105 protein-coding genes and 1 pseudogene (1 of these 106 running past the window's edge) are annotated in these 112,598 nt (G+C 67.2%); 66 read left to right on the forward strand and 40 right to left on the reverse strand.

Features of this window, described 5'->3' with window-relative positions; genetic code table 11:
* Positions 1-137: 137 nt before the first annotated feature.
* Together LE190_RS18545 and LE190_RS18550 are read right to left on the reverse strand one after the other, a co-directional pair.
* Positions 138-1,889 carry a methyl-accepting chemotaxis protein gene (locus tag LE190_RS18545; RefSeq protein WP_225240095.1) on the reverse strand — a complete coding sequence of 584 codons (1,752 nt, stop codon included), beginning with the start codon at positions 1,887-1,889 and terminating at the stop codon, positions 138-140.
* Positions 1,890-1,911: 22 nt separating this feature from the next.
* Positions 1,912-2,373, reverse strand: a complete 462-nt coding sequence (locus tag LE190_RS18550; RefSeq protein WP_225240096.1) for a cache domain-containing protein — start codon at positions 2,371-2,373, stop codon at positions 1,912-1,914.
* A 239-nt stretch (positions 2,374-2,612) separates the two neighbouring features.
* Between LE190_RS18550 and LE190_RS18555 the strand changes: the two genes are divergently transcribed.
* The 3 genes from LE190_RS18555 to LE190_RS18565 all read left to right on the forward strand — a co-directional run bounded on the left by LE190_RS18555 (position 2,613) and on the right by LE190_RS18565 (position 6,726).
* Complete coding sequence (locus tag LE190_RS18555) at positions 2,613-4,607, forward strand: acyltransferase family protein (protein WP_225240097.1); 1,995 nt, start codon at positions 2,613-2,615, stop codon at positions 4,605-4,607.
* A 214-nt stretch (positions 4,608-4,821) separates the two neighbouring features.
* Positions 4,822-5,310, forward strand: a complete 489-nt coding sequence (locus tag LE190_RS18560) for a PEP-CTERM sorting domain-containing protein (RefSeq protein ID WP_225240098.1) — start codon at positions 4,822-4,824, stop codon at positions 5,308-5,310.
* A 93-nt stretch (positions 5,311-5,403) separates the two neighbouring features.
* Entirely contained in the window at positions 5,404-6,726 is a 1,323-nt protein-coding gene (locus tag LE190_RS18565) for a PQQ-dependent sugar dehydrogenase (RefSeq protein ID WP_225240099.1), read from the forward strand.
* Positions 6,727-6,788: 62 nt separating this feature from the next.
* Here the strand turns inward: LE190_RS18565 and LE190_RS18570 are convergent, their stop codons facing one another.
* The 4 genes from LE190_RS18570 to LE190_RS18585 are packed head-to-tail and all read right to left on the reverse strand — an operon-like array spanning position 6,789 to position 10,947.
* Complete coding sequence (locus LE190_RS18570; protein WP_225240100.1) at positions 6,789-7,118, reverse strand: hypothetical protein; 330 nt, start codon at positions 7,116-7,118, stop codon at positions 6,789-6,791.
* A gap of 3 nt (positions 7,119-7,121) precedes the next feature.
* Positions 7,122-9,641, reverse strand: coding sequence for a cytochrome c oxidase subunit I (ctaD, locus tag LE190_RS18575; protein ID WP_225240101.1), 2,520 nt, complete (start codon positions 9,639-9,641; stop codon positions 7,122-7,124).
* The gene (locus LE190_RS18580) at positions 9,638-10,567 is read right to left on the reverse strand and encodes a cytochrome c oxidase subunit II (RefSeq protein WP_225240102.1); all 930 of its coding nucleotides are present in this window, start codon (positions 10,565-10,567) and stop codon (positions 9,638-9,640) included. The genes ctaD and LE190_RS18580 overlap by 4 nt, the downstream gene beginning before the upstream one ends.
* Positions 10,564-10,947, reverse strand: a complete 384-nt coding sequence (locus LE190_RS18585) for a c-type cytochrome (RefSeq protein ID WP_225240103.1) — start codon at positions 10,945-10,947, stop codon at positions 10,564-10,566. The genes LE190_RS18580 and LE190_RS18585 overlap by 4 nt, the downstream gene beginning before the upstream one ends.
* Before the next feature lie 144 nt (positions 10,948-11,091).
* Between LE190_RS18585 and LE190_RS18590 the strand changes: the two genes are divergently transcribed.
* The 3 genes from LE190_RS18590 to LE190_RS18600 all read left to right on the forward strand — a co-directional run bounded on the left by LE190_RS18590 (position 11,092) and on the right by LE190_RS18600 (position 12,946).
* A complete protein-coding gene (locus LE190_RS18590; RefSeq protein ID WP_225240104.1) occupies positions 11,092-11,676 on the forward strand; it encodes a c-type cytochrome in 585 nt (194 codons plus the stop codon).
* The gene (locus LE190_RS18595) at positions 11,673-12,023 is read left to right on the forward strand and encodes a c-type cytochrome (RefSeq protein WP_225240105.1); all 351 of its coding nucleotides are present in this window, start codon (positions 11,673-11,675) and stop codon (positions 12,021-12,023) included. The genes LE190_RS18590 and LE190_RS18595 overlap by 4 nt, the downstream gene beginning before the upstream one ends.
* Positions 12,024-12,097: 74 nt before the next feature.
* Positions 12,098-12,946 carry a fumarylacetoacetate hydrolase family protein gene (locus LE190_RS18600; protein ID WP_225240106.1) on the forward strand — a complete coding sequence of 283 codons (849 nt, stop codon included), beginning with the start codon at positions 12,098-12,100 and terminating at the stop codon, positions 12,944-12,946.
* Between the two features lie 33 nt (positions 12,947-12,979).
* On the opposite strand, the gene LE190_RS18605 is transcribed toward LE190_RS18600, so the two are convergent.
* Genes LE190_RS18605 through yjgA form a run of 3 tightly spaced genes read right to left on the reverse strand, consistent with a single transcriptional unit; the run spans position 12,980 to position 14,891 of the window.
* Positions 12,980-13,645: an alpha/beta hydrolase gene (locus LE190_RS18605; protein ID WP_225240107.1), complete on the reverse strand. Its 666-nt coding sequence runs from the start codon at positions 13,643-13,645 to the stop codon at positions 12,980-12,982.
* A 15-nt stretch (positions 13,646-13,660) separates the two neighbouring features.
* Complete coding sequence (gene mog, locus LE190_RS18610) at positions 13,661-14,311, reverse strand: molybdopterin adenylyltransferase (protein WP_225240108.1); 651 nt, start codon at positions 14,309-14,311, stop codon at positions 13,661-13,663.
* Positions 14,289-14,891: a ribosome biogenesis factor YjgA gene (yjgA, locus tag LE190_RS18615; RefSeq protein ID WP_225240109.1), complete on the reverse strand. Its 603-nt coding sequence runs from the start codon at positions 14,889-14,891 to the stop codon at positions 14,289-14,291. Before yjgA ends, mog begins: the two co-directional genes overlap by 23 nt.
* Positions 14,892-14,985: 94 nt before the next feature.
* On the opposite strand from yjgA, the gene pmbA reads away from it, so the two are divergent.
* Genes pmbA through LE190_RS18630 form a run of 3 tightly spaced genes read left to right on the forward strand, consistent with a single transcriptional unit; the run spans position 14,986 to position 17,016 of the window.
* A complete protein-coding gene (pmbA, locus tag LE190_RS18620; RefSeq protein WP_225240110.1) occupies positions 14,986-16,338 on the forward strand; it encodes a metalloprotease PmbA in 1,353 nt (450 codons plus the stop codon).
* A 14-nt stretch (positions 16,339-16,352) separates the two neighbouring features.
* Positions 16,353-16,592 (forward strand): hypothetical protein, encoded by a 240-nt coding sequence (locus LE190_RS18625; protein ID WP_224946652.1) that lies wholly within the window; start codon positions 16,353-16,355, stop codon positions 16,590-16,592.
* A 7-nt stretch (positions 16,593-16,599) separates the two neighbouring features.
* Positions 16,600-17,016, forward strand: coding sequence for a DUF1801 domain-containing protein (locus tag LE190_RS18630; protein ID WP_225240111.1), 417 nt, complete (start codon positions 16,600-16,602; stop codon positions 17,014-17,016).
* 172 nt (positions 17,017-17,188) lie between these two features.
* On the opposite strand, the gene LE190_RS18635 is transcribed toward LE190_RS18630, so the two are convergent.
* Together LE190_RS18635 and LE190_RS18640 are read right to left on the reverse strand one after the other, a co-directional pair.
* Positions 17,189-17,425, reverse strand: coding sequence for a hypothetical protein (locus tag LE190_RS18635; protein ID WP_225240112.1), 237 nt, complete (start codon positions 17,423-17,425; stop codon positions 17,189-17,191).
* A gap of 3 nt (positions 17,426-17,428) precedes the next feature.
* Positions 17,429-18,574, reverse strand: coding sequence for a M14 family metallopeptidase (locus LE190_RS18640; protein WP_225240113.1), 1,146 nt, complete (start codon positions 18,572-18,574; stop codon positions 17,429-17,431).
* 97 nt (positions 18,575-18,671) lie between these two features.
* On the opposite strand from LE190_RS18640, the gene LE190_RS18645 reads away from it, so the two are divergent.
* Positions 18,672-18,842, forward strand: coding sequence for a hypothetical protein (locus LE190_RS18645; protein ID WP_225240114.1), 171 nt, complete (start codon positions 18,672-18,674; stop codon positions 18,840-18,842).
* On the opposite strand, the gene paaX is transcribed toward LE190_RS18645, so the two are convergent.
* The gene (gene paaX / locus LE190_RS18650; protein WP_225240115.1) at positions 18,815-19,753 is read right to left on the reverse strand and encodes a phenylacetic acid degradation operon negative regulatory protein PaaX; all 939 of its coding nucleotides are present in this window, start codon (positions 19,751-19,753) and stop codon (positions 18,815-18,817) included. The genes LE190_RS18645 and paaX overlap by 28 nt on opposite strands.
* 94 nt (positions 19,754-19,847) lie before the next feature.
* Here paaX and paaA point away from each other — a divergent pair, with 94 nt between their 5' ends.
* From paaA to LE190_RS18715, 13 genes are all read left to right on the forward strand, one after another.
* The gene (gene paaA / locus LE190_RS18655; RefSeq protein ID WP_225240116.1) at positions 19,848-20,837 is read left to right on the forward strand and encodes a 1,2-phenylacetyl-CoA epoxidase subunit PaaA; all 990 of its coding nucleotides are present in this window, start codon (positions 19,848-19,850) and stop codon (positions 20,835-20,837) included.
* An 88-nt stretch (positions 20,838-20,925) separates the two neighbouring features.
* A complete protein-coding gene (gene paaB / locus LE190_RS18660) occupies positions 20,926-21,210 on the forward strand; it encodes a 1,2-phenylacetyl-CoA epoxidase subunit PaaB (RefSeq protein ID WP_225240117.1) in 285 nt (94 codons plus the stop codon).
* 23 nt (positions 21,211-21,233) lie between these two features.
* A complete protein-coding gene (paaC, locus tag LE190_RS18665; protein WP_225240118.1) occupies positions 21,234-21,986 on the forward strand; it encodes a 1,2-phenylacetyl-CoA epoxidase subunit PaaC in 753 nt (250 codons plus the stop codon).
* Complete coding sequence (gene paaD / locus LE190_RS18670) at positions 21,986-22,498, forward strand: 1,2-phenylacetyl-CoA epoxidase subunit PaaD (RefSeq protein WP_225240119.1); 513 nt, start codon at positions 21,986-21,988, stop codon at positions 22,496-22,498. Before paaC ends, paaD begins: the two co-directional genes overlap by 1 nt.
* Before the next feature lie 16 nt (positions 22,499-22,514).
* Positions 22,515-23,591: a 1,2-phenylacetyl-CoA epoxidase subunit PaaE gene (paaE, locus tag LE190_RS18675; RefSeq protein WP_225240120.1), complete on the forward strand. Its 1,077-nt coding sequence runs from the start codon at positions 22,515-22,517 to the stop codon at positions 23,589-23,591.
* A 28-nt stretch (positions 23,592-23,619) separates the two neighbouring features.
* The gene (paaG, locus tag LE190_RS18680) at positions 23,620-24,411 is read left to right on the forward strand and encodes a 2-(1,2-epoxy-1,2-dihydrophenyl)acetyl-CoA isomerase PaaG (RefSeq protein WP_225240121.1); all 792 of its coding nucleotides are present in this window, start codon (positions 23,620-23,622) and stop codon (positions 24,409-24,411) included.
* A 2-nt stretch (positions 24,412-24,413) separates the two neighbouring features.
* Entirely contained in the window at positions 24,414-25,952 is a 1,539-nt protein-coding gene (gene paaH, locus LE190_RS18685; RefSeq protein WP_225240122.1) for a 3-hydroxyacyl-CoA dehydrogenase PaaH, read from the forward strand.
* The gene (gene paaI / locus LE190_RS18690) at positions 25,945-26,382 is read left to right on the forward strand and encodes a hydroxyphenylacetyl-CoA thioesterase PaaI (protein WP_225240123.1); all 438 of its coding nucleotides are present in this window, start codon (positions 25,945-25,947) and stop codon (positions 26,380-26,382) included. The genes paaH and paaI overlap by 8 nt, the downstream gene beginning before the upstream one ends.
* 44 nt (positions 26,383-26,426) lie before the next feature.
* Complete coding sequence (gene paaK, locus LE190_RS18695) at positions 26,427-27,740, forward strand: phenylacetate--CoA ligase PaaK (protein ID WP_225240124.1); 1,314 nt, start codon at positions 26,427-26,429, stop codon at positions 27,738-27,740.
* 15 nt (positions 27,741-27,755) lie between these two features.
* A complete protein-coding gene (gene pcaF, locus LE190_RS18700; RefSeq protein WP_225240125.1) occupies positions 27,756-28,958 on the forward strand; it encodes a 3-oxoadipyl-CoA thiolase in 1,203 nt (400 codons plus the stop codon).
* A 3-nt stretch (positions 28,959-28,961) separates the two neighbouring features.
* A complete protein-coding gene (locus LE190_RS18705; RefSeq protein ID WP_225240126.1) occupies positions 28,962-29,561 on the forward strand; it encodes a phenylacetic acid degradation protein PaaY in 600 nt (199 codons plus the stop codon).
* Positions 29,562-29,587: 26 nt separating this feature from the next.
* Positions 29,588-31,639 (forward strand): phenylacetic acid degradation bifunctional protein PaaZ, encoded by a 2,052-nt coding sequence (gene paaZ, locus LE190_RS18710; protein ID WP_225240127.1) that lies wholly within the window; start codon positions 29,588-29,590, stop codon positions 31,637-31,639.
* A gap of 64 nt (positions 31,640-31,703) precedes the next feature.
* Positions 31,704-32,168 carry a cupin domain-containing protein gene (locus tag LE190_RS18715; RefSeq protein ID WP_225240128.1) on the forward strand — a complete coding sequence of 155 codons (465 nt, stop codon included), beginning with the start codon at positions 31,704-31,706 and terminating at the stop codon, positions 32,166-32,168.
* Between the two features lie 9 nt (positions 32,169-32,177).
* Here the strand turns inward: LE190_RS18715 and LE190_RS18720 are convergent, their stop codons facing one another.
* From LE190_RS18720 to LE190_RS18730, 3 genes and pseudogenes are all read right to left on the reverse strand, one after another.
* Positions 32,178-32,405 carry a hypothetical protein gene (locus LE190_RS18720; RefSeq protein ID WP_225240129.1) on the reverse strand — a complete coding sequence of 76 codons (228 nt, stop codon included), beginning with the start codon at positions 32,403-32,405 and terminating at the stop codon, positions 32,178-32,180.
* Between the two features lie 92 nt (positions 32,406-32,497).
* Positions 32,498-33,447, reverse strand: a pseudogene (locus LE190_RS22045) (DUF535 family protein).
* A gap of 165 nt (positions 33,448-33,612) precedes the next feature.
* A complete protein-coding gene (locus LE190_RS18730; RefSeq protein ID WP_225240130.1) occupies positions 33,613-34,320 on the reverse strand; it encodes an HAD-IA family hydrolase in 708 nt (235 codons plus the stop codon).
* Between the two features lie 329 nt (positions 34,321-34,649).
* Here LE190_RS18730 and rsgA point away from each other — a divergent pair, with 329 nt between their 5' ends.
* Entirely contained in the window at positions 34,650-35,684 is a 1,035-nt protein-coding gene (rsgA, locus tag LE190_RS18735; RefSeq protein ID WP_225240131.1) for a ribosome small subunit-dependent GTPase A, read from the forward strand.
* Positions 35,685-35,829: 145 nt separating this feature from the next.
* Here rsgA and argH read toward each other — a convergent pair whose 3' ends face one another.
* Together argH and LE190_RS18745 are read right to left on the reverse strand one after the other, a co-directional pair.
* On the reverse strand, positions 35,830-37,227 hold the full coding sequence (gene argH / locus LE190_RS18740; protein ID WP_225240132.1) for an argininosuccinate lyase: 1,398 nt from the start codon (positions 37,225-37,227) through the stop codon (positions 35,830-35,832).
* A gap of 40 nt (positions 37,228-37,267) precedes the next feature.
* Positions 37,268-38,242: an IS1595 family transposase gene (locus LE190_RS18745; protein WP_225240133.1), complete on the reverse strand. Its 975-nt coding sequence runs from the start codon at positions 38,240-38,242 to the stop codon at positions 37,268-37,270.
* A 206-nt stretch (positions 38,243-38,448) separates the two neighbouring features.
* On the opposite strand from LE190_RS18745, the gene LE190_RS18750 reads away from it, so the two are divergent.
* From LE190_RS18750 to LE190_RS18760, 3 genes are all read left to right on the forward strand, one after another.
* Positions 38,449-39,042: a hypothetical protein gene (locus LE190_RS18750; RefSeq protein ID WP_225240134.1), complete on the forward strand. Its 594-nt coding sequence runs from the start codon at positions 38,449-38,451 to the stop codon at positions 39,040-39,042.
* A 71-nt stretch (positions 39,043-39,113) separates the two neighbouring features.
* Complete coding sequence (locus LE190_RS18755) at positions 39,114-39,551, forward strand: GNAT family N-acetyltransferase (RefSeq protein WP_224946630.1); 438 nt, start codon at positions 39,114-39,116, stop codon at positions 39,549-39,551.
* Between the two features lie 69 nt (positions 39,552-39,620).
* Positions 39,621-40,925 carry a cyanophycinase gene (locus LE190_RS18760; RefSeq protein ID WP_225240135.1) on the forward strand — a complete coding sequence of 435 codons (1,305 nt, stop codon included), beginning with the start codon at positions 39,621-39,623 and terminating at the stop codon, positions 40,923-40,925.
* Between the two features lie 4 nt (positions 40,926-40,929).
* Here the strand turns inward: LE190_RS18760 and LE190_RS18765 are convergent, their stop codons facing one another.
* Positions 40,930-41,973: an alpha/beta fold hydrolase gene (locus LE190_RS18765; RefSeq protein ID WP_225240136.1), complete on the reverse strand. Its 1,044-nt coding sequence runs from the start codon at positions 41,971-41,973 to the stop codon at positions 40,930-40,932.
* 120 nt (positions 41,974-42,093) lie between these two features.
* On the opposite strand from LE190_RS18765, the gene LE190_RS18770 reads away from it, so the two are divergent.
* Both LE190_RS18770 and LE190_RS18775 read left to right on the forward strand, forming a co-directional pair.
* Positions 42,094-43,512 (forward strand): IgA Peptidase M64, encoded by a 1,419-nt coding sequence (locus tag LE190_RS18770; protein ID WP_225240137.1) that lies wholly within the window; start codon positions 42,094-42,096, stop codon positions 43,510-43,512.
* A gap of 147 nt (positions 43,513-43,659) precedes the next feature.
* Positions 43,660-44,157: a hypothetical protein gene (locus LE190_RS18775; RefSeq protein ID WP_225240138.1), complete on the forward strand. Its 498-nt coding sequence runs from the start codon at positions 43,660-43,662 to the stop codon at positions 44,155-44,157.
* A 94-nt stretch (positions 44,158-44,251) separates the two neighbouring features.
* On the opposite strand, the gene parC is transcribed toward LE190_RS18775, so the two are convergent.
* Positions 44,252-46,600: a DNA topoisomerase IV subunit A gene (gene parC, locus LE190_RS18780; protein WP_225240139.1), complete on the reverse strand. Its 2,349-nt coding sequence runs from the start codon at positions 46,598-46,600 to the stop codon at positions 44,252-44,254.
* Positions 46,601-46,631: 31 nt separating this feature from the next.
* A complete protein-coding gene (locus LE190_RS18785) occupies positions 46,632-48,629 on the reverse strand; it encodes a DNA topoisomerase IV subunit B (protein ID WP_225240140.1) in 1,998 nt (665 codons plus the stop codon).
* A 151-nt stretch (positions 48,630-48,780) separates the two neighbouring features.
* On the opposite strand from LE190_RS18785, the gene LE190_RS18790 reads away from it, so the two are divergent.
* Both LE190_RS18790 and LE190_RS18795 read left to right on the forward strand, forming a co-directional pair.
* A complete protein-coding gene (locus LE190_RS18790; RefSeq protein WP_225240141.1) occupies positions 48,781-49,653 on the forward strand; it encodes a response regulator in 873 nt (290 codons plus the stop codon).
* A 137-nt stretch (positions 49,654-49,790) separates the two neighbouring features.
* Positions 49,791-50,792 (forward strand): gamma-glutamyl-gamma-aminobutyrate hydrolase family protein, encoded by a 1,002-nt coding sequence (locus tag LE190_RS18795; RefSeq protein WP_225240142.1) that lies wholly within the window; start codon positions 49,791-49,793, stop codon positions 50,790-50,792.
* Positions 50,793-50,819: 27 nt separating this feature from the next.
* On the opposite strand, the gene LE190_RS18800 is transcribed toward LE190_RS18795, so the two are convergent.
* The 5 genes from LE190_RS18800 to LE190_RS18820 all read right to left on the reverse strand — a co-directional run bounded on the left by LE190_RS18800 (position 50,820) and on the right by LE190_RS18820 (position 55,881).
* Positions 50,820-51,959 (reverse strand): YbdK family carboxylate-amine ligase, encoded by a 1,140-nt coding sequence (locus LE190_RS18800; protein ID WP_225240143.1) that lies wholly within the window; start codon positions 51,957-51,959, stop codon positions 50,820-50,822.
* Positions 51,949-53,151, reverse strand: a complete 1,203-nt coding sequence (locus tag LE190_RS18805; protein WP_225240144.1) for a cation:proton antiporter — start codon at positions 53,149-53,151, stop codon at positions 51,949-51,951. The genes LE190_RS18800 and LE190_RS18805 overlap by 11 nt, the downstream gene beginning before the upstream one ends.
* 116 nt (positions 53,152-53,267) lie before the next feature.
* Positions 53,268-54,437, reverse strand: a complete 1,170-nt coding sequence (locus tag LE190_RS18810; protein WP_225240145.1) for a vWA domain-containing protein — start codon at positions 54,435-54,437, stop codon at positions 53,268-53,270.
* The gene (locus LE190_RS18815) at positions 54,431-55,030 is read right to left on the reverse strand and encodes a GNAT family N-acetyltransferase (RefSeq protein ID WP_225240146.1); all 600 of its coding nucleotides are present in this window, start codon (positions 55,028-55,030) and stop codon (positions 54,431-54,433) included. The genes LE190_RS18810 and LE190_RS18815 overlap by 7 nt, the downstream gene beginning before the upstream one ends.
* Positions 55,027-55,881 carry an AAA family ATPase gene (locus LE190_RS18820; RefSeq protein ID WP_225240147.1) on the reverse strand — a complete coding sequence of 285 codons (855 nt, stop codon included), beginning with the start codon at positions 55,879-55,881 and terminating at the stop codon, positions 55,027-55,029. Before LE190_RS18820 ends, LE190_RS18815 begins: the two co-directional genes overlap by 4 nt.
* 176 nt (positions 55,882-56,057) lie before the next feature.
* On the opposite strand from LE190_RS18820, the gene LE190_RS18825 reads away from it, so the two are divergent.
* The 3 genes from LE190_RS18825 to LE190_RS18835 all read left to right on the forward strand — a co-directional run bounded on the left by LE190_RS18825 (position 56,058) and on the right by LE190_RS18835 (position 58,388).
* The gene (locus LE190_RS18825) at positions 56,058-56,414 is read left to right on the forward strand and encodes a c-type cytochrome (RefSeq protein WP_225240148.1); all 357 of its coding nucleotides are present in this window, start codon (positions 56,058-56,060) and stop codon (positions 56,412-56,414) included.
* Positions 56,415-56,424: 10 nt separating this feature from the next.
* Positions 56,425-56,763 carry a c-type cytochrome gene (locus LE190_RS18830; RefSeq protein WP_224946615.1) on the forward strand — a complete coding sequence of 113 codons (339 nt, stop codon included), beginning with the start codon at positions 56,425-56,427 and terminating at the stop codon, positions 56,761-56,763.
* Positions 56,764-56,867: 104 nt separating this feature from the next.
* Complete coding sequence (locus LE190_RS18835; RefSeq protein ID WP_225240149.1) at positions 56,868-58,388, forward strand: SulP family inorganic anion transporter; 1,521 nt, start codon at positions 56,868-56,870, stop codon at positions 58,386-58,388.
* A 58-nt stretch (positions 58,389-58,446) separates the two neighbouring features.
* On the opposite strand, the gene LE190_RS18840 is transcribed toward LE190_RS18835, so the two are convergent.
* The gene (locus LE190_RS18840; RefSeq protein ID WP_225240150.1) at positions 58,447-58,875 is read right to left on the reverse strand and encodes a DUF1841 family protein; all 429 of its coding nucleotides are present in this window, start codon (positions 58,873-58,875) and stop codon (positions 58,447-58,449) included.
* A 210-nt stretch (positions 58,876-59,085) separates the two neighbouring features.
* Positions 59,086-59,730 carry an RNA pyrophosphohydrolase gene (locus LE190_RS18845; protein ID WP_225240151.1) on the reverse strand — a complete coding sequence of 215 codons (645 nt, stop codon included), beginning with the start codon at positions 59,728-59,730 and terminating at the stop codon, positions 59,086-59,088.
* Positions 59,731-59,946: 216 nt separating this feature from the next.
* On the opposite strand from LE190_RS18845, the gene LE190_RS18850 reads away from it, so the two are divergent.
* The 4 genes from LE190_RS18850 (at position 59,947) to LE190_RS18865 (ending at position 65,208) form a co-directional block, all read left to right on the forward strand.
* Entirely contained in the window at positions 59,947-61,665 is a 1,719-nt protein-coding gene (locus LE190_RS18850) for a proline--tRNA ligase (protein ID WP_225240152.1), read from the forward strand.
* Positions 61,666-61,667: 2 nt separating this feature from the next.
* The gene (locus tag LE190_RS18855; protein ID WP_229517376.1) at positions 61,668-62,288 is read left to right on the forward strand and encodes a lytic transglycosylase domain-containing protein; all 621 of its coding nucleotides are present in this window, start codon (positions 61,668-61,670) and stop codon (positions 62,286-62,288) included.
* 84 nt (positions 62,289-62,372) lie between these two features.
* Positions 62,373-63,833 carry an alkaline phosphatase gene (locus LE190_RS18860; protein ID WP_225240153.1) on the forward strand — a complete coding sequence of 487 codons (1,461 nt, stop codon included), beginning with the start codon at positions 62,373-62,375 and terminating at the stop codon, positions 63,831-63,833.
* A 10-nt stretch (positions 63,834-63,843) separates the two neighbouring features.
* Positions 63,844-65,208, forward strand: a complete 1,365-nt coding sequence (locus LE190_RS18865) for an alkaline phosphatase (RefSeq protein WP_225240154.1) — start codon at positions 63,844-63,846, stop codon at positions 65,206-65,208.
* An 85-nt stretch (positions 65,209-65,293) separates the two neighbouring features.
* Here LE190_RS18865 and LE190_RS18870 read toward each other — a convergent pair whose 3' ends face one another.
* Complete coding sequence (locus tag LE190_RS18870) at positions 65,294-65,680, reverse strand: SWIB/MDM2 domain-containing protein (RefSeq protein WP_224946607.1); 387 nt, start codon at positions 65,678-65,680, stop codon at positions 65,294-65,296.
* 233 nt (positions 65,681-65,913) lie between these two features.
* Entirely contained in the window at positions 65,914-67,281 is a 1,368-nt protein-coding gene (gene ffh, locus LE190_RS18875) for a signal recognition particle protein (RefSeq protein WP_225240155.1), read from the reverse strand.
* Positions 67,282-67,479: 198 nt separating this feature from the next.
* Here ffh and LE190_RS18880 point away from each other — a divergent pair, with 198 nt between their 5' ends.
* The 7 genes from LE190_RS18880 (at position 67,480) to LE190_RS18910 (ending at position 77,115) form a co-directional block, all read left to right on the forward strand.
* Positions 67,480-68,283 (forward strand): cytochrome C assembly family protein, encoded by an 804-nt coding sequence (locus LE190_RS18880; RefSeq protein WP_225240156.1) that lies wholly within the window; start codon positions 67,480-67,482, stop codon positions 68,281-68,283.
* Positions 68,280-68,531, forward strand: coding sequence for a PP0621 family protein (locus LE190_RS18885; RefSeq protein ID WP_225240157.1), 252 nt, complete (start codon positions 68,280-68,282; stop codon positions 68,529-68,531). Before LE190_RS18880 ends, LE190_RS18885 begins: the two co-directional genes overlap by 4 nt.
* An 8-nt stretch (positions 68,532-68,539) precedes the next feature.
* Positions 68,540-70,234: a sensor histidine kinase gene (locus LE190_RS18890; RefSeq protein WP_225240158.1), complete on the forward strand. Its 1,695-nt coding sequence runs from the start codon at positions 68,540-68,542 to the stop codon at positions 70,232-70,234.
* Positions 70,235-70,254: 20 nt separating this feature from the next.
* The gene (locus LE190_RS18895; protein WP_225240159.1) at positions 70,255-71,739 is read left to right on the forward strand and encodes a sigma-54-dependent transcriptional regulator; all 1,485 of its coding nucleotides are present in this window, start codon (positions 70,255-70,257) and stop codon (positions 71,737-71,739) included.
* Positions 71,740-72,208: 469 nt separating this feature from the next.
* On the forward strand, positions 72,209-75,160 hold the full coding sequence (locus LE190_RS18900) for a ribonucleoside-diphosphate reductase subunit alpha (protein ID WP_225240160.1): 2,952 nt from the start codon (positions 72,209-72,211) through the stop codon (positions 75,158-75,160).
* A gap of 158 nt (positions 75,161-75,318) precedes the next feature.
* Positions 75,319-76,428 carry a ribonucleotide-diphosphate reductase subunit beta gene (locus LE190_RS18905; protein ID WP_225240161.1) on the forward strand — a complete coding sequence of 370 codons (1,110 nt, stop codon included), beginning with the start codon at positions 75,319-75,321 and terminating at the stop codon, positions 76,426-76,428.
* Positions 76,429-76,557: 129 nt separating this feature from the next.
* A complete protein-coding gene (locus tag LE190_RS18910; RefSeq protein ID WP_225240162.1) occupies positions 76,558-77,115 on the forward strand; it encodes a DUF4256 domain-containing protein in 558 nt (185 codons plus the stop codon).
* On the opposite strand, the gene LE190_RS18915 is transcribed toward LE190_RS18910, so the two are convergent.
* Positions 77,112-79,580 carry a hybrid sensor histidine kinase/response regulator gene (locus tag LE190_RS18915; protein WP_225240163.1) on the reverse strand — a complete coding sequence of 823 codons (2,469 nt, stop codon included), beginning with the start codon at positions 79,578-79,580 and terminating at the stop codon, positions 77,112-77,114. The genes LE190_RS18910 and LE190_RS18915 overlap by 4 nt on opposite strands.
* A 198-nt stretch (positions 79,581-79,778) precedes the next feature.
* Here LE190_RS18915 and LE190_RS18920 point away from each other — a divergent pair, with 198 nt between their 5' ends.
* From LE190_RS18920 to LE190_RS18940, 5 genes are all read left to right on the forward strand, one after another.
* Positions 79,779-80,324: a hypothetical protein gene (locus LE190_RS18920; protein ID WP_225240164.1), complete on the forward strand. Its 546-nt coding sequence runs from the start codon at positions 79,779-79,781 to the stop codon at positions 80,322-80,324.
* Between the two features lie 110 nt (positions 80,325-80,434).
* A complete protein-coding gene (gene curA, locus LE190_RS18925; protein ID WP_225240165.1) occupies positions 80,435-81,460 on the forward strand; it encodes an NADPH-dependent curcumin/dihydrocurcumin reductase in 1,026 nt (341 codons plus the stop codon).
* A gap of 156 nt (positions 81,461-81,616) precedes the next feature.
* Entirely contained in the window at positions 81,617-83,263 is a 1,647-nt protein-coding gene (locus LE190_RS18930; RefSeq protein ID WP_225240166.1) for a glycosyltransferase family 4 protein, read from the forward strand.
* Between the two features lie 699 nt (positions 83,264-83,962).
* Complete coding sequence (locus tag LE190_RS18935; protein ID WP_225240167.1) at positions 83,963-85,429, forward strand: transcriptional regulator; 1,467 nt, start codon at positions 83,963-83,965, stop codon at positions 85,427-85,429.
* 139 nt (positions 85,430-85,568) lie between these two features.
* The gene (locus LE190_RS18940; protein WP_229517378.1) at positions 85,569-86,042 is read left to right on the forward strand and encodes a YggT family protein; all 474 of its coding nucleotides are present in this window, start codon (positions 85,569-85,571) and stop codon (positions 86,040-86,042) included.
* A gap of 83 nt (positions 86,043-86,125) precedes the next feature.
* On the opposite strand, the gene LE190_RS18945 is transcribed toward LE190_RS18940, so the two are convergent.
* The 8 genes from LE190_RS18945 to LE190_RS18980 all read right to left on the reverse strand — a co-directional run bounded on the left by LE190_RS18945 (position 86,126) and on the right by LE190_RS18980 (position 93,283).
* Positions 86,126-87,067 carry a carbohydrate kinase family protein gene (locus LE190_RS18945; RefSeq protein ID WP_225240169.1) on the reverse strand — a complete coding sequence of 314 codons (942 nt, stop codon included), beginning with the start codon at positions 87,065-87,067 and terminating at the stop codon, positions 86,126-86,128.
* Between the two features lie 10 nt (positions 87,068-87,077).
* Positions 87,078-88,385, reverse strand: coding sequence for a DUF3426 domain-containing protein (locus LE190_RS18950; RefSeq protein ID WP_225240170.1), 1,308 nt, complete (start codon positions 88,383-88,385; stop codon positions 87,078-87,080).
* Positions 88,386-88,399: 14 nt separating this feature from the next.
* The gene (gene prmA / locus LE190_RS18955) at positions 88,400-89,353 is read right to left on the reverse strand and encodes a 50S ribosomal protein L11 methyltransferase (protein WP_225240171.1); all 954 of its coding nucleotides are present in this window, start codon (positions 89,351-89,353) and stop codon (positions 88,400-88,402) included.
* Positions 89,350-90,750 carry an acetyl-CoA carboxylase biotin carboxylase subunit gene (gene accC / locus LE190_RS18960; protein ID WP_224946592.1) on the reverse strand — a complete coding sequence of 467 codons (1,401 nt, stop codon included), beginning with the start codon at positions 90,748-90,750 and terminating at the stop codon, positions 89,350-89,352. Before accC ends, prmA begins: the two co-directional genes overlap by 4 nt.
* Positions 90,751-90,925: 175 nt before the next feature.
* Positions 90,926-91,387, reverse strand: coding sequence for an acetyl-CoA carboxylase biotin carboxyl carrier protein (gene accB, locus LE190_RS18965; RefSeq protein ID WP_224946591.1), 462 nt, complete (start codon positions 91,385-91,387; stop codon positions 90,926-90,928).
* 91 nt (positions 91,388-91,478) lie between these two features.
* Positions 91,479-91,916, reverse strand: coding sequence for a type II 3-dehydroquinate dehydratase (gene aroQ / locus LE190_RS18970; RefSeq protein WP_225240212.1), 438 nt, complete (start codon positions 91,914-91,916; stop codon positions 91,479-91,481).
* 183 nt (positions 91,917-92,099) lie between these two features.
* Entirely contained in the window at positions 92,100-92,657 is a 558-nt protein-coding gene (locus LE190_RS18975) for a TlpA family protein disulfide reductase (protein WP_225240172.1), read from the reverse strand.
* A complete protein-coding gene (locus LE190_RS18980; protein WP_225240173.1) occupies positions 92,654-93,283 on the reverse strand; it encodes a hypothetical protein in 630 nt (209 codons plus the stop codon). Before LE190_RS18980 ends, LE190_RS18975 begins: the two co-directional genes overlap by 4 nt.
* Positions 93,284-93,374: 91 nt before the next feature.
* Here LE190_RS18980 and mpl point away from each other — a divergent pair, with 91 nt between their 5' ends.
* The 10 genes from mpl to LE190_RS19030 all read left to right on the forward strand — a co-directional run bounded on the left by mpl (position 93,375) and on the right by LE190_RS19030 (position 104,393).
* Positions 93,375-94,754, forward strand: a complete 1,380-nt coding sequence (gene mpl, locus LE190_RS18985) for a UDP-N-acetylmuramate:L-alanyl-gamma-D-glutamyl-meso-diaminopimelate ligase (protein WP_225240174.1) — start codon at positions 93,375-93,377, stop codon at positions 94,752-94,754.
* Positions 94,751-95,359: a YqiA/YcfP family alpha/beta fold hydrolase gene (locus LE190_RS18990; protein WP_225240175.1), complete on the forward strand. Its 609-nt coding sequence runs from the start codon at positions 94,751-94,753 to the stop codon at positions 95,357-95,359. The genes mpl and LE190_RS18990 overlap by 4 nt, the downstream gene beginning before the upstream one ends.
* A gap of 8 nt (positions 95,360-95,367) precedes the next feature.
* The gene (locus LE190_RS18995; RefSeq protein ID WP_225240176.1) at positions 95,368-95,949 is read left to right on the forward strand and encodes a chorismate--pyruvate lyase family protein; all 582 of its coding nucleotides are present in this window, start codon (positions 95,368-95,370) and stop codon (positions 95,947-95,949) included.
* Between the two features lies 1 nt (position 95,950).
* On the forward strand, positions 95,951-98,014 hold the full coding sequence (locus tag LE190_RS19000) for a ribonuclease catalytic domain-containing protein (protein ID WP_225240177.1): 2,064 nt from the start codon (positions 95,951-95,953) through the stop codon (positions 98,012-98,014).
* 228 nt (positions 98,015-98,242) lie between these two features.
* Positions 98,243-99,097 carry a TonB C-terminal domain-containing protein gene (locus LE190_RS19005; protein WP_225240213.1) on the forward strand — a complete coding sequence of 285 codons (855 nt, stop codon included), beginning with the start codon at positions 98,243-98,245 and terminating at the stop codon, positions 99,095-99,097.
* Positions 99,097-99,903, forward strand: coding sequence for a shikimate dehydrogenase (gene aroE, locus LE190_RS19010; protein ID WP_225240178.1), 807 nt, complete (start codon positions 99,097-99,099; stop codon positions 99,901-99,903). The genes LE190_RS19005 and aroE overlap by 1 nt, the downstream gene beginning before the upstream one ends.
* Positions 99,904-99,920: 17 nt before the next feature.
* Positions 99,921-100,640, forward strand: coding sequence for a monofunctional biosynthetic peptidoglycan transglycosylase (gene mtgA / locus LE190_RS19015; RefSeq protein WP_225240214.1), 720 nt, complete (start codon positions 99,921-99,923; stop codon positions 100,638-100,640).
* A 9-nt stretch (positions 100,641-100,649) separates the two neighbouring features.
* Positions 100,650-100,961, forward strand: a complete 312-nt coding sequence (locus LE190_RS19020) for a hypothetical protein (RefSeq protein WP_225240179.1) — start codon at positions 100,650-100,652, stop codon at positions 100,959-100,961.
* An 88-nt stretch (positions 100,962-101,049) separates the two neighbouring features.
* Positions 101,050-102,015: a magnesium/cobalt transporter CorA gene (gene corA / locus LE190_RS19025; RefSeq protein WP_225240180.1), complete on the forward strand. Its 966-nt coding sequence runs from the start codon at positions 101,050-101,052 to the stop codon at positions 102,013-102,015.
* Positions 102,016-102,035: 20 nt separating this feature from the next.
* Positions 102,036-104,393: a DUF4214 domain-containing protein gene (locus tag LE190_RS19030; RefSeq protein ID WP_225240181.1), complete on the forward strand. Its 2,358-nt coding sequence runs from the start codon at positions 102,036-102,038 to the stop codon at positions 104,391-104,393.
* 27 nt (positions 104,394-104,420) lie between these two features.
* Here LE190_RS19030 and hemL read toward each other — a convergent pair whose 3' ends face one another.
* Together hemL and thiD are read right to left on the reverse strand one after the other, a co-directional pair.
* Positions 104,421-105,716: a glutamate-1-semialdehyde 2,1-aminomutase gene (hemL, locus tag LE190_RS19035; protein ID WP_225240182.1), complete on the reverse strand. Its 1,296-nt coding sequence runs from the start codon at positions 105,714-105,716 to the stop codon at positions 104,421-104,423.
* Positions 105,717-105,730: 14 nt separating this feature from the next.
* Positions 105,731-106,534: a bifunctional hydroxymethylpyrimidine kinase/phosphomethylpyrimidine kinase gene (gene thiD / locus LE190_RS19040; protein WP_225240183.1), complete on the reverse strand. Its 804-nt coding sequence runs from the start codon at positions 106,532-106,534 to the stop codon at positions 105,731-105,733.
* Positions 106,535-106,626: 92 nt separating this feature from the next.
* Here thiD and LE190_RS19045 point away from each other — a divergent pair, with 92 nt between their 5' ends.
* The 6 genes from LE190_RS19045 to LE190_RS19070 form a co-directional block, all read left to right on the forward strand.
* A complete protein-coding gene (locus LE190_RS19045) occupies positions 106,627-106,779 on the forward strand; it encodes a rubredoxin (protein ID WP_029755924.1) in 153 nt (50 codons plus the stop codon).
* Positions 106,780-106,947: 168 nt separating this feature from the next.
* Entirely contained in the window at positions 106,948-107,343 is a 396-nt protein-coding gene (locus LE190_RS19050; RefSeq protein ID WP_224946577.1) for a response regulator, read from the forward strand.
* A gap of 32 nt (positions 107,344-107,375) precedes the next feature.
* Complete coding sequence (locus tag LE190_RS19055; RefSeq protein WP_369598442.1) at positions 107,376-107,765, forward strand: response regulator transcription factor; 390 nt, start codon at positions 107,376-107,378, stop codon at positions 107,763-107,765.
* A complete protein-coding gene (locus tag LE190_RS19060; protein ID WP_225240184.1) occupies positions 107,762-108,307 on the forward strand; it encodes a chemotaxis protein CheW in 546 nt (181 codons plus the stop codon). The genes LE190_RS19055 and LE190_RS19060 overlap by 4 nt, the downstream gene beginning before the upstream one ends.
* A gap of 86 nt (positions 108,308-108,393) precedes the next feature.
* Entirely contained in the window at positions 108,394-110,679 is a 2,286-nt protein-coding gene (locus LE190_RS19065; protein ID WP_225240185.1) for a methyl-accepting chemotaxis protein, read from the forward strand.
* A gap of 20 nt (positions 110,680-110,699) precedes the next feature.
* A protein-coding gene (locus tag LE190_RS19070; RefSeq protein ID WP_225240186.1) for a hybrid sensor histidine kinase/response regulator crosses the window boundary here: on the forward strand, positions 110,700-112,598 show its beginning. The gene runs 3,549 nt beyond the window's last position; the window shows 1,899 of its 5,448 coding nt (coding positions 1-1,899); it begins with the start codon at positions 110,700-110,702; its stop codon lies beyond the right edge, outside the window.

Below are 112,598 nucleotides of genomic sequence, written 5' to 3' on the forward strand. Positions count from 1 at the left end.
GATTTGGCGGCAGATGGGATTCCAACCGCCGCCATTGCTTCTCGGTTAGATCAGTTCGGCTCATCTTCATAGCCCTCCCGATCTAATTCTCTCATTCTTCGCCTTCGCTCAGTCAGACAGACCCTAGCTGTGAAGTTCTAGCCTCGCGCCGGCCGGCCCGCGGGCCTGGCGCCGCTGCCGCGCCCCGGGGGAACCGGCAGCGCCGCCACCGCACGTGCGCGCATCGGGCTGACCGCGGCGCGCCGTTCCGGCAGGCCGTGGAAGCCGTCTTCGTGGTCCTCCGCCTGCGCGGCTTCTTCGTCTTCCTCCTCCTCGCCTGCCTGCGCGGACGCTGCCGCGTCGCCATCGAACTTGAAGATCGATACCGCCTTGGCCAGGTTGACGGTCTGCTCGTGCAGGCTTTCGGCGGCCGCCGCGGCCTGTTCCACCAGCGCCGCGTTCTGCTGCGTCATGCCGTCCATCTGGCCGATCGCCATGTTCACTTCCACGATGCCGTTGGCCTGCTCGGTGCTGGCGATGCTGATGCGGCCGATGATGTCGTTCACCTGGCGCACCGAGGCGACGATGTCGTCCATGCTGGCGCCGGCCTCGCTCACCGAGGCGCTGCCATCCTCGATGATCTTGGCCGAGTCGGCGATCAGGGCCTTGATCTCGCGCGCCGCCGCCGCCGAGCGCTGCGCCAGCGTGCGCACTTCGGCCGCCACCACCGCGAAGCCGCGACCCTGCTCGCCGGCGCGTGCCGCTTCCACCGCGGCGTTCAGGGCCAGCAGGTTGGTCTGGAAGGAGATGCCGTCGATGACGCCGGTGATCTCGACGATCTTGCGCGAGCTGGCCTTGATCGAATCCATGGTGGCCACCGCGCGCCCCACCGCCTGGCCGCCGTTCGCGGCCAGCTGCGCCGCCTCGGCCGCCAGGCTGGAGGCCAGCTTCGCGTTGTCGGCATTGCCCTTCACGGCGGTGGTCAGTTCTTCCATCGTGCTGGCGGTCTGCTCGAGCGAGCCGGCCTGCATCTCGGTACGGGTCGACAGATCCAGGTTGCCGCTGGCGATTTCCTGCGAGGCGGTGTCGATCGAGTGCACCGCGCCCATGATGCTGCGCAGGGCGCCGTCCAGGCGGCCGATCGAGTGGTCGAGCGCGCGCGCGGTGTCGGCGATTTCGTCGCGCCTGGCCGGCGGCGTGCCGGCGCGGCGCAGGCGCCCTTCGGCCAGCTCGTTCACCACCCCGGCGATGGCGCGGATGTCGGCCAGCATCGCGCGCCGCACCAGCATCGTCACCACCAGTGACAAGGCGATCGACAGCAGCACCAGCCCCGCCATACTGATGCCGAGCAGGCGGAACTCGGCCTTGGCGGCGGCATGGGCTCCCACGCTCAGCTTCTTTTCCAGGCTGGCCAGGCGCTGCAACTCGCTATCGAGCGCGACGAACTGCTTCTCGGCCTTCTGCATCGAATTGGTGGCGATCGACTGGTCGACCTGGGCCAGCTCGATGGTTTCGCCGACCAGCTTGCGGTAGGCCGCCAGCGCCGTCAGCGAGGCCTCGATCGGGGCGCGCTCGGCAGGCTCGGCCAGGCTGGCCAGTTCGCCCAGCCGGGTGTGGATGCCGGCGTGCTTGCGGTTGATGTCGGCGGTTAGGGCGGCCAGGCGGCTGGCGGCGAAGCTGCCGTTGACCCAGGCCAGCAACTGGTAGATGTTGGCGTGCGCGAAGCGCGCCTCGCCCGCCACGTCGGCCACCGCCTGCAGGCGCGCGGCGCGTACCTGCACCATGTGTTCCAGCGAGGCGTTCTGGCGCACCATGCCGTAGTAGGCGGCCGCCGACAGCAGCGTCAGCAGGGCCAGCACGAGGCCGGGCGCCAGCAGGAGTTTGGGGCCGATCCGCAGTTTGTTCAGCATCGTTGACTCCGGGCGTGGCGGCTTATTTCTTGTAGATGCCGGATTCGAGCACCAGGTCGTCGACCCGCTGCACATAGGTGGTCTTCGGTTCGATCTTGCCGGTGGTCGGATTCTTGTACATGTAGTCGACCCAGCCCTTGCCCTTGGCGGCGGCGACGTCGATGAACTCGCGCCGGTATTTCTTGCCGTTGGCGTCCGGCACATCGGTCAGGTCCTTGCCGATGATCGAGGGGTTGTACGGATGCGCCACCGCGATGCCGGTCTTGGCGTCGCGCATGCTCAGGTAAAGCTCGCCCTGGACGAACTCCGGGTCCTTCGCGTTCACGCGCTTGATCAGTTCATCCTTGCCTTTGGCCTTCATCAAGGCTGCCCCGCGTTCGACCATCGCGATGGCGTCCTTCTCGGTGAGGCTGTTGGCGGCGGCAGGGGCAAGGACTGCCACGCTCAGGGTGGCGGCGGTCAGGACGGCGGCGAAGGCTTTCATACGGACTCCTCAAGTGGAATGTTCCATGGGTAAATATTGCTGAAGTGCATTGGCAAATGTACCAGGGACGAAGAGAGGAGGATTGCGCTAGCTCAAGCGCACGACGGCGCGGGACGGGAAGCACGAAGAGCCCGGCCCGGGGCGAGAGAATTGTTGCTTTTGGGACGCGTTAAATTGTTCCATGCATATTTCGTCCTGTAAAATCGTCCGCTTTGTCGCGCCGCTCCGAGTCCTTCAGCATGAAACTGGAAAAACAGATCCCGCTCGCGGACCCGCCCGCGCCGGCCCACGCTTCCCCCCACGCCGCCGCCCACCCCGCCTACCGCCCGGATATCGACGGCCTGCGCGCCGTGGCCGTGCTGTCGGTGCTGCTGTTCCACGCATTCCCGGCCTGGCTGCGCGGCGGCTTCATCGGCGTCGACGTGTTCTTCGTGATTTCCGGTTTCCTGATCACGGGCATCCTGCTGCGCGAACTGGAGCAGGGCAGCTTCAGCTTCGCCGGCTTTTATGCGCGCCGCATCCGCCGCATCTTCCCGGCCCTGTTGCTGGTGCTGGCGGCCTGCCTGGCCTTCGGCTGGATGGCCCTGTTCCCCGACGAATACCAGCAGCTCGGCAAGCACGTGGTGGGCGGCGCCAGCTTTGCCGCCAACTTTTTCTACTGGGCCCAGGTCGGCTATTTCGACACGGCGGCCGAGACCAAGCCCTTGCTGCACCTGTGGTCGCTGGGCATCGAGGAACAGTTCTACATCCTGTGGCCGGTGTTCCTGCTGCTGGCCTGGCGCCGGCGCATCGATCCGCTGCTGGTGGCCGCCGGGCTCGGGCTGGCCTCGTTCGCCCTGAACCTGGGCGGCATCGGCCATGACGCCAGCGCCACCTTTTATTCGCCCGCCAGCCGCGCCTGGGAACTGCTGCTGGGCGCCGGCCTGGCCTGCCTGCAGGCCAAACGTGCCGGCAGGCCCGCAGCCGCGCCGCGCCTGCCGGCATGGACGCCGGCGCTGCTGTCCTGGAGCGGGGCATTGCTGCTCGCGGCCGGGCTGGCGCTGGTCACGCGCCACGATCCCTTCCCAGGCTGGCGCGCGCTGTTGCCGGCCGGCGGCGCGCTGCTCCTGATCGCCGCCGGGCCCCAGGCCTGGCTCAACCGCCACGTCCTGGCGAACCGGCTGCTGGTCTGGATCGGCCTGCTCAGCTACCCGCTGTACCTGTGGCACTGGCCGCTGCTGTCGTTTGCCCAGATCGTCGAGTCGCGCGAACCGGCGCCCGCGATCCGTGCCGGCGCGCTGCTGGCGGCGCTGCTGCTGGCCTGGCTGACCTGGCGCGTGCTCGAGCGTCCGCTGCGCGCCGCCGCCACCCGGGCCGAGGCGCGTGCCCGGGTGGCCGTGCTGGCCCTGCTGATGCTGGGCATGGCCGCCTTCGGCGGCTACCTCTACCTGAACGACGGCCTGCCGACCCGCAAGCCAATCGAGGACAGCGTCGCCAACCAGAAGGCCCTGGTACTGGTCGAGGACCGCGCCAACGCCGAGGCCTGCAAGAAGCGCTATGGCTTCGACTCGATGTACGAATACTGCCTGCTGGGCGACCCGGCGAAGGACCCGACCGTGGCCCTGGTTGGCGACAGCCATGCCTACCACGTGGTGGCCGGCCTGACCAGGTACTACGGCGGCATCGGCGAGAACCTCTTGATGCTGGGCACCCGCCACCCGTACTGGGGCCTGGATCCGCAGGGCGATCCCTACCAGCAGGCGACCCAGCAGATGCTCGAGCTGGCACTGGCCACGCCCTCGGTCAAGACCGTGGTGTTCTCGACCCACCTGCGCTTCTACACCGTGCCCGAGCAGAAGGTCTACGTGGACGCGGCGCGCGAGACCTTCCGCCGCCTGCTCGCGGCCGGCAAGCAGGTGGTCTTCATGCACGACGTGCCGCTGCTCGGCTTCGACCCGCGTTCCTGCATCAAGCGCGCCGGCGTCGCCTCGTCGGCGACCCGGGTGCCGTGCGCCATCCCGCGCGCCGAATGGGATGCGCAAATGGCGCAGCACCGCGAGATCGCGGCGCGCCTGGCCGCCGAATTCCCGCAAATCGCCTGGTTCGATGCGGGTAAGGTGCTGTGCGACAAGGACCAGTGCCACGCCATGGTCGATGGACGCCTGATGTACCGCGATAACAATCACCTGAGCTATGAAGGCGACCTGCTGGTTGGCCAGCGCTTTGCGGAATGGATGCGCAGCCGGCAGCCATGAACCCGGTCCTTGCCAGCACCCAGGGCCAGGCGCCCGGAAGCGGCAAGGAAATTGTTTCATTCTTTGAAACAATTTCCATGTCGAAAATTTTTACAGTAACTAACATTGTAAATGCGCATGAAATTCTAACTATTTGATTTAACGCAATATTTTCAGCCTGGCATTGTTTTTGCTATTTCCCTGTCAATACATTTTTTACATAACAGGGATTTCCATGAAAAAGCTCGCTATAGCACTGGCACTGGCCACCTTCTCCTTCGCTGCCCAGGCCGCACCGACCTTCGTCGGCTCGTACAAAGTCAACCAGGGACCACATTGGGGCACGAATCCGGCCGTGTATTCGGCGACCGAAGCCGCTGCACTGCTCTTCGGCGGCACGGCGTCGGATTATTTCATCTCCATCCTGGATTCGATGGATTACACGACGATCACCCACACCGGCTGGTATGACGGATGGGGCGAGCACAGCGGCATGCAATTCGACGAGAACTACAAGCTCGACGTTGGTGCGCCCGGCTACAACGCACCCGGCGGCGCCAATACCGCACACTCGGCCTACGTCGCCGATGGCCTGGGTGACAATTTCGTGAACTACGTGTGGCGCGTGGACGGCGCGGCCGAGGTGCCGGAGCCGGCCTCGGTGGCACTGCTCGGGCTGGGCGCCCTTGGCCTGGCCGGCATGCGCCGCCGCAAGGCAGCCTGACACGCCGGTTCGCCAGTGCCGCGCCCAGCCGGCGCGGCCGGTCGGGCGCGCATGCGATACTGGCGCGGTCTTCCATCCACGGAGAGAACGACCATGCCCACCGCCCTCCCGGCCCGCCTGACGGCGGGCGCCATGCTGGTGCTGCTGGCCGCCTGCGGCGACCGCTCCACCTTGTCTCCGGGCGCCGACACCGGCACCCAGCCCACCATCGCCTCGCCGGTCAGGCGTCTGGTTCCCACTGTCGACATCGCCCCCGCGCGCGGCTGGCCGCAGGGTGTGGCGCCGCGGCCAGCCGCCGGCCTGGCGGTCGGGGCGTTCGCGGCCGGCCTGGACCATCCGCGCTGGCTGTACGTGCTGCCCAATGGCGACGTGCTGGTGGCCGAGACCAATGCGCCGCCACGTCCCGAGGAGCGCAAGGGCATCCGCGGCTACGTGATGGGCAAGGTGATGGCCAGGGCCGGCGCCGCGGTGCCGAGCGCGAACCGGATCACCCTGCTGCGCGACGTCGACGGCGACGGCGTGGCGGAAACCAGGACCACTTTCCTGCGCGGCCTGAACTCGCCCTTCGGCATGGCGCTGGTCGGCAATACCTTGTACGTGGCGAATACCGACGGCATCGTGCGCTTTCCCTATACGGCGGGCGCCACCGAGGTCACGGCGCCGCCGCAGCCGGTGGCGGCGCTGCCGGGCGGGCCGCGCAACCACCACTGGACCAAGAACATCATCGCCAGCCCTGACGGGCGCCGGCTGTACGCCACCGTGGGCTCGAACAGCAACGTGGCCGAACACGGCATGCAGGAGGAAACCGACCGCGCCGCCATCCTCGAGGTGGACCTCGCTAGCGGCAGCACGCGGCCCTTCGCCACCGGCCTGCGCAACCCGAACGGCCTGGCCTGGAACCCGCACAGCGGGGCCCTGTGGACCGTCGTCAACGAGCGCGATGAACTGGGCAGCGACCTGGTGCCGGACTACCTGACCTCGGTGAAGGCGGGCGGCTTCTACGGCTGGCCATACAGCTACTACGGGCGCCACGTCGACACCCGCGTCCAGCCGCAGCGGCCCGACCTGGTGGCGGGCGCCCTGGTGCCGGACTACGCGCTCGGCGCCCACGTGGCCGCGCTCGGCCTGGCCTTCTACACCGGCACGCTGCTGCCCGCGCAGTACGCGAACGGGGCCTTCATCGGCCAGCACGGCTCATGGAACCGCAAGCCGCTGTCGGGCTACAACGTGGTGTTCGTGCCGTTCCGGGACGGCATGCCGGCCGGGAAGCCGGTCGAGATCCTGTCCGGCTTCGTCAGCGCGCAGGGCGAGGCCTATGGGCGGCCGGTCGGGGTGGCGGTGGACCGGCAGGGGGCGCTGCTGGTGGCGGACGATGTCGGGAACGTGATCTGGCGCGTGACGCCGCGTGGCGGGTAGGATGCTCGGCGCTGCCACCCAATCAAGCGGAGCTGAACGCGTGGGCGGGAAACCCGCCCACCCTACGCGCAGCCGGAAACCAGCAGCAGCGGCATCCCGGTCCAGGCGATGCCGACCAGGGCCAGCAGCGCGCCCAGCGCGGCCGCCCAGTCGAGCAGCGCGGCGTCCTGGGCGCGGCGCAGGATGCCGCGCTCGCGCCACAGCAGCCACGCGCACAGGGCGAGCGCGATGGCCGTCGCGATCCCGGGCAGCACCCGGTCCGGGCCGCCGGCGCGCAGCATCGCCGGCGTGCACTGCGCGGCCGCCAGCCCGTAGCAGAGGGCGAAGTGCGCGGCCCAGACCAGCAGCGGCAGGGTGCCGCGCAGGAGCTTGCCGAAGAAACCGTCGTTCATGCTTTACTCCATCAGCAGCGGCAGGCCGCGCACCAGCGCCATGCCGGCCAGCCCCTGCAGCGTCGTGTAGTGCCAGAGCAGGCTGACGTTGTCGAGCGTCGCCCGGCTGTGCGCGCCCAGCAGGCCGCGCCAGGCGCGCAGGCACAGGTAGGGACCGGCGATCGCCAGCACCACCACGTGCAGGCCCTGGTAGCCGAGCAGCGCGCCGATCGCGGCGCCCCAGGCGCTGGCACTCGGTTCCAGGCCGGCGAAGGCATGGCCGCGCAGCTCAAGCAGGAAGGCGGCGCAGGTACAGGCCAGTGCCGCCAGCACCAGCCAGGGCAGGCGCCGCTTGCCGAGCGCGCGGCCGGCCAGCACGATCAGCACCGACCCGGCCACCAGCAGGCCGGCCGAGGCCAGCTGCCAGGACAACGCGGGCAGGGCGGCGCCGGGCGGCGGACAGACCATCAGGCGCATCGAGACGTGCACGTAGGCGTAGCCGAAGGAAGCGAAGATGCAGGCATCGACCACCAGCATCACCATCGTGCCCCACCAGGACTGCGAGGACGTCGTCTTCGCATTCACCGGCAAGACCAGGTCGTCCGCCACGCGCGCTTCCGATACCGGCGGCTTGCGGTCCGATTGCCATAGCCAGGCCACGGTGCCAGCCACTGCCATCAGGCCGAACAGCCAGGCCAGCAGCATCGCCTTCACGGTCAGCAGCAGGAAGAAGCCGGCCGTGCCAAGGGCGGCGATGACCGGCAGCCAGCTGTCGCCCGGCAGCACCATCAGGTAGCGTGGCTCGGCGCCCACCGGGCTGGTGGCGATGGTCTCGCGCAGGCCGGTGGCGGTGCCCGGCAGGTAGTGCTGGCCGCGGTCCACTTCCTCGCTGAGCGTGGGCTGCTCCCACAGCGGGTCGGACGAGTGCACGCGCGGGATGCTGCGGTTGCCGTAGGATTCGGAGGTGAGCCACTCCAGCGTGGGCGCGTTCCACGGGTTGCCCACTTCTTTTTCGGGCCGGCGCAAGGTGCGCACCGCGTCGACGATGAACAGCAGCACGCCGAATGCGAACACGAAGGCGCCCACGGTGGAGAGCATGTTCAGCAGGTTCCAGCCGAGCTGCGCGTCATAGGTGTACACGCGGCGCGGCATGCCCTGCAGGCCGGTGATGTGCATCGGGAAGAAGGCCAGGTTGAAGCCGCCGAACATCATCCAGAACACGGGACGCGCCAGCTTTTCCGACAGGCGCTGGCCCTTCACCAGCGGCAGCCAGTAATACAGCGCGGCGAACACCGGGAACACCATGCCGCCGATCAGGACGTAGTGCAGGTGGGCCACGATGAAATAGGTATCGTGCACCTGCCAGTCGAAGGGAACCACGGCCACCATCACCCCGGTCAGCCCGCCCAGCACGAAGATGAACATGAAGCCCATCAGGAACAGCGCCGGCGCATGCATGCGCACGCGCCCATTCCACAGGGTGGCGATCCAGGCGAATACCTGGATGCCGGTGGGGATCGCCACCGCCATGCTGGCCGCCGAGATAAAGCTCATCTCGAGCACGCCCAGGCCGGCCGTGAACATGTGGTGGGCCCACAGGCCAAAGCTGAAGAAGCCGACGCCGACCAGCGCCACGATGATGGCGCGCCGCCCGACCAGGGGCGTGCCGGCGATGGTCGGGATCATGGTCGAGACCATGCCGGCCGCCGGCAGGAAGATGATGTAGACCTCGGGGTGGCCGAAGAACCAGAACAGGTGCTGCCACAGGATCGGGTCACCGCCGCGCTCGGCGATGAAGAAGGGCCAGTCGAAGGCGCGCTCCAGTTCCAGCAGGGCGGTGCCGGCGATCACCGCCGGGAAGGCGAACACGATCATCACCGCCACCACCAGCATGGCCCAGGCATACACCGGCATGCGGCGCAGCGTCATGCCGGGCGCCCGCGTGAACAGGATGCCGATGATTAGCTCGATCGCGCCGGCGATCGCCGAGATCTCGATGAAGCCGATCCCCAGCAGCCAGAAGTCGGCGTTCAGGCCGGGCGAATACTGGGTGCCCGTATACGGCGGGTACATGAACCAGCCGCCGTCCGGCGCCAGCCCGACGAAGATGGTGCAGAAGAAGGCCAGGCCGCCGAAGGCATAGGCCCAGTAGGCATAGGCCGACAAGCGCGGGAAGGGCAGGTCGCGCGCGCCCAGCATGTTGGGCAGCAGGTAGACCGCGATCGCCTCGACGATGGGAATCGCGAACAGGAACATCATCACCGTGCCGTGCATGGTGAACACCTGGTTGTAGGTATCGGGCGAGAGCAGGGTGTTGTCGGGCACCGCCAGCTGCACCCGCATCACCAGGGCCAGGATGCCGGCCAGGATGAAGAACAGCAGCGCGGTGCCGATGTAGAGCAGGCCGATGCTGGTGTTGTTCACCGAGGTGAAGAAGCGCCAGCCGGTGGGCGTGCGCCAGACTTCCTTCAGGCGCTCGAATTCGCCGTCCGGCCGCGGCAGCGAATTGGGCAGGCTGGTGCTGGTTGGCGTGGGCGGCGTCATTTCAGGTGTTCCAGGTAAGTGGCCAGCGCGTGCAGCGTGTCCTGGTCGAGGTCTTGCGAGCCGGGCATGAACACGCCCGGCTTGGCGGCTTGCGGATCGGCGATCCAGCCGGCCAGGCTGTCGCGGTGGGTGCGCAGGAGACCCGCGCCGATGTGCATGCGGCCGCCGACGTGGGTCAGGTCCGGTCCCAGGCGCGCTTCCTCGGCCACGCCGCGGATCGTGTGGCAGGCCTGGCAGCGCTGCTGCAGGAAGGCGGCGCGCCCGCGTTCCAGCAGCGGGCTGTCGGCCGGCCGCGCGGCTTGTCCCTGCCCGGCCAGCCAGGCGTCGAATTCCTGCGGTGCCAGCGCTACCACGTGCAGCGCCATTTTCGCGTGCTGGGCGCCGCAGTATTCGGCGCACTGGCCGCGGTAGATGCCGGGCTTGTCGGCGCGCAGGGTCAGGCCGGTGACGCGGCCAGGCACCATGTCGCGCTTGCCCGCCAGCGAGGGCAGCCACAGGCTGTGGATCACGTCCGCCGAGCTCAAGCCCAGGTAGACCGCGCGCCCGGTGGGAATGCGGATCTCGTTGGCGCTGACGATCTCGCGGCCGCTGGCAGGGTCGCGGTAGCGCACTTCCCACCACCACATCTTGCCGGTCACCGAGATGCTCAGCGCTCCCTGCGAGGACTGCGGCGCCAGCTGGGTGCTGCGCCAGGTGCTCCAGCCCAGCAGCGCGCTCAGCACCAGCACCGGGAAGGCGATGCCGCCGCCGCCGATCCACAGCAGCGCGCCCGCGGGGCGCCCCTGGCGCCGCAGGCTGAGCAGCAGCAGGGCCATCACGGCCAGGAAGATCACGGTGCCGGCGCCGAACAGCACCCAGGCGAACCCGCTGATGATGGCGGCGTCCCAGCCGCCCGGCTCCAGCACCGAATGCAGGCTGCCGCTCATCGCAGCGTGTACAGGAAGGCCGCCACGTGGCGCGCTTCCTGTTCCGTGAGGCCCATCGGCGGCATTTCGGTGCCGGGCTTGAGCGCGTGCGGGGCGCGCAGCCAGTGCTGCATGTTGGCGGGCTGGTTGGGGATGCGGCCGGCGATGTAGCTCAGGCGGCCGATGGTGTCGAGCGCCGGACCGGCGCGGCCGGCGGCGCCCTGCACGCCGGGGATCGCATGGCAGGCGCCGCACTGGTACTGGGTCACCAGGCGCAGGCCCTGCCGGGCGTCGCCGCCCGGTACGCGGGGCGGACTGCCTTCGTCCGCGCAGCCGGCCAGCAGGACTAGGCAGGCCAGGCAGGCCAGGGAGGCCAGCGGGGCCAGACGGGCCAGTGCCATGCCGTCGCGCCGGCATGCCTGGCGAACGTGGTCGTGAGGGAGACTGGTGCGCACGCTTGGGAAATCACAATTGTTAAGTGGCTTTTATAATACACAAAGAATGATGCATTTTTTTTAACGAATCCAATCGGACGCACCCGCACCATGCCCTCTGCGCGCCACAGGCTGATCCTGAAGACCGTGCTCGCCACGCTGCTGGTGCTGGGCGCCGGCGCCGGCGCGGCCGGCCTCGCGCTGCTGTTCGGCGGCTGGTACAACATCGGCGCCACCGCCCAGCATGTCCCCTTCGTGTACGCGGTGCTGGAGGAAGGCATGACGCGGTCGGTGCGCCACCATGCTGGCGCAGTGCGGGTGCCGGCCACCGGCTTTGGCGAACCGCAGCAGCTGCGCCTGGGCGCACGGATCTACCGCGACAAATGCCTGCAGTGCCACGGCGGCCCCGGGGTGGCGCAATCGACCATCGGCATGAGCATGCAGCCGATTCCCGGACCGCTGGTGGATGCCACCCAGCGCTGGAAAACGCGCGAGCTGTACTGGGTGACCCGGCACGGCATCAAGATGAGCGGCATGCCGGCCTGGGAATATCATTTGCGCGAAGAGGAGTTATGGGCGGTGGTGGCCTTCGTGACCCTGCTGCCTTCGCTGGGCGCGCCGGAGTTCAGGGAGTGGGTCGCTCCGGACCGCGCGCCCGACGGCGCAGCGCCGGCGCTCGCCGGAGCCGCGCCATGAGGGCGCTGGCACTGACCGTGGCGCTGGCGCTGGCCGGCTGCGCGCCGGACCGGCCGCCGGCCGGCGTGCGCGGCGATCCGGCGCGCGGCAAGATCGCCGTCACGCAGTACGCCTGCCAATCCTGCCACCAGATTCCCGGCGTGCCGGGGTCGAAGGTGTACGTCGGCCGTCCCCTGGAAGACATGGCGCGGCGCGAGACGCTGGCCGGCGGCCTGCGCGGCGACCAGGCCGGCCTGGTGCGCTGGATCCGCGACCCGCAGTCGGTCGACCCACAGACCGCGATGCCCAACATGGGCGTGAGCGAGCGCGATGCGCTCGACATCTCGGCCTACCTGCTCAGCCACTGAGCCACCGGCCGCGCCGATCCTTGGTATCATCCGCGGCTGGCCCATCCGGGCATGTTCACAAGGGGAAGACAGCAATGAGACTGGTGCGCTATGGCCGCCCGGGCAAGGAAAAGCCGGGCCTGTTCGACGAGGAGGGCCGCGTGCGCGACCTGTCCGCCATCATCGGCGACATCGACGCCGCCGCGCTGGGCGACAAGGCCCTGCGCAAGCTGGCCAGGATCGATCCGAAGACGCTGCCGCTGGTGCGCGGCACGCCGCGCTTCGGGGTGCCGGTGAAAGGCGTCGGCAAGTTCATCGGGATCGGCATGAACTATGCCGACCACGCGGCGGAAACGGGCGCCGAGCCGCCCAGGGAACCGATCTTCTTCCTGAAGGCGACCAGCAGCCTGTCCGGTCCGGACGATCCGGTGCAGCTGCCGAAGGGCTCGAAGAAGACCGACTGGGAAGTCGAGCTGGGCGTGGTGATCGGTACCCGCGCGCAGTACGTGACGGAAGAGGAAGCCCTGAACCACGTGGCCGGCTACTGCGTGGTCAATGACGTCTCCGAGCGCGCCTACCAGTTCGAGATGGGCGGCCAGTGGGACAAGGGCAAGGGCTGCGATACCTTCGGTCCGGTCGGCCCCTTCCTGGTCACGCGCGACGAGATCCACGACGTGCAGGACCTCGACCTCTACCTGGAGGTGAACGGCAAGCGCATGCAGAGCGGGAACACGTCGAGCATGATCTTCAGCGTGGCGCAGATCGTCAGCTACGTGTCGCGCTTCATGACCCTGGAGCCGGGCGACATCATCACCACCGGCACCCCGCCGGGCGTGGGAATGGGGCGCTCGCCGCAGCGCTTCCTGAAGAAGGGCGACAAGCTGAGGCTGGGAATCGCGGGCCTGGGCGAACAGCAGCAGGAAGTGGTGGCCTTTCCGAAGTAAGGGCGGGCCGGGTGGACGGCGACGCCGTCCGCCCTAGGCCAGCACCTTCCTGATCCAGGCCGAGATATCGCGCACCTCTTCCAGGCACAGCGAGTGCTGCATGGGGTACTCGTGCCATTCCACCCCATAGCCCAGCGCCAGCAGCGCCTCCTTCGACTCGCGCGCACGCGCGAAGGGCACGACATTGTCGTGGGTGCCGTGGGCCATGAAGACCGGCGTGGCCAGGCTTTCTTCGGTGCGCTCGCCGGCGACCGCGCCGGCCAGCGGCAGGTAGCCCGACAGGCACAGCATGCCGGCCAGCTTTTCCGGATGGCGCATGCCGGTCTGCAAGGTCATGGCGCAGCCCTGCGAGAAGCCGGCCAGGATGATGCGCGAGGCGGGGATGCCGCGCGCCTTTTCGCGCGCGATCAGGGCTTCCACGTCGCGCTGCGAGGCGCGCAGGCCGCTTTCGTCCTCGCGCCGGGTCAGTTCGGCGCCACTGATGTCGTACCAGGCGCGCATCACGTAGCCGCCGTTGATCGTGATCGGCATCGTCTTCGCATGCGGGAACACGAAACGGATGCCCGGCAGGCCGGACAGGTCCAGTTCGTTCACGAGCGGCACGAAGTCGTTGCCGTCGGCGCCCAGGCCATGCAGCCAGATGACGGCCACGGTCGGATTCGGCGCGGTTTCGATCTCGATGTTTTGCAGCAGTTCCATGGCTTCCTTTGTGCTTCAGGCGGCAGGCGGACGCAGCGCCGACTTCGGGCGGAAGGTCTTGCTCACTGCCGGATTGGTTTCGATGTAGGGACCGCCGATCAGGTCGATGCAGTAGGGTACGGCGGCAAAAATGCCGCCGACGAGCACCTTGCCGGCATCGTCCTTCAGGCCTTCCAGGGTTTCCTTGATCGACTTGGGCTGGCCCGGCAAGTTCATGACCAGGGCCGCGTGATCTACCGTTTCGCGGATCACCGCGGTCTGGCGCGACAGGATCGCGGTCGGCACGAAGCGCAGGCTGATCTGGCGCATCTGTTCGCCGAAGCCAGGCATTTCGCGGGTGCCGATGGCGAGCGTGGCCTCGGGCGTGACGTCGCGCCGCGCCGGGCCGGTACCGCCGGTGGTCAGCACCAGGTGGCAGCGCGCCACGTCGACCAGTTCGACGAGGGTGCGCTCGATTTCCGCGCGCTCGTCGGGAATCAGGCGGGTCTCGATACGGTAGGGGGTGGTGATCGCCTGCCCCAGCCAGTCGGTCAGGGCGGGAATGCCCTTGTCCTCATAGACGCCGCCGCTGGCGCGGTCCGAGACCGACACCAGGCCGATGGTCAGCTCTTGATTCGTCAGCGCTTGATGCGCCTGTTCCACGTCACTCCTCGTCGGGCTCGTCATCGCCGCTCTCTTCCTGCTCGTCCTCGTCGCTCTGCTTCGGTTTCTTGCCCAGGTCCTTCAGGATCTGGAAGATCTCGCGGTAGGCCTTGGGCGGCTTGTTCTCCGCCTGTTCCTTGCGCGCGTTGCGGATCAGGGTGCGCAGGTGCTGCACGTCCAGGTCCGGATTTTCTTCCAGCAGCTGGGTCAGGGCCTTGTCGTCGCTAAGGAGCTTCTCGCGGCGGCGCTCGAGGGCGTGCAGCGCGGCGGTCTCGGCTTTCGAGGCGCCTTTCCAGCTGTCGATGGTGCGCTGGATGACGGCGACTTCTTCCTCGTCCAGCGTGCGCATCTTCTTGCCCACGAACTGCAGCGCACGGCGGCGGCCTTCGTGGTTGGTGATGGTCTGGCAGGCAAGAATGGCTTCCTTGACGTCTTCCGGCATCTCGACGCGCTTGACGCGGTCGCGCGGCGCATCGACCAGCTGTTCGCCGAGCTTTTGCAGCTCGTTCGACTGGCGCTTGGCTTCGGACTTGGAGGGGCGTTCGTATTCCTGGTCGAATTCATTGGACTGGAAGCCGACGGAACCGCGGTTTGGATTAGGCATGATGAGGATGATCCGATTGGCGCTGGGCCGATCAGTGAAAACTGTGAACGGCTGCTATGATAACTGTTTTAGGGCCCGCCACGACAAACACGACATGAACGACTCCGCTTTTACCCATACCCAGGACCAGCTGAAACAGCTCGCCCGCGACGTGCTGGCCTATGCCAGGGAGCAGGGCGCCACCGATGCGTCGGTCGAGATCAGCGAAGGCAGCGGCCTGTCGGTTTCTGTGCGTAAAGGCAAGATCGAGACCATCGAGCAGAACCGCGACAAGGGCATCGGCGTCACCGTCTACTACGGCCAGCGGCGCGGCAATGCGAATACCTCCGACTTCTCGACCCGGTCGCTGAAGGACACCGTGGAAGCGGCCTGGAACATCGCCCGCTTCACCGCCGAAGACGATTGCGCCGGCCTGCCCGACGCCGAGCTGCTGGAAACGAACCCGCGCGACCTGCGCCTGTTCTATCCGTGGCAGATCGCCACCGAGGAAGCGGTCGAACTGGCCCAGCGCTGCGAGAACGCGGCGTTCGAGGTCGACCCGCGCATCACCAACAGCGAAGGCGCCAGCGTCTACGTGCAGCAGTCGCATTTCGTCGGCGCCAATTCGCGCGGCTTCATCGGCGGCTATCCGTTCTCGCGCCACACGATCTCGGTCGCCCCGATCGCCGGCAAGGGCAGCAAGATGCAGCGCGACGACTGGTACACCTCGGCGCGCGATCCGAAGAAGCTGGCCAGGCCGGAAGCCGTGGGCCGCTACGCCGCCGAACGCGCGCTGGCGCGCCTGAACGCGCGCAAGCTCGATACCCGCACCTGCCCGGTGCTGTTCGAGGCGCCGCTGGCGGCGGGCCTGCTGGGCGCCTTCGCGCAGGCCGTGTCGGGCGGCGCGCTGTACCGCAAGTCGACGTTCCTGCTCGATACGCTTGGCAAGCAGGTGTTCCCGGAGCACATCAGCATCGTCGAGGATCCGCACCTGGTGGGCGCGGTCGGCTCGGCGCCTTTCGACGAAGAGGGCGTGCGTACCACGCGCCGCAAGGTGGTCGAGAACGGCGTGCTGCAGGGGTACTTCCTGTCCTCGTACTCGGCGCGCAAGCTGGGCATGCAGACCACCGGCAATGCGGGCGGCTCGCACAACCTGGAGCTGGTGTCCTCGCAGACCCGCCGCGCCGACGACTTCGAAGGCATGCTGCGCAAGATGGGCACGGGCCTGCTGGTCACGGAACTGATGGGACAGGGCGTCAACTACGTCACCGGCGACTATTCGCGCGGCGCGTCCGGCTACTGGGTCGAGAACGGCGTGATCCAGTATCCGGTGGAAGAGATCACCATCGCCGGCAACATGCGCGAGATGTTCACGCAGATCGTGGCGGTCGGCAAGGATGTCCTCACACGTGGCAACAAGTCGACCGGCTCGATCCTGATCGAGAAGATGGTCGTCGCCGGCAGCTGAAAGGGGAACACGGCATGAGCAAGTTCGTTCGCATCGACAAGGAAAACAGCCAGAAAAGCGTGCTGCTGAACCTCGACCTGGTGGCCACCGTCGAGCTGTCCCAGCCCTCGGACCTGCTCAGTTCGGGCAACGAGGCGCGCAAGGCCTACGCCACCTTCCTGGCGCCCGACAAGACCACCATCGCCACCCTGCATTTCGATTCGCTCGAGGATGCCCATGCCTGGGTCGGCAAGCACCTGGGCGCCGAACTCTGAGGCCGTCATGGCCGCGAACAAGACGCTTCCCACCGAGGCCGGCGTGCGCGCCTACCTCGATGCGATCCCCGACGCCGCGCGGCGCGCGGATTGCGAGACGCTGGTCGACATGATGCGTCGCGTGACCGGCGCCCCGCCGGTGATGTGGGGCGCGGGCATCGTCGGCTTCGACAGCTACCACTACACCTACGCCAGCGGGCGCGAAGGCGATGCGCCGCTAGCCGGTTTCTCGTCGCGCAAGGGCGACATCAGCATCTACTTGTCCTGCGAGCTGCCGCCGGGCGACGCGCTGCGCGCGCGCCTGGGGCGCCACAAGATGGGCAAGTCCTGCCTGTATGTGCGCAAGCTGGACGAGGTGGACGTGGGGGTGCTGGAACAGATGGTGGCCGAGGCGGCCGCCGCGACGCGGGCGCGCTACCCGTAGGGTGGGCGGCTTCACCGTGGAACATGCGTGGCAACGGAAGCATGCGCCGCCCACGCGTTCAACTCGCGCATGAACAGGCGTGACGTCCGCTTCCACGCTGGCTGAACGCGTGGGCGGCGCATCCGCTGCAGGCAATGCAGCGTACCGGATGGAGCCGCCCACCCTACGCGATTCAGCGGGCCTGCTCGATCCTGCTCAGGCGCTGGCCGTAGATACCCCAGGCCACCGGCTCCCCGTCGACCGTGGCCGTCAGGGCCCAGCCGGTGCCGATCTTCTCGACCGCCACCGGGGTTTCCAGCTCCCTGGCCACCTTTTCCGCCCAGGTCTGGGCCGCGCCGCGGCCCTTGAACAGTTCCTGGCCTTCGAACACCACGGTGGCGTCGAACACCGGCGCGGAGAACACGCTCATCGCTTACTCCTGCTGCGCGCCCAGTGCGCGCACGGCGTTGAGCACCGGCTGCAGCACCGCCGCGCCGAGGCGCGCGCTGCGGGCGCCGTCCCAGCCCACCTGCGGGTCGGGGTCGTTGGCATTGTCCTTGAACGGCAGCTCCAGCGTCAGGGACAGGCAGCCGAAGGCATGCGTGACGTGCGACGAACCCATGGTCAGGGTCTCGTCGGTGAAGGGCGTGGCGCCGTAGCCATGCACGTCCTGGAAGTCCGGGCTGGCGATCTTGAAGTCCTCGATGAAGCGCTTCTGCTGCGCCGCCTGGGCCTCGGTCCAGGTCGGGAGCGATTCGCTACCGGCCACGAACACGTAGGGCAGGCCCTCGTCGCCGTGCACGTCCAGGCACAGGTCGACGCCCGTCTCATGCATCTTCCGGAGTACCAGGAACACTTCCGGGCTGCGCTCCATCGACGGGTTCATCCACTCGCGGTTCAGGTTGGCGCCGGCCGCGTTGGTGCGCAGGTTGCCGCGCACCGAGCCGTCCGGGTTCATGTTCGGCACCACGTAGAACACCGACTCTTTCAATAACTGGCGCCCGAACGGGTGGGCCGGGTCGAGCAGGGCGTCGAGCATGCCTTCGACGAACCATTCGGCCATGGTCTCGCCCGGGTGCTGGCGTGCGATCACCCACACTTTCTTCTTTTCAGGCGCGGGTTCGCCGATCACCAGCATGTTCAGGTCGCGGCCGTCGACGGTGGTGCCGAGGTCCAGCATGCGCACGTGCTCGGACATCTGGGCGCGGTCGAGCAGCTCCAGGTGGCGTTCCCACGAATACGGCTCGAAATAGGCGTAGTAGACGCTGTCCATGCCCGGGGTGTGCTCGACCGTCATCACCTGGCCGTCGTAGGAGGTCGGCACGCGGAACCAGTTCACGCGGTCGTAGCTCGCCATCGCCTGGTAGCCTTCCCAGCCGGCCGGATAGGCGGCCTGGCCCGCATTCAGGAAGCGGATGGTGCAGGCCTGGCCTTGCGCGCCCTGCAGGCGGAAGTAGAACCACTGGACGATGTCGGCGTGCGAGTCCTTGCGGATGTTCAGGTCGATGGCGTTCGCGCTGGTGGCGTTCACGACCTCGATGGCGCCAGCGTCGAACTGGCTGCTGATCTTGATAGACATGGGTATCCTGTCGTCTGGAAAATGCGGAAAACGGTGATCATACTAGTTTTCCGCGGCGCCGCCGGATTTCGGCGCGCCGCCCTGAACAGGAGCAGCCATGCGTACCATGACGATCGTTGCGAGCCTGCTGGCCTTCTGGCTGGGGTCGCGCATTGCGGACAATCCGCTGGTGGGCATCGTGGCGGCTGCCGCCGTGGCCACGGCGCTGGTGCTGGGCCGGCGCGCGCTGCGCCGGCGGACTCAGGCCAGTCCGCCGAAACGCCGGTAGAAATCGCCGTCGGCCGGCGCCGTCGTGTCGTCTTCCCTGCGCAGCATGGCCAGCACGTGCTCCTCGGCGCGCGCCCAGGTCAGCAGGTAGATGCGCCTGGCCAGCGCATAGGCGTCGGTGCCGGGCCAGGGCTGGGGCAGCAGCGCCACCGGCAGCATCGGATCATGCAGCTGCACGCGGCGGTAGGCGTGGATCAGCAGGCTGCGGACCGCGAAGGCATCGTGGGGGGCAAGCGGGGTGTCCGCTTCCAGCAGCGCCAGCAGCGGCGTGAAGCGGGCGATGAACTGGCGGTAGGCGGCGGCCACGGCCGACAGGTCCCAGCCATCGCCCACCAGCTCGGGCAGCGGACGCGCCCCGACGCCGGGCAGCTCGGCCGCCGTGCACGCGTACACCCTGCCGGCCGCGCCGCTGCGCGCCACGATGTCGCGCAGCGTATCCGGCTCCGGCGCCGGATGCGCCATCACGCCGGTGGCCAGCATCGCGAAGCCTTCCCATTCGAGTTCCTTGCGCAGCTGCGCGCGCAGCTCGCCGTCGATGCTGCCGCTGGGCGCCAGCACGAAGGTCCAGCGGCCGTCCCAGTCAAGCCTGGGGGGCGAATAGATGCGGCGGTTGGCGCGCGCCAGGCGCGGCAGCGACGCCGGTTCCAGCGCGTAGCGGCTGCGCCGGCCTTCGCGGCTGGCCACCAGCCAGCCGTCCTGCACCAGGCGGAACACGCTGGTGCGCACCAGGCGGTCGGACACGCCCAGTGGGCCCAGCAGCTCGATCATGCTGCCCAGCCAGAAGGCGCCGCCATGCGGGGCGATGGCGTCCCCGCACAGGGTCATCACCAGCGATTTATGGCGCGGCGGATCGCTGGCCAGGTAGCCGGCGACCCACTCGCCACTTGTCGTACCGCTGGTAGAAATTGTCATGGTGCCATCTTCTCAATATGATTCAAAATTTTGGTGTACATCCGATTTTTTGTATCGTATTATGGATTCAGTAGGTTTGCAACGGAGACCAGACATGTACGCACAAATGGTGGAGACCGGACTCAAGAAAGTTCGTACCGAGGAAGACATGAGCCTTGATGAAGCGGCGTTCCAGGCGCGCATCGACGCCGGCATCAAGATCGAGCCCAAGGACTGGATGCCCGAGGCCTATCGCAAGACCCTGATCCGCCAGATTTCGCAGCACGCGCACAGCGAGATCGTGGGCCAGCTCCCGGAAGGGAACTGGGTCACGCGCGCCCCGACCCTGCAGCGCAAGTCGGTGCTGCTGGCCAAGATCCAGGACGAGGCCGGACACGGTCTCTACCTGTACAGCGCCGCCGAAACGCTGGGCGTGTCGCGCGACGAGCTGCTGCAGGCCCTGCACGCCGGCAAGGCGAAGTATTCGAGCATCTTCAATTACCCGACCCTGAGCTGGGCCGACATGGGCGCCATCGGCTGGCTGGTCGACGGCTCGGCCATCATCAACCAGATCCCGCTGTGCCGCTGCTCGTACGGTCCGTACGCGCGCGCCATGGTGCGCGTCTGCAAGGAAGAGTCCTTCCACGCGCGCCAGGGCTACGACATCATGATGGCGCTGGCCAGGGGCACGCCGGAGCAGAAGGCGATGGCCCAGGATGCGCTGAACCGCTGGTGGTGGCCGTCCCTGATGATGTTCGGCCCGTCGGATGCCGAATCCGTCAACAGCGCCCAGTCCACCGCCTGGCGCATCAAGCTGTTCTCGAACGACGAGCTGCGCCAGCGCATGGTCGACCAGACCGTGCCCCAGGCCGAATACCTGGGCCTGACCATTCCCGACCCCGACCTGAAATGGAACGAGGAGCGCGGCTCCTACGACTTCGGCGAAATCGACTGGAGCGAGTTCCATAATGTCCTGAAGGGCAACGGCCCCTGCAACCGCGAGCGCCTGCGCACCCGCGTGAAAGCCTACGAAGACGGCGAATGGTTCCGCGACGCCCTGGTCGCCCACGCCGACAAGCAGGCCGCCCGCAAGGCCGCCGCCTGAGCATGGCGACCCAGCGTTGGCGGATGCTCCGCCAACGCGTCCAGCCACCGCCCGCACCACCGCACCCGCAACACGGAGACACAAAGAAATGAGCAAAGAATGGCCCCTGTGGGAAGTCTTCATCCGCAGCCAGCACGGACTGGCCCACAAGCACGTCGGCAGCCTGCACGCCCCTGACGCCGAAATGGCGGTCAACAACGCGCGCGACGTCTACACCCGCCGCAACGAAGGCGTATCGATCTGGGTCGTGCGCGCCCAGGACATCGTGGCCAGCAGCCCGAGCGACAAGGAAGCGCTGTTCGAGCCGGCCAACAGCAAGGTCTACCGCCACCCGACCTTCTTCCCGATGCCGGAAGAAGTCAAGAACCTGTGAGCGCGCAGTTGGAGCTGAATAACGTGGACGCGAAAATCGAGTACCTGCTGCGCCAGGGCGACAACGCCCTGATCCTGTCCCAGCAGCTGTGCCAGCTGGTCGGCAAGGGCCCGGCCCTGGAAGAAGACATGGCCCTGTCCAACGTCGCCCTCGACCTGCTGGGCCAGACCCGCATGTGGCTCACCTATGCCGGCGAGCTGGAAGGCCGTGGCCGAGACGAAGACCGCCTGGCCTTCCACCGCGACGCCCATGAGTACCGCAACTGCCTGCTGGTCGAGCAGCCCAACGGCAGCTATGCCGAGGTCATGGTGCGCCAGTTCCTGTTCGATACCTGGCACTACTTCCTGATGGACGGACTGGCCCGGGCCAAGGATGCGCGCATCGCCGAGATCGCGCAGAAGTCGATCAAGGAAGTGACCTACCACCTGCGCCGTTCCGGCGACCTGGTGGTGCGCCTGGGCGACGGCACCGATGCCAGCCGCGCCAGGATGCAGGCGGCGCTGGACGAGCTGTGGATGTACAGCGGCGAGATGTTCCTCTACGACGCCGTCGACGAAGCCATGGTGGAGCAGGGCGTGGCCCCGGCCGCCGATGCGCTGCGCCAGGCCTGCTTCGGGCACATGGCGGAAGTCTTCGCCGAAGCGACGCTGTCGATGCCTTCGCCGGACGCCTGGATGCAGCGCGGCGGCAAGCAGGGCCGCCACAGCGAGCGCCTCGGCTACATCCTGGCCGAGATGCAGTTCCTGCAGCGCGCCTACCCGGGAGCGCAGTGGTAATGAGCGCGCCTGGCGTCACCACCGGGCAGGTCTGGGATTGGCTGGGCGAGGTCGCCGATCCGGAGATCCCGGTGATCTCGGTGGTGGACCTCGGCATCGTGCGCGAGGTCGCGTTCGACGGCGACACCTGTGTGGTGACGATCACCCCCACCTATTCCGGCTGCCCGGCGATGGGGGTGATCGCCGATGCGGTGAAGGACGCCCTGCAGGCGCATGGCTTGCAGGATGTGCGCATCGCCAGCCGACTGTCGCCGGCCTGGACCACCGACTGGATGAGCGAGGCCGGCAAGGCCGCCTTGACCAGCTATGGCATCGCGCCGCCCGCCCAGCAGGTGATCGACATCAGCGGCCTGCACGCCGGCATCCGGCGCCGCCCGGCGCCGGTCGTCGCCTGCCCGCACTGCGGCTCCAGCCATACCCAGCCCACCAGCGAGTTCGGCTCGACGCCCTGCAAGGCCCTGTACAAGTGCCTCGACTGCCGCGAGCCTTTCGATTATTTCAAGTGCCATTGAAGGCACCCCGAGACCGATGAGCAAATTCTATCCACTGAGCGTGGCCAAGGTGAAGCATGAAACCCGCGACGCCATCGCCGTCACCTTCGACGTCCCGGCCGAGCTCAAAGCGCAGTTCGCCTACCAGCAGGGCCAGCACCTGACCCTGCGCGCCATGATCGACGGCGAAGACGTGCGCCGTTCCTATTCGATCTGTTCGGCGGTGCAGGACGATACCCTGCGCGTGGCGATCAAGCGCGTGAACGGCGGCCAGTTCTCCACCTGGGCCAACGAGCACCTGAAACCCGGCAGCACGCTCGACGTGATGCCGCCCATGGGCCACTTCAACGTGCCGCTCGACCCGCACAGCGAGCGCCACTACCTGGCCTTCGCCGCCGGCAGCGGCATCACCCCGATCCTGTCGATCGTGAAGACCACCCTGCTGGCCGAGCCGAACAGCCGCTTCACCATCGTGTACGGCAACCGCGCCTCGTCCAGCGTGATCTTCCGCGACGAGCTGACCGACCTGAAGGACCAGTACATGGACCGGCTCAAGCTGGTCTACGTGATGAGCCGCGAGCAGCAGGACATCGAACTCTTCAACGGCCGCATCACCGAAGAGAAGTGCGGCCACTTCCTGAAGCACTGGATCGACATCCGCGACATCGACGTAGCCTTCATCTGCGGCCCGGAAGACATGATGCACGGCGTCTCGCGCTCGCTGCAGGCGGCCGGCCTGGCCAAGGAAAAGATCCGCATCGAGCTGTTCGCCGCCAGCATCCCGAAGCACGAGCACAAGCCGCGCAAGATCGACGCCGGCGCGCAGCACCAGACCGAAGTCACCGTCATCATGGACGGCAACGCGGCCAGCTTCACGATGGACAAGGACAAGGAGTCGCTGCTGGACGCCGGCCTGCGCGCCGGCATCGACATGCGCTACTCGTGCAAGGGCGGCGTGTGCTCGACCTGCCGTTGCAAGGTGCTCGACGGCCAGGTCGAGATGGACGTCAACTACGCCCTTGAGGACTATGAAGTGGCGCGCGGCTTCGTGCTGAGCTGCCAGAGCTTCCCGATCACCGACAAGGTGGTGGTCGACTTCGACATCGCGGAATAAGCCGGACAACAAGAATACGGGAGACCCCATGCACTACGAATCCATCCTCTTCGGCATCGAGAACGGCATCGCCGTCCTGACCCTGAACCGCCCCGACCGCCTGAACAGCTTCACCCAGGCCATGCACCTCGAAGTGCGCGATGCGCTCGACAGGCTGCAGGCCGACAGGTCGGTGCGCGTGCTGGTGCTGACCGGCGCCGGCCGCGGCTTCTGCGCCGGCCAGGACCTGCAGGACCGCGCCGTGGCCCCGGGCGCGCCAGGCGTCGACCTCGGCGAATCGGTCGAGAGGTTCTATGCGCCCCTGGTGCTGACCCTGAAGTCGCTGCCGATGCCGGTGATCTGCGCCGTGAACGGCGTGGCCGCCGGCGCCGGCGCCAACCTGGCGCTGGCCTGCGACATCGTGCTGGCTGCGAAGTCGGCCAGCTTCATCGAAGCCTTCTGCAAGCTGGGCCTGATTCCCGACACCGGCGGCACCTGGCATCTGCCGCGCCTGATCGGCCAGGCGCGCGCTACCGGCCTGGCCATGCTGGGCGAGAAGCTCAGCGCCGAGAAGGCCGAGGAATGGGGCCTGATCTGGGCCTGCGTGCCGGACGAAACGCTGATGGACCAGGCCATGGCCATGGCCGAGCACTTCGCCAGCGCGCCGACCAAGGGCCTGGCGTTCACGAAAAAGGCCTTGCAGACCAGCTGGGCCAATACCCTGCCGGAGCAGCTCAAGCTGGAAGGCGAGATGATGCGCGAGCTGGGCTACAGCCACGACTACCGCGAAGGCGTGGCCGCCTTCATCGCCAAGCGCCCGGCGCAGTTCAAGGGAGAGTAGGCATGCAGGCACTCGAAAAGGACAGCGTCGTCGCCGTCGTCGGCAGCGGCGCCATGGGCTCCGGCATCGCCCAGGTGGCGGCCAGCGCCGGCCACCAGGTCCTGCTGTTCGATACCCGGCTTGACGCGGCCGACAAGGCGATCGCCGGCATCCGGGCCACCTACACAAAACTGGTCGAGAAGGGCCGCATGCGCCAGGAAGAGGCCGCCGCCGCGGGCGCGCGCCTGCGGCGCATCGGCAGCCTGCAGGAAGCGGGCCAGGCCAGGCTGGTGGTCGAAGCCATCGTCGAGAACCTGGACGTCAAGCGCGCCCTGTTCGGCGAGCTGGAAAGCATCGTGGCGGAAGACTGCATCCTGGCCACGAATACCTCCTCGATCTCGGTGACCGCCATCGCCGCGCAGCTGCGCCGGCCGGAACGCCTGGTCGGCATGCACTTCTTCAATCCGGTGCCCTTGATGGCGCTGGTGGAAGTTGTCGAAGGCATCGCCACCGACAAGGCAGTGGCCGACACCGTCTACGCCACCGCCGAAGCCTGGGGCAAGAACCCGGTGCATGCGAAATCGACGCCGGGCTTCATCGTCAACCGCGTGGCGCGTCCGTACTACGCGGAAAGCCTGCGCCTGCTGCTGGAGCAGGCCGGCGAGCCGGCCACCATCGACGCCGTGCTGCGCGACTGCGGCGGCTTCCGCATGGGGCCCTTCGAGCTGATGGACCTGATCGGCCACGACGTCAACTTCTCGGTCACGAATTCGGTCTACGACGCCTATTTCGGCGACCCCCGTTTTACCCCATCGATCCTGCAGCAGGAGCTGGTCAACGCCGGCTTCCTGGGCCGCAAGACCGGCCGCGGCTTCTACCGCTACGGCGAGGGCGCGGAGAAGCCCGTGGTGCAGCTGGAGGCCCCGCAAGCGCAGCCGGAGGCGGTGTCGATCACCGGCAACGAGTCCGATGCGATCGCCGCACTGGCCGTGCGCCTCGGCGCTGCCGGCTACGCGCTGCACCGCGAAGAGACCCTCGACAGCACGCCGGGCTTCGTGTGCCAGGGCGCCGCGGTGTATCTCACCGACGGCCGCAGCGCGACCGTGCGCGCCGCCGAAAGCTGGCACGACGACACCGTCGTCTACGACCTGCTGCTGGACCCTGCCGGCGCCACCCGCATCGCGCTGGCGAAAGCCGACCAGTGCAGCATGGAAGCCTACAACGCGGTGGTCGGCATGTTCCAGGGGGCGGGTTTCGCGGTGACGCGCCTGGACGACGTGCCGGGCATGGCCGTGATGCGCACCGTCGCCATGCTGGCCAACGAAGCGGCCGACGCCGTCAACCAGGGCGTGTGCAGCGCGAGCGCGGTGGACATCGCGATGCAGAAGGGCGTCAACTATCCGCGCGGACCGCTGGCCTGGGCCGACAGCGTCGGACTCGAACACATCGTGGCGGTGCTGGACAACCTGGCGACCATCTACGGCGAAGACCGTTACCGCGTCTCGCCCCTGCTGCGCCGCAAGATCGCCGCCAATCCGCACGGAGCCCGTTTTCATGCATAGCGATCCCCAGGCGCTGGCGGAACTGGCCGGCAAGACCATGTACGAACGCGACCCCGCCAGCCAGGCGCTGGGCATGACGCTCGATGCCATCCGCCCCGGCTATGCGCGCATGTCGATGCGCGTGCGCGCCGACATGCTCAACGGGCACGCCACCTGCCATGGGGGCTACATCTTCATGCTGGCCGACAGCGCCTTCGCCTTCGCCTGCAACTCGCACAACTTCAACACGGTGGGCGCCGGCTGCACGATCGACTACCTGGCGCCGGGCTTTGAGGGCGACCTGCTGGTGGCCGAGGCGGTGGAGCAGGCCCTGCAGGGCAAGACCGGCGTCTACGACATCAAGGTCTGCAACCAGGAGGGGCGCACGGTGGCGCTGTTTCGCGGGAAGTCGCACCGCGTCAGCGGCATGGTAGCCGACGTCGGGGAATAGACGCCTTTTGCAACACGCTTTTTGCAACACGATAGGAGGCCGAGATGGTCCAACGTAATCCTTCTCCGGGCGAGCTGGAGCCGATCGAATGCGCCAGCCGCGACGAACTGCAGGCCCTGCAGCTGGAGCGCCTGAAATGGTCGCTGCACCAAGCCTACGAGAACGTGCCGCACTACCGCGCAGCCTTCGACGCGGCCGGCGTGCACCCGAGCGACCTGAAAACGCTGGCCGACCTGGCGAAGTTCCCCTTCACCGACAAGAAGACCCTGCGCGACAACTATCCGTTCGGCCTGTTCGCGGTACCGCGCGAGCAGGTGGTGCGCGTGCACGCGTCCTCCGGCACCACCGGCAAGGCCACCGTGGTCGGCTACACGCAGCGCGACATCGACACCTGGGCCGGCGTGGTGGCGCGCTCGATCCGCGCCGCCGGCGGCCGTGCGGGCGATATGGTGCACATCTCCTATGGCTACGGCCTGTTCACGGGCGGCCTGGGCGCGCACTACGGCGCCGAAAAGCTGGGCTGCACGGTGATCCCGATGTCCGGCGGCCAGACCGAGAAGCAGGTACAGCTGATCCAGGATTTCAAGCCCTCGATCATCATGGTCACGCCTTCCTACATGCTCAACATCGTCGAGGAGTTCGCGCGCCAGGGGATCGATCCGGCCACGTCTTCGCTGAAGGTCGGCATCTTCGGCGCCGAACCCTGGACCGACGCCATGCGCCAGGAGATCGAAACCCGCGCCGGCATCGACGCGGTCGACATCTATGGCCTGTCGGAAGTGATGGGCCCGGGCGTGGCCAGCGAGTGCATCGAGAGCAAGGACGGTCCGGTGATCTGGGAAGACCATTTCTATCCCGAGATCATCAACCCGGAAACCGGCGAAGTCCTGTCCGACGGCGAGGAGGGCGAACTGGTGTTCACCTCGCTGTCGAAGGAAGCGCTGCCCATCATCCGCTACCGCACGCGCGACCTGACGCGGCTCCTGCCGCCCACTTCGCGCTCGATGCGCAGAATTAGCCGCATCACGGGCCGCTCGGACGACATGCTGATCATCCGCGGCGTGAACGTGTTCCCGAGCCAGATCGAAGAGATCATGCTGAAGATGCCTGCGCTGGCGCCGCAATACCAGCTGGTGGTGGAGCGCAACGGCCACCTGGACACGCTGGAAGTGCTGGGCGAACTGCGCGACGATGCGATGTCGCCGGCAGACGCGGACGCCCTGTGCCGCGAGCTGCAGCACCGCATCAAGACCAATGTCGGCGTGACCACGCGCGTGACCCTCAAGCTGCCCGGCGGGATCGAGCGCACGCTGACCGGCAAGGCCCGGCGCGTGGTCGACAACCGCCCAAAACACTGAACCTTCGGAGACACCATGACTGACGCATTCATCTGCGACGCCATCCGCACCCCCTTCGGCCGCTACGGCGGCTCGCTGTCGAGCGTGCGCGCCGACGACCTGGGCGCACTGCCGATCGCGGCCCTCATCGCCCGTAACAAGGACATGGACTGGGCCGCCATCGACGACCTGTTCTACGGCTGCGCCAACCAGGCCGGCGAAGACAACCGCAACGTCGGCCGCATGGCGGCGCTGCTGGCAGGCTTGCCGCAAGAAGTGCCGGCCAACACCATCAACCGCCTGTGCGGTTCGGGCATGGACGCCGTCGGCAGCGCCGCGCGCGCGATCAAGGCCGGCGAGGCGAACCTGATCATCGCCGGCGGCGTCGAGAGCATGACCCGCGCGCCCTTCGTGATGGCCAAGGCCGACAGCGCCTTCTCGCGCGCCGCGAAGATCGAGGACACCACCCTCGGCTGGCGTTTCGTCAACCCGCTGATGAAGGCGAAATATGGCATCGATTCGATGCCGGAAACGGCCGAGAACGTGGCGCTGGAATTCAACATCAACCGCGAGGACCAGGATGCCTTCGCCCTGCGCAGCCAGCAGCGCTGGGCGCGCGCCAATGCGGAAGGTGTGTTCAGGGACGAGATCGTGCCCGTGACCATCCATGGGAAGAAGGGCGAATCGCGCGTGTTCGACACCGACGAGCAGCCGCGCGAGACCAGCATGGAGGCGCTGGCAAAGCTCAAGGGCGTCGTGAGGCCCGACGGGACCGTCAGTGCCGGCAATGCCTCGAGCCTGAACGATGGCGCCTGCGCGCTGCTGCTCGCCTCCGGCGAAGCCGCCGCACGCCACGGCTTGACGCCGCGCGCACGCGTGGTCGGCATGGCCACCGCCGGCCTGGCACCGCGCATCATGGGCTTCGGCCCGGCGCCGGCCGTGAAGAAGCTGCTGGCCCAGACCGGCCTGCGGCTCGACCAGATGGACGTGATCGAGCTGAACGAAGCCTTCGCCGCCCAGGGCCTGGCCGTGATGCGCGAGCTTGGCCTGGCGGACGATGCGCTTCATGTGAATCCGAACGGCGGCGCGATCGCCCTCGGCCACCCGCTGGGCGCCTCCGGCGCGCGCCTGGTATTGAGCGCCGTGAACCAGCTGCACCGCACCGGCGGGCGCTACGCCCTGTGCACCATGTGCATCGGGGTCGGCCAGGGCATCGCCCTGATCGTCGAGCGGGTGTAAGGCATGGTCAAGGTCTACGAGATCGACGGCGTGCGGCCGGTGGTGCATCCCACGGCCTACGTGCACCCGAGCGCGGTGCTGATCGGCGACGTGATCGTCGGGCCGCACTGCTACGTCGGCCCGCTGGCCTCGCTGCGCGGCGACTTCGGCCGCCTGATCCTGGAAGAGGGCGCCAACCTGCAGGACACCTGCGTGATGCACGGCTTCCCGGGCGAGGACACGGTGGTCGAAGTGGACGGCCACATCGGCCACGGCGCCGTGCTGCACGGCTGCCGCATCCAGAGGAACGCCATGGTGGGCATGAACGCCGTGGTGATGGACAAGGCGGTGGTCGGCGAGGAATCGATCGTGGCCGCGATGAGCTTCGTGAAGGCCGGGATGGTCATCCCGCCGCGCAGCATGGTGATGGGCACGCCGGCCAAGGTCATGCGCGCGCTCACCGATGAGGACGTCAAGTGGAAGAGCTTCGGCACCCGCCAGTACCACGAACTGAACATCCGCTCGCTGCAGACCATGCGCGAAGTGGATGCCTGGCCTGAACCCGAGCCTGGCCGCCAGGGCATCGCATTCGACCCCGAAGGCAGGCACAAGCCCAAGGCTTGACAAGACAACTGAAGGAGACTGAGAACATGGGCAATATCGCCACCCTGCAAAGCCTGATCGCCGGCCGCTGGCACGGTTCGGAAGCGCATACCCCGCTGCACAGCGCGCTGGACAACCAGCTGATCTACCATACCCACGCGGAAAAGATCGACTTCGACGAAGCCGTCACCTACGGCCGCAAGACCGGCGTGCCGGCCCTGATGGCGCTCGACTTCCAGCAGCGCGCCCAGCGCCTGAAGGCCCTGGCCCTGTACATGATGGAGCGCAAGGAAGAGCTGTACGAGATCTCGCACCTGACCGGCGCCACCCGCCCGGACAGCTGGGTCGACGTCGAAGGCGGTATCGGCACCCTGTTCGCCTATGCCAGCATGGGCTCGCGCGAACTGCCTTCGTCGAACGTGCTGCACGAAGGCCCGGCGCTGGCCCTGGGCAAGCGCGGCGGCTTCGCCGGCACCCACATCCTGGTACCGAAGGGCGGCATCGCGGTGCACATCAATGCCTTCAACTTCCCGATCTGGGGCATGCTGGAAAAATTCGCGCCGAGCTTCCTGGCCGCGATGCCGTGCATCGTCAAGCCGGCCACCGCCACCAGCTACCTGACCCAAGTTACCGTGAAAATGATGATGGAGTCAGGCCTGCTGCCGGAAGGCGCGCTGCAGCTGGTGATCGGCTCGACCGGCGACCTGCTGGACCGCCTGGGCGGCTTCGACGCCGTCACCTTCACCGGCTCGGCCGATACCGCGGCCAAGCTGAAAGCCAACCCGAACCTGATCCGCGAAGCGGTGCCGTTCACCGCCGAAGCCGACTCGCTGAACTGCGCCATCCTGGCGCCGGACGTTAGCCCGGACGATCCGGAATTCGACCTGTTCGTGAAGGAAGTGGCGCGCGAGATGACCGGCAAGGCCGGCCAGAAGTGCACCGCGATCCGGCGCGTGATCGTGCCCGAGCAGCATGCCGACGCCGTCGGCCAGCGCCTGCGCGAGCGCCTGGCCCGGATCACCGTCGGCAACCCGAAGGTCGAGGGCGTGCGCATGGGGGCGCTGGCCTCGATGGACCAGCACCGCGACGTGTCCGAGCGCGTCGAGATGCTGGCGCGCGGCAACGAAGTCTTGTTTAGCGCGCGCGACGGTTTCAATCCGGTGGGAGACGGGTGCGCGAACGGCGCCTTCTTCGCGCCGACCCTGCTGCTGTGCCGGAATGCGATGGTCAACGACGCCGTGCACGACATCGAGGCCTTCGGCCCGGTGTCCACCGTCATGACCTACAAGGACATCGACGAAGCCCTGGCGCTCGCCGCACGCGGCAAGGGCAGCCTGGTGACGACCCTGGTGACCAGGGATCCGGCGATCGCCGCCCATGCGGTGCCGGTGGCCGCCGCCTCGCACGGCCGCGTGCACATCCTCGAGCGCGAAGCGGCGGTGGACTCCACCGGCCACGGCTCGCCGCTGCCGCAGCTCAAGCACGGCGGCCCGGGCCGCGCCGGTGGCGGCGAAGAGCTGGGAGGCATCCGCGCCGTCAAGCACTTCCTGCAGCGCGCGGCGGTGCAGGGCTCGCCGACCATGCTGACCGCCGTCACCGGCGAATACGTGCGCGGCGGCGCGGTCAAGGAAACCGACATCCACCCGTTCCGCCGCTGGTTCGAAGACCTGGAAGTGGGCCACTCGCTGCTGACCCACCGCCGCACCGTGAGCGAAGCCGACATCGTCAACTTCGGCGGCGTCTCGGGCGACTACTTCTACATGCACTTCGACGAGATCGCGGCCAAGGACACCCAGTTCGGCAAGCGCATCGCGCACGGCTACTTCGTGCTGTCGGCGGCGGCGGGCCTGTTCGTGTCGCCGGCGCCAGGGCCGGTGCTGGCCAACTACGGCCTGGACAACCTGCGTTTCGTGGCGCCCGTGGCGATCGGCGACACCATCCGCGCAAGGCTCACCTGCAAGCGCAAGGTCGACCGCAACCGCACGGACGAGCAGGGACGCGGCCAGGGCGTGGTGGCCTGGGATGTCCAGGTGACGAATCAACACGACGAACTGGTGGCGAGTTACGATATCCTGACGCTGGTACAAAAGCGCGGCTAGGATCGGCCTGGCTGCGAGCCGGGGCGGTCCCACCGTCCCGGCACCCACCATGGAGACCTTGAGCATGTCGAGACTGGACCTGAGCAGTATTCCTGTACTGAAAGGCACCGGCTATCCGGAGCCGTTCGCCGAACTGGTGGACGGGCGCAGCAAGCAGGCGCTGGGCGAGGCCGGCGGCCTGACCCAGTTCGGCGTCAACCTGGTCGAGCTCCAGCCGGGCGCCGCATCCTCGCAGCGCCACTGGCATTCGCATGAAGACGAATTCGTCATGGTGGTCTCGGGCGAACTGGTGCTCGTCACCGACGAAGGCGAGACACTGATGCGCGCGGGCGACTGCGCGGCCTTCCCGGCCGGAAAGCCGAACGGGCACCACCTCATCAACCGCAGCTGGGGGCAGGGCGTGTTCCTGTGCGTGGGTTCGCGCATCGCGCAGGACGCGGCGACCTATCCCGACATCGACCTGCATTACGACGGCAAGACCAGGACCTACCTGCACAAGGATGGCACGCCGTATCCGCCGCGCGGATAGCGCAGCGCATCAGTTCAGCTTGCGGGCGTAGCGCGAGCGGATATGCCGGCTGACGAAGGTCGACAGGCCGCGGCCCTCGCGCGCCAGCTCCTGCATCCTCGCGATGTTCTCCGCCCCGGCACTGCGTGCCGTGTACAGGTAGCAGTCGCCCCCGGTGAACCGGATGGTAATCGAGTCCGCGTCGATGTCGTAGGCGACGACGCCGGATTCGCCGCTCGTATTGCGATAGCGGTGCATGGGCACCTCCATGGTATAGGCCGATATCGCGTATGTGGGTATCGTCCGCGGCGGCACAAGATGCGGCCGCGCGATGCTGCCCGAATGGGCGGTCAGGCCGCCAGCGGAACCGGCTGTAGGCGACCGGCCACGGCGCCCGACAGGAAGCCCAGCAGCGCGTGGCGGCGCCGCGCTTCCGCCCGTTTCTTCGACTCCACGGCCGTGAAATCCGGTTCGGCCAGGGGGGCGCAGGGAAGACTGTAGTCGCCGTCGGCAAGGCGGCGTGCGCCCATCTCGTTCCACAACTGGTCGTAGTCGGCATGGACGCTGCCGTTGCGGATGGCGCTGCGTACGACCCGGTTGGCATTGCCGACCAGCCGCATCTCGCCACAATCGAGCGCGTAGCCCAGCACGCTGACTATGCTGACCAGCAATTGCTTTGGGCGCAAGCCGTGCAGCTGCCGGGTGGCGCGCCGGATCGCATCGCGCGCGTCGTCACCGGCGGCCCCTGGATACAGCCGACGTTCACCGCCAGCCGGCCCTCGCGCCGGGCGAAGGTGAAGGCGACCGCGTAGAGCGGCGTGCCGGCCGCGCGCAGCTGCAGGACCAGCTCGCCCTCCCGCTCCAGCAGGCCGATCGCGCGCAGGGCAATGTCGTACGCACCGCCATCGCGTCCCGCAAAGGACACCAGCGGCACCGGGCCGCTCGCTGCCTGCGTCACCAGCTCGCCCATGCCACGCTCGAACACCGTCTGGTAATGCACGGTGAGCGCGTCCAGCCTGGCCTCGATCGGCAGATGCAGCGTCATGTAAGGACGGTAGATCTTGTAGAGCAGGCGCGGGCAGTGCCGGACGTAATCGGCAAAGGCCGGATGCGAATTGAGCAGCCTGAGCCAGCGGCGGGTTGCATGCGGATACGCCAGTGAGCGCACTTTCAGCTTGAGCAGCTCGCGCACGTAGGGAATGCGCCCTTGCCTGCGCGATATTCCCATCCTGAGTGTGACGCGTGGGGCAGGCGCGTTTGCCTGCACGGGAGGGGAACGATCGGGAGTGAAGGGCAACATGCTGGCTGGCTGGCTGGCTGGCTACGCGCCGACGGGCAGATTTACCCGTCAGGCATTACGTAAATCTATGTAAATCAATGTAACGCAGTGTATCAATGCCTTTCGGAGAAGGTAAGCAACAAAGATTAATTTCGGGAATCTAGTTGTAGATTGGCTACAAGAGTTTCAATCCATGAAACTATCCTGGTCGGGGCGGCCGATCCGTCTTTGCACCCGCAGGCCACCGTTCTCCGTGCCAACGACCATCAGGTCGGTGTAATCCGGAATCGGCGCGGCATGTGTCTCTACCGGATGGATATGGGTGGCCGTCACGATCAGGCTGTCCATCCCTGCCGCGTGCGCGGCCGCCAGGCCAATCGGCGTGTCCTCGAACACCAGGCAATCCTGGGGCGCCACGCCCAGTTTTTTCGCGCCCAGCAGGAAGGGGTCGGGGGCGGGCTTGCCGTGTTTTACGTCCTCGGCCGAGACCAGCAGCGGTGGCAGCGGCAGCCCGGCCGCGCGGATGCGCGCCGTGGCCAGGGGGCGCGAAGCCGAGGTCACGATGGCCCAGCGCCCGGTCGGCAGGCTGGCCAGGAAGCGGCCCACGCCGGCGATCTTTTCGATATCGGCCACGTCCTCGATCTCGGCCAGTGCAATGCCCAGCGCCTCCGCTACAGGATCGACCCCGGGCAGGCCGAGCTTGCGGATGGTGTCCTCGGTGCGCTTGCCATGGATGGTCGGAACGAAGGTGTCCGGATCGAGTCCATGCCGGAGCGCCCAGGCGCTCCAGACGCGCTCGGCGGACTTGATCGACGTGAGGATGGTGCCGTCCATGTCGAACAGGAAGGCGGCGTATTCGCGCGTGGGCAGGACGGAGGGGTTGGTGGGCGTCACGGGTGCAATCTCCCTGGATGGATGATCGTGCAGCTTAGCGCAAACGGCGCCTTGCCTTCGCTCCCCTGCCTTCGCTCCCATGCCTGCCGCCAGGCGCTTGACCTTTCGCGACCGCGCTGCCAGACTACCCGTCCATTCAAGCGATCCGAGGAGCCGCCGTATGCATCAGCCTGATACCGCCTTCCGGTCGGCCGCCTGATCGCTTCCCGACGATGTCCGGGGCGCATCAAGACTCCTAGGCGCCGACCTTCCATTCCTTGTTCCTGCCGCGTCATCGACGCGGCTGCCTGCGCACGCCTGTGCGCCCTTGAATTGGAAAACACATCGTCATGATCGACCTCGACTTCCCGACCCTGCATGGGATCGGTTTCAAGCAACATTTCGTCTCGCAACTCGCGGCGGCAATGCCGCGCCACCGCCTCGCACGCGTGACCTCGGTCCAGCGCGACGGGTTCACGCTCGATGACGGGCGCGCGTCGTTCCCGGCGCGCTGCGCGCGCTTCGTGTCCACTGGCCAGGCCGTGGTGGGCGACTGGGTGCTCGCCACCCCTGGTCAGGGTGACTGGTGGATCGATTGCACCCTCGATGCCTTCACCCGGCTGTCACGCCGGACCCCGTCGGGCAGCCAGGTCCTGGCCAGCAATGTCGATACCGCATTGCTGCTGATGGGCCTGGACAATGATTTCAATCCACGTCGCATGGAGCGCTGCATCGCCCTGGTGCGGGCTTGTGGCGTGGAAGCGGTCATGGTCCTGACCAAGCCCGACATCGGGAGCGAGGTGGAGGGCAGGAGCGCGCAGCTGCGCCAGCGCATTCCCGGGGATGTGCCGCTGCTGTCGCTGATTCCGGCGCAGCAGCTTGACACCGGCGTGCTGGCGCCCTGGCTGGGGGCAGGGCAGACCCTGGTGCTGCTCGGGTCTTCGGGCGTGGGCAAGTCCACGCTCACCAACGCCTTGACCGGCAGCCTGCAGGCCACCGGCGGCACCCGCCATGGCGACGACCGCGGGCGCCATACGACCACGGCGCGTTCGCTGCACCGCTGTCCGGGCGGCGCCTGCATCATCGATACCCCGGGCCTGCGCGCCTGGCAGCCGGATGCGGACGAGGATGCGCTGGCGCGGTCGTTCGACGATATCGCGGCGCTGGCGGACCAGTGCCAGTTCCGCGACTGCCGCCACGAGAGCGAGCCGGGATGCGCGGTGCGGGATGTGGTGGATGCGGATCGCCTGCAGAACTATCGCAAGCTGTTGCGCGAGCTAAGGCGGGCGGAGCAGACGGCGCTGGAGCGGATCGCCGAGCGCGGGAAGTGGAAGGTGTTGATGAAGGAAGCGAAGCAGCGCGGTCGCGACAAGCGCGGCGGGTAATGGTTTTCGTAGGGTAGGCAGATTTCCTGCCCACGCGTTCAACCAACGACAAAATGGACGATGTGCGTCATTTCATCGTGTAGCTGAACGCGTGGGCGTTCGTGTTTCAGGCCACTGGCCTGCAACACCCCGCCCACCCTACGGGTTATTCCGCCAATTGCTGGCGCACGCGGGCGATCGCCTGGCGTACCTGGTTCGGCGCGGTGCCGCCCACGTGGTCGCGCGCCGCCACCGAGCCTTCCAGGGTCAGCACCGCGAATACGTCCTGCTCGATCAGCGGCGAGAATGCGCGCAGCTGCTCGAGCGACATCTCGGCCAGGTCGCATTGGGCGTCGTCGCAGGCGCGCACCGCGTGCGCCACGGCTTCGTGCGCGTCGCGGAAGGGCAGGCCCTTCTTGACCAGGTAGTCGGCCAGGTCGGTGGCGGTGGCATAGCCCTGCAGGGCGGCGGCGCGCATGTTGCCTGCCTTCACCGTGATGCCGCCTGCCATGTCGGCGAAGATGCGCAGCGTGTCGGTCAGGGTGTCGATGGTGTCGAACAGCGGCTCCTTGTCTTCCTGGTTGTCCTTGTTGTAGGCCAGCGGCTGGCCTTTCATCAGCATCAGGAGACCGTTCAGGTGGCCAACCACGCGGCCGGTCTTGCCACGCGCCAGTTCCGGCACGTCCGGGTTCTTCTTTTGCGGCATGATCGAGGAACCGGTGCAGAAGCGGTCGGCGATGTCGATGAAACCGATGCGCGGGCTCATCCACATAACCAGCTCTTCCGAGAAACGCGACACGTGCACCATGACGAGCGCGGCGGCGGCGGTGAACTCGATCGCGAAGTCGCGGTCGGACACGGCGTCCAGCGAGTTGTGGCAGACATCCTCGAAGCCCAGGGTCCTGGCCACGCGCAGGCGGTCGATCGGGAAGGTGGTGCCGGCCAGGGCGGCGGCGCCCAGCGGCAGGCGGTTCACGCGGCGGCGCGCATCGCGCATGCGCTCGGCGTCGCGGCCGAACATCTCGACATAGGCCAGCATGTGGTGTCCAAACGTGATGGGTTGCGCCACTTGCAAATGGGTAAAGCCCGGCATGATGGTGTCGGCATGGCGCTCGGCCAGGTCGAGCAGGGCGCCGCGCAGCGCGGCCAGCAGGCCGAGGATGTCGTCGATCGCCGCGCGCACGTACAGGCGGATGTCGGTGGCGACCTGGTCGTTGCGCGAGCGGCCCGTATGCAGGCGCTTGCCGGCATCTCCCACCAGTTCGGTCAGGCGCTTCTCGATGTTCAGGTGCACGTCTTCCAGGTCGAGCAGCCACTCGAAGCTGCCGGCCTCGATCTCGCCCTTGATCTGGGCCATGCCGCGTTCGATCTCGGCGCGGTCCTGTTCGCTGATGATGCCTTGCGCGGCCAGCATCTCTGCATGGGCCAGCGAGCCCTGGATGTCGTACGGTGCCAGGCGCTTGTCGAAGAACACCGAGGCGGTGTAGCGCTTGACGAGGTCGGAGACGGGTTCGGTGAAGCGCGCGGACCAGGCCTCGGCTTTCTTGGAAAATTGATCGGTCATGGTGGGATCCAGGTTGGGTATCGCAGAATTATAGGCGCTGTCACCGTTTTCTGTTGATGGCTTCGATCGCGATACGCAGCAATTGTTCTGCAGTCGTGATGCGTTCTCCGTCGAGCGCCCAGCGCCAGCCCAGATAGTTGGGCAGGTAGCGTGAGGCCACGCCGCGGAAGTGGCTGAGCCACTGCCTCAAGCGCGCGTGATAGGCGTTGACGTTCTGGACGTGGATGGCGCCGGCAGCTCGGCGACGGACCCGTATGCCGGCCTGCAGGTTGACCGCCTCATGCGCAATGCGATGCTTGCGGGCGAACGCGCGGTAGGCAGCGTGGGAATCGCTCACCAGCAGCACCTGGTGGTCGAGCTTGGGCAGCAGATGGCGCTCCAGCTGCCCGGCTTTCAAGGGACCTCGGCCTACGACCGCATCGATCGTTTGTCCGCTACGGTCGCGCGCCACCAGGATGCAGTCGAGCTCGCTTGAAATTCCGCGCTTGTGTGCCCGACCACCGCGCTTGCGCGCCGGCCTGTCCAGCTTGCGCGACCCCTTTTGCGATTCGAGGATGAACATCTCGTCCGCTTCGGCGATGCCGCTCAAGGTCTTGGGACGATCGTGCCTGGCCTGGTCGAGAAAGCGGTGGCGCCACCGGAAGGCCGTGTTGCGGTGTACGCCGACCTCCCTGGCCGCCTTGCGCACCGATTTCGAATCGAGCATCGTGTTCAGGTAGTCGAGCCACTTCTCCCGTAGCCGCAGGTGCGCCGTCGGTGTGCCGCTCAGGTCGTTATAGGTGCGGCCGCACTCACGGCAGCGGTAGCGCTGCAGGCCGTTGGCCTGGCCATGCCGATAGTAGCGCTCGCAAGCGCAAGCAGGACAGCGGCGCTTGCCTTCCTTGACCTGGGCAATGAGGGCGATGATGCGGTCGAGTCCGGCAGCCGGATGCAGGGCCGAGAGCGTCTGCAGGCGCTGCGGCACGTTCAGTGCGGGCAGCTGGGCGAACCACTTCTTGAAGCGGGGAGCGCGCATGATCGGTTCCTGTCGAGGGAGACAGGGGTTCGACCGCCGAACTGCTCGGCAGTTCAGACCTCATCCATAGGTCCGGTTGACTGCGCCGAATTATAACTGTCCCCCCGCCGCCTGGCCGGCGCCCCCACCCATGGCGGGTGACAAGCATGCGCAAATGCGTGATCATGGAGCCACTACTTCACCAATGACAATCGCAGGGAGACCCCATGACCCGATTCGCTCCACTCGGCCTCGCCGTGACGCTGGCCCTGGCCGCGCCAGCGGCGCTGGCACAGCAGGCGGCGCCCGCCACCCCCACCGGCATCGCCGCGCCGCCCACGCCGGCGGCACCCGGCATGCCGGCCGCCCGCCCGGCCGACGTCGCCTCGATCGACGCCATCGTGGCCGCGCTCTACGACGTCATCTCGGGCCCGGCCGGCGCCGCGCGCGACTGGAACCGCATGCGTTCGCTGTTCGCGCCGGAAGGGCGGATGGGCGCGGTCGGCGCGCGTCCGGACGGCAGCTATGTGTTCCGCGCCATGACCCCTGACGACTATATCGCGCGCAATACCAAGGCCTTCGCCACCATGGGCTTCTTCGAAAGCGAAAAGGCGCGCACCGTCGAGACCTATGGCCAGATCGCCCATGTGTTCAGTACCTACGAGGCGCGCCACGCGAAGGACGACGCCCAGCCTTTCGTACGCGGCATCAACAGCATCCAGCTCATCCATGATGGCAAGCGCTGGTACGTGCTGAGCCTGGTCTGGCGCGCGGAAGACGCCAAGCTGCCGCTGCCCGAGCGCTACCTGCGCAATGGCTGAGCCCACCGCAATCGCGTGTTGTGCATGTGGCAAACGGCGCTAGAATTGGTTTTTATGCCAGACTCACCGCCATGATTACCAACGATTCGAGCTTTCAGGTCAGCACCGACCAGACGCAGCTGGACATCCCGATGATCTACCGCTTCCTCAGCGAGCAGTCGACCTGGGCGGTGGGCATCTCGCGCCCGATCGTCGAGCGCGCCATCGAGAATTCGCTGTGTTTCGGCGGCTACCTCGACGGGCGCCAGATCGCCTTCGCGCGCGTGATCACCGACTTCGCCACCTTCGCCAACCTGGTGGACGTGTTCGTGGTGCCGGAATACCGCGGCCGTGGCTATGGCAAGCAGCTGGTCGGCGTGGTCCTGCGCCATCCCAGCCTGCAAAAGCTGCGCCGCTTCATGCTGGCCACGACCGATGCGCATGGCCTGTACGAGCGCTTCGGATTCACCGCGCCGCAACGCCCGGAGACGCTGATGGAACGTTACTTTCCGAACATATATTTGTCCTGAGCAGACGCAAGACGGCGACAGGCTTCTCGAATCAGGCTTAGGATTGTCCCGAGCCTCGAAGGAAGCCGTATGTGTCAATCTGTCGCTTTCCAGCTTGTCGTTCGTCTCCTGCTCCGCTGCCTGCTGGCCTGTGCCTGCTGGACCGGCCTGCCCGCCGTTGCCGCAGCACCCGACTCCTCCATTTCCGCATCCCAGCCCAAGGGCTCGCTTGTCATCATCGGCGGCGCGCTGCGCGGCGACAATGCCGCCGTGTGGGAGCGCATGGTCCAGCTGGCGGGCGGCAAGGGCGCCCGCATCGCCGTGTTCGCTTCCGCCTCGGCCAGCCCGGACAAGACCGGCCAGGCCCTGGTCGAGCGCTTCAGGCACTACGGCGCCCAGGCCTTCTTCGTGCCGGTCGCGCCGCGCCTGGCCGGCACCGACTACCAGGCGGCGGCCGAGGACCCGGCCCTGGCGGCCGCGGTGCGCGCGGCCGGCGGCGCCTTCTTCTCCGGCGGCGACCAGGCCCGCATCACGCGCGCGCTGCGCCGCCCCGACGGCAGCAATACCCGTATCCTGGACGCCTTGTGGGAGCTGTACCGCGGCGGCGGCATGATCGGCGGCACCAGCGCCGGCGCCGCCATCATGAGCAGCACCATGTTCGGCCACCCGAAGCCGGTGCTGGCCACGCTCAAGCTCGGCCTCGGCGAAGGCGGCGAGATCGCGCCCGGCCTTGGCTTCATTGGCGACGAGGTGTTCATCGACCAGCACCTCTTGGTGCGCGGCCGCTTCGCGCGCATGCTGCCGGCCATGCTCAAGAAGGGCTACCAGCTGGGCCTGGGAATCGACGAGAACACCGCCATGGTGGTGGCGCCCAACCGCGAAGTCGAGGTGATCGGCTACCGCGGTGCCCTGCTGGTCGACCTGTCGAAGGCGGTGGCCCAGGACGGCCCGCTCGAGCTCAGCAATGTGCGCCTGAGCTACCTCGACAATGGCGACCGCTTCCACCTGCGCACGCACGCCTTCACGCCCGCGCCCGACAAGCGCGACAACCGGATCGACCCGGCCCGGCCGTACTACCGCGAACCCCTGTTCTCGGCCGATATCCTCGGCCACAGTACCGTGGTCGAACTGATGTCCAGGCTGATCGACAGCGACCAGCCCGAAGCCATCGGCCTGTCGCTGGACAGCCCGCATGCGGTCCAGCCCGAGCTTGGTTTCGAGTTCCGGCTATCCCGTAGCCCCGACAGCGTCGGCTACCAGTCCGCGCTCACCGAGCAGTACTCGGTGTACAAGCTGCGGCTCGATATCCGGCCCATCGTCGTGCAGCACCCCTTGTACCAGTACTGGCGGCTCGACGCCGTGGCAGGCGGCGGCCGGGTAGGCGCGGCCAGGTGAGCCTTCATTCGCAGCGCCCGCCCAGCGCGCTGGCAAGCAGGCGCGCTTGCGCGTCGATCAGGGGAATGTTCGGGTCGTGCCCGGCGCGTTCCACCACCACCAGCTGCTTGCGCGGGGCCGAAATCCCTTCGAAGTAGCGCTGCGCGATCTCCTTGGGCGCCAGCAGGTCCTGGTCTCCATGCACCATGTAGACCGGCATCCCGAAGCTGGCCGCCTGCGCCGCCATGTCCACGGTCGAGGCGATGCCGTCGCCTTTCATGCCGATGAACTGGATGTACGAGTAGTCCTCGGCCGCCTCGTAGTCGGCACGCGCCTTGGGCGTATTGCGCGCCGCCTTCCATTCCATCCAGGCGGCCGGGGCCGGATCGGATACCAGCGCCTCGTACTTGCGGATCGCGCGGCGCAGGATGCCGAAGTTGCGCGGGTTGGTCCAGCGCGGCGCCCCGAGCGCGGCGATTCTCTCGACGGTGGCCTGGTCGCCTGCCGCGCGGGCGCGGGCCAGGATGATCTCGCGCGAGGCGCGCATGGTGTCGGCCCCGTTGACGACCTGCGCCACCGGCATCCAGGCGCAATACAGTTCCGGGCCGTGCGCGGCCATGTGTCCGCCCAGGATCGACCCCCAGGAGCTGCCAAGCAGCACCAGCTTGCGCTTGCCCAGGCGTGCCAGCAGGTGGCGCGACAGTTCGATGCCGTCGTCGCGCATCTGGGCCAGCGTGAGCGGCGTGTCTTCGGCGGGCGCGTTGCGCGACCACGTCAGGCCGCTGGCGCGCTGGTCCCAGTGGACGACGACGTAGTCCCTGGTCCAGGACGCGTAGGGATCGTTCTCGTAGATCGAGATCGGATTGCCCGGACCGCCATGCACCAGCAGCAGCGCCGGCTTGGCGCAGTCGGCGCCGTCGATCGAGATCCACTGCGCGATCCCGCCGATCTTCACGTAGCCGCTGTCGCGGATCGGTTGCCCCGGCTTGCAGGCGGTGGCCCCGGCCGCTTGCGCAAGCGGCGACGCCAGGGCCAGCGCGGCCAGGATGCTGCGTACGAAGAAGTGCATGGCGTCTCCAAGTATCGATACCGCGACGATTCTAGGTTGCTCCTGCGCTGAATACAACTGGCATGCCTGACAATCCGGCAGCCGTTCTACAATGCCGTTTTCGCATCGAACGAGGACGACATGTTCTGCCTGCCATTCCGCTTCTTCGCCGCCGCCCTGGCATTGTTCACCGGCCTCGCCAGCGCGGCGCCGCAGCCGGCCACGGTCCGCCTCGACTACACCCACAGCGGCAATGCCCTGTCCGACCAGTACGCCCTCGAGCGTGTCCTGATCGAGCCGCTGCCCTGGCCGGGCAGCATGGCGCGCACGCTCGACGACACCAACCGCGGCCAGAACCGGGTCGAGGTGGTGGATGCGAAGACGGGCGATCTGCTGTATTCGCGCGGCTTCTCGACCATCTTCGGCGAGTGGCGCACGACCGAGGAGGCGGGCAAGCTAAGCCGCAGCTTCCAGGAATCGGTGCGCTTTCCCAAGCCGGACCGCCCGGTGCGCGTGCGCATCCTCCAGCGCGACGAGCGCAACGCCTTTTCGGTGGCCTGGAGCGTCGAGGTGGACACCGATGCGCAGGAGGTCGTGAAGCGGCAGCCGGCGCCGCCTGCGCAGCCGATTCCGGTGCACGTCAGCGGACCGTCCGCCGACAAGGTCGACCTGCTGATCATGGGCGACGGCTATACGGGCGCGGAACTGAAGAAGTTCGAGGCGGACGCGCGGCGCCTGAGCGCGTACCTGTTCTCGGTCTCGCCCTTCAAGGAACGCGCGAACGACTTCAACGTCTGGGCACTCGCCGTGCCCACCGCGCAATCGGGCATCAGCCGTCCGTCGACCGGGGTGCACCATGCTTCGGCGCTGGGCACCCGCTACGACATCTTCGGCAGCGAGCGCTACGTGCTCACGCTGGACAACCGCGCGCTGCGCGACATCGCCCAGCATGCGCCCTACGAGTTCATCGAGATCCTGGTGAACAACGAGACCTATGGCGGCGGCGGCATCTTCGGCCAGTTCAGCACCGCGGCGGCCGGCAATGCCTGGGCCAACTACCTGTTCGTGCACGAGTTTGGCCACCACTTCGCCGGGCTGGCCGACGAGTACTACACCTCGCCGGTGGCGTATGCGCCATCGGCCACGCGCACGGAACCGTGGGAGCCGAACGTCACCGCGCTGCGCGACCCGGCCACCCTCAAGTGGAAGCGCCACGTGCAGGCCGGCACGCCGCTGCCCACGCCCTGGCCGAAAGCCGCGTACGAGGAAGCGTCGCGTGCCTACCAGAAGAAGCGGGCGGCGCTGCGCGCGGCCAACCGGCCGGAAAGCGAGATGGACGCGCTGTTCCGCCAAGACCTGCGCGCCACCCGGGCGCTGTTCGCCGGCCGGCCCTACCGCCACGCGGTCGGGGCCTTCGAGGGCGCCAACTACGAAGCCAGCGGCTACTACCGTCCGGCGATGCAGTGCCTGATGTTCGACCGCAGCGAGGCCTTCTGCCCGGTGTGCCGCGACGGGGTCAACGACATTATCGACCTGTATGCGGGGCCGGCGCGGCAGTAAGATTTGCTTACAAAACGATAACTTTCTAAGTGGCCTGGCTAACAGACCCGGGAGTGGAGGAGTCCGTATTCTGGACCCATGGCAAACAACAACACAGCGCAGGCAGCGCAGACCGCCAGCGCGACCACTCACCGGAAAGGAAACACCATGAACAAACTGCTCGCCACCCTGATCGCCGGCCTGCTGGCCACCGCCGCCCACGCCCAGACCACCACCGCAGCCAACAGCGCTGCCGCTACCAAGGCGGTCGTGAAGGCCGAGACCGAGGCCACGAAGGACATCGCCAAGGCTGAACAGAAGGAAATGAAGGTCGCCGAAAAGGCCGACAAGAAAGTGAACAAGGCCGTGGCCGACGCCACCGAGAAGAAGGACAAGGCGTACAACAAGGCAGCCGAAGTCCACGCCGATGCGGTCGAGAAGGTCGCCAAGGCCGATCCGGAAGACCGCGCCAAGGCGGTGGCCAAGGCCGAGGAAAAGATCGCCGATGCGAAGCTGAAGGCCGACAAGAAGATGATCAAGGCCGACGAGAAGCTGCTCAAGACGCAAGTCGAGGCGGCGGCCGACAAGGCCACCGCGGCGGCCAAGACCGACCAGGTGCGCGCCGAAGCGACGGCCGAGGTGCACAAGGCGGCTGCGAAACACTGAGCCGGACCCCTGCAAACGACAACGCCGGCTTTCGAGCCGGCGTTGTGCTTTTATAGGGTGGGCGGATGTTCCGCCCGCCCGACGGGTCTAGCGATTACGCGCCGGTGTCGGTGGCCCGCATCGCCAGGTCCTGCGCCTTGAGCTTGGCCGACAGCGGCTTGCCCTTGCGCGCCCGCTTGCCGAAGTGCGGCTCCAGGCCGGACGCGAACAGTTCCACCGTGCGCGGCTTCGAGCCGGCCCAGGTGCCGATCACGTTCACGCCCTTCTGGTTGATCGGCTGCGCCGCCAGCAGGGTTTCCTTCGGCTCCAGTTCCATCAGCGTCACGCCGCGCCCGCCATTGGTCAGCACCTTCATCTCGTCGATGCCGAATACCAGCACGCGGCCCTTCTCGGACAGGCAGGCGATCGCGCCGGCGGTGTCGCTCACGATCCGCGGCGCCAGCGGCACGGCGCCGTCGTCCAGGGTGATGAAGGACTTGCCGCCCTTCAGCCGGCTGATCATGTCGCCGGCCTTGGCGATGAAGCCGAAGCCATTCGACGAGGCCAGCAGCAGGCGCGTGTCCGGGTTGCCCGCGAAGTAGTGCAGGATGCGCACGGGCTGTCCTGCCACGCCGCCGGACAGGTCGACCAGGGTGGTGATCGGCACGCCGTCGCCGCGCGCGCCCGGCAGCGCGGCCACCGGCACCGAGAAGCTCTTGCCGTTGCTGCCGATGCCGATCAGGGAGTCGACCGTGCGGCATTCGAAGGCCTGCAGCAGCGAGTCGCCGGCCTTGAAGGTGAACTGCGCCGGGTCGTGGCCGATGCCGGTGCGCGCGCGCACCCAGCCTTTCTCGGACACGATCACGGTCACCGGCTCGTCGATGACCTTCTGCTCGGCCACGGCGCGCTCGGCTTCCTCGATCAGGGTGCGGCGCTCGTCGCCGTACTGCTTGGCGTCCTGCTCGATCTCGCGGATGATCAGGCGCTTCATGGAAGACGGATTGTTCAGGATGTCTTCCAGCTTTTCCTTTTCGGTGCGCAGTTCAAGCAGCTCCTGCTGGATCTTGATCGCTTCCAGGCGCGCCAGCTGGCGCAGGCGGATCTCGAGGATGTCCTCGGCCTGGCGCTCCGACAGGCGGAAACGCTCGATCAGCGCCGCCTTCGGCTCGTCCGCATTGCGGATGATGGCGATGACTTCGTCGATGTTCAGCAGGACGGTCTCGCGGCCCTCCAGGATGTGGATGCGGTCGTTGACCTTGCCCAGCCTGAACTCGGTGCGGCGGCGCACGGTGACGAAGCGGAAGTCGACCCACTCCTGCAGGATCTCCATCAGGCCCTTCTGGCGCGGACGGCCGTCGCCGCCGATCATCACCAGGTTCATCGGACTGGAGGTCTCGAGCGAGGTGTGCGCGAGCAGCATCAGCATGAACTCGCCCTGGTCCTGGTTCTTCGACTTCGGCTCGAACACGATGCGCACCGCGGCCTCGCGGCCGGATTCGTCGCGCACGGTGTCGAGCGCGCCGAGGATGGTCTGCTTCAGCGCCAGCTGTTCCGGCAGCAGGGTCTTCTTGCCAGCCTTGATCTTCGGGTTGGTGAGTTCTTCGATTTCTTCCAGCACGCGCTGGGCCGAGGTACCCGGCGGCAGCTCGGTGACCACCGCCTGCCACTGGCCGCGCGCCAGCTCCTCGATCTTCCAGCGCGCGCGCACCTTCATCGAGCCGCGGCCGGTGGCGTACATGTCGGCGATGTTCGAGGCCGGGGTGATGATCTGGCCGCCACCCGGGAAGTCCGGACCGGTGATCAGGGTCATCAGTTCGGCGTGGGTGATCTTCGGGTTGCGGATCAGCGCCACCGCAGCCTGCGCCACTTCGCGCAGGTTGTGCGACGGGATCTCGGTGGCCATGCCGACCGCGATGCCCGAGGCGCCGTTGAGCAGCACCATCGGCAGGCGCGCCGGCAGCTGGCGTGGCTCGGTGGTGGAGCCGTCGTAGTTCGGCTGGAAGTCCACCGTGCCCATGTCGAGTTCGTCGAGCAGCAGGCGCGACACCGGCGTCAGGCGCGCTTCGGTGTAGCGCATCGCCGCGGCGCCGTCGCCGTCGCGCGAGCCGAAGTTGCCCTGGCCGTCGATCAGCGGGTAGCGCAGCGAAAAGTCCTGCGCCATGCGCACCAGCGCGTCGTACACCGACTGGTCGCCGTGGGGGTGCAGCTTGCCCAGCACGTCGCCGACCACGGTGGCGGACTTGCGCGGCTTGGCGGTGTGGCCCAGGCCCAGTTCGTGCATCGAGTACAGGATGCGGCGCTGGACCGGCTTCTGGCCGTCCGAGACGTCCGGCAGCGCGCGGCCCTTGACCACCGAGACGGCGTAGTCGAGATAGGCGCGCTCGGCGAAGGTGGACAGGGTGAGCGTCTCGACGTCGTCGGACGGCTCGTGTTGTTGTTCGAAAAGGCTTGCTTGGGTCGTCATGATCTATTCGTTCTGTTCGGTAGCCGCGCGCTCAGATGTCGGCTTCCGTTTCGTTCCCGTGTTCTTCCAGCCAGGCGCGGCGGGCGGCGGCTTCGCCCTTGCCCATCAACATGTTGAAGCGCGAGGCCGATTCAGGCAGGCTGTATTGGCCGAAGGCGACCGGCAGCAGGCGCCGGGTGTCCGGGTTCATGGTGGTTTCCCACAGCTGTTCCGCGTTCATCTCGCCCAGGCCCTTGAAGCGCGAAATGCTCCACACGCCTTCCTTCAGGCCTTCCTTTTTCAGCTTGTCCTCGATCGCCAGCAGTTCGCCATCGTCCAGCGCATAGAGCTTTTGCAGCGGCTTCTTGCCGCGCGCCGGTACGTCCACGCGGTACAAGGGCGGACGGGCCACGCAGATATGGCCGCTCCTGAACAGGGCAGGGAAGTGCCTGAAGAACAGGGTCAGCAGCAGCACCTGGATGTGCGAGCCGTCCACGTCCGCGTCCGACAGGATGCAGATCTTGCCGTAGCGCAGGCCGGACAGGTCCGGGTTGTCGTCCACGCCGTGCGGGTCGACCCCGATCGCCACCGCGATGTCGTGGATCTCGTTGTTGGCGAACAGGCGGTCGCGCTCGGTCTCCCAGGAGTTCAGCACCTTGCCGCGCAGCGGCAGGATGGCCTGGAATTCCTTGTCGCGACCCATCTTGGCCGAGCCGCCGGCCGAGTCGCCCTCGACCAGGAACAGCTCGTTGCGGGTGATGTCGGTCGATTCGCAATCGGTCAGCTTGCCTGGCAACACGGCCACGCCCGAGGACTTCTTCTTCTCGACCTTCTGCAGCGAGCGCAGGCGCGATTGGGCCTGCTTGATGACCAGTTCGGCCAGCTTCTTGCCGTATTCAACGTGCTGGTTCAGCCACAGTTCGAGCGGCGGCTTGGTGAAGGTGGAGACGAGCTTGACCGCGTCGCGCGAGTTCAGGCGCTCCTTGGTCTGGCCCTGGAACTGCGGGTCCAGCACTTTCGCGGACAGCACGAACGAGACGCGCGCGAACACGTCTTCCGGCAGCAGTTTCACGCCTTTCGGCAGCAGCGAATGCATCTCGACGAAGCCCTTCACGGCGCCGAACAGGCCTTCGCGCAGGCCGGATTCGTGGGTGCCGCCGCTGACGGTCGGGATCAGGTTCACATAGGATTCGCGCACCACCGAGCCTTCTTCGGTCCAGGCCACGACCCAGGCCGCGCCTTCGCCTTCGGCAAAGCCCTCGTCGCCCGCGGCCGCGTACTGCGCGCCCTCGAACAGGGGGATCACCGTCTGGCCGCCCGAGGTCTGGGCCAGCGCTTCAAGCAGGTAGCCGCGCAGGCCTTCGTCGTAGCGCCAGGTCTGGACGTCGCCCGTCTTCGCGTTGGTGAGCGTGACGGTCACGCCCGGCAGCAGCACCGCCTTCGAGCGCAGCAGGCGCTGCATGTCGCCCAGCGGGATGTTCGGCGAATCGAAGTACTTCGGGTCGGGGCGGGCGGTGACGCGGGTGCCGTTCTTCTTGCCGCCGCGCTCGAGCGGGCGCGAACGCAGGGGCTCGACCAGGTCACCGTTCTCGAAGGCGAGATCATGCACGCCGTTGCCGTCGTCGTCCTTGCGCCAGACGGTGATCTCCAGGCGCGTGGACAGCGCATTGGTGACCGACACGCCGACCCCGTGCAGGCCGCCCGAGAAGGCATAGGCGCCGCCCGAACCCTTGTCGAACTTGCCGCCCGCGTGCAGGCGGGTAAACACGATCTCGACGGTAGGGACGTTTTCTTCCGGGTGCAGACCGACCGGGATGCCGCGGCCGTCGTCCTCGACCGTGACCGAACCGTCGGTGTTCAGGGTGACGGCGATGTTCTTGCAGTGTCCGCCCAGCGCCTCGTCGGAGGCGTTGTCGATCACTTCCTGGATGATGTGCAGCGGGTTTTCAGTCCGGGTATACATGCCCGGACGCTGTTTCACGGGCTCGAGTCCTTTCAGGACGCGGATGGAGGATTCGCTGTAGTCGGATGCGGGTTTCTTGGAAGCCATGCTGAGGTTCGTTAATTCAATGCTTGCGCATTCTATCTTGTCACGCGGAAAACATTGGCGTTTTCAAAGCCAAATGTGCTTGTTAGTACAGACCATTGTGTTAGATTAAAACGATGTGGCCTGGGAGATGTCAGGAAAGGCGGGAACAGCGATGCACGCACCCAGATATCCGTTCACCATCCGCCTGGTCGGGTTCGCGCCGGCTGAATGCGCCGGACTGGAAAGCCTGCTGGCGCATGCCCCCTTGTCGGGGCCGTCGTATTTTTGCCTGCACGACGACAGTTTGCAAGAACCCGACCTGTATATTGCCGACGGCGGCAACGCGGCCGCGCTGGCGCGCCTGTCCTGCCTGCCGCCCGGCGCCCTGCAGCCCATCCTCCTCATCGGCGGCGACCGCGGCGCCGGCGAACACGGACGCCGCAGCCTGCCGCGTCCGGTCGATCCCGTCCGCCTGTTCGATGCCCTGGCCGAACTGCTCGACGCCCGCGTGCAGGCGCTGGCGGTGCTGGCCGCGCGCGGCGAACGCAGCCTGCCGGAACGCCGGCGAAGGCCGAGGCTGGCGCCGGATACCGAACCGCCAGCCTATTACCATCACCTGCGCCAGGGACCACCCGACGGCGCCGTGCTCATCATCGACAAGGGTGGCGCCTTCCGCGACCACGTGGCGCGCGTCGTCAGCGGCAAGCTGGAAAGCGCCGGTGGCATCGCCAGCCCCTCCTGCATCGAGCGGCCGGTCGAGTGGACCGACAGCAGCCGCGCCGCCGTACGCCTGTGCGACGAAACGCCGGTATCGCTGGTCATGATCAATACCTGCGCGCCCGGCATCGAACCGTACAGCCTGAGCAGCGCCATCAAGTCGCAGGACGGAGCGGGCCGTACCGCTGTCCTGTTTCTCGTCGGGCAGTCGTTCAAGTACGACAGCCTGCGCGCCCGTGATGCCGGCGTACGCGGCCTGCTCGACAAGCCGGTAGCCGACCGCCACCTGCTGGCTACCTTCGAAAAACTGCTGGCGCTGCCGCACTAGTCCCGACAAGAATACTGTAATTGCATACAGTATTCACTAAAAATCCAAACCCCGCAAGTTGACACCCTGGCAGCACGCGCGTGGATTTTGTAACAACTCCGAATCGTGCGCGCGCGCGGCCGGGCTATATTGGCGACATGGCGGAAGACGAACGACATCCCCCCGACGAGGTGCCTGGTCCCCCGGTCGGCAAGCGTCCCGACACCCCGGTGCGGGTGCCTGACCGGCGCGCCACCGAGGGCCCGGCAATGCGCGGCCATGCCCGCTACCAGCGCGACGGCGACACCCCGCTTGCGCTGGCTGGCCGGGTGCTGAGTTCGCGCTGGCGCGCGCTGCGCGAACGCTTCAACCGCGACTTCATGCACCGCACCCTGCATATCGGGGTGTCGGCGCGCATCTTCCATCCCGAACCGGGCGCGCGCGGCCTGCTCAGCAAGAACCTGCAATACCTCGAAGAGTCGATCGCCCAATGGGTGATGTCGCGCGACGTGCTGGTGTTCATGATTCCGACCGTGAATACCAACGGGCTGCTCCATCCCAGCAATATCACCCTGCGCCATTACGCCCGCCACCTCGACGGCCTGGTGCTGCAGGGCGGGGCGGACGTGGCGCCGCAAACCTATTCCGAAGCGCCAACCCGGCCCGAATGGAGCGGCGACCGCGCGCGCGACGTGTACGAACTCGAGCTGCTGCACGAGTTCGTCGATGCCGGCAAGCCGGTACTGGGCGTGTGCCGCGGCTGCCAGCTGATCAACGTCGCCTTTGGTGGCACGCTCTACCAGGACGTCGCCACCAATGTGCCGGAGGCGCTGGCCCACGTGCACGACATCTACGACGCGCACCGCCACGCGATCCGCTTCCCGGAAGGGTCTTCGCTCGGCAAGATGTTCCGCGACGTGCACCATCCGATCGTGAATTCGATCCACCACCAGGCGGTGAAGGAAGTGGGGCGCGACATCCGCATCGAGGCCTATTCCGAACCCGACGGCATCGTCGAGGCGATCCGCTATGAGCGGGCCGACTTCGTCATGGGCCTGCAGTGGCACCCGGAATTCCACCGCGCCGGCGGCACCGAACTGCTGGACTGCACGCCGGTGCTGGACGAGTTCCTGCGCGCGGCGCGCGAAACCCGGCTGTAATGCCGCGCCGATGCGGCGGGCGCCAGCCTAGCGCACCGGCCGCATGCGGCGCTCGCCGCGGAACAGCTGGACCGCGGCATTGACCATGCCTTCGACGCTGCCTTCGCGTTCATGGAAGCGGCGCAGGCGCGCGGCGTCGCTGCCGTCGGCCGCCGCGGCCGCCAGGTGCTGCAGGGCCTCGACGCTGCCCAGCGCTTCCGCGTGCGGCATCATCTTCTCGAGCGTGGCCAGGATGTCCTCGCGCAGCGGCACGCTGTCGTAGGTCTTCGGATGGGTGAGCGCGCCTTCCAGCCCGAAGCGGCAGGCCTGGAAGCGGTTGTAGTTGTACACCAGGTAGTCGTCCTCGGCCGGCGGCGCCTCGCTGCGCGCCAGCAGGTGGCGGCACAGCGCCTGCAGGTAGGCCGCCAGCGCCGCCGCCCGTTCCACCGTGAGCGGGGTGTCGCACACGCGCAGCTCGATGGTGCCGTATTCCGGCTTGGGCCGCAGGTCCCAGTAGAAATCCTTCATGCTCTTGATGATGTGGGTGCGCTCCATCTTCGCGAAATACTCGTCGGTGAAGGCCTGCCAGGTCAGCACGAAGGGCGCGCGCCCGCTCATCGGGAAGGCGAACACGGAATTCAGGCGCGCCGAATCGAAGCCGGAATCCACCCCCTGCACGAAGGGAGAAGAAGCGGACAGCGCGATGAAGTGCGGCAGGTAGCGGTTCAGCGCGTGCAGCAGGTAGAGCGCATCGTCGCCGTTGGCGCAGCCGATGTGCACGTGCTGGCCGAACACGGTGAACTGCTTGGCCAGGTAGCCGTACAGCTGCGACAGGTATTCGTAGCGCGGCTTGCTCGAGATCTTCTGTTCCGACCAGTGCTGGAAGGGATGGGTGCCGCCGCCCGCGATGCCGATGTTGAGCACGTCGCTGGCCGCCACCAGGGTGTCGCGGATCTCGCGCAGCTCGGCCAGCAGCGGGCCATAGGACGCGTGCACGCTCGAGTTAATCTCGATCATGCTCTCGGTGATCTCCGGCGTCACGTTGCCGGGGAAGGGCTTGCGCTTGAGCAGGTGCATCAGGTCGGGGCTGGCCGCGGTCAGGTCGAAGTCCGACAGGCTGACCAGCTGCAGTTCCAGCTCGACCCCGAAGGTGAGCGGCTGCGAGGAAGTGAACGCGTCAAGCGGCATGGGAAGCCTCCGGCGCATTGGCCGACGATTCGCGCGCCCAGACCAGGGTGCGCTGGATGATCAGGGGACCGAACACTTCCAGCAGCATGGTCACCGCCGCCATGGCGCGCAGTTCCTCGACCACGTGCACGCCGGCGTGGCGCGCATGCTCGATCAGCAGGATCACGAACACCGACAGCGGCGCCAGCCCGAGCCCGGTGAGCGCGCCCTTGCGCCAGGAGACGCCGGACAGGTGGGCGAAGGCGGTCACGGCCCCGGTCTTGGCGAGCTGGCGCACCAGCACCACGCTCAGCGCCAGCGCGGCGCCGGCCGCGACCTGGCGCCAGTCGAGGGTGGAGGCGGCGTACACGAACAGCAGCACCGTCAGCACTTCGCCCAGCGGACCGAAGTTGCGCTGCGCCTGGCTGAAGGCGACACGCCGGTGGCGCGCGGTGAGGCCGAAGGCCAGCGTAGCGATATAGGGCGAGAGCGTGCCGGCATCGCACAGGGCCACCAGCAGCATGGTGGCCAGCGCGAAGGCGACGGTGCCGTCCCGGCGCGGGTTGCGGATGGCACGCAGCAGGGCCGGGACGGCCATGCCGAACAGGGCGCCGACCAGGGCCGAGCCGGCCAGCCCCACCAGGCTTTGCCACAGCGCCTCGCCCACCGCGTCGAAGGTGCGGAAGATCCAGAAGCCGACGATGGCATTGAAGGCGAATACCGCCAGTACGCAGTTCTGGGCCGTCAGGTGCAGCACCCGCTCCGTGACCTGGCCCGAGCTGCGCTGCTCGTTGATGATGCGCACGACGGTGGCGGGCGAGGTGCCCATCGACAGCGCCGCCATCATCAGCGCCACCAGCTGCGGGCTGCCGAAGGCCAGGGCCACGAGGTAGACCAGGACGAAAGTAAGCAGGCTCTCGGCCAGCCCGGCCACCCCCAGCCAGGGGTTGTGGCGCAGCCAGCGCAGGTTGAAGCGGTAGCCCAGCTCGAACAGGATCAGGCCGAAGGCGATGTCGGCCAGCAGGGCCACCGGCCCGGCATCCGGCGCCGGCAGCACGCCGATCTGCGCGCTGCCCAGCGCGAAGCCGGCCAGGCCATAGAAACTGATGCGGGGCAGGCCGGTCCAGCGCTGGCCGAATTCACCGGCCAGCCAGGCCAGCGCGAGCGCGATCGGCCAGGCGAGGCTGGTGAGGATGGGAAGCAGGTCGGGCATCGTTTTTCCCTCTTGTTAGGCGCTTTACCGTAGGGTGCGCGAGAGCCCCGCCCCCCTACGATTTGTTGGCAATTCTACAAGATGCCCCGGCGCGCACGATTGGCGTGCGCAGCGTCCTACTTGCTCAGCAGCCGCATGGCCCGCTCCAGCCCTTCCAGGGTGATCGGGAACATGCGGTTGTTCATGATCTGGCGGATGACGGCGATCGACTGCCGGTACTGCCACAGGTGCTCGGGCTCGGGATTGAGCCAGGCGAATTTCGGAAAGGTCGAGGTGAAGCGCGCCAGCCAGTCGGCGCCCGGCTCCTCGTTGTTGTACTCGACCGAGCCGCCCGGGGCCAGCACCTCGTAGGGACTCATGGTGGCGTCGCCCACGAAGATGACGCGGGTGTCGGGCGGATAGGTGCGCAGCAGGTCCCAGGTCGGGAAGCGTTCGCTGTGGCGGCGCCGGTTGTTCTTCCACAGGTGGTCGTAGACGCAGTTATGGAAGTAATAGAACTCCATGTTCTTGAATTCGCTCCTGGCGGCCGAGAACAGCTCTTCCACGCGCTCGATATGGTCGTCCATCGAGCCGCCCACGTCGAGCAGCATCAGCACCTTGATCCGGTTCCTGCGCTCGGGCTGCATGCGGATGTCGAGGTAGCCGGCATTGCTGGCGGTGGCGCGGATGGTGTCGTCCAGCGCCAGTTCCTCGGCGGCGCCCGTGCGGGCGAAGCGGCGCAGGCGGCGCAACGCCACCTTGATGTTGCGGGTGCCCAGTTCGCGTTCGTCGTCGTAGTCGCGGTAGCTGCGCTGTTCCCACACCTTCACGGCCGTGCGGTTGCGGCCCTGGCCGCCGATGCGGATCCCTTCCGGATTGGTGCCGCCATTGCCGAAGGGGGAGGTGCCGCCGGTACCGATCCACTTGCTGCCGCCTTCGTGGCGCTCCTTCTGCTCCTTCAGCAGCTGTTCCAGGCGCTGCTGCAGCTTGTCGTAGCCGAGCTTGTCCAGCGCGGCGCGCTGTTCCGGCGTGAGCTCGCGCTCGAAACGCTTGAGCAGCCAGTCGAGCGGGATGTCGGCCTTCTCGTCGAATACCGCGTTCACGCCGTGGAAAAACGCGCCGAAGGCACGGTCGAAGCGGTCGAAATGGGCCTCGTCCTTCACCAGGCTCAGGCGCGCCAGGTAATAGAACTCGTCGAGCGAGGGCGCCGCGACGCCGCGCTGCAGGGCTTCGAGCAGGGTCAGGAATTCCTTGATCGTGACCGGGACTTTCGCGTCACGCAGGGCGTAGAAGAAACCGATCAGCATGCCCGGGCCCCGGCGTGGCGTTCCAGGCGCGCATGCAGCGCGCTCTTGATGGCGGGCCACTCGCTGCGCAGGATGCTGTACATGACGGTGTCGCGCACCGTGCCGTCGCGCCGCAGCGCGTGGTGGCGCAGCATCCCGTCCTTCTTCGCACCAAGGCGCTCGATGGCGGCCTGCGACGCGAGGTTCTCGCAGTCGGTACGCAGGCCCACCACGCCGGCGCCCAGGGTATCGAAGGCGTGCGACAGCAGGAGCAGCTTGCAGCTGGTATTCACGTGGCTGCGCTGGACGCGTCGCGCGTACCAGGTATAGCCGATCTCGAGCCGGCCCACGGCCGGCAGGATGTCGTGGTAGCTGGTGCTGCCCAGTACCTGGCCGCTGCGTGCATCGATGACGGCAAAGGCGAGCCGGTCGCCCGCGGCGAGCGCGGTCGCGATGTAGGCGGCCGTTTCGTGCGGCGCCGGTACGCTGGTCACGCGCAGGGTCCACAGTTCGCCGTCGCTGGCGGCGGCGCGCAGCCCTTCCGCGTGCTGGGGCGCGAGCGGCTCCAGGCGCAGGCCGTTGAATTCCAGCGTGGCAGGCAGTACCGCGTTCATCGGTTGGCGCGTGCCATGGCGACCAGGCGCTCGAACAGGTGCACGTCCTGCTCGTTCTTGAGCAGGGCGCCGTGCAGCGGCGGCACGATGGCCTTGCCGTCCTTGCCGCGCAGGGCATCGAAGGGGATGTCCTCGGCCAGCAGGAGTTTCAGCCAGTCGAGGAATTCCGAGGTCGAGGGTTTCTTCTTGATGCCGGCGACCTCGCGCAGCTCATAGAAACTCTGCAGGGCGCTGGCCAGCAGGTCCTGCTTCAGGGTCGGGAAATGCACCTTGACGATGTCGGCCATCGTGTCCCGGTCGGGGAACTTGATGTAATGGAAGAAGCAGCGGCGCAGGAAGGCGTCCGGCAGCTCCTTTTCGTTGTTGGAGGTGATGATCACCAGCGGGCGGTGCCTGGCCACCACCATCTCGCGCGTTTCATAGACGTAGAACTCCATGCGGTCCAGTTCGCGCAGCAGGTCGTTGGGGAACTCGATGTCGGCCTTGTCGATCTCGTCGATCAGCAGCACGGTCGGTTCCGGCGCGGTAAACGCCTGCCACAGCACGCCCTTGACGATGTAGTTGTGGATGTCGCGCACGCGTTCGTCGCCCAATTGCGAATCGCGCAGGCGCGAGACGGCGTCGTACTCGTACAGGCCCTGCTGGGCCTTGGTGGTGGACTTCACGTGCCACTGCAGCAGCGGCATGCCGAGGGCGGCCGCCACTTCCTCGGCCAGCATGGTCTTGCCGGTGCCGGGCTCGCCTTTGATCAGGAGCGGACGGCCCAGGGTCAGGGCGGCGTTGACCGCCAGTTTCAGGTCATCGGTGGCGACGTACTGGTCGCTGCCTTCGAAGCGTGGAGAAGCGTGCATGGGCGTGTTGGATGGATGGGAAATGAGGGCGAGTATATGCCAGAACCGGGCGCGGGGCGGGAGCGTGCGTCTTGTAGACTGGTAACAACTCTTCAGATAGAATCGACAGGTTGGTAGTACGTTTGCTAACTTTTTGTGCGTTTGCGGTATTCGAATTACAACTAACGAGCCACACCATGAAAACATCCTTAGCAGTACTGGCATTGGCAGGTTTTGCCGCCAGCGCAATCACGACCGGCGCGGCCGTCGCGGCGGAAGTTGTCGGCAATCCGAAAGCGGCACCGGCCAAGATCGAAATGTGCATCGGCTGCCACGGCATCCCCCATTACAAGACCGGCTTCCCCGAGGTCTACCAGGTTCCCATGATCGGCGGCCAGTCGGCCAAGTACATCGAGAGCGCGCTCAAGGCCTATCGCAAGGGCGAGCGCAAGCATCCGTCGATGGTCGGCATCGCCAAGTCGCTGAGCGACCAGGACATCGCCGACGTCGCTGCCTACTACGCGCAGCAGACCCCCGCCACCGCCAAGCGCTAAGGACCAGCCAATGAAAACACTGTTCTCCGCGCTGGTGATCGGCGCGTTTTCCCTGAATGCGGCCGCCGCCGACGTCTCCAAAGGCGAGGCGCTGGCCAAGAAGTACAACTGCGCGTCCTGCCACGGCGCCGACTTCAACAAGCCGATCGACCCGAGCTATCCGAAGCTGGCCGGCCAGCATGCCGACTACCTGACCCACGCGCTGCGCGCCTACAAGCGCGGTGCCGGCGCCAACGGCCGCACCAACCCGATCATGGCGGGCCAGGTGCAGCCGCTGTCGAACCAGGACATGGCCGACATCGGCGCCTACCTGGCCAGCCTGCCGTCGCAGTTCGTCGTCAGCAAATAAGCTTTTCGCAGCGTTACCGGCCCAGGGCTGGTAAACTGCCGATCCCCCCGACCGGGCAGCCGGCGGGGGGATTTTGTTTTTGGCCGCCTTCCGAACCGCTCACCATGCCGACCCTGTCTCCCACCTATCTCAAATCCAATTTGCTCAGCGGCCTGACCGTGGCCCTGGCCCTGGTCCCCGAAGCGATCGCCTTTGCCTTGGTGGCCCAGGTCTCGCCGCTCACCGGCCTGTATGCTGCGGTGCTGGTGTCCTTCATGACCTCCGCCTTTGGCGGGCGTCCGGGCATGATCTCGGCCGCCGCCGGCTCGCTGGCGGTGGTGATGACGGCGCTGGTGGTGCAGCACGGGGCCCAGTACCTGTTCGCCGCGGTGGTGCTGATGGGCGTGCTGCAGCTGCTGTTCGCCGCCGCCCGGCTCGGCAAGTTCATCCGCATGGTGCCGCATCCGGTGATGCTGGGCTTCGTCAACGGCCTGGCGCTGGTGATCTTCGTGGCCCAGTTCGGGCACTTCAAGACCCCGGGCCCGGACGGCGCGCCGCAGTGGATGGCGGGCCCCGCACTGGCCACCATGCTGGGCGTGGTGGCCGCCACCATGGCCGTGATCTACCTGACCCCACGGGTGACGAAAGCGGTGCCGGCCACGCTGGTCGGCATCCTGGCGGCCAGCGCCGGCTGCGCGCTGCTGGGCATCGACACCAAGACCGTGGGCGACCTCGGCTCGATCGCCGGTGGCCTGCCAGCGTTCGCCCTGCCGGAGGTGCCGTGGAACCTGGACACGCTGCGCATCGTCTTCCCCTACGCGCTGGTGCTGGCCGGCGTCGGCCTGATCGAGTCGCTCCTGACGCTTACCCTGGTCGACGAGATCACCGACACGCGCGGCCAGCCGAACCGCGAATGCCTGGCGCTGGGCGCCGCGAACGTGGTCACCGGCCTGTTCGGCGGCATGGGCGGCTGCGCCCTGATCGGCCAGAGCATGATCAACGTCAACAGCGGCGGCACCGGGCGCCTGTCGGGCATCGTGGCATCAAGCTTCCTGCTGTCCTTCATCCTGGTGGGCTCGCACTGGATCGAGCAGATCCCGCTGGCGGCGCTGATCGGCGTGATGTTCGTGGTGTGCGAAAAGACCTTCGAGTGGGGCACTTTCCGCCTGTTCGGCCGGGTGCCGCGCGCGGACGCGCTGGTGATCGTGCTGGTGGCCGGCATGACCCTGGCCTTCGACCTGGCGGTGGCGGTGCTGGCGGGCGTGGTCGTGTCGGCGCTGGTGTTCGCCTGGCAGCACGCCCGGCAGATCCGGGTGGAGACGGACGTCGACGCCCAGGGCTGGAAGGTGTACGAGCTGGAAGGAACCCTGTTCTTCGCCTCGGTGACGGGCTTCCAGGCCCTGTTCACGCCGAAGGAGGATCCGCAGGACGTGGTGATCGAATTCCGCCGCGCGCGCGTGGCCGACCACTCGGCGATCCAGGCCATCGACGCGCTGGCCGAGCGCTACCGCCAGCTGGGCAAGCGCCTGCACCTGCGCCACCTGAGCCCGGACTGCCGCGAGGTGCTCGAAAAGGCGCGGGACATGATCGAGGTGAACCTGCTGGAAGACCCGCGCTACCGGGTGGCGGACGACAAGCTGGCCTGAACATGATACAAAAAATGCGGCATCTGCCGCATTTTCGAATCATGTTGCGGCATCGCCCTCAGCGCGTGGCGCGCTGGCGCACGCAGTCGATATAGGCTTCGGTGTCGGGCGGCAGTCCGTTGCGTTGCGAAGTCCAGATCATCTCGCCCAGGCATTCCATGATCTCGTGGTGCGCGTCGTGCTCGCCGCGTTTCGCCACCAGGGCATCGTGCGCCGCCTTGATGCCGCGCGGCTGGTCGATCGAGACCTGTTCGGCGATCGACAGGTGCATCGACAGGTGCAGGAAGGGATTCGGCTTGCCGCCTTCGACCGAGTAGTCGCGCACGATCGCCGCTTCGGCGTCTTCCAGTTCGGCGTGGTATTCGGGGTGCTGAACGATCCAGTCGGCCGCGATGGCATCCATCGGGCTCAGGATCTCGCCATTGCGCTGCTTGCGCAGGGCGTCGCAGAAAAAGCGGCGCACGTCGTGCGAGGACGGAGTAAACATGGGGAGCGGGGAAGTAAAAGGAGTGGAGGCGGCATTGTAGCGCGATGCCGCCCGCCTTGCCGGGCAGGCGCCGCCAGCCTGCATCCCGATGTACGATGGGGCAGGGCGGCCGTCGCTCGGGACGAATCGGACGAATTGGACGAATCGGGGGCGCGAGCGCAGGCGCAGGCGCGCGGCGGCATGGCGCCGCCCCGCTCCCGGATGCGCAGCCTACTTCTCCTGCGCCGCCATTGCGTCCGGCGCCGCCGGGACGGACGCCGCCGTGGCGCTTGCCGCCAGCGCCGGCTGCTGCTGGGCCGCCTTGCCGCCGCCCTGGGCGCGTCCGTGCGGCTGGCGCAGGTAGCGCGCGCTGTGGCGGCGTTCGCCGTGGGCGCCGCGGGCCGGCCAGGTAATGAAGCGCGACAGTTCCTGCAGCGCACGCTGGTAGACATCGCGCTTGAACTCGATGACCACGTCCAGCGGCACCCAGTAGTCGTGCCAGCGCCAGGCGTCGAACTCGGGGTGATCCGTCAGGCGCAGGTTGACGTCGTTATCGCGCGCCATCATGCGCAGCAGGAACCAGATCTGCTTCTGGCCACGGTAGTGGCCGCGGATCTCGCGCTTGATGAAGTGATCCGGCACTTCATAGCGCAGCCAGTCGCGGGTGCGGCCCACGATCTTGACGTGCTCCTGGCGCAAACCGATCTCTTCTTCGAGTTCGCGGTACATCGCCTGTTCCGGCGTTTCGCCGTATTTGATACCCCCTTGCGGAAATTGCCACGAGTGCTCGCGCACCCGCTTGCCCCACCACACCTCGTTGTTGGCGTTCAGCAGGATGATGCCGACGTTGGGGCGAAACCCTTCACGATCGAGCATAAGTGCACCTCGAAACTTTCTGCCGGCCGAATGATCCTTATATTTTTACCCACAAATTGTCGCCCTTGCCCTGACCGCGGCTTGCCGACCAGGCCGGGCTTGCCGGTTCCGTGCTCCGTTCCGGCCCCATTTGTAGAAAGTTTGGACGCATCAGCCAGCTAATCCTTTAAAATTAGGTCGATTATAACCCTCTCTTTTTAAAAAGAATTCACGGATATGCGCGCCTCACGATTTTTTATTTCAACTCTCAAAGAAGCGCCCTCGGACGCGGAAATCGTCAGCCACCAGCTGATGATGCGCGCGGGGATGATCAAGCGCCTCGGCTCGGGCATCTACACCTACATGCCGACCGGCCTGCGCATCATCCGCAAGGTCGAGAACATCATCCGCGAAGAAATGAACAAGGCAGGCGCCATCGAACTCCTGATGCCGCTGGTGCAGCCGGCCGAGCTGTGGCAGGAGACCGGGCGCTGGGACAAGATGGGCCCCGAGCTGATGCGCGTCAAGGACCGCCATGGCCGTGAGTTCGCCATCCAGCCGACCTCGGAAGAAGTGGTCACCGACGTCGTGCGCAGCGAACTGAAATCCTACCGCCAGCTGCCGATCAACTTCTATCACATCCAGACCAAGTTCCGCGACGAGCGCCGCCCGCGCTTCGGCCTGATGCGCGGCCGCGAGTTCACGATGAAGGATGCCTATTCCTTCGACCGCGACGTCGAAGGCATGCAGAAGTCCTACGCCACCATGTTCGAGGCGTATACGAAGATCTTCACCCGCTTTGGCCTGAAGTTCCGTGCGGTGGCGGCCGACAATGGCGCCATCGGCGGCACCGGCTCGCACGAATTCCACGTCATCGCCAGCACCGGCGAAGACGCGCTGGTGTACTGCCCGACCTCGAGCTACGCCGCCAACATCGAAGCGGCCGAAGCGCTGGCCAGCGGCGAGCGCGCCGCGCCGACGCAGGAACTCACCAAGACGTCCACGCCCGGCAAGACCAAGTGCGAAGCCGTGGCCGAACTGCTGGACATCCCGCTGCAGCACCACGTCAAGAGCATCGCCCTGACCGTGGAGGCCGAAGGCAAGAAGACCTACTTCCTGCTGCTGCTGCGCGCCGACCACGAGCTCAACGAGATCAAGGTGAACAAGGTGCCGGGCCTGAAGGAGTTCCGCTTCTCGACCGAAGCCGAGATCGGGGAAGCCTACGGCACCGTGCCGGGCTACCTCGGCCCGATCAATACGAAACTGCCGGTCACCGTGGTGGCCGACCGCACGGTCGCCAACATGGCCGATTTCGTCTGCGGCGCGAACGAGGCGGACTACCACTACGTGGGCGCCAACTGGGGTCGCGACTGCGCCGAGCCGCTGGTTGCCGACCTGCGCAACGTGGTCGAAGGCGATCCTTCGCCGGACGGCAAGGGCGTGCTGGCGATCGAGCGCGGCATCGAAGTGGGCCACGTGTTCCAGCTCGGTACCGCCTACTCGGAAGCGATGGGTGCCACCTTCCTGGACGAAGCCGGTAAACCTGCCCCGCTGCAGATGGGCTGCTACGGCATCGGCGTGACCCGCATCCTGGGCGCGGCGATCGAGCAGAACTTCGACGACAAGGGCATCGTCTGGCCGGACGCGATCGCTCCCTTCGAGCTGGTGCTGTGCCCGATGGGCCTGGACCGCAGCGAGATGGTCAGGGAACACACCGAGCAGCTGTACGCCGACCTGCAGGCGGCGGGCATCGACGTGATCGTCGACGACCGCGGCCTGCGTCCGGGCGCGATGTTCGCCGACTGGGAACTGATCGGCGTCCCGCACCGCATCGTGATCGGCGAGCGCGGCCTCAAGGAAGGCAACCTGGAATACCAGGGCCGCCGCGACGAAGCCGCTACTAGCGTGCCGGTCGACGGCATGGTCGCCTTCATCAAGGGCAAGCTGGGCAAGTGAACCTGGCCACGCTGTTCCCGTTCGCGGCCGGCGCGCTGTTCGCCGGCGCGCTGCTGCTCGCTGGCAGTGCCCATGCGGGCAACCAGAAGGAAGAGCAGCTCGCCGATTCGGTGCGCCTGGCCCTGGCCAGCGCGATCCGCGACAGCCGTCCGCCCAAGCCGGTACTGCGCGATGCCGCGGCGCGGGCGCGCTACGAAGCCTGGTTCGCCGAGATGTCGACCCGGCTCGCCAAGCGCATTCCCGACCTCCTGTCGCGCACCGAATTCCTCGAGACGCTCTGGTACGAATCGACCCGTGCCGGGCTCGATCCGGGGCTGGTGCTGGGCCTGATCCAGGTCGAGTCGGCCTACCGCAAGTACGCGATCTCGATCGCGGGCGCGCGCGGCTACATGCAAGTGATGCCGTTCTGGACCAAGGTGATCGGCGACAGCGACCGCCGCATGCTGTTCAACATGCAGACCAACCTGCGCTACGGCTGCTCGATCCTGCGCATGTACATCGACATGGAAAAGGGCAACCTCTACCTGGCCCTGGGCCGCTACAACGGCAGCCGCGGCAAGCCGCAGTATCCGAATGCGGTGCTGGCGGCGTGGAAGCGCTGGGAATTCAAGCCGGGCGCCTAGACCCAACAATCCCGCAACAAATCCGCCTGCCATATGCACATGGCGCGGTGTAAACTCTGCGCTTTCCAGACGTAGAGGTTCTCCATGCGATTGACCACCCTTGCCGGCGCAGCCCTGCTTGCCCTGCTTTCCGGCTGCGCCTCGGTGCCGCCCCCTTCCCAGGACCGGGCGCAGGCCCAGCACGAGGAGCGCGCGAAAAACGTGATCTTCTTCCTCGGCGACGGCATGGGCCTGAACACGCTCACCGCCGCGCGCATCTTCCACGCCGGCGAAGAAGGCGAACTTACCATCGACCGCCTGCCCGAATCGGCCTTCGTGAAGACCTTCTCGAACGACGCCATGGTCACCGACAGCGCGGCCGGCATGGCCGCCTACATGACCGGGGTGAAGCACAACAACGGTGTGATCTCGATGTCCTTCGGCACGCGCTCGATCGCGCCCGCCAAGGATGCCAACGGCAATACCCTGGTCAGCAAGTGCGACAACGGCCAGCCCGCTCCCACGCTGCTGGAACTGGCGCGCCGGCGCGGCATGGCGATCGGCGTGGTCACCAACACCAGCGTCACCGATGCGACGCCAGCCTCGGCATATGGCCACGGCTGCCACCGCAAGCTGGAAAACGACTACGCGGCGATGCTGGTGCCGGGCGGCGCCGGCTACAACGCGGCCCTCGGCGCGCGCGGCCTCGACGTGCTGTTCGGCGGCGGCGCACAGTTCTTCACGCCCTTCGAGCGCGGCGGCAAGCGCGCCGACGGGCGCGACCTGCTGGCCGAGCTGCGCGTGCAGGGCGTGCGCGTGGTGGCCGACAGCGCTGGCATGGGGGCGCTCGGCGCCGATCCGCGCCAGCCGGCGATCGGCCTGTTCGCCGCCAACCACATGGACTACGACGCCGCGCGCGACCCGGCCAGGCAGCCCAGCCTGACCGAAATGACGCGCAAGGCGATCGACCTGCTGGCGCCGCACGCCGGCACCGGCCAGGGTGGCCGGGGCTTCTTCCTGGTGGTCGAGGGCGGCCTGATCGACCACGCGCTGCATGCCACCCTGGGCAAACGCGCGCTGCAGGAAACCGTGTCCTACAACGCGGCCATGCAGGCCGCGCTGGAAAAGATGGAAGCGCTCGATCCGGGCCTGAAGCACACCCTGGTCGTGGCCACCGCCGACCATGACCACACCCTGCTGCTGAACGGCTACACGGTCCGCACCGGCAAGACCACGCCCACCAACCCGGGCGTGCTGGGGCTGGTGCGCAACCTGGACGGCAGCCCCATGCTGGACCGCGAGGGCCGTCCGTTCACCATCATCGGCTTCGGCACCGGCGAGAAACGGGTCAATGGCAGCCGCGGTACCCAGCCCGCGCTGACCGACGAGATCGTCACGCGCGACGACTACCACCAGGAAGCCGTGGTGCGCACCCGCCCCGGCGCCGAGACCCATGGCGGCACCGACGTCTACCTGGGCGCCGCCGGCGCCGGCGCGGAACTGTTCCGCGGGACCATCGACAACACGCGCGTATTCGGCCTGATCAAGACCGCCGCCGGCCTGTAAGGAGACCACCATGCACAAACGACTTTCCCTCCTGCTCGCCGCCAGCCTGGTCGCCTCGGGCGCCGCGGCCGCGCCGCAGGCGAAGAACATCATCTTCTTCCTGGGCGACGGCATGGGCCCGACCACCATCACCGCCGCGCGCATCTTCAAGCACGGCGAGGACGGCCTGCTCGGCTTCGAACGGCTGGAGCGCACCGCGCGCATCAAGACCTATTCGAACGACTTCCAGACCACCGACAGCGCGCCCTCGATGGGTGCCTACATGACGGGCGTGAAGATCAACCAGGACGGCATCTCGCTGAAGGATGCGCGCGCCATCGAGCCGGACAAGGACGCGAACGGCAACCGCACGGTCGACAAGTGCGTCGACGGCCAGGTGGTGCCGACCATCCTCGAACTGGCCAAGGCGCGTGGCAAGGCGGTGGGTGCGGTGACCACCACCGCGCTGACCCACGCCACCCCGGCCTCCACCTTCGCCCACGCCTGCCACCGCGACGCCGCCTACAGCATCGCGCGCCAGATCGTGCCGGGCGGTGAGGGCTACAACGCGGCGCTGGGCGACGGCGTGGACGTGCTGATGGGCGGTGCGCGCAACCACTTCACGCCCTACGACCGGACGCGCAATCCGAAGGGCCGCGCCGACGGACGCGACCTGCTGAAGGAATTCGCCGCGCAAGGCTATGCGGTGGGCGCCACCCGCGCCGACATGCTGTCGGCGCGCCCGGGCCGCAAGTTCGTCGGCATCTACAGCGCCGACGACCACCTCGATTTCGCGCTGGCGCGCCGCCCCGAGCAGCCGAGCCTGAGCGAGATGGCCCTGAAGGCGGTCGAACTGCTGGCGCCCGATCCGGACGGCTTCTTCCTGATGGTCGAAGGCGGCAAGATCGACCACGCCCTGCACGACAACAACGCCAAGAACGCGCTGGCCGACACCGTGGCGTTCGACGAGGCGATCGTGGCGACGATCGCGCGCATGCGCGAGATCGACCCGGGCCTGGAGAATACCCTGATCGTGATCACCGCCGACCACGACCACACCATGGTCCTGAACGGCTATCCGAAGCGCGGCAGCAAGGTGCTCGACATCGTGCACGACTACGCCACCGGCCAGCCGAAGAAGGATGCCGACGGCAAGACCTTCACCGCCCTCGTGTTCGGCAACGGCAAGGTGCGTCCGGACCAGCGCGCCGACGTCGACAGCGCCACCGCCCTGGACGACGAGTACCAGCAGGAAGCCGGCGTGCGCACGGTCTACGAGTCGCACGGGGGCGGGGACGTGAAGCTGTACGCCACCGGCGCCGGTTCGGCCCCGTTCAAGGGCACGATCGAGAACACGCAGGTGTTCCACCTGATGAAGGCCGCGGCGGGTCTCTAGGCCGCGGGGCCAGGCCCACAAACAAAAAGCCCCGTCGATCGACGGGGCTTTCCGCTTGCAAGGCTACTGGACAGCCAGCCAGTGCTTACTTCAGGTGGTCCGAAATGAGCTTGGTCATCTCGAACATCGAGACCTGGGCCTTGCCACCGAAGACAGCCTTCAGCTTGTCGTCGGCATTGATCATGCGGCGGTTCGATGCGTCCTGCAGGTTCTGGGCCTTGATGTAGTCCCAGACCTTCTTGGTGACCTCGGTGCGTGGCAGCGGCTTGTTGCCGACCACTGCTGCCAGCTCGCCCGACGGCGTCATCTCTTTCATGAAAGCGGCGTTCGGCTTGCGTGCGGCCGCCGGCTTTGCTGCTGGTTTCGCTGCTGCTTTTGCTGGAGCTGCCTTCTTTGCTGCAGGCTTGGCCGCTGCAGCCGGCTTGGCGGCTTGCTTGGCTGGCGCTGCGGTGGATTTTTTGGCTGTTGCCATCTTCGAGCCTCCTAAAACGAACACAGGGAATTTGCGCTATATACGCACGGGCTTATATTGGTGGCCTTTTACTGTTCGTGCAAGTCTTTTTCGAAATTTTTTCACTCTGACAAGCCGTTCAATGCGCGCTATCTCACACTCGTGGCGCATTCAGTGAAAAAAGCCCGGTCCGGACGTGAAAAAACCGCGCCAGGCCAGGGCCCGCGCGGTTTTCCGGGAAGTGCCGCGGGAGGTCAGCGCATGCCGGGCATCATGCCCTTCATCCCGCGCATCATCTTCATCAGGCCGCCGCCTTTGAGTTTCTTCATCATGGTCTGCATCTGCTCGAACTGGTTCAGCATGCGGTTCACTTCCTGCACCTGCACGCCGGCGCCGGCCGCGATGCGGCGCTTGCGGTTGGCCTTGATCAGTTCCGGCTTGGCGCGTTCCAGCGCGGTCATCGAATCGATGATGCCGACCATGCGCCGCACCTGCTTTTCGGCCTGGTCCATGTTGGCGCCGGCGGCCGCCTGCTGGAACTGGGCCGGCAGTTTATCCAGCAGTCCGGACATGCCGCCCATTTTCTTCATCTGGGTCAGCTGGGCCTTGAAGTCGTTCATGTCGAACTTGCCGCCGCCCTTGATCTTGTTGGCCAGTTCGGTCGCCGCTTCGGCATCGACGCCCTTGCGCGCTTCTTCCACCAGCGCCAGGATGTCGCCCATGCCCAGCACGCGGTTGGCCATGCGAGTCGGGTCGAAGGCTTCCAGGCCGTCCAGCTTTTCGGACACGCCGGCGAACTTGATCGGCTTGCCGGTCACGTGACGCACCGACAGCGCCGCGCCGCCGCGCGAATCGCCATCGAGCTTGGTCAGCACCACGCCGGTCAGGGGCAGGGCGTCGTTGAAGGCCTTGGCGGTGTTGATCGCATCCTGGCCCAGCATGGCGTCGACCACGAACAGGGTCTCGACCGGATTGACGGCGGCGTGCACCGCGGCGATCTCCTGCATCATCGCTTCGTCGATGCCGAGGCGGCCGGCGGTGTCGATGATCAGGACGTCGTGGTAGTGCTTTTTCGCCCAGTCGAGCGCGTTCTTCGCGATGTCGACCGGCTTGTCGTTGGCCGTGGTCGGGAAGAAGTCGGCGCCGACCTGCTTGGTGACCGACTCCAGCTGCGCGATCGCGGCCGGGCGGTACACGTCGGCCGAGACGGTCAGGACCTTCTTTTTCTTCTGCTCTTTCAAATACTTGGCCAGCTTGCCGGTGGTGGTGGTTTTACCGACACCCTGCAGGCCCGCCATCAGGATGATCGCCGGCGGCTGCTGGGCGAAGGAGAGCTGGGTGGCATCGGGGCCGAGGTCGGCGCCCATCAGGGCGGCCAGCTCGCGCTGCACCACGCCGACCAGGGCCTGGCCCGGGCTGAGCGAGCCGATGACTTCTTCGCCCAGCGCTTTTTCTTTGACTTTGGCGATGAACTCGCGCACCGCCGGCAGCGCCACGTCGGCTTCCAGCAGGGCCATGCGCACTTCGCGCAGCATCTCGGCGGTGTTCGCCTCGGTAAGACGCGCCTCGCCGCGCATCGTCTTGACGACCTTGGCTAGGCGTTGGGTAAGGTTATCTAGCATGTTCTACCTGACTATATAAGACAGCACGACAAATTCGGGAAACCGACATTCTACCTTGCGCCAGGCGCCCAGTCCGGCCGCGCCGGCCCGCCAGCGCAAATATTCGCTGCCGTGGCGGCCGCTCCCATGCGCAAGGCTTGCCATCCTTGCCAGGCCCGCCCCTGTTCCCGCCGTTTCCCGATGGTGTAGACTCTTATTATGCAGAACTCCCTCTTTCTCGCCGCGGCCCTGCTGTACGCGGTGTGCGCCCTGCTGCCGTCGCGCCGGGGCGCCACGATTTCCGGCGTCACTGCCCTGGCCTGGGTGGCGCATGGCGCCGCGCTCGGGCTCGACGTGCTCGCGCCGGGCCGGCTGCGGGTCGGCTTCGCCATCATGCTGTCGAGCGCCCTGTGGGTCTCGGTGGCCGCCTACTGGCTGGAAAACCGCAATTTCGCCCTCGACGGCATGCGCCGCCTGGTGATGCCCTGCGCCGTCGCGGCCAGCGCGCTGCCGATGCTGTTCCCTGGCAGCCTGCTGCCGCTCGATGGCCAGTCGCCCGCGTTCGGCTGGCATGTGGCGGTGGCGGTGCTGGCCTACAGCACGCTCACCATCGCCGCCTTCCACGCGGTGCTGATGGCCCTGCAGGAGGCGCGCCTGCACACGCGCACCGCCGGCGGCGGCTGGCTGGGCAGCGCGCTGGACCAGCTGCCGGCGCTGCTGACCATGGAAAAGCTGCTGTTCCGCGTGATCTGGATCGGCTTTATCCTGCTCAGCCTGACGGTGCTGTCGGGCGTGGTGTTCTCCGAACAGCTGTTCGGACGCGCGCTGCGCCTGGACCACAAGAGCGTGTTCGCACTGCTGTCCTGGCTGCTGTTCGCGGCGCTGCTGGCGGGCCGTCGTTACCAGGGCTGGCGCGGCAAGACCGCGCTGCGCTTCACGCTGGCCGGTTTCGCCACGCTGGCGCTGGCCTATGTCGGCAGCCGCTTCGTGCTGGAAGTCGTGCTGCACCGGGGGCTGGCATGAGCCGCGTCCTGTTCTGGATCCTGCTGGTCGGGTTGGTGGTGCTGGCCGTGCGCGCCAAGCTGAAGGCGCTCGGCGCGCGCCGCCAGCCGCCCGTGCAGCCTCCCCCGCGCAGCGAGGCGCCAGCGGCCGCGATCGAGAACATGGCCCAGTGCGCCCACTGCGGCCTGCATTTCCCGGCCTCGGAAGCGGTGCACGCCGACGGTCACGACTACTGTTCGCCGGGCCACGCGCGCCTGCCGCCGCGCTAGGCCGGCCGATGCCCGTCCGTACCCTGCTGTCTCCCGAATCGCGCGCGACCCTGTGGCGCTCGCTGCAGACCCTCACCGTCACCCGCATCGTTATCGCGCTGGTACTGCTGCTCTACCTGGGCGTGAGCATCAACGGCGGCGCCGGCCGCCTGGACGCGGTGAATACCCAGGCCTGCCTGTTCTACCTGGCCGCGGCCCTGGTGTTCGCGGTGCTGGCCACCTGGTGGCGGCGCCGCTTCGCGCTGCAGCTGGGAGGCCAGGTGGCGCTCGACCTGGCCGTGATCTCGCTGCTCTACCTCGATGCGGGCGGCATGCGCAGCGGCCTGGCGATCCTCTACCTGTTTCCGCTGGCCGGCACCGCGATCCTGGCGCCGCTCTCGCTGGCGCTGTTCGCCAGCGCCATGGCGACCCTGTTCCTGCTGCTGGAGGCCACCTGGCAGGTGTTCATGCTGGAGCGCCAGCCGCCGCTGATGCAGGCCGGCCTGTACGGGGCCGCCTTCTTCGCCTGCGCGCTGCTGGTGAACCGGCTGGCCGCGCGCCTGATCAAGCAGGAAGAACTGGCCGCCCAGCGCGGCGCCGACCTGCGCGTGCAGCAGGTGATCAACGGGATCGTCATGGCCGACGTCGGCGACGGCATCCTGGTGGCGGGCGACGACAGCACGGTCTTCACCGGCAACCCGGCGGCGCGCCGCATGCTCGGCCTGGAAGGCGAGGCGGCCGGCTTCAGGCTGGGCGAGGCGCCCGGCCTCGAGCCGCTGGCCCAGGCCTTCGCCAGCTGGCTGCGCGCTCCGGTCGACGGCGCCGCCTTCGTCACCGTCAAGCCTTACCAGCAGGAGACCGGTGCGCTGCGCGGGCGGCGCGACGGGCCGGTGCACCTGAAGCTGCGCTTCGCGCGCGTCGATACGGGCGGCGTGGCGCTGGGCCGCAGTGTGGTCTTCATGCAGGACGTGAGCGCCATCGAAAACCAGGCGCAGCAGCTGAAGCTGGCCTCGATGGGACGCCTCACCGCCAGCATCGCGCACGAGGTGCGCAATCCGCTGTCGGCGATCGGCCATGCCACGGCGCTGCTGGCCGAAGACCTGCACGGCCCTGCCGAGGTGCGCCTGTTGAAGATCGTGGGCGACAACGTGGCGCGGGTGAACCGCATGGTCGAGGACATCCTGCAGCTGTCGCGCAAGGTGCAACCGAACGGCGAGCCGGTGCAGCTGGGCGCCTTCCTGGCCGAGCTGAAGGCCGAGTTCTGCGAGACCTATGGGCTGGCGCAGGAAGTGCTCTACATCGGCGACCCCGGCGCCAGCGCGGTACGCTTCGATCCGCTGCACCTGCACGAAGTGCTGCTCAACCTGCTGGGCAACGCGGTGCGCTACGCCAGCCGGCGGCCGGCCAGCATCCGCGTCTTTCCCGCCCACGACGCCGCCGGCAGGATCGAGCTGCACGTGCAGGACGACGGCCCCGGGATCACGCCCGAAGTGCGGGCCCACCTGTTCGAGCCCTTCTACACCACCTCGAGCAAGGGCACGGGCCTGGGCCTGTACCTGGCGCGCGAGCTGTGCCTGAACAACGATGCGCAACTCGACTACGAATACCGCTTCGACGCCATTGATGGCACCGGTGGCAACGATGGCGCCGATGGCGTCGATGGCGTCGATGGCGCCGAGGCCAGCGGCCGCTTCGTGATCAGTTTCGCCCAGCCCGCCGCCTAGCGACGACAAGAAAGGAAATCATGGCCGCACCCCGCATCCTCGTGGTCGACGACGAAGCCGACCTGCGCGAACTGCTCGAGATCACCCTGCTCAAGATGGGCCTGGACGTCGACAGCGCGGCCACGCTGCGCCAGGCGCGCGCCCTGCTGGACGAGCATGACTATGCGCTGGTCCTGACCGACATGCGCCTGCCCGATGGCCTCGGGCTGGAACTGGTGCGCGAAGTGAGCGCCGCCGGCACCGGCACGCCGATCGCCGTGATCACCGCCTATGGCAGCGCCGAGAACGCCGTGGTGGCGCTCAAGGCGGGCGCTTTTGACTACATCTCCAAGCCGGTGGCGCTGGACGCGCTGCGGGTGATGGTGCGCTCGGCCCTGAAGCTGCTGGAGGCGCCGCCGGCGCCGGCCGGCGGCGCGGCGCCCGGCTCGCGCATGATCGGCAGTTCGCCCGCGATGGCGGCGCTGCGCGCCCAGATCGGGCGCCTGGCGCGCTCCAACGCGCCGATCTCGATCACCGGCGAATCCGGCAGCGGCAAGGAACTGGCCGCGCGCGAAATCCACGCCCTGAGCTCGCGCGCCAGCAAGCCTTTCGTGGCGGTGAACTGCGGGGCGATCCCGGAAACCCTGATGGAGGCCGAGTTCTTCGGCTACCGCAAGGGCGCCTTCACCGGCGCCGCGGAAGAGCGCGACGGCTTCTTCCAGGCCGCCAACGGCGGCACCCTGATGCTGGACGAAGTGGCCGACCTGCCGCTGCCGATGCAGGTCAAGCTGCTGCGCGCGATCCAGGAGCGGCGCGTGCGCAAGATCGGCGCCACGGCCGAGGAGCCGGTCGACGTGCGCATCATCAGCGCCACCCACCAGGACCTGGCACGCTGCGTGGAGCAGGGCAGGTTCAGGCAGGACCTGTTCTACCGCCTGAACGTGATCGAGCTGGCGCTGCCGCCGCTGCGCGAACGGCTCGACGACCTGCCGGTGCTGGCCGCGACGATCCTGGCGCGCCTGGCCGGGCCGGACCAGGCCGCACTGGGCCCGGGCGTGCTCGAGGCGCTGCGCGCCTATTCCTTCCCGGGAAACATCCGCGAGCTGGAAAACGTGCTGGAGCGGGCGCTGGCCTTCGCCAACGATGGCGTGATCGAAGTCGGCGACCTGTCGCTGAAAGCGGCGCGCCCGGTAGAGGGCGGGGGCGGGGGCGTGCAGTCGGCCGCGGCGACGCTGCCGCCGTCCTTGACGCAACCTGCGCCGGTGCCGGCGCAGGTGCAGGATACCGGGCAGCCGCCAGCGGCGCTGTCCGCACAGCTGGCGGGGGCAGCCCAGCTCGGGCCGACCGGCTTGCCCAGCAACCTGCCCGAATACCTGAACCAGGTCGAACGCGAGATCATCGGACGCGCGCTGCAGCAGACGCAGTTCAACCGCACCCAGGCCGCGGCCCTGCTGGGGATCAGCGTGCGCCAGCTGCGCTACCAGATCCAGAAGCTGGAAATCTGCGCGCCGGACGACCATGCCTGAGGGCTGCTGTTGTCTTTTCGCCAGTGCAAAATTAACAAGGATGATGCAGCCCGGATGGCCTTGATTACTCAGTGAGCAGCGCTGGCGGCCTTGGTTAGCACTTACTCACCGCGAGCTGCCCACCATTCTCGCTATAACGTCTTGTCAAGCCTGCGAGGCAAAAAAAAGGCCATAAATTGAAAAGTAATTCGCTTGCCCTGACCTGGGGCAGCCACTACAATTAGTCTGATCTCAACGTTGAACACTAGATATAGTGGTACTGAACGACAAGCAACTAGTTCAGCATCGACGTGAAGCTTGCTCTGCAAGCCACTGATTCATCAGCGATTTTCTACCCTGCCGTAATGTTCTTTTCTTGATTGTCAGCAATCGTTTTCGCTGGCGGGGGTTCGCTTTGCTCAAAATTTTGTCCAGTTGACAAGGCTGGTTAAAACAAACGACGGCAGGTTCCGCTGCCACTGGAGGCTCAATGCAAACAGCACAAGACATTTCGATCGTTCCGCACGTCGCACCTGGCGCGGCGGCCACCGCCACCCCGGCCGAGATCGCCGCGCGTGGCGACTATCGCGTCATCCGCCGCAACGGCGCCGTGGTCGCGTTCGAGCCGCACAAGATCTCGGTCGCGATGACCAAGGCCTTCCTCGCCGTCGCCGGCGGCCAGGGCGCGGTCTCGGCCCGCATCCGCGAGCTGGTGGAACAGCTGACCAACAACGTGGTGGCCGCGCTGGTGCGCCGCCAGCCGAACGGCGGCACCTTCCACATCGAGGACGTGCAGGACCAGGTCGAACTGTCGCTGATGCGCTCGGGCGAGCATGACGTCGCGCGCGAGTATGTGCTGTACCGCGCCAAGCGCATGGAAGAACGCAAGGCCGCCAAGGCAGCCGCTGGCGGCACCCCGGTCGCCGCGCCGCAGATCCACGTGGTCGACGGCGGCGAGCGCCGTCCGCTCGACATGAACGACGTCCACGCCCTCGTGAACGCCGCCTGCTCCGGCCTGGAAAAGCATGTCGACGCCGACGCCATCGTCGCCGAGACCCTGAAGAACCTGTACGACGGCGTGCCGGTCGAGGAGCTGCACAAGTCGGCCATCCTGGCCGCCCGCGCCCTGATGGAAAAAGACCCGGCCTACAGCCAGGTCACCGCGCGCATCCTGCTGCATACCATCCGCAAGGAAGTCTTCGGCCATGAAGTGCCGCAGGCCGGCGCCGCTCTTGAGTACATCACCTACTTCCCGCAGTACATCGCCAAGGGCATCCAGAACGAGCTGCTGGACGAAGCGCTGGGCACCTACGACCTCGAGCGCCTGGCGAAAGCCTTAGTGGCCGACCGCGACCTGCAGTTCGGCTACATCGGCCTGCAGACCCTGTACGACCGTTACTTCCTGCACGTGCGCGAAACCCGCATCGAGATGCCGCAGGCCTTCTACATGCGCGTCGCGATGGGCCTGGCCCTGAGGGAAAGCGACCGCGAAGCGCGCGCCATCGAGTTCTACAACCTGCTGTCGAGTTTTGATTTCATGAGCTCGACCCCGACCCTGTTCAACTCGGGCACCCGCCGCTCGCAGCTGTCCTCGTGCTACCTGACCACCGTCGGCGACGACCTGGAAGGCATCTACGACGCCATCAAGGAAAACGCGCTGCTGTCGAAGTTCGCCGGCGGCCTGGGCAACGACTGGACCCCGGTCCGCGCACTGGGCTCGCGCATCAAGGGCACCAACGGCAAGTCGCAGGGCGTGGTCCCGTTCCTGAAAGTGGTCAACGACACCGCTGTCGCCGTGAACCAGGGCGGCAAGCGCAAGGGCGCGGTCTGCGCCTACCTGGAAACCTGGCACATGGACATCGAGGAATTCCTCGACCTGCGCAAGAACACCGGCGACGACCGCCGCCGCACCCACGACATGAACACCGCGAACTGGATTCCGGACCTGTTCATGAAGCGCGTGATGGAAAAGGGTTACTGGAGCCTGTTCTCGCCGAGCGAAACGCCGGACCTGCACGACAAGGTCGGCAAGGCTTTCGAAGAGGCGTATGTCGCCTACGAAGCCAAGGCCGCGCGCGGCGAAATGACCGTGTACAAGAAGGTCGAAGCGCTCGACCTGTGGCGCAAGATGCTGTCGATGCTGTTCGAGACCGGCCATCCGTGGATCACCTTCAAGGATCCGTGCAACATCCGCTCGCCGCAGCAGCACGTCGGCGTGGTGCACTCGTCGAACCTGTGCACCGAGATCACGCTGAACACCAGCGCCGACGAGATCGCCGTCTGCAACCTGGGCTCGGTGAACCTGCCGCAGCACATGAAGGGCGAGGGCCTGGATCACGCCAAGCTGCAGAAGACCATCCGCACCGCGATGCGCATGCTGGACAACGTCATCGACATCAACTACTACGCCGTGGACAAGGCGCGCAACTCGAACCTGCGCCACCGTCCGGTGGGCATGGGCATCATGGGTCACCAGGATTGCCTGCACATGATGCGCGTGCCGTTCGCGTCCGAGAAGGCAGTGGAATTCGCCGACAAGTCGATGGAAGCCGTCTGCTACTACGCCTACCTGGCCTCGACCGAGCTGGCCGAGGAGCGCGGCCGCTACGAGACCTACGAAGGTTCGCTGTGGGACCGCGGCATCCTGCCGCAGGACTCGATCAAGCTGCTGGCGGAAGAACGCGGTGGCTACCTGGAGCAGGACACGGGCGAATCGATGGACTGGAGCGTGGTGCGCGAGCGCATCAAGCAGTTCGGCATGCGTAACTCGAACTGCGTGGCGATCGCCCCGACCGCGACCATCTCGAACATCATCGGCGTGTCGGCCTGCATCGAGCCGACCTTCCAGAACCTGTACGTGAAGTCGAACCTGTCGGGCGAGTTCACCGAGATCAATTCGTACCTGGTGCGCGACCTGAAGGCACGCGACCTGTGGGACGAAGTCATGATCGCCGACCTGAAGTACTTCGACGGTTCGCTGTCCAAGATCGACCGCGTGCCGCAAGACCTGCGCGACATCTACGCCACCGCCTTCGAAGTCGAGCCGAAGTGGCTGGTCGAGCAGGCTTCGCGCCGCCAGAAGTGGATCGACCAGGCCCAGTCGCTGAATATCTACATGGCCGGCGCCTCGGGCAAGAAGCTGGATGAAACGTACAAGCTGGCCTGGCTGCGCGGCCTGAAGACCACGTATTACCTGCGCACCATCGCGGCGACGCACATGGAAAAGTCGACCACCCGTACCGGCGCGCTGAACGCGGTGCCGGTCTCGGGCGGCCTGGTGGCCGGCCATGCCGCGCCGGCCGGCGCCCCGGCGGCGGCGAATGGCCCGGTGGCCGCCGCATCGGCAACACCTGCGGCGGCAAGCGCGGAAGTGGTGGAAGGCGCCGCCTGCTACCTGCGTCCGGGCGACGCCGGCTTCGACGAGTGCGAGGCTTGCCAATAAGCTTCCAATACGCTGTCAATAAGCTGTCAATCAGCGACATCGGGTGCGGACCGGCATGAGCGCCGGGCCGCACCCCTGAATCACCGCTGACTTTACTGAACCAATACGACCGACCGTCCGCCCCGTGCGGACGCAGTCACGAAAGAAGGAACAAACACATGCTCTCCTGGGACGACGAACCAAGCACCACACCAGCCCCGCGCGCAGCGCAAGCCGCCGGCGAAGCGCCACCTGCCGCCGCCGAAGTCGCCAAGCGCGTCAACGCCGATGACAAGCGCATCATCAACGGCCAGACCGACGTGAACCAGCTGGTGCCGTTCAAGTACAAGTGGGCATGGGACAAGTACCTGGCCGGCTGCGCGAACCACTGGATGCCGCAGGAAGTGAACATGCAGCGCGACATCGAACTGTGGAAGAGCCCGAACGGCCTGAGCGAAGACGAGCGCCGCATCGTCAAGCGCAACCTCGGCTTCTTCGTCACCGCCGACTCGCTGGCCGCCAACAACATCGTGCTGGGCACCTACCGCCACATCACGGCGCCGGAATGCCGCCAGTACCTGCTGCGCCAGGCCTTCGAGGAAGCGATCCACACCCACGCCTACCAGTACATCGTCGAGTCGCTGGGCCTGGACGAGCGCGAGATCTTCAACGCCTACAACGAGATCGAATCGATCCACGACAAGGACCAGTTCCTGATCCCGTTCATCAACGTGCTGACCGATCCGGAATTCAAGACCGGCACCCTGGAAAACGACCAGAAGCTGCTGAAGTCGATCATCGTGTTCGCCTGCCTGATGGAAGGCCTGTTCTTCTACGTCGGCTTCACCCAGATCCTGGCGCTCGGCCGCCAGAACAAGATGACCGGCGCCGCCGAGCAGTACCAGTACATCCTGCGCGACGAGTCGATGCACGTGAACTTCGGCATCGACCTGATCAACACGATCAAGATGGAAAACCCGCAACTGTGGACCCCGGCCTTCCGCGAAGAGCTCAAGGTCCTGTTCATGCAGGCGGTCGACCTCGAATACCGCTACGCCGAAGACACGATGCCGCGCGGCGTGCTGGGCCTGAACGCCCCGATGTTCAAGGGCTACCTGCGCTTCATCGCCAACCGCCGCGCCGTGCAGATCGGCCTGGAGCAGCTGTTCCCGAACGAAGAGAACCCGTTCCCGTGGATGAGCGAGATGATCGACCTGAAGAAGGAGCGTAACTTCTTCGAGACGCGCGTGACCGAGTACCAGACCGGCGGTGCGCTGAGCTGGGACTGATCTCCAGCATCCGCCTCATGCAACCCGGCTACCGGCAACGGCAGCCGGGTTTTTTCATGCCCGGGTCCGCCGCCGTGCTAAGCTTGCGTTCCTGATTGCAGTCACCGCCATGAGAGAAGAAGGGCAGCCATGCGCCTGGAACAAGCCGAGGAACTGCTGCAGACCTTGAGAACCCGCTTCGACAGGAACATGCAACGCCATGCCGGACTTGACTGGTCCGCGGTAGAGAAAATACTCGCAGACTACCCCGCAGCACTGGATGCGCTGGCACAGATGGAAGCGACCGGCGGCGAGCCGGACGTCATCGGCATCGATGAGGCGAGCGGCGGCATCGTCTTCTGCGACTGCTCCCCGGAGTCTCCCACCGGCCGCCGCGGCATCTGCTACGACCGCGCCGCATGGGAAGCGCGCAAGGAAAACAAGCCACGCGGCAGCGCGGAGGAGGTGGCAGCCGGCATGGGCATCGCACTGCTGACCGAACAACAGTACCGCCACCTGCAAACGCTGGGCGAATTCGACCGCAAGACCTCGAGCTGGATCGCTACCCCGCCAGACGTGCGCAAGCTGGGCGGCGCGCTGTTCTGCGACCGCCGCTACGGCCGGGTATTCACCTACCACAACGGCGCCGAGTCCTATTACGCGGCGCGCGGCTTTCGCGGCCTGCTGACCGTGCAAGCCAGGCGCTAGCGCCGCACCTGCGCCACCAGCGCCAGCAGCTCCGGCGCCGCCACCGGTTTCACCAGGTGATGGTCGAACCCGGCCGCCATGGCGTTCTGCCGGTCCTGCTCCTGCCCATAGCCCGTCAAGGCGATCAGCATGGCCCCGGCCGTCTCGGCTTGCGCCCGCATCCGGCGCGCCAGTTCGTTTCCATCCATTCCCGGCAAGCCGATATCGAGGATGCACACTTCCGGCAGACCGATCCGGGCCCGTTCCAGCGCCTGCTGCGAATCGTGCTCGATCATGACGGCGTGGCCGGCCGCCTCCAGGCACATGCCCAGCATCTGGGCCGCATCGACGTTGTCGTCCACCACCAGCACGCGCCGGGGAGCGCTTGGCGCCGGTGCCAGCGGACCGCCTTCGATGCCGGAATGCGCATCCCGCCCGGCCGCGCGTGGCAGGGTGACGAGGAAGCGGCTGCCCTTGCCCACGCCTTCGCTGTGGCAGGCGACGCTGCCGCCGTGCAGCTCCACCAGGCTTCGCACCAGGGCCAGGCCGATGCCAAGGCCGCCCTGCGAGCGGTCGGGACTGCGGTCGGCCTGGGCGAACAGGTCGAAGATGCGCACCTGCAGTTCCTGGGCGATGCCGATGCCGTTGTCCGCGACCGCCAGCGCCACCTGCTCGTCGGTCGCGCTCATCGTCACTTCGATGCGGCCTTCCGCCGGGGTGTACTTGGCCGCGTTGCCCAGCAGGTTGCTCAGGACCTGCACCAGGCGCTTGTGGTCGCCCAGCACCTGGGCAGCGTCGAAAGCCAGTTCCACCACCAGGCGGTGGCGCTTCGCTTCCATCAGGGGACGGGTCTGTTCGATGGCATCGGCGATGACCTGCTTGACGTCGAGGCGCGCCTGTTGCAGCTCCACCAGGCCGCGCGTGACGCGCGAGACGTCCAGCAGGTCGTCCACCAGGCCGGTCATGTGGCGGACCTGGCGCGAGATGATCTGGCTGGTGCGGCGGCGCTGCTCGGGCGCCAGGTCGCGCGACTCCAGCAGGTCGGCGGCGGCGCGGATCGGCGCCATCGGGTTGCGCAGTTCGTGCGCCAGCATGGCCAGGAATTCATCCTTGCGGCGGTCGGCGTCGTGCAGGGCTTCCTCGGCGCGCTTGCGTTTGGCGATGTCGATGCAGACGGCGAGGATGCTGTCGGCACCCTGGCCGTCCGGCGCGCGGATCAGGCTGACGGTATTGTTGACCCAGACATCGCTGCCGTCCGGGCGCAGGTAGCGCTTCTCGATCTCGAAGGGCTCGCCGGTCGCGATGGTGCGCTTGAACAGCGGCAGGTTCAGCGCCAGGTCGTCCGGATGCGTGATCTCCTGCATCGGCATCCCCAGCAGCGATTCATGGCTGCGTCCCACGATGTCGCAAAAACGCTCGTTGATCTTCACGATCCGGCCCTGCAGGTCGGTCTCGCAGATGCCGGCGGCGGTCTGCCCGAACACCGACTGCAGATGCGCTTCGCTCCTGCGCAGCGCATCCTCGGTGCGGCGGCGCTCGCTCAGGTCGACGAAGGTGCAGACCGCGCCCTGCAGCTGGCCGTCGCGCCAGACCGGGCGGGCGCGGTACTCGACCGGAAAGGCGCTGCCGTCCAGCCGGAAGAACATCTCGTCGTCCACCAGCGCCGGCACGCCGTCGCGCGCGGCACGGTAGATCGGGCAATCCTCCACGCAGTAATGCGAGCCGTCCGGATGCGCGCGGTGGATCACGCCGTGCAGTTTCTTGCCGATGGCCTCGTCCTCGCTGCGAAATCCCAGCATCTTGAGAAAAGCCGCGTTGCACATGATGGTGACGCCTTCGCGGTCCACCGAATAAAAACCTTCCTCGGTGCAGTCGAGCAGCAGGCGCAGGTAGTCGTGGCTGCCGCGCACGCGTTCCTCGGCCACGCGCAGCTCGATCGCGATGCGGCTGCGCTCGATCGATTCCCAGCAGCGGTTGGCGACCGCCTCCAGCAGCCGTACCTCGTGCTCCTGCCAGCGGCGCGGAGTCGACTGGTGCAGGGCCATGCCGGCCACCCACTGGTCGCCCTTGATGACGGGGACCGAGATCACGGCGCGCAGCCCGGTGTCGCGGTAGGCCTGCAGCACGTCGCCGACACGGGTATCGAGCTCGCTGTCTTCCACGACGTAAGGCTGGCCCAGGCGGTTCAGGCGGACGAACTCGGCGCCGAAGGCGGCCAGCTGGTAGCGTCCAACGATGCTGGGAACGTCCCGGGTGTAGTTGCCGGCGAGGGTGAAGCTGCCCTGTTCTTCGCTCACGTAGGCATAGGCGCAGCGGTCCGCGCCGAGAAACTCGCCGAGCAGGCGCGCGGCGGTATGGGCGATCTGTTCCGGATCGGTCAGCAGGCGGATGGCGTCGTCGAGTCCCGTGATGAAGCGGTAGCGGGCGAGTTCGGCGTGCAGGGACGACGCGTCCTCGTTCCTGGCCATCGGTATTGGTGTCGGCATGTGGTCGATTGTTGTGGCCGTGGACGTGTTGTGCACGATTATAGCCCTGCCGCATCCGGCATCGCGCCAGGTACCAGCCTCGCGTCCCAAGGCAGAGTGGATGGACAGGACCATCCATCGTGAAGGGCCTTTGTCGTTAACGGAGGCGACTTTCCGGCAAAGCCTGTCTAATGCATGCGCTGGCCTCCACCAAGGTCCATGTTCATTGAAAGGAAGACAATGCGCCGCTTTTCCTGCCACCTCGCGTGCCTGCTGGCAGCGGGCCTGCTCGGTGCCACCGCCACCACCACCACCACCGCTGCGCCGCAGGCGCTTGCAGACCTGGACGTCCATGGCAACCGGTATCCGCATGCGTGCAAGGCCGGCGAGCGCAAGGCCCTGAAGGCCTCGCTGGACGGGCTGAAGCTTCCCGCCACGCCGGCGCTGTGGCGGGCCGTCGACACGCTCCTGTGCGCGCCCGCCACGCCCGCCAACGTGCGCCAGGTCCGGCTGCTGCTGGGTCCCCGGACGAAAATGGTCTACGAAGGCACCGGCTCCGACCCGGATGTCGCGTACCTGCCACCGAACGAGGAACTGGTGCGGGAAGTGATGGCCAAGGGGCAGGCCTGGCGCGCGACGCTCGAATGGCGTGGGGATGGCGTGGCGCTGCAGTATGCGCCGAACGAAGCCTGCATCGCCGGCGTGCTCCTTTCCCACCGCGGCGGGAGGTGGTGGATTGCCGAGGGTGGCAGCGCCTGCGACTGATGCGCTGGCGCCGCACGGCGTGGGCGGCTGAAAGGCCTGGCGCGGGCGGCAGGAAATCGCGAAGCGCAGTAACATGGCCGGTCCTGCCGAACCAAGCGAAAGGACACCCCATGCCCGACCCGATGAACCAGCAAGTCCTGCTTGCCGCGCGCCCGCAAGGGATGCCCACGCCAGACAATTTCCGCATCGTGCAGGCGCCGGTGCCGGAGCCCGGCGATGGCCAGCTGCTGCTCGAGATCCTGTTCCTGTCGCTCGACCCCTATATGCGCGGCCGCATGGACGCCGGCAAGTCCTATGCCAAGCCGGTCGAGGTCGGCGCTGTCATGGAAGCCGGCACGGTGGCGCGCGTCCTGCTGTCGCGCCATCCGGGCTTCGTGCCGGGCGATATCGTGCTGTCCTACTCCGGCTGGCAGCGCTATGCGCTGGCCGATGGTGCCAGCGTGCGCAAGCTCGACCCGGCGCTGGCCCCGCCCAGCACCGCGCTCGGCGTGCTGGGCATGCCCGGTTTCACGGCCTGGGCCGGCCTGCTGCAGATTGGCCAGCCGAAGCCGGGCGAAACCGTGGTGGTGGCCGCCGCCAGCGGCGCGGTCGGCTCGGTGGTCGGGCAGATCGCCCGCATCAAGGGCGCGCGCGCGGTCGGCATCGCGGGCGGTCCCGAGAAATGCGCCTTCGTGCGCGATGTGCTCGGCTTCGATGCCGTCATCGACCATCGCGCGCCCGACTTCGCGCAACAGCTGGCGCAGGCCTGCCCGGGCGGGATCGACGTCTATTTCGAGAATGTCGGCGGCAAGGTGTGGGAGGCGGTGATCCCGCTGCTGAACGACTTCGCCCGGATTCCGGTATGCGGCCTGATCGCCCAGTACAACGGCTTGCCCCAGGCCGAGCCCGGGCCGGACAAGCTGGCGCGCTTCATGGGCGAGGTGCTCAAGAAGAGCCTGAGCATGCGTGGATTCATCCAGCGCGAGTTCGCCGCCATGCAGCCCGCCTTCTACCAGGAGGCCGCGGGCTGGATCACCGATGGCAGGCTGCGCTACCGCGAAGACATCGTCGCGGGCCTGGACCATGCCCCGGCCGCCTTCATCGACCTGCTCCGGGGCCGCAACTTCGGCAAGCTGCTCGTCAAGCTGGCCGACTGAGGTGGTTTCGCGCGGCATGGTCCCGGGGCGCCGTCCGCCGGCAGCGCCCGCGCCCGCAGGCCTGCGCCGCGGTCCGCGCGCGCCCGCTATGATGGCCGCGACAGGCCAGCCCTGCGCCGCCTCCCCGGCGGCATGCGCATGGCCGCAGGAGACCGCATGGCCCAGCGCTTCGCCCTACACTATCTTCCCGAGGCATTTTCCACCGCCGGCCAAAAACTGATGGGCCGCCAGTCGGCCGGTGTCGGCCTGCTGCGCGCGATCGCACGCGATCCGGAGGCGGGCGAGCTGGGCTGCTTTGCTTCCGAACGCAGCCACGTCGAGGCGTGTGCGGCGGCCCTGCGCGAACAGGGCCATGCGGGCAGCGTGGCCTGGGTCCCGCAGTCCGCACCGCAGGAACTGGAACGCTTCGACTGCCTGCTCCACCCCGACCCCGGCATCGCGCGCCTGGCCTGGCGCCGCCTGGCCGCCGGCCAGGACCGCTACAGCCTGTGCGGCATCACGCATGCCATCGCCTCGCACGAGACGATGAGCATGGTGACCAGCCTGTTGGTGGCGCCGGTGCGCGGCTGGGACGCCATCATCTGCACCTCGCGCGCCGTGCGCGACAGCCTGCGTGTGCTGGTCGAGGAGCAGGCCGACTACCTGCGCACGCGGCTCGGGGCGCAGCGCTTCGAGCTGCCCCAGCTGCCCCTGATTCCGCTCGGCGTGCACTGCGACAGCCTGGCGCCGGACCCGGCGCGGCGCCAGGAAGCGCGCGCCCGCTTCGGCCTCGGTGCGGACGATGTCGCCTTCCTCTACCTGGGCCGCCTGTCCCTGCATGCCAAGTCGCATCCGCAGCAGATGTTCACGGCGCTGGAACAGGCGGAGAAGGGCGGGCGGCGGGTACACCTCCTGATTGCCGGCTGGTCCGCCGGCGAGGCCGTCGAGGCGGCGTTCCGCGAAGCGGCGGCGCTGCTGTGTCCCTCGGTGCGCCTGGTCGAGCTGGATGGACGCGCGGCGGATCAGCAGGGCGATGCCTGGGCCGCCGCCGACGTTTTCACTTCGCTGGCCGACAATGTCCAGGAGAGCTTCGGCCTGGCCCCGCTTGAAGCAATGGCGGCCGGGCTGCCCTGCGTGGTCTCGGACTGGAACGGCTACCGCGACACGGTGCGCGACGGCGTCGATGGCTACCGCATCCCGACCGTGATGCCGGGACCGGGCGCAGGTCCCGACCTGGCGCTGCGCTACGATGATGGCGTGGACACCGTTGACATGTACTGCGGCCATGCCAGCCAGGCGGTGGCCCTGGACGGGGCCTTGCTGGCACAGGCCTACGGACGCCTGGTGCGCGACGCGGACTTGCGCCAGCGCCTGGGCAGCCAGGGGCGCGCACGGGCCCGATCGGAGTTCGACTGGAGCGTGATCTTCAGGCGCTACCGCGCCCTGTGGGACGAACTGGCCGAGCGCCGGCGCGCCGACCCGGTGCTGGCGCCGCCGCTGCCCGCACGCGCGCCCGACCGCCCCGATCCGTTCCGCCTGTTTGCCAGCTACCCGACCCGCGCGCTCGGCGCGGCCTCGCTGGTGGAGCTGGCGCCGGATGCCTCGCTGGCACGGGTCAACCAGTACCGCGAGCTGGCCATCAACCGTTTCGCGGCGGCTTCGCTGCCGACGCTGGAAGACTTCGGCCGCCTGTTCGGCGCCATCGGCCCGCGTCCGCTGGAGGTGGAGGAACTGATCGACACGCTCGGCCCCTGCGACCGGCCGACGCTGCTGCGCGGGCTGGCCTGGCTGTGCAAGATGGACCTGCTGCGGGTCGTCGACTAGCAAGCGCGCAATATCGCGTGCATGTCGCGGGCACCGTTTGCCATATCAGTGGGTCCAAGCGGGAAGGGCTGATCAATTCGTCGGCTGCGTTGCCGCCCGATAGCGGATTCCCGGAATTGGCATGACAGCGCCTGGTGTGAAACGGCGCGGTGCGCAGCGATACGAAAGCGCTGCGGCATCGGCGTAATTGGAATGGCGTTTCAAATGATGCGGGCTGTGCCGGGAATGTGGAAACGCCGCTATTCAAGGCCGAAAACGCGATTTGATTTGCCGTGTTCGGGTTGCGCGCTCACAAGGTTTTCGTGTACTTTACATGATTGAATTTGTCAAAACGTGAACATGTGATATTGTCGCGTCCATCCGGGCAGTAATCGATCGAAACAATAGGACACTGATTCAATCAGTATGCACGTAAGCGAAGCGAAAAGAACAAGCCGCACTGCCTGACCATGTTCAGGCAAGGCGGCTTTTTCTTTTCGCGCCCGCGAGGGTAGCGATGTGAAAGCGCATTGAGTCGGTTGCCTGTCGACCTTGGCTGAAGCGCTGCAATTGTGAGGAATTGCAGCAGTTCAGCCGGTGCCGGATTCATTGGCCCAAATTGCCTGGCGGTTTGGTCCGATGAATAATTCGCCCGCCAGCAATGGGTGGTCGGGTTTTAACCTTGAGCGTATTTCTCATCGCAGATGAAGGAGAATCAAAATGGCAACCGCTAAGAAACCAGCAGCAAAGGCAGCAGCAAAAAGCGCGCCTTCGTCCGTGACGAAGGCCACCAAGCCGGCAGCAAAGGCAGCCGCCGAGAAACCGGCAGCGAAGAAAGCCGCCGCCGCCAAGCCGGCCGCCAAGGCCACCGCGACCAAGACCGCCGCCAAGCCGGCAGCGAAGAAGGCAGGCACCGCCGCCAAGCCTGCGGCCAAGCGCGCCACCGCCGCGACCAAGTCGACCGCCGCAAGCAAGACCACCGCCACCAAGGCCGCCGCCAAGCCGGCAGCGAAGAAAGCCGCTGCAAAACCGGTTGCAAAGACCGCAGCCAAGCCAGCAGCCAAGAAGGCGGCAGCCAAGCCGGCAGCAAAACCTGCAGCAAAGAAAGCCGCCGCCAAGCCGGCCGCCAAGAAAGCCGCCGCCAAGCCGGCAGCAAAACCTGCAGCGAAGAAAGCGGCCGCCAAGCCGGCAGCCAAGAAGGCCGCCGCCAAGCCAGCCGCCAAGCCTGCCGCCAAGAAAGCCGCCGCCAAGCCGGCAGCAAAACCTGCAGCAAAGAAAGCGGCAGCCAAGCCTGCAGCCAAGAAAGCTGCTGCTAAACCTGCAGCCAAGAAAGCTGCTGCTAAACCTGCAGCCAAGAAAGCTGCTGCTAAACCTGCAGCCAAGAAAGCTGCTGCTAAACCTGCAGCCAAGAAAGCAGCTGCCAAGCCTGCCGTGAAATCGGCAGCCAAGACCACGGCAAAATCGGCAACCAAGTCGACTGCAAAATCGGCTGCAAAGCCGGCTGCAAAGCCGGCTGCAAAATCGGCCGCCAAACCTGCAGCCAAGAAAACGGCTGCCAAGCCGGCTGCAAAAACCGCCGCCAAGCCGGCTGCAAAGAAAGCGACCGTCGCTAAAACTGCTGCCACCAAATCGGTAGCCAAGCCGGCGGCGAAGAAAGCGGCCGCGACCAAAGCCGCCGCGCCGGCGAAAGCCGCTGCCAAACCTGCGGCCAAGAAAGCGGCAGCACCGGCTAAATCCGCTGCTCCGGCTAAATCGGCTGCACCGGCTAAATCGGCTGCACCCGCTAAATCGGCTGCACCGGCCAAATCCGCTGCTCCGGCCAAATCGGCTGCACCGGCCAAAACCGCTGCGCCGGCTAAATCGGCTGCATCCAAATCCGCTGCTGCCAAGCCTGCTGCAAAAGCCGAAGCCAAGCCGGAAGTAAAAGCCGAATCGAAACCGGAAACCAAAGCCGATACCAAACCAGAAGTGAAAGCCGATAGCAAGGCCGACACCAAGGCGGATTCGAAAGCCGATTCCAAGCAGGAAACCAAGGCCGAGGCAAAAGCCGACACCAAACCAGAATCGAAATCCGATTCGAAATCGGATGGCAAGGCCGACAGCAAGGCAGCCGCGCCAGCTCCGGCGGCAAAAACCACGCTGTCGCCGGCAGCGGCCTGGCCATTCCCGACCAGCAGCCGCCCATAATCCGGGCTCGATGGCGAGTCTTGCCTGGATCAGGCAAAATACCGCTGTGTGATTTTCACACGGCGGTTTTTTTTGAGGAGCCTACGTGCTGTCCATTCTCCAGTTTATTGTCGATACCGCTGCCAGCCTGCTGGGAGGAATGCTGCTGCTGCGCTTCTGGATGCAGGCGATCCGCGTGCGTCCACCCCAGCAGATCGGCCATTTCATTTTCACCCTGACCGACTGGCTGGTGCTGCCCCTGCGGCGCCTGGTACCCGGCATGGGCGGCTATGACTGGGCGAGCCTGATCGGCGCCTTCCTGGTGGTGCTGCTGGCCAGTTCGCTGCTGCTGGTGGCGGGAATGCCGTGGGAAATGGTGCTGACCCATGCGCTGTACCGCTTCCTGACCTGGATCCTGTATGGCTTCATGGCGCTCCTGATCATCGAGGTGGTGTTCAGCTGGGTCAACCCGCATGCGCCGCTGGCGCCCTTCGTGCACGCGCTGAATACGCCGATCCTGCGTCCGATCCGGCGCGTGGTGCCGCCGGTGGGCGGAATCGACCTGTCGGTGCTGGTGGCCTTCGTGCTGATCCAGATCATCAAGTTCGTGCTGCAGCAACTCTTCTACGGCTGACGGCGCACCCGGCGCGGCAAACGACGAGGGGCCCCATGGGGGCCCCTTTTTCATCCCTTGCCGGCCGCCGCCGGCTGCGCTGTTCAGCGGAAGCGGTAGCCGAAGGCCGCCTCGAACCTGCGATCGATCTCTTCCGGTTCAACGTGATGGTTCTGGCCGCCGGCATGGGCGATCTTGATCGCGCCCAGCAGGCTGGCAATGCGGCCGGTGGTCGGCCAGTCGAAACCTTGCGTGATCCCGTACAGCAGGCCGGCGCGGTAGGCGTCGCCACAGCCGGTGGGGTCGACCACCTGCTCGGCCTGGACCGCCGGAATGCGGTGCCGCTCGCCGCCTGCATAGATGTCCGAGCCTTCGCCGCCGCGCGTGACGACCAGCGCGTCCAGGCGCGCCGCGATCTGTTCCAGCCCCAGGCCGGTGCGGTCCATCACCACTTCGAACTCGTAGTCGTTGCAGGCCAGGTAGCTGGCGCCATCGATGAAGCGGAGCAGCTCGTCGCCTGAGAACATCGGCAGCTGCTGGCCCGGGTCGAACATGAAGGGAACGCCGAGGGCGGCGCAGTCGGCCGCGTGCTTGAGCATGCCGTCGCGGCCATCCGGCGAGATGATCGCCACCCGCAGCGGACCCTGGTCGCCCACGTTGTTTTCGTGCGAATGCTGCATGGCGCCCGGGTGGAAGGCATTGATCTGGTTGTTGTCCTGGTCGGCGGTGACGAAGCACTGCGCCGTATAGGCGTCGGGGACGGTGCGGATGGCGCGCGTGTCCAGGCCTTGCTTGCGCATGCGCTCCAGGTAGTCGCCGCCATCTTGGCCGATGGTGCCCATGACCAGCGGCTCGCCGCCCAGCAGCTTGAGGTTGTAGGCGATGTTCACCGCGCAGCCGCCGTACTCGAGGCGCAAGCTCGGCACCAGGAAGGACACGTTGACGCGGTGCAGCTGGTCGGCCAGCAGGGTGTCGGCGAAGCGGCCGTGGTACTGCATGATCTTGTCGAAGGCGATCGAGCCGCAGATCAGGGCGGTGTGGGTCATGGATGGGCTTTCAGGGATAGAAGACGGCGACATGGTAACCGGACGGCGCCGGTTCCTCGACGCGGAAGTGCAGTTTTACCGGCTGTTCGGCGCGGGCGGGGAAGCCGGCTGCCAGCAGCGGCCCGGCGGGCAGGTAGTCGCGCGGACCGAACACGCGCCGTACCAGCGGCTTGTCGTCGGCGCTGGACAGGGTCAGTTCGAGGCTGGGCCACGCCTGTACGGTATCGCCCTGGTTGCGCAGCTGGGTCGTGAAGGTATAGGCGTTGCCGCCGAGGGTGGTGAGTTCGCCGGTATCGATCACCAGCTGTTCGATGCGCGTCGGCAGCTCGACCCGGCAGCCGAGCAGGCCGCACAGTGACACCAGCGCCGGCTTGAAGGCGGGATAGCGGGCCGCCAGCGGGTCGTGGAAGCTGCGCACCAGCTGGGCGGCGAGGACCAGCAGCAGGACGACGCTGCCGGTGGCGAGCGCGATGCGCAGCGTCTTGCCCGAGCGCTCGCGCTGGCGGGTGCGGCGCACGAAGGCAGGTTCGTCCGGCTCCGGCGGCGGCTTGGGCGCTTCGATGCTGGCCGGCGCCGGCCGGGCGCGGCGCGCGCGCGCGTCCGCGGCCTTGGCCGCCTTGGCTGCCTTGGTGCGCGGCGTGCGCGGGGCGACTGGTGGCGCGCTGGGCGGCAGCGGCAGGGTGACGGTGGCAGGGCCCGATTCGCGCAGCAGCAGCGGCGGCGGGAGCGCCTGCGCGGGGCGCGCGGATGGCCCGCCCGGTGCCGGGGCCGCCGAGGATGCAGGCACTGCCGGATCCGGCGCCGCTGCGGGAGCGTGCGCATGCTCCTGCGCTGTAGCTGTAGTTATGGCAGTACCCGCCGTCGCCGTCGTGGTGGGTGCTGCGGGGGAGGGTGCCGCTTCCGGCTCGGGTTCGAGTTGCGGCGCAGGAGGCGGTTCCGGTACCGGCTCAGGCTCAGGTTCTGGCTCGGGTACCGGCGCAAGCGCAGGGGCAGGTGCCATCGGCGGCACTGGTGCCGCCGGCACGGTGCTGGCCTGCGGCAAGATGCCGAAAGGCGCGAAGGTACGGTCGAATTCGAGCGTATAAATGGCTTCGTCGCCCGTTTCCTCGGCCGCCGGCGCGGCAGTCACGGGCGGCGGCACGGGAGCCGGCGTGGCGGAAGGAGGCGCGGAAGCGCCCTCCAGGTCTACCAGGGCGGCATTGCCATCGAAGACCTGGGTGCAGGCGCCGCAACGGACGATGCCCCCACGCAGCTTGAGCTGGTCCGCGGCGACGCGGAACACGGTGCCGCAGTGGGGGCATTGGGTAGCGAGGGCCATGCCTGGCGGGTTCCTTAGCCGGCGAAAGAGCGCGGCGCGGGTGCGGTGTCCTGGCCGAGCGTGCCGTGCAGGGCAACCCAGCCGTCCTGCTCGGCCCAGACGCCCAGCTGGATGAAGGGAGCGTAGGCGGCGGCCACTTCCTCGGCCTGGCGCGCCAGCACGCCTGACAGGACCAGTGAGCCGCCAGGCGCCACGCGGCCGGACAGCATCGGCGCCATCAGCTTCAATGGGCTCGACAGGATGTTGGCCACGACGATGTCGAACTGGCCCTTGGCATGGCGCGCGTTGGGCGCCACCGCGAAGTCGTCCGGCACGTAGAAATCGATGGCGCAGCCATTGCGCTCGGCATTGGCACGCGCCGATTCGATCGCTTGCGGATCGATGTCGACCCCGGCCACATCATTCGCACCGAGCTTCTTGGCCACCATTGCCAGGATGCCCGAGCCGCAGCCGTAGTCCAGCACCGACTTGCCGGGTGCCGGGTGCGCTTCCAGCCACTCCATGCACAGGCGGGTGGTCGGATGGCTGCCGGTGCCGAAGGCCAGGCCCGGATCGAGTTCCAGGATCAGGCCGTTCGGGTCCGGTGCCTCGTGCCAGCTCGGCACGACCCAGATGTTAGTGCCGATGTGGATCGGCTCGAACTGCGACTGGGTCAGGCGCACCCAGTCGGCGTCTTCCAGCGCGCGGGTGGTGAACGAGGGCACGACCGGCAGTTTGATGGCGTTGGCGGCTTCCTGCACGATCGCGAACTGGTCGGCGTCCGTATCGGTCAGCGCGACCACGCGCGAGTGGTCCCAGGCGGCTTCAAGCGGTTCCATGCCCGGCTCGCCGAACAGCGGTTTTTCCGCCTCCGTGCCTTCGTCCGCGTCTTCCACCGAGACCGACAGGGCGCCCGCTTCCATCAGGGCGTCCGACAGGGCCTCGGCGTGTTCGCGCGCGACTTCGATGACGACTTCAGTCCAGCTCATGCGTCTATCCTGGTGTCCGATTTGGCGCCGATCCCCGTTTCCTTCGGCAGGTCCGGCTTCGAGGCCAGCTTGTGCTCGAGGTAGTGGATGTTGGTGCCACCCTCGATGAAGCGGGCGTCCACCATCAGCTCGCGGTGCAGCGGAATATTGGTGAGGATACCTTCAACCACCATTTCCGAGAGCGCGATTTGCATGCGGCGGATCGCCTGTTCGCGCGTGGCGCCATACGAGATGACCTTGCCGATCATCGAGTCGTAGTGCGGCGGCACGTAGTAGCCCGCGTAGGAATGCGAATCGACGCGGATGCCGGGGCCGCCCGGCGGGTGCCAGCCGGTGATGCGGCCCGGGGACGGGGTGAACTTGAACGGGTCCTCGGCATTGATGCGGCACTCGATCGCGTGGCCCGACAGCATGATGTCGCGCTGCTTGAAGCGCAGCTTCTCGCCGCAGGCGATGCGGATCTGCTCCTGCACGATGTCGATCCCGGTGATCATCTCGGTGACCGGGTGTTCCACCTGCACGCGGGTGTTCATCTCGATGAAGTAGAACTCGCCGTTCTCGTACAGGAATTCGAAGGTGCCCGCGCCGCGGTAGCCGATCTTGCGGCAGGCTTCGGCGCAGCGGTCGCCGATCTTCTCGATGAGTTTGCGCGGGATGCCCGGCGCTGGTGCTTCCTCGATCACCTTCTGGTGGCGGCGCTGCATCGAGCAGTCGCGTTCGCCCAGCCAGACGGCGTTCTTGTGTTCGTCGGCGAGGATCTGGATCTCCACGTGGCGCGGATTTTCCAGGAACTTCTCCATGTAGACTTCCGGATTGCCGAAGGCGGTACCGGCCTCGGTCTTGGTCATCTGGACGGCGTTCAGCAGCGCGGCTTCGGTATGCACCACGCGCATGCCGCGGCCGCCGCCGCCGCCGGCGGCCTTGATGATGACCGGGTAGCCGACGCGGCGCGCGGTCTGGATGATCTCTTTCGGGTCGTCCGAGAGGGCGCCGTCCGAACCCGGCACGCAAGGCACGCCGGCCTTGATCATCGCCTGCTTGGCCGAGACCTTGTCGCCCATCAGCCGGATCGAGTCCGAACGCGGGCCGATGAAGACGAAGCCCGATTTCTCGACGCGCTCGGCGAAGTCGGCGTTCTCCGACAGGAAGCCGTAGCCCGGGTGGATCGCCTCGGCGTCCGTCACTTCGGCGGCGCTGATAATCGCCGGCATGTTCAGGTAGCTGAGCGTCGACTGGGCCGGACCGATGCAGACGGATTCGTCCGCCAGTTTCACGTACTTGGCGTCCTTGTCCGCCTCGGAGTGAACGACGACCGTCTTGATGCCCAGCTCGCGGCATGCGCGCTGGATACGCAGCGCGATTTCACCACGGTTGGCGATGAGGATTTTTTCAAACATGGTAGGTTCGGTGTTTCAGTGAAAACCGGCGCAGACTGGTAACAGCACGCGCCGGACACGACATGAATGGGCTGGCGGCAGGACGCCGCCGGGCCGAAATCTTGGATCGTCTAACAAAACCCCTGGGCAAGGCGCATCGTCGTGCAACGCCGCCATGGGAATTTATTAGGCGATCTTAGCCGATGATGAAAAGCGGCTGGCCAAATTCGACCGGTTGGCCGTTTTCCACGAAGATCTTGGTGACCGTGCCAGCAACCTCGGCATCGATCTCGTTCAGCAGCTTCATCGCTTCGATGATGCACAGGGTATCGCCCTGCTTGACGCTCTGGCCGACCTCGACGAAAGCCGGGGCGCCCGGGGCCGAGCTACGGTAGAAGGTGCCGACCATCGGCGACTTGACCACGTGGCCGGTCGGCTCGGCGGCGGCCGGTGCGGCTGCCGGCGCGGCGGCGGGGGCCGGGGCGGCCGGCGCGGCGATGTGCTGCACCGCCTGCTGCGGGACCATCATCATCCCGCCCTGAGGGTTTGCGGACGACTTGACGATGCGAACCTTGCTTTCGCCTTCGGTGACTTCGAGTTCAGCGATGTCCGATTCGGCGACCAGGTCGATCAAGGTCTTGAGTTTTCTGAGATCCATGTGAAACCCCTTGGTGTTTTATTCGTTTTAAGAGAGCTGGCAACGCGCTGGTGGTGGCTGCGTGGCTGCTGATACATGAAGTTGACGTAGATTAACGCGATTTAAGCGCAAAGTCGATGGCAAACCGGTACCCGTCCGGACCCAGGCCGCAGATCACGCCGAGCGCGATGGCGGACAAGTACGAGTGGTGCCGAAAGGATTCGCGGGCATGGACATTCGAGATGTGCACCTCCACGAAAGGGATTGCCACCGCCGCAAGCGCATCGCGCAGTGCCACGCTGGTATGGGTCAGGCCACCCGGATTGATGACGATCGCCTCCACGCCTTCGCTGTGCGCGGCATGGATGCGGTCGATCAGGGCTCCTTCATGGTTGCTCTGGAAGCAGTCCAGGCTTGCGCCTGCGCTTGCTGCCTGTGCCCTGGCTGCCTGCTCGATGTCGGCCAGCGTCGTCGCGCCGTACACCGCAGGCTCCCGGGTCCCCAATAGATTGAGGTTGGGGCCATTAAGCAGCAGTAGCTTTTTCGCCATGTTGAAGAGTCTGAACGCCCGAAAGGAAGGCATTGTGCCGTCAAGCTCGGCTATTGGCAAGCAGTAAAATTGCCAGTTGATGCAGGCATATTCGGCGCAGTTCGGAAAAGTACGATCGTTCGCTGACCCGGTTTTTACAGGGTATCGGCATAGCGTAATCTGGTCCACCGGACCAGATTACGCCTACAACTTCGCCAGATCCGCGCGCAATTCGTCGAACTTGAGCTTGCCCAAATACGTCTTGCGCACTTGCCCATCCGCTCCGATCAATACTGTATACGGCAAGCCGCCCGCGCTGTTGCCGAAGGCGCGCGACAGTTCGGTTCCGCCCATGCCACCCACATAGAGCGGATAGGCAATCTTGAGCTTGGCCGCGAAGGCCTGCATGTTCGAAGGCGAGTCGATGCCGATGCCGATCACATTGAAGGTCTTGCCACCGTCGCTGCCCGCCAGTTCGGACAGCTCCGGCATCTCCTGCACGCAGGGCGCGCACCAGGTTGCCCAGAAGTTGACCACCAGCGGTTTGCCGCGCCAGCGGGCCAGCGCCTCGGGCTTGCCCTCCAAGTCGTTCAGCGACTGCGCGAACAGCTTGTCGACCGCCGCTGGCGGCTTGGCGCCGGCCGCGGCGCCGGCGTTGCCCGTCATGGGCGGCAATTCTTTCTGGTTGAGTGCGACCAGCGCCCCCATGATGCCGAACATGGCGGCCACGGCCACATAGATCGCTACGTGTTTCTTGTTCATTCGTCCTGTTCCAGTGTTTCGTCGTTTGCCATCAGCGCGCGCAGTCCGGCTGCGTCCACCCGCTGCAGGCGGCCGTCGGCGCGCGGCTTGAGGGCCCCCCGCAAATCATGAAAGTCGTACAACTCGGCATGAATTCTTTCCTTATGCCACATGAAGCTGACCGTTTCAACCGGATCGTGGCGCCCGCCCTTGAAATGGGGCGTTTCCGAAATCTCGATATTGACGTTGCGGTTGAGCAGGTAGATCTCGACTTCCTTGGCGCTCTCGGCAAATAGTTGCAGGTGGATGTCGTCGTGCTCCCCCGCGGTGCCGTTCAGCACGGCACCGGTCAGGTAGGGGCGGAATTCGGCCAGCGCATCCATGACCTGGAGCGCGGTACTGCGCAGTGCCTGCAGGCGCGCGGCGTGGCCGGGTCCGCCGAACAGCGACTGGTACTTGCGGACTTCGTCCTCGATCTGCAGGTTGTCCGGCATCAGGTTGGGGGCAGGGCGGTCCACCCCGAGCGCCTGGCGGGCCGCCTTGCGGCGCGCGGTATCGTAGTCGGCCCCGTCCTGGGCGATCATGCGCGCGGCAAGGGCAGCGATTTCGGCGCGCAACTGGAGCACATCATGGTTCGGTATTGGCATGGTGCCTGAATCATACTCTTGAACGGAAAATGGCAGCGGGTCGGGTAGAATCGCGCTTTCGGTCCCAACCGCAGCTCACTTTTCTTCGACCATGCACATTCACATTCTCGGTATTTGCGGCACCTTCATGGGTGGCCTGGCGGTCCTGGCCAAGGAAGCCGGCCACCGCGTCACCGGCTGCGACGCCAACGTCTATCCGCCGATGAGCACCCAGCTCGAAGCCCAGGGCATCGAGCTGATCCAGGGCTACGGCCCGGAACAGGTGTCGCTGAATCCGGACCTGTACGTGATCGGCAATGTCATGACACGCGGCAATCCGCTGATCGAAGAGATCCTGAACCGCGGCCTGCCTTACGTCTCCGGTCCGCAATGGATCGGCGAGCACATCCTGCGTGACAAATGGGTGCTGGCGGTGGCTGGCACGCATGGCAAGACCACCACCACCTCGATGCTGGCCTGGATCCTGGAAGACGCCGGCTATGCGCCCGGCTTCCTGATCGGCGGGGTGCCGATGAACTTCGGCATCTCGGCGCGCCTGCATGGCGACAAGCCGAGCGACTTCTTCGTGATCGAGGCGGACGAGTACGACACCGCCTTTTTTGATAAGCGCTCCAAGTTTGTCCACTACCACGCCAAGACCGCGGTGCTGAACAACCTGGAATACGACCACGCCGACATCTTCCCCGATATCGGCGCCATCGAGACCCAGTTCCACCACCTGGTGCGCACCGTGCCCGGCGTGGGCCGCCTGGTCGTCAACGGTGACGAGGCCTCGCTGTCCCGCGTGCTGAAACGCGGCTGCTGGAGCGAAAAGGAAAGCTTCGGCCTGTCCGAAGGGGCCAACTGGAGCCTGGTCGAGCACCAGGGCGGCAGTTTCGACGTGCTGTTCAACGGCGACGTGCAGGGCACCGTGCACTGGGACCTGAGCGGCCACCACAACCGTTCGAACGCGCTGGCCGCGATCGCCGCCGCGCGCCACGTCGGCGTGCCGACCTCGCAGGCGATCGCCGCGCTGGCGCGCTTCCAGAGCGTCAAGCGGCGCATGGAAGTACGCGGCACCGTCAACGGCATCACCGTGTACGACGATTTCGCCCACCACCCGACCGCGATCGCCACGACGGTCGCCGGCCTGCGCCAGAAGATCGGCAGTAGTGGAACAAACTCGGGCCGCATCCTGGCCGTGCTCGAGCCACGCTCGAACACCATGAAGCTGGGCGCGATGAAGGATGCGCTGCCGGGCAGCCTGAAGGACGCCGACCTCGTGTTCGGCTTCGGCAGCCAGCAGGCGCTGGGCTGGTCGCTGGCCGACGCATTGAAGCCGCTGGGCGGCATCGCCCACAGCTTCGACCAGCTCGACTACATGGTGCAGGCCATCGTGCAGGCCGCCCAGCCGGGCGACCACATCCTCGTGATGAGCAACGGCGGCTTCGGCGGCGTGCACCAGAAACTGCTGGACGCGCTGGCGCCATGACCGCGAACGGGTACGTTCTTTACCTGCACGGATTCCGCTCCTCGCCGAAGTCCTTCAAGGCGCGGGTGGTACAGAAGGCAATGGCGGACGCCGGGCGCGCCCACGCGCTGATCTGCCCGCAGCTGCCGGCTTCGCCGAAGGCCGCGATGGACCTGGCCCTGCTGCTGGCCAAGCGCCATGCGCCAGGCAACCTGTCCATCATCGGCTCCTCGCTGGGCGGCTTCTACGCCACCTGGCTGGCCGAGCGCCTGGACGTGCCGGCCGTGCTGCTGAATCCTTCCGTCAACCCGCTGAAGAGCCTGGAGCACCACGTCGGCCTCACCACCGCCTGGCATTCCGACGAGCCCTTCGAGTTCCGCCGCGAGTACATCGACGAGCTGGCGGCGTTGCGGGTCGAGCGGATCACGAAGCCGGAGCGCTACTTCCTGCTGGCCGCCACTGGCGACGAAGTGCTGGACTACCGCGACATGGTGGCCCACTACGCCGGCGCGCGGCAGCACGTGATCGAGGGCAGCGACCATGCGATCTCGGAGTTTCCGCGCTATGTCGACGAGGTGCTGGCCTTCTGCGCTGGAGCGAACGTGGTGCAGGGCGCGCCGCAGTGAATGGCGCAATGAGGAATGCTTCGCTGAGGCTGGCGGCCTGGCAGCCGCACCCGGGGGCACTGCGCGCGCCGGACCGGATGCGCGACTGGCTGACGACCGAGGGTTCGCTGACCGCGCGCCTGATGGCGCACAGTGCAGCCTTCCGCGTGCGCCGCCTGCACCAGCAGGCCGCCACCTGCCTGGCGGACGAGGCGCGCACGATCGGCCTGCCGCGTCGGGGGCGCGTGTGGGAACGCGAAGTGCTGCTCGAATGCGATGGCCGGCCACGGGTGTTCGGCCACACGGTGGTGCCGATGGGCTGCACGGCCAGCGACTGGCCGCTGTTTTCGGCGCTGGGCGAGCGCTCGCTCGGCACCACCTTGTTCTACGATCCGCTGGTGCGCCGTGGCCAGCTGGAATACGCGCGCATCCGCGCGGGCCATCCGCTGTTTCGCCGCGTGCGCGCGGCCATCGGCGGACCCGAGGACACACTGTATTATGCGCGGCGCTGCGTCTACCGCCGCCACCAGGGCCTGCTGCTGGTCACCGAGGTATTCCTGCCGGCGGTGCTGGACCTGAAGCGGCCCACCACACAACAGAACACGAAATAACATGAACGTATTTTTTGAAGAGTCGGGCGACTTCAAGGCCGGCAAGGTCCTGTCGCAGGCGGGCGAGGCCTACCAGGTGGAACTGGCCAGCGGCAAGCGCAGCAAGGTCAAGTCGCGCGACGTGCTGATCCAGTTCGAGCAGCCCGAGCCGGAAGTGCTGCTGGGCAGCGCGAAAGGCATCGCCGCCGAGGTCGACCTCGACTTCCTGTGGGAAGTGGCGGGACAGGAAGAATTCGGCTTCGCCGAGCTGGGCCTGGAATACTTCGGCCACGCGCCGCTGCCGTTTGAAGCGGCCGGCCTGGTGCTGGCGCTGCACGCCGCGCCGATCTACTTCCACAAGAAGGGTCGCGGACGCTACAAGGCTGCCCCTGAGCAGACCCTGAAGGCGGCACTGGCCGGCATCGAGAAGAAAAAGCAGCAGGCCATCGTGCAGGCCGGCTACGTGGACGAACTCAAGGCCGGCAAGCTGCCCGCTTCGATGCAGTCCATCGTCCAGCAGCTGCTGTTCAAGCCGGACAAGAACACGATCGAATACAAGGCCCTGGAAGCGGCCGCCAGCGAGCTGCAGACCACGGCTGCGCGCCTGATGCTGAACACGGGCGGCCTGGCTTCGCCCAAGGAACTGCACATGTCGCGCTTCCTGTTCGAGCACTTCCCGCGCGGCGCCGGTTTCCCCCAGGTAGAGGTGCCCGGGGCCCCGGAAGACCTGCCGCTGGCCGACGTCGCCGCCTTCTCGATCGACGACGTCACCACGACCGAGATCGACGACGCCTTCTCGGTGCGCAGGCTCGCGGACGGCAAGCTGCAGGTCGGCATCCACATCGCGGCGCCGGGCCTGGCCATCCGGCCGGACGATGCGATCGACAGGATTGCGCGCGCGCGCATGTCCACCGTGTATATGCCGGGCGATAAGATCACCATGCTGCCGGACGAGGTGGTGAATGCCTTCACGCTGGCCGAAGGCACGGACTGCCCGGCGCTGTCGCTGTACGCGGTGCTCGATCCGCAGGACTGGAGCGTGGTCTCGACCACCACCCGTGCCGAACGCGTACCGATCGCGCGCAACCTTCGCCTGAACGACCTGGACGCCATCGTCACCGAGGAGGCGCTGGCCGGTGGCAGCGGCGAAGGTACGGCCGACTACCCGCACAAGGAAGAACTGGGCCTGCTGTGGCAATGGGCCCTGCAGCTGGAAGCGGGCCGCATGAAGAAGCGCGAAGCCTTCGGCCTCAGGCCGGAACAGGCCAACCGCGTGGACTTCAACTTCTACGTGGAAGACGACGTGGTCTCCATCGTGCGCCGCAAGCGCGGCGCGCCGCTCGACAAGATCGTGGCCGAGCTGATGATCTTCGCCAACAGCACCTGGGGCAAGCTGCTGCACGACTCGGGCGTGCCGGGCATCTACCGTTCGCAGGGACCGGGCGCCGGCGGCTGGGCGGCCAAGATCCAGGTGCGCATGGTGACCCACGCGGCCCCGCACCAGGGCCTGGGGGTGGACCAGTACGCGTGGAGCACCTCGCCGCTGCGCCGCTACACCGACCTGGTGAACCAGTGGCAGATCCTGGCCTGCGCCTCGCATGGCGTGACGGCGCCGCTGGTGGCGCCGTTCAAGCACCGCGACGCGACCCTGTTCTCGATCGTGTCCGCCTTCGACGCGGCCTACGCGGCCTACAACGACTTCCAGCAGAACATGGAGCGCTACTGGTGCCTGCGCTGGCTGGCGCAGGAGAACGCCCGGCAGGTCGATGCCGTGGTGCTCAAGGAAGACCTCGTGCGCCTGGTCGAGATCCCGCTGGTGGCGCGCCTGGCCGGCATGCCGCAGCTGGCGCGCGGCGCCCAGGTGCGGCTCGACATCCTGCGCTGGGACGAGGTCGACCTGAGCCTCGAGGCGCGCCTGCTGGAAGTGGCGGCCGCGGCGCCCGACGCTGCGCTCGCGCTGGAAGAAGAGGAAGAGGGCGATACCGGGGAAGCGGCGCTGGCGGAAGTCGTGGAAGCCGAAGGCGTGGTTGCCGCGGTCACGACCGAGGAGGGCGTGGACGTTCCCGGCAACGCCGGAACCGCCTGACCCCGTAGCGTGGGCGGGTTTCCGGTCCACGCGGTGATGCTTCGCGGATGAATATCATCCGCGATGATCCTGCCGCTCGTTGAACGCCCATCCCCGTGTCGCGATCACGCCCCGAATCTCCCCCCGAATCTCCCCCCGCCCGCTGTTGCAGGTTAGAATGCCCCATCCCTGATCCAACCGCCCGCCCGGGCACGCGCAGTGAAGTACTTGCAAAACAACCGTCCCCTGATGATCGCCCTCGGCGTTTCCGTGCTCGCGCACGCGGCGCTGCTGGCGGTGCGTTTCGCCGCTCCCGATGCCTTCCGCCAGCGCCCGGCCGACCCCGGCCTGGAAGTCATCCTGGTCAACGCCAAGCACGCCCGGGCTCCGGCCAAGGCCGACGCGCTGGCCCAGGCCAACCTGGAAGGCGGCGGCACGGCCGATGCGGGACGGGTGCGCTCCCCGCTGCCCGACCTGCGCAAGGTCGAGGATGGCGAAAGCATCAAGGCCCTGCAGCGCCGCATCGCCGACCTCGAACAGCGCCAGGAAAACGTGCTGACCCGGGTGCGCTCGTCCAGTTTCGCGGCGGCGGCCAGGACCGAGCAGGACAAGCCCGATCCGGCCGCCCGCGGCCTTGATGCCTTCGACACCAGCCGCGCCATCTCGCGCGCGGCGGCCGAAGTCATCGAGCGCATCGAGGATCAGAACAAGCGTCCCAAGCGCACCCAGATCACGCCCAGCACGCGCCAGGTCGGCTATGCCCTCTATTACAAGGAGATGCAGAAGCGGATCGAGGAAGTCGGCACCCTCAACTTCCCGCAGCAGAACGGCAGGAAGCTGTATGGCGAACTGGTGGTCTATATCCCCGTGTTCCAGGACGGCAGCCTGTACCTGAAGGATGGCGGTCCGCGCATCGAGCACAGTTCGGGCAGCCCGGCGCTGGATGCGGCGGCGCTGCGCATCGTGCGCCAGGCCGCGCCCTTCGGCGCCTTCCCGGCGAACATGCGCAGCCGCGGCAAGGACGACCTGTGGGAAGTGATCACGCGCTTCCGCTTCACGCGCGAGGAGAAGATGCAGGCCGAGCTGCGCGGGGGGCAGGGGTGATGGACAAATACTGCGTGATCGGCAACCCGGTCGACCACAGCAAGTCGCCGGCGATCCATGCGGTGTTCGCGCGCCAGACCGGCCAGGACCTGGCCTACGAGCGCTGCCTGGCGCCAGTGGACGGCTTCGCCGCCACGCTCAGGCGCCTGGTGGACGAGGGCTACCGCGGCGCCAACGTGACCGTGCCCTTCAAGATCGAAGCTGCCGCCCTGTGCACCCGGCTGGCGCCGCGCGCGCGCGCGGCCGGCGCGGTCAACACGCTCAGCTTCGCGCACGGCGAGATCGCCGGCGACAATACCGACGGTCCGGGCCTGGTGGCCGACATCACCCGCAACGCGGGCAAGGCCATCGCCGGCAGCCGCGTGCTGCTGCTGGGCGCTGGCGGCGCGGCGCGCGGCGCCCTGCTGCCCCTGATCGAGCAGGGTCCGCGCGAGATCGTCATCGCCAACCGCACTGCCGCCACGGCGGCCGCGCTGGCGCGCGATTTCGGCCGGCACGGCGTGCCGCTGCGGGGTGCGGGCTTCGACGCCGTCGCCGGCGCCTTCGACATCGTCGTGAATGCCAGTTCCAGCAGCCTGGCCGGCGCGCTGCCGCCGCTGCCGGCCGGCGTATTCGCACCCGGCGCGCTGGCGCTGGACATGATGTATGGCGAGCAGCCCACCGTGTTCATGCAATTCGCGGCGAGCCAGGGCGCGGGGGTGCGCGACGGCCTGGGCATGCTGGTCGAGCAGGCTGCCGAAGCCTTCGCCATCTGGCGCGGCGTGCGCCCCGATACCACTGAACTGTTCAGGAAGATGCGACCATGAATACCAGCACGCTCGCGATGGGCAAGACGAAGAAGGCCGGCGGCAAGCGTTCGCGCCGCTGGCTCAAGTGGCTGGTGCTCGGCCCGCTGCTGCTGGTGCTGCTGGTGCAGCTGTATTTCTTCGCCATGGTGTGCTGGTACGCGGTATTCAATCCCGGCTCGACCAGCTTCATGCGCCAGCAGCTGGCGGAACTGCGCGAGAAGAACCCGAACGCGACGCTCAAGCATGAATGGGTGCCCTACGAGCGCATCTCGGTCAACCTCAAGAGGGCGGTGGTGGCGTCCGAGGATTCGCGCTTCGCCGAGCATGGCGGGGTGGACTGGGAAGCGCTGGAAGCGGCCTATGAAAAGAACAACCGGCGCAGCAAGGTGGTGGGCGGCGGCTCCACCATCACCCAGCAGCTGGCCAAGAACCTGTTCCTGTCCGGCTCGCGCAGCTACCTGCGCAAGGGCCAGGAGCTGGTCATCGCATTCATGCTGGAGACGGTGATGCCCAAGCGCCGTATCCTCGAGGTCTACCTGAACGTGGTGGAGTATGGCCGTGGCGTGTTCGGCGCCGAGGCGGCCGCGCGCCACTACTTCCGCACCTCGGCCGGGAATTTGAACGCGCAGCAGGCCGCGCGCCTGGCCGTGATGCTGCCCAACCCGCGCTACTACGACAAGCACCGCAGCACCCGCTACCTGGAACGCCGTACCGCGCTGATCCAGCGCCGGATGCGCTTCGTCGACCTGCCCTGAGCCCCGGCCGTGGAACTCCGGATCCGCTTGCAGGACTTTTACTCGCCGGGCGACGAGCGCCGCTTTTTCGACGGCCTGCTGGCGCTCGCGGGTGTACAGGGCTGCCGCGGTGAAGGCCGCGACCTGCTGGTGGCGCTCGACCTGCGGCGCCTGAACCGGGACGCCATGCGCGAGCTGGTCGCGCTCCTGTGGCGCTACCGGATTGCGTTGGCGCCGCTGCGCGCGCTGGCTGGTAAGGCACGCTTCGCCTGGCTCGACGACCCGCGCGCCTACTGGCATGCGGCCATGTTCGGCAGCGGGGCGAGGTCCGGGGCAGGCTAGCGACGAAATTGTCGTGACGGGGTGGCCGCCCCCGTGGGCTGTCGGTTACACTTGCGTCACTTCGCATTCCGGCCCTCGAGAAACACGCATGATCAACGTATTCGTCCTACAAAATGGCCGCCTGAACCAGGTCAGCGTCGACTCGCGCGAGGACCTGGCCAACGTGACACCGGTCTGGGTCGACCTGAACGAGCCCACCGACGAGGAGCGCATCCTGGTCAAGACCACCTATGGGGTGACGCTGCCGGGCGAGGACGAGGTGTCGGACATCGAGGCATCGGCGCGCTACTACGAAGCCGAGAACGGCGACCTGCACCTGCGCACCGACTTCCTGCTCGAAGAGGAGGACGGGCCGTCGCGTGTGGTGACGGTGGCCTTCATCCTTTCCGGGAAAATCCTGTTCTCGGTGCACAACGACGACCTGCCGGTGTTCCGCCTGGTACGCCTGCGCGCGCGTTCGCGGCCCGGCTCGATCGAGGACTACATGGACGTGCTGCTCGACCTGTACGCGACCGACGCCGAGTACTCGGCGGACGCGCTCGAGGGCATCTACGAGGCGCTGGAAGAAGTCTCGACCCGCGTGCTGCAGAAGGAGTTCACCGACCAGGACGCGGCCGCGGCGCTGAACGCGATCGCGCACGAGGAAGACTTGAACGGCCGCATCCGCCGCAACATGATGGACACGCGGCGCGCGGTCAGCTTCCTGATGCGCGGCCGGCTGCTGAACTCGGACCAGTTCGAGGAAGCGCGCCAGATCCTGCGCGACATCGAGTCGCTCGACGGCCACACCTCTTTCCTGTTCGACAAGGTGAACTTCCTGATGGACGCCACGGTCGGCTTCATCAACATCAACCAGAACAAGATCATCAAGATCTTCTCGGTGGCCTCGGTGGCCTTCCTGCCGCCGACCCTGATCGCCAGTATCTACGGCATGAACTTCAAGGTCTTCCCCGAGCTGAACTGGAGCTTCGGCTATCCGCTCGCGATCGGCCTGATGGTCGCGGCCATGGCGGCGCCGCTCGTGTACTTCCAGCGCCGCGGCTGGCTGCGCTAGACGTGTAATTTTAGTGCGCCATGGCTGACCTGACCGACGACTTTCCCCAGAATCCGGACACGCCCGGCCGCCTCGACCTGTTCGCGCCGCAGCGGGGGCGCTTCGAGCGCGGCTACGATGGCGACTGGTTCGCCATCACGCTCGATGCCGGCCAGCGCTACCTGTTTTCGCTGGAATCGACCACCGGCATCAGCCTTCCCGAGATCGGCAACGCCGTGTATGCGCTGGCAGTGTACGACGCGGCAGGCAACCGGCTGACCAGGATCCTGAACGGCGACTACCTGCACGGCCCGACGATCGAATTCGTACCGCCAGCGGCAGGAACCTATTACGTCGAAGCGATCTCGTTGTACAAATGGTATGGACTGGAAGGCTACGAGCTCAAGGCCGCGCTGCGCACCGGACCCGACGACCAGCCGGCCAGTAGTGCCACCAGCGCCTTCCTGCCGAGCGACGGCTCGGTTACCGGCAGCTTCGAGGTGGCGGGCGATATCGACTGGGTCAGGTTCAGCGTGCAGCCCGGCATGCATTACCGCTTCGAATTCGAGGGGCCGGGCATCGGCACCGGTTCGCCCTACGTCTTTCCGACCGAGATCCGGATCCTCGATGCCGCCGGCAGGTTCGTACAATACCTGGACTGGGGCTTCTCGCCCGTGCAGGCCGGCGACTACTTCCTCGAGTTGCGCGGCCTGCAGGCAGGCACCTTCAAGGGGATTTCGCAGACCTGGCAGGACGACTATTTGCCGAGCAATGCGACGCTGGGTTTCATCGCGCCGGGAGCGCTTGCCACGGGGACCATCGAATTCGAGCACGATGTGGACCGGTTCCGGCTCGACGTCGAAGAAGGGGTGTTCTATACCCTTACCTTCAATGCCGAACCGGATACCTACATGTTGTTCCTGCGCGACGCAGCGGGCACGATACGCGAATCCGCCTCGGGCAACATCGACGGCAGGACGATGTCGTCCGACTTCCGCGCGGACGCAGGGAGTAGCCATTTCCTGGACGTGGAGCAGGGCCCGACGGTCCGCGGCCTGCTTGAACCGCGCTCCTACACGCTCAGCCTGAGTCCCGGGAGGCGCGACCTGGTCGGCGACACCATCGCGACCGCGCAGCCGGTCCCCATCGGCGTGTCCACCCGGGGAGTGCTGGAGGCTGCCAGCGATGTCGACATGTACCGGGTCTCGCTGGTGGCGGGAGAGCATTATGCGATGACCGTGGGCGCGCAGACCGGGCGCGCCGAGGGCTTCGTGCTGCGCGTACTCGGCGCGGACGGCGCGACCTTGGCTTTCGACGACGGTTGGGATGACCGAAACTACTCGCTGGCGCTCGACTTCACGCCGATGCTGAGCGGAGATTATTACCTGCAGTTGAAGTCGGCAATGGGCGGGGTGCACCCGTACACGCTTGCGGTCTTGCCGCTGCGCGGCGACACGAATGGTCCGGCGCTGCTCGGCAGCACCCATCCGGCCGGCGCCGATGGCGTCGCGCTGACCGACACGGCCATCGTGCTGCGCTTCAGCGAGCCGGTCGCGATCGACAAGTCGAAAATCACGATTACCGGCCCGAGCGGCGCCGTGGTCTACCAGGCCAGGGACAACGACTACCTCAGCATGGACTTTCCACTTGTCCAGGGAAGCGAGGTGCTGCTTAGGGCACAGGCCCATTTCACGCCGGGCAGCTATACGATCCACCTGCCACAGGGGGCGGTGTCCGACCTGGCGGGAAACCCCTACGTCGGCCCGGACAGCATGCGCTTCAGCACCGCCGCGCCGGTCGCGGCCGCGACATCCGGGAACGACCTGCTGGCGGGGCTGCCGGGACAGCGTACCGACGGCGGCGCAGGCATCGATACGCTGCTGCTGCCGGGCGCGGCCGGCAACTACCTCATTCAGCGTAACGGGCAGGAAGCTACTACGCAGCACGACCTGTGGGGAACGCGCTACGATGTCGTGAATGTCGAACGGCTGCTGTTCGAATACGGGGCGATCGCGCTCGACATCGACGGCAACGGCGGCCAGGCCTACCGCCTGTATCGCGCCGCCTTCGATCGCGCGCCCGACCTGAAAGGACTGGGTTTCTGGATTGCCCAACTCGACAGGGGCAGCAGCCTGCTCGACGCTGCGCGCGGCTTCATCGGCAGCGCCGAATTCGCAGGATTGTACGGCACCGCGCCGGACGACCAGCTGTTCGTGCGCCTGCTCTACCAGAACGTGCTGCAGCGCGAGCCGGATGCGGCCGGGGCCGCGTTCTGGCTGGCACGCCTGCATGACGGGCAGGGGCGCGAACAGGTGCTGGTGTCGTTCAGCGAGTCCGCCGAAAATGTCGCGGCGACCGTGGATCTCATCGGGAACGGGTTCCAGTACACGCCCTATTGAGCGCCGCCGGGCCGTTCCCGGCGCGTGTCAGCCGATGCGCTTGAACACCCGGCGCGCCGCCTCGACCGTCTCGTCGATCACCGCATCGGTATGCTGGGCCGACACGAAGCCGGCCTCGAACATGGCCGGGGCAAAATACACGCCTTCGTCCAGCATGCCGTGGAAGAAGCGGTTGAAGCGCTCCTTGTCGCCGGCCATCATCTGGCCATAGGTCGACGGGATGTCGTGGTTGAAGTAAAAGCCGAACATGCCGCCCACCGCGTCGCCGCAGAACGGGATGCCCGCTTCCGTGGCCGCCTCGGTCAGGCCGTCCACCAGGCGCTGGGCGGCGGCGCCGAGGCGCTCGTAGAAGCCCGGCTCCTGGATCAGCTTCAGCGTGCTCATGCCGGCCGCCACCGCCACCGGATTGCCCGACAGGGTGCCGGCCTGGTACACCGGGCCGATCGGTGCCATCTTCTGCATCAGGTCCGCGCGCCCGCCGAAGGCCGCCACCGGCAGGCCGCCGCCGATCACCTTGCCCAGCGCGGTGAGGTCGGGCGTGATGCCGTACAGTTCCTGGGCGCCGCCCAGGCCCACGCGGAAGCCGCACATCACTTCGTCGAAGATCAGCACGGTGCCGTATTCCGTGCACAGTTCGCGCATGCGCTGCAGGAATTCCGGGGTCGCACGGATCAGGTTCATGTTGCCGGCCACCGGCTCCACGATCACGCAGGCGATGGTGTCGCCCATCGAGGCGAAGGCGTCTTCCAGCTGCGGGATGTTGTTGTAGTCGAGGACCAGGGTGTGCTTCACGAAGTCTTCCGGCACGCCGGCGCTGGTCGGGTTGCCGAAGGTGAGCAGGCCGGAGCCGGCCTTCACCAGCAGCGAATCGGCGTGGCCGTGGTAGCAGCCTTCGAACTTGACGATCTTGTCGCGCCCGGTGGCGCCGCGCGCCAGGCGCAGCGCGCTCATGGTGGCCTCGGTGCCGGACGAGACCAGGCGTACCTGCTCGATCGAGGGCAGCAGGCGGCAGATCTCTTCGGCGATCTCGATCTCGCCTTCGGTCGGCGCGCCGAACGACAGGCCATTTGCGGCCGCGGCCTGCACCGCCTTGATCACCTGCGGGTGGGCGTGGCCGACGATGGCCGGGCCCCAGGAGCCGATGTAGTCGATATAGCGCTTGCCGTCCGCGTCCCAGAAATACGGCCCTTCGGCGCGGGTGATGAAGCGCGGCGTGCCGCCCACCGAGCGGAAGGCGCGCACCGGCGAGTTCACGCCGCCCGGCGTCGATTGCTGGGCGCGGGCAAACAGGATCTCGTTCTTGGAAGTGGAGTCAGTGGTCATGATGTGCGGGCTTTTCAGCACCGGTAGAATTTGTTGGGGATGAACTTGCCCATGCCGAAGCGCTGCGCGTGCTCGAGGGCGCCGGTGGTGTATTCCTGGGCCGCGAACAGCGCCGCAGGCGCTTCCATGCCCTGGGCCATCAGGGCGGTGAAGGCCGCCGAATAGGTATTGCCGGCGCCGACGAACGGCCCCGGCAGGTGCTTCCATTCGACCCGGGCGACGATGCCGCCGGCGTCGAACAGGGTGTTGGAACAGGCGCCCGCTTCGTCGCGGGTGCCGGTGACCAGCACGTACTGGCAGCCCGCATCGGTCAGCTCGGCCACGTCCTCGAGCAGCGAGCCCTCGGTGCCGGGCTCGCGCCAGATCTCGGCCATGCGGCCCAGTTCCGACTGCGACAGCATCAGCACTGTGGTCTGCGGCGCCAGGATCGAGCGGATCGCCGACAGCATTTCCTCGTCGGCCAGGCCGGAGTCGGGCAGGGCCGACAGGAAAGGGTCGAGGATGAGCGGTGCATCCGGGTAGTCGGACACGATCTCGGCGATCGCCGCCAGCTGCAGGACGGTCGCCACGGCGCCGACCTTGAAGGCCGCCACCGGCATGTCCTCGAGCAGCACCCGGGCCTGGTCGGCCATCCAGTCGCTGTCGACTTCGTGCAGGTTCTCGATCTTGGCGCTGTCGGCTACCAGCAGTCCCGCCACGACCGACAGTCCGTGGCATCCGTGCGCGGCGAAGGCAGCCAGGTCGGCCTGCACGCCGAGCGCGCCGACCGGGTCGGACACGCCAAATGTCAGGATGAGGGGGAACGGTTGGTTTTGCACGACGCCTGGATTAAGATACCTGATTCCGCATTTTACTAGATAGAAGGAAGCATATTGTGAGTACTGATTCGACGGCCCCTTTCCAGACCTGGATGTGCCTGATCTGTGGCTGGGTCTATGACGAGGCCGCCGGCGCGCCGGACGACGGCATCGCGCCCGGCACCCGCTGGGCCGATGTCCCGATGAACTGGACCTGCCCGGAATGCGGCGCCCGCAAGGACGATTTCGAGATGACCGCCATCTGATTTCACCGGGCGGGCCACGGTCCGCCCACCCTGCCATTGCCTTATTGACAGTTGAGTTTGCAAGACGTTAATCCAATCTGCAGGCAACAGTTGACGTACTGCAACACTCCTGCGCACAAGGGGAAAACCCTGTGCTATCGTGGCGCTTCATGCTGAAGTGAAACGAAAATGACGACATCGCCGCAAGCAAACGGCCTGACCATCATGGTGATCGACGACAGCAGCACGATCCGCCGCTCCGCCGAAATCTTCCTGACCCAGGCCGGCTACACGGTGGTGCTGGCCGACGATGGCTTCGATGCGCTCGCCAAGATCAACGACCACCACCCCGCGCTGGTGTTCTGCGACATCCTGATGCCGCGCCTGGATGGCTACCAGACCTGCGCCCTGATCAAGAAGAGCGCGCGGTTCCACGCTACGCCGGTGCTGATGCTGTCGTCCAAGGACGGGCTGTTCGACCGCGCGCGCGGCGCGATGGTCGGCGCCAGCGCCTATCTCACCAAGCCGTTTTCCAAGGACAGCCTGCTGGCGGCCGTGCGCGAGCACACCGCCGCCCGCGACTGACCTGACTGACCTGACCGACCCCGGAGCCCAAGGTGGCCATACATAACATCCTGATCGTCGACGATTCCCCGACCGAACGCTTTTACCTGACCGATATCCTGGTGCGCGCGGGCTTTGCCGTGACCACCGCCGTGAATGGCGGCGAGGCGATCGACAAGATCCGCGCCGAGCGCCCGCAACTGATCCTGATGGACGTGGTCATGCCGGGCGCGAACGGCTTCCAGGTGACGCGCTCGATCGCGCGCGACCCGGAGCTGGCCGCGATCCCGGTCATCATCTGCAGCAGCAAGAACCAGGAGACCGACCGTATCTGGGGCATGCGCCAGGGCGCGCGCGACTACCTGGTCAAGCCGGTCGATCCGGCGCTGCTGCTGGCCAGCATCGCCTCGCTCGACCAGCAGCCGGCCAGCGCCGCCGCATGAAGGACGCGCCGGCGCCACGCCAGGGCAGCGCCGATCCGGCCGCCCGCCGCACCCGCCTGCGCGACTACCAGCAGCAGCTGCTCGAGCGCATGCAGGCCGCCAGGGGCGGCGAGGGCGCGCCGATCCAGCAGCTCGGCCTGCAGCTGGGCGGCACCCGCTACCTGCTCGACCTGCTGGAGGCAGGCGAGATCGTGCCGCTGGCGCCGATCGCCCGCGTGCCCCTCACCGTTCCCTGGTATCTTGGCCTGGCCAATGTGCGCGGCAGCCTGGTCGGCGTGATCGACCTGGCGCGCTACCTGGGCGAAGAAGACGGCGCGGCGCCGGCCGCCCCGGGCATGCGCCTGGTGACCTTCGCTCCCGCGCTCGGCTTCAACTGCGCGCTGCTGGCCGAGCGCGTGTACGGACTGCGCCAGGCCGGCGCCATGGAACGCGTGGGCGAGGCCCTGTGCGACGCCGACGGCCAGCTGTGGACGCCGCTGTCGCTGGCGGCCCTGGTGCGCGAGGAGCGCTTCCTGCAGGTCGCCCAGGAGCCGGACGGCTGACAGCGGGCAGCCGGAACAGCCACCGCATTCAAACACACCGACGCAGCCAGGCGGCGCGTCCATCGATCGTAGGACCAGGAGCCGGTATGGGATTCGCCTCGAAACTCAGCATCAACGCATTTACCAAGGACGAGGACGAAGACACCGTCCTGGCCTCGCCCGACACCCAGTTCGGCCCTGGCCTGCTGCCCCAGCATCCGTCCGCGCCGGCTTCCGCCGAAGGCCCGGTGCATGGCTCGGCCGACGCGGCAGCGCGCCGGCTCGGCAATACCCGTCCGCGCAAGCCGCTCGCGGCCGCCCCGGCCGACCCCGATGACCTGCGCCTGCCGCTGATCGGCCACATGTCGCTGTCGCGCCAGCTGCGCCTGGTGCTGGCCGCCTTCGTCGGCGGCATTCTCCTGACCGTGCTGGCGATGTGGCAGAACGCGGCGCGCACCGACGTCGTCTCGACCCAGGGCCAGGTCGCGGCCGACGCCCTGATGCACTCGCAGCGGGTAGCCAAGTCGGCCCCGAACGCGCTGCGCGGCGAGCCGTCCGCCTTCACCGAACTGGATGACAGCCGCGCCGAAGTCGGACGCCTGCTGACCCTGTTGGCACGCGGCGGCCAGTCCGGCGGCCATGCGGTGCCGGCCGCCTCGAACGAGTTGTCCGGCCTGCTGGGCAAGGCGCGCGCCGCCTGGTCGGCCTCGAACGCGGCGGCCGCCACCATCGTCGGCAACAAGCGCCACCTGGTCGGCTACGGCGGCGCCGTCAAGCGCTACGAACCGCTGGCCACCGAACTGCGCACCCTGGCCGAACGCCTGCAGGACAGTCCGCGCGAGGCCGCCGCCGGCGCCCGCCTGGCGCTGCTGAGCGAGCGCCTGTCGGTGGCGACCCACGCCTTCATGGCGCCCGGCGGCGCCCACCGCGATGCCGCGCGCGGCATCGCGCGCGACAGCGCGGACCTCGGCACCCTGCTGGCGGCCCTGTCCGAAGGCGCGGGCGCGGCGGCCGATCCGGGCCTGCGCGCGCGCCTGGACGACGCGCGCAGCGCCTTCCAGGCCTGGCAGGGAGGGCTGGCGCCGCTCTCGACCAACCAGCACAGCTTCGCCGCCGCGCGCAGCGCCGAGGCGGTGATCGCGCGCGACAGCGAAGGCCTGCGTTCCTCGCTGGCGCGCCTGCAGTCCGAATACCGCTACCAGCTGGGTATCCGCAGCAGCTGGTTCTGGGTGCTGGTGGGCGCCTCGGTGTTCACGCTCGCCATGGGCGGCAGCCTGAGCCGCGTGATGCTGCAGGACTCGCGCAACCGTACCCGCGGCGCCGAGGCGCGCCGCCGCGAAGCCGAGGCGATGCGCCAGCTGGCCCAGGCCAAGGAAGAAGAAGCCAAGGCCACCAACGACCAGAACCAGGCGGCGATCCTGCGCCTGATGAACGAACTGCAGGAAGTGGCGGACGGCGACCTGACCGTGCATGCCACCGTGTCGGAAGACATCACCGGCGCGATCGCCGACTCGGTCAACTACACGGTCGAGGAATTGCGTGGCCTGGTGCTGCGGGTCATCAAGACCGCCGGGCAGGTGACCGGCGCGGCGGCCGGCGCCCAGGCCGTGTCCACCGAACTGCTGGGCGCGGCCGAGGCGCAGTCGCGCGAGATCCAGGACGCGTCGAGCACGGTGCTGCAGATGGCGGCCCAGATTTCCAGCGTGTCGCGTTCGGCCACCGAATCGGCCGACGTGGCGCGCCAGTCGGTGGCGGCGGCGGAGCAGGGCGCGCAGGCGGTGCAGAACGCGATCCTGGGCATGAACGAGATCCGCGAACAGATCCAGGAAACCAGCAAGCGCATCAAGCGCCTGGGCGAATCCTCGCAGGAGATCGGCGAGATCACCGACCTGATCTCGGACATCACGGAACAGACCAACGTGCTGGCGCTGAACGCGGCGATCCAGGCCGCGTCGGCGGGTGAAGCGGGACGCGGCTTCTCGGTGGTGGCCGAGGAAGTGCAGCGCCTGGCGGAGCGCTCGGCCGAAGCGGCCAAGGGCATCGGCGCGCTGGTGCGCACCATCCAGGCCGACACCCACGACGCGGTGGCGGCCATGGAAAAATCGACCCAGGGCGTGGTCGAGGGCGCGCGCCTTTCCGATGCGGCCGGCGCGGCCCTGAGCGATATCTCGCGCGTGTCGAACCGCCTGGCGGAGCTGATCCAGGGGATTTCCGCCGCGGCCGGGCAGCAGGCCACCTCCGCCAACGGCGTGGCCCATACCATGCAGCACATCCTGTCGGTTACCGAGCAGACCCAGGGCGGCACGCGCCAGACGGCGCAGTCGATCCGCGAGCTGGCGCTGCTGGCGCAGGAACTGAAGGATTCCGTGTCGCGCTTCCGCGTGGCAGCCTGATTCACCGATTACACGAGCCCATGACGAACCCTTTCCCGCCGCGCGCACCCGCCTTCGATACCGGTCCCCTGTCCTGGGTGATCGGCGAGATCCGCGATGCGCTGGGGCGTTCGGGCGCGGCCCTGCGCGACGCCGCAGCGCGCAGCCTCGAAGCCCAGCCGACCCTGCTGCTGCATGCCCGCACCCACCTGCACCAGGCCCATGGCGCCTTGCAGCTGGTCGATGTCGAGGGTGCCGGCGTGCTGGGCAGCGCAGCCGAACGGCTGATCGAGCGCTTCAAGGACGGGCAGCTGCCCTGCACGCCGGAATCGGTACAGGCCGTGCAGGATGCCTACCAGGCCCTGGTCGAATACCTCGACGAGCTGCTGGCCGGCAGCCCCCAGCAGCCGGCGCGCCTGTTTCCCTATTACCGCGACCTGCAGGAGCGGCTCGGCGTGGAGCGCATCCATCCGTCCGACCTGCTGCCGGCCAGGCTGGGCGAGGGCGCCGCGCTGCCGGCGTCCGACACCGGCCTGCCCGCCGCCAACGTGCCCGACATGACGCTCGACATCGCAGCTTGCCGCGCGCGTTTCGAAAAAGCCCTGTTGCCCTACCTGAAGAGCGGCGAGGCCCAGCATGCGGCCGGCATGCGCGACGCGCTGGCGCCAGTGGCGGCCGGCCAGCAGGACGGTCGTGGGCGCCTGTTCTGGCAGGCGATGCACGCCTTTGCCGGCGTGGTGGCCGACGGCGCGCTGGGGCCCGACCTGTACGTGAAGCAGCTGCTCGGCCAGGTCAACCTGCAGCTGCGCCGCCTGGCCCAGGGCCAGGGCGGCACGCCGGACGCGATGCTGCGCGACGCCTTGTTCTTCGTGGCCGCGGCCGAAGGAACGCCGAATCCGGACGCCGCGCGCCTGCGCCAGGCCCTGGGCCTGGACGGCATGGTGCCGCACGACTATGCGGTACGGCGCTATGGCCGTATCGACCAGGCCGTGCTGCAGGAAGCGCGCGAGGCGCTGGCCCGCAGCAAGTCGGACTGGGACCGCATCGCCAGCGAAGGCGACCTGGCCCTGCAGGACGACTTCGGCCGGCAGCTGGCGCGCCTGGCCGGCGCCAGTGAAAAGCTGGGTGCCCCGGCGCTGGCCCAGCTGATGCGCGAACTCGGGCGCGCAGCGCAGGACGCCCTGCAGGCCGGCCGCGGCGACGAGGTCAAGCTCGAGATGGCGGCCGCCATGCTGTTCGTCGAGAACGGCCTGGACCAGCTGCGCCAGCTGCCGCAGGATTTCGCCGAGAACGCGGAAGCAGTCGGTGCGCGCCTGCTGGCGCTGGCCGCAGGCGAAACCCCGCCCGACGCCCCGCAATGGCAGGGCGAGCTGGCGCGCCAGATCCAGCAGGGCCAGACCGTGGCGGTGCTGGCCGGCGAGATCAAGGCCGGCCTGCGCCAGGTCGAGAAACTGCTCGACGATTACTACGACCGGCCGAACCGGCGCGAAGTGCTGGCCCAGGCCGCGCCGGTGCTGCACGGCCTGCAGGGAGCGCTGGCCATCCTCGACCAGGAGCAGGCGGTGCTGGCGGCAGGCCACGTGGCCGAGGCGGTCGGGGCGCTGGCCGAAGGCGACGGCGACCTCGAGGCGCAGTCGGGTGCGCTGCACAACATCGCCCAGAACATCGGTGCGCTCGGCTTCTTCGCCGACCTGCTGGCGCAGAACAGCGAGGCTGCCAGCGGACGCTTCCGCTTCGATGCCGGCCAGCGCCTGCTGCGCGAACTGCCTTTCGAATACGTCGAGGCCCAGCCGCAGCCGGCGCCCGGGATCGCCGCGCCACAGGCAGCGAGCGTCGAATCGGAACTGCTCGAGATCTTCATCCTGGAAGCCGGGGAGGTGCTGGGCCTGGTGCGCGACACCCTGCCGCAGGCGCACGCGCATCCGGACAGCCAGGAAACC

This window comes from Massilia hydrophila, from assembly GCF_020208145.1.
GTDB lineage: Bacteria > Pseudomonadota > Gammaproteobacteria > Burkholderiales > Burkholderiaceae_D > Telluria > Telluria hydrophila.

Bases quoted from the DNA above. Each gene is read 5' to 3' on its own strand.
- LE190_RS18645 (WP_225240114.1), top strand. From the start codon at position 18,672: ATGCGTACCATGACGATCGTTGCGAGCCTGCTGGCCTTCTGGCTGGGG.
- paaG (WP_225240121.1), top strand. From the start codon at position 23,620: ATGCACTACGAATCCATCCTCTTCGGCATCGAGAACGGCATCGCCGTC.
- LE190_RS18820 (WP_225240147.1), bottom strand. From the start codon at position 55,881: ATGCACGCTTCTCCACGCTTCGAAGGCAGCGACCAGTACGTCGCCACC.
- LE190_RS18745 (WP_225240133.1), bottom strand. From the start codon at position 38,242: ATGCGCGCTCCCCGCTTCAAGAAGTGGTTCGCCCAGCTGCCCGCACTG.
- LE190_RS18815 (WP_225240146.1), bottom strand. From the start codon at position 55,030: ATGAACGCGGTACTGCCTGCCACGCTGGAATTCAACGGCCTGCGCCTG.
- LE190_RS18600 (WP_225240106.1), top strand. From the start codon at position 12,098: ATGAGACTGGTGCGCTATGGCCGCCCGGGCAAGGAAAAGCCGGGCCTG.
- paaB (WP_225240117.1), top strand. From the start codon at position 20,926: ATGAGCAAAGAATGGCCCCTGTGGGAAGTCTTCATCCGCAGCCAGCAC.
- LE190_RS18755 (WP_224946630.1), top strand. From the start codon at position 39,114: ATGATTACCAACGATTCGAGCTTTCAGGTCAGCACCGACCAGACGCAG.
- LE190_RS18825 (WP_225240148.1), top strand. From the start codon at position 56,058: ATGAAAACATCCTTAGCAGTACTGGCATTGGCAGGTTTTGCCGCCAGC.
- LE190_RS18890 (WP_225240158.1), top strand. From the start codon at position 68,540: ATGCCCGTCCGTACCCTGCTGTCTCCCGAATCGCGCGCGACCCTGTGG.
- LE190_RS18560 (WP_225240098.1), top strand. From the start codon at position 4,822: ATGAAAAAGCTCGCTATAGCACTGGCACTGGCCACCTTCTCCTTCGCT.
- LE190_RS18585 (WP_225240103.1), bottom strand. From the start codon at position 10,947: ATGGCACTGGCCCGTCTGGCCCCGCTGGCCTCCCTGGCCTGCCTGGCC.
- LE190_RS18995 (WP_225240176.1), top strand. From the start codon at position 95,368: ATGAGGAATGCTTCGCTGAGGCTGGCGGCCTGGCAGCCGCACCCGGGG.
- LE190_RS18770 (WP_225240137.1), top strand. From the start codon at position 42,094: ATGTTCTGCCTGCCATTCCGCTTCTTCGCCGCCGCCCTGGCATTGTTC.
- LE190_RS18570 (WP_225240100.1), bottom strand. From the start codon at position 7,118: ATGAACGACGGTTTCTTCGGCAAGCTCCTGCGCGGCACCCTGCCGCTG.
- ctaD (WP_225240101.1), bottom strand. From the start codon at position 9,641: ATGACGCCGCCCACGCCAACCAGCACCAGCCTGCCCAATTCGCTGCCG.
- paaI (WP_225240123.1), top strand. From the start codon at position 25,945: ATGCATAGCGATCCCCAGGCGCTGGCGGAACTGGCCGGCAAGACCATG.
- LE190_RS19060 (WP_225240184.1), top strand. From the start codon at position 107,762: ATGAAGGACGCGCCGGCGCCACGCCAGGGCAGCGCCGATCCGGCCGCC.
- paaH (WP_225240122.1), top strand. From the start codon at position 24,414: ATGCAGGCACTCGAAAAGGACAGCGTCGTCGCCGTCGTCGGCAGCGGC.
- aroE (WP_225240178.1), top strand. From the start codon at position 99,097: ATGGACAAATACTGCGTGATCGGCAACCCGGTCGACCACAGCAAGTCG.
- LE190_RS19050 (WP_224946577.1), top strand. From the start codon at position 106,948: ATGACGACATCGCCGCAAGCAAACGGCCTGACCATCATGGTGATCGAC.
- hemL (WP_225240182.1), bottom strand. From the start codon at position 105,716: ATGACCACTGACTCCACTTCCAAGAACGAGATCCTGTTTGCCCGCGCC.
- paaK (WP_225240124.1), top strand. From the start codon at position 26,427: ATGGTCCAACGTAATCCTTCTCCGGGCGAGCTGGAGCCGATCGAATGC.
- prmA (WP_225240171.1), bottom strand. From the start codon at position 89,353: ATGAGCTGGACTGAAGTCGTCATCGAAGTCGCGCGCGAACACGCCGAG.
- paaZ (WP_225240127.1), top strand. From the start codon at position 29,588: ATGGGCAATATCGCCACCCTGCAAAGCCTGATCGCCGGCCGCTGGCAC.
- argH (WP_225240132.1), bottom strand. From the start codon at position 37,227: ATGACCGATCAATTTTCCAAGAAAGCCGAGGCCTGGTCCGCGCGCTTC.
- LE190_RS18800 (WP_225240143.1), bottom strand. From the start codon at position 51,959: ATGCCGCTTGACGCGTTCACTTCCTCGCAGCCGCTCACCTTCGGGGTC.
- curA (WP_225240165.1), top strand. From the start codon at position 80,435: ATGCCCGACCCGATGAACCAGCAAGTCCTGCTTGCCGCGCGCCCGCAA.
- LE190_RS18990 (WP_225240175.1), top strand. From the start codon at position 94,751: ATGACCGCGAACGGGTACGTTCTTTACCTGCACGGATTCCGCTCCTCG.
- LE190_RS18580 (WP_225240102.1), bottom strand. From the start codon at position 10,567: ATGAGCGGCAGCCTGCATTCGGTGCTGGAGCCGGGCGGCTGGGACGCC.
- LE190_RS18640 (WP_225240113.1), bottom strand. From the start codon at position 18,574: ATGTCTATCAAGATCAGCAGCCAGTTCGACGCTGGCGCCATCGAGGTC.
- LE190_RS18555 (WP_225240097.1), top strand. From the start codon at position 2,613: ATGAAACTGGAAAAACAGATCCCGCTCGCGGACCCGCCCGCGCCGGCC.
- accC (WP_224946592.1), bottom strand. From the start codon at position 90,750: ATGTTTGAAAAAATCCTCATCGCCAACCGTGGTGAAATCGCGCTGCGT.
- yjgA (WP_225240109.1), bottom strand. From the start codon at position 14,891: ATGCCTAATCCAAACCGCGGTTCCGTCGGCTTCCAGTCCAATGAATTC.
- LE190_RS18895 (WP_225240159.1), top strand. From the start codon at position 70,255: ATGGCCGCACCCCGCATCCTCGTGGTCGACGACGAAGCCGACCTGCGC.
- pmbA (WP_225240110.1), top strand. From the start codon at position 14,986: ATGAACGACTCCGCTTTTACCCATACCCAGGACCAGCTGAAACAGCTC.
- accB (WP_224946591.1), bottom strand. From the start codon at position 91,387: ATGGATCTCAGAAAACTCAAGACCTTGATCGACCTGGTCGCCGAATCG.
- LE190_RS18550 (WP_225240096.1), bottom strand. From the start codon at position 2,373: ATGAAAGCCTTCGCCGCCGTCCTGACCGCCGCCACCCTGAGCGTGGCA.
- LE190_RS18880 (WP_225240156.1), top strand. From the start codon at position 67,480: ATGCAGAACTCCCTCTTTCTCGCCGCGGCCCTGCTGTACGCGGTGTGC.
- LE190_RS18850 (WP_225240152.1), top strand. From the start codon at position 59,947: ATGCGCGCCTCACGATTTTTTATTTCAACTCTCAAAGAAGCGCCCTCG.
- LE190_RS18885 (WP_225240157.1), top strand. From the start codon at position 68,280: ATGAGCCGCGTCCTGTTCTGGATCCTGCTGGTCGGGTTGGTGGTGCTG.
- LE190_RS19045 (WP_029755924.1), top strand. From the start codon at position 106,627: ATGTGCCTGATCTGTGGCTGGGTCTATGACGAGGCCGCCGGCGCGCCG.
- LE190_RS19065 (WP_225240185.1), top strand. From the start codon at position 108,394: ATGGGATTCGCCTCGAAACTCAGCATCAACGCATTTACCAAGGACGAG.
- mog (WP_225240108.1), bottom strand. From the start codon at position 14,311: ATGACGAGCCCGACGAGGAGTGACGTGGAACAGGCGCATCAAGCGCTG.
- LE190_RS18860 (WP_225240153.1), top strand. From the start codon at position 62,373: ATGCGATTGACCACCCTTGCCGGCGCAGCCCTGCTTGCCCTGCTTTCC.
- LE190_RS18915 (WP_225240163.1), bottom strand. From the start codon at position 79,580: ATGCCGACACCAATACCGATGGCCAGGAACGAGGACGCGTCGTCCCTG.
- mpl (WP_225240174.1), top strand. From the start codon at position 93,375: ATGCACATTCACATTCTCGGTATTTGCGGCACCTTCATGGGTGGCCTG.
- LE190_RS18920 (WP_225240164.1), top strand. From the start codon at position 79,779: ATGTTCATTGAAAGGAAGACAATGCGCCGCTTTTCCTGCCACCTCGCG.
- LE190_RS18590 (WP_225240104.1), top strand. From the start codon at position 11,092: ATGCCCTCTGCGCGCCACAGGCTGATCCTGAAGACCGTGCTCGCCACG.
- LE190_RS18635 (WP_225240112.1), bottom strand. From the start codon at position 17,425: ATGAGCGTGTTCTCCGCGCCGGTGTTCGACGCCACCGTGGTGTTCGAA.
- paaE (WP_225240120.1), top strand. From the start codon at position 22,515: ATGAGCAAATTCTATCCACTGAGCGTGGCCAAGGTGAAGCATGAAACC.
- LE190_RS18595 (WP_225240105.1), top strand. From the start codon at position 11,673: ATGAGGGCGCTGGCACTGACCGTGGCGCTGGCGCTGGCCGGCTGCGCG.
- LE190_RS18830 (WP_224946615.1), top strand. From the start codon at position 56,425: ATGAAAACACTGTTCTCCGCGCTGGTGATCGGCGCGTTTTCCCTGAAT.
- LE190_RS18945 (WP_225240169.1), bottom strand. From the start codon at position 87,067: ATGACCCACACCGCCCTGATCTGCGGCTCGATCGCCTTCGACAAGATC.
- LE190_RS18805 (WP_225240144.1), bottom strand. From the start codon at position 53,151: ATGCCCGACCTGCTTCCCATCCTCACCAGCCTCGCCTGGCCGATCGCG.
- paaA (WP_225240116.1), top strand. From the start codon at position 19,848: ATGTACGCACAAATGGTGGAGACCGGACTCAAGAAAGTTCGTACCGAG.
- LE190_RS18625 (WP_224946652.1), top strand. From the start codon at position 16,353: ATGAGCAAGTTCGTTCGCATCGACAAGGAAAACAGCCAGAAAAGCGTG.
- LE190_RS19005 (WP_225240213.1), top strand. From the start codon at position 98,243: ATGATCGCCCTCGGCGTTTCCGTGCTCGCGCACGCGGCGCTGCTGGCG.
- ffh (WP_225240155.1), bottom strand. From the start codon at position 67,281: ATGCTAGATAACCTTACCCAACGCCTAGCCAAGGTCGTCAAGACGATG.
- LE190_RS18930 (WP_225240166.1), top strand. From the start codon at position 81,617: ATGGCCCAGCGCTTCGCCCTACACTATCTTCCCGAGGCATTTTCCACC.
- LE190_RS18765 (WP_225240136.1), bottom strand. From the start codon at position 41,973: ATGCACTTCTTCGTACGCAGCATCCTGGCCGCGCTGGCCCTGGCGTCG.
- LE190_RS18720 (WP_225240129.1), bottom strand. From the start codon at position 32,405: ATGCACCGCTATCGCAATACGAGCGGCGAATCCGGCGTCGTCGCCTAC.
- LE190_RS18795 (WP_225240142.1), top strand. From the start codon at position 49,791: ATGGCGGAAGACGAACGACATCCCCCCGACGAGGTGCCTGGTCCCCCG.
- LE190_RS18910 (WP_225240162.1), top strand. From the start codon at position 76,558: ATGCGCCTGGAACAAGCCGAGGAACTGCTGCAGACCTTGAGAACCCGC.
- LE190_RS19030 (WP_225240181.1), top strand. From the start codon at position 102,036: ATGGCTGACCTGACCGACGACTTTCCCCAGAATCCGGACACGCCCGGC.
- rsgA (WP_225240131.1), top strand. From the start codon at position 34,650: ATGATCGACCTCGACTTCCCGACCCTGCATGGGATCGGTTTCAAGCAA.
- LE190_RS18760 (WP_225240135.1), top strand. From the start codon at position 39,621: ATGTGTCAATCTGTCGCTTTCCAGCTTGTCGTTCGTCTCCTGCTCCGC.
- LE190_RS18870 (WP_224946607.1), bottom strand. From the start codon at position 65,680: ATGGCAACAGCCAAAAAATCCACCGCAGCGCCAGCCAAGCAAGCCGCC.
- paaD (WP_225240119.1), top strand. From the start codon at position 21,986: ATGAGCGCGCCTGGCGTCACCACCGGGCAGGTCTGGGATTGGCTGGGC.
- mtgA (WP_225240214.1), top strand. From the start codon at position 99,921: ATGGGCAAGACGAAGAAGGCCGGCGGCAAGCGTTCGCGCCGCTGGCTC.
- LE190_RS18865 (WP_225240154.1), top strand. From the start codon at position 63,844: ATGCACAAACGACTTTCCCTCCTGCTCGCCGCCAGCCTGGTCGCCTCG.
- LE190_RS18630 (WP_225240111.1), top strand. From the start codon at position 16,600: ATGGCCGCGAACAAGACGCTTCCCACCGAGGCCGGCGTGCGCGCCTAC.
- LE190_RS18935 (WP_225240167.1), top strand. From the start codon at position 83,963: ATGGCAACCGCTAAGAAACCAGCAGCAAAGGCAGCAGCAAAAAGCGCG.
- LE190_RS18545 (WP_225240095.1), bottom strand. From the start codon at position 1,889: ATGCTGAACAAACTGCGGATCGGCCCCAAACTCCTGCTGGCGCCCGGC.
- LE190_RS18845 (WP_225240151.1), bottom strand. From the start codon at position 59,730: ATGCTCGATCGTGAAGGGTTTCGCCCCAACGTCGGCATCATCCTGCTG.
- LE190_RS18905 (WP_225240161.1), top strand. From the start codon at position 75,319: ATGCTCTCCTGGGACGACGAACCAAGCACCACACCAGCCCCGCGCGCA.
- LE190_RS18835 (WP_225240149.1), top strand. From the start codon at position 56,868: ATGCCGACCCTGTCTCCCACCTATCTCAAATCCAATTTGCTCAGCGGC.
- pcaF (WP_225240125.1), top strand. From the start codon at position 27,756: ATGACTGACGCATTCATCTGCGACGCCATCCGCACCCCCTTCGGCCGC.
- LE190_RS19000 (WP_225240177.1), top strand. From the start codon at position 95,951: ATGAACGTATTTTTTGAAGAGTCGGGCGACTTCAAGGCCGGCAAGGTC.
- LE190_RS18775 (WP_225240138.1), top strand. From the start codon at position 43,660: ATGAACAAACTGCTCGCCACCCTGATCGCCGGCCTGCTGGCCACCGCC.
- LE190_RS18810 (WP_225240145.1), bottom strand. From the start codon at position 54,437: ATGCTGATCGGTTTCTTCTACGCCCTGCGTGACGCGAAAGTCCCGGTC.
- LE190_RS18840 (WP_225240150.1), bottom strand. From the start codon at position 58,875: ATGTTTACTCCGTCCTCGCACGACGTGCGCCGCTTTTTCTGCGACGCC.
- parC (WP_225240139.1), bottom strand. From the start codon at position 46,600: ATGACGACCCAAGCAAGCCTTTTCGAACAACAACACGAGCCGTCCGAC.
- LE190_RS18950 (WP_225240170.1), bottom strand. From the start codon at position 88,385: ATGGCCCTCGCTACCCAATGCCCCCACTGCGGCACCGTGTTCCGCGTC.
- aroQ (WP_225240212.1), bottom strand. From the start codon at position 91,916: ATGGCGAAAAAGCTACTGCTGCTTAATGGCCCCAACCTCAATCTATTG.
- LE190_RS18715 (WP_225240128.1), top strand. From the start codon at position 31,704: ATGTCGAGACTGGACCTGAGCAGTATTCCTGTACTGAAAGGCACCGGC.
- LE190_RS18750 (WP_225240134.1), top strand. From the start codon at position 38,449: ATGACCCGATTCGCTCCACTCGGCCTCGCCGTGACGCTGGCCCTGGCC.
- LE190_RS18785 (WP_225240140.1), bottom strand. From the start codon at position 48,629: ATGGCTTCCAAGAAACCCGCATCCGACTACAGCGAATCCTCCATCCGC.
- LE190_RS18975 (WP_225240172.1), bottom strand. From the start codon at position 92,657: ATGAACAAGAAACACGTAGCGATCTATGTGGCCGTGGCCGCCATGTTC.
- LE190_RS18900 (WP_225240160.1), top strand. From the start codon at position 72,209: ATGCAAACAGCACAAGACATTTCGATCGTTCCGCACGTCGCACCTGGC.
- LE190_RS18980 (WP_225240173.1), bottom strand. From the start codon at position 93,283: ATGCCAATACCGAACCATGATGTGCTCCAGTTGCGCGCCGAAATCGCT.
- LE190_RS18940 (WP_229517378.1), top strand. From the start codon at position 85,569: ATGCTGCTGCTGCGCTTCTGGATGCAGGCGATCCGCGTGCGTCCACCC.
- LE190_RS18705 (WP_225240126.1), top strand. From the start codon at position 28,962: ATGGTCAAGGTCTACGAGATCGACGGCGTGCGGCCGGTGGTGCATCCC.
- LE190_RS18605 (WP_225240107.1), bottom strand. From the start codon at position 13,645: ATGGAACTGCTGCAAAACATCGAGATCGAAACCGCGCCGAATCCGACC.
- paaX (WP_225240115.1), bottom strand. From the start codon at position 19,753: ATGACAATTTCTACCAGCGGTACGACAAGTGGCGAGTGGGTCGCCGGC.
- LE190_RS18790 (WP_225240141.1), top strand. From the start codon at position 48,781: ATGCACGCACCCAGATATCCGTTCACCATCCGCCTGGTCGGGTTCGCG.
- corA (WP_225240180.1), top strand. From the start codon at position 101,050: ATGATCAACGTATTCGTCCTACAAAATGGCCGCCTGAACCAGGTCAGC.
- LE190_RS18565 (WP_225240099.1), top strand. From the start codon at position 5,404: ATGCCCACCGCCCTCCCGGCCCGCCTGACGGCGGGCGCCATGCTGGTG.